Genomic DNA, 115,343 nt, shown 5'->3' on the forward strand with positions numbered 1-115,343 from the left:
GACATCTTGCCAATGATTTCTCGGGTTTTTGCAAAGTAAAGTACGTTAATCATGCGCCCACCTTAAAATGTCCTGATTTTCCACCCACCTTTTCGACCAAGCGCACTTGCTCGATAACGATGTCTTTCTGTACGGCTTTACACATGTCATAAATAGTCAGCGCCGCTACTGAGGCTGCGGTGAGCGCCTCCATCTCGACGCCTGTCTTGCCACTGAGTTTACACAGCGTTTGCACGTGGATTCGTTGCGTCACTTCATCAACACTCAAATCAACTTCGACTTTGCTCAGCATTAAAGGATGACACAATGGGATCAGGTCCCAAGTGCGTTTTGCAGCCTGAATAGCCGCAATGCGCGCAGTAGCAAACACATCACCTTTATGATGACGACCTTCGAGGATCATCGACAGTGTTGCAGGAGAGACTTTAAGGTAGGCTTCGGCTCTCGCTTCTCTGGCTGTCTCTACCTTTTCAGAGACATCGACCATATGAGCATCGCCTGAGCTATTAATATGAGTAAACTGCGTCATATTACTGTCCAATATGTGGCATGAAGTTACACGGCTTCTGGCTTGCATCCAGTTGCATCTTGATAATTTTTGTCCAACCGGTTTTGCAGGCACCTGTTGAACCAGGCATCGCAAAAATCACGGTATTGTTTGCAAAGCCGCCCAATGCACGAGATTGGATGGTTGACGTACCAATTTCTTCGTATGAAACGTGTCTAAATAGCTCTCCAAAGCCTTCGACTTGCTTGTCGAACAACACAGAAATAGCTTCTGGCGTAGTATCGCGCTGGGTGAATCCAGTGCCACCTGTAATAAGGATGGCTTCAATAGACTCATTGGCGATCCACGAAGACACAATTGCTCTGATCTTATATTTGTCATCGATCACTATCTGCTTATCCGCGAGGTTGTGTCCTGCTTCCTTGAGCGAGTCGGCTAGGTAACCGCCAGACGTATCCGTCTCTTCTGTGCGGGTGTCAGATACAGTCAGTACTGCAATATTAGCTGGTCGAAATGGTGAGTTTGCGTGTCCCATGGTATTCCTTTATTAATAATGTTCTAGCCGCCAATAGAAGCAAGGTGAGGCGTTGCCCCACTATTACCCTGATCAAGAAAATGGCTGACTTTTTTCGTTTCTAATTGCTGTTGAATAAATTCAATTAACGCCGGTTGATCGTCATCGTTGGTAAGCAGATGCCGTAAGTCCAATCCACCTTCACCAAATAAGCACAAATGCAGCTTTCCCATCGCCGAAACGCGAAGCCGATTACAGCTGCTGCAAAAGCCTTTTTCGTACGGCATGATCAAACCTATCTCGCCGAGGTAGTCGGGGTGGTAATACACTTGTGCTGGACCATCGTTAGCTTGACGACTTTTTAGCAACCAACCTTGGGCAATGAGTCTATTGCGAATACTGACGCCACTGACGTGGTGGCGTGCAAATAGATCATTCATTTCACCCGTTTGCATCAACTCAATAAAACGCAGTTGAATTGGGCGATGCTTAATCCAATCTAAAAACTGAGGCAAGCTATAGTCGTTTAAGTCCTTCATTAACACGGTGTTCACTTTAACTTGTTTAAACCCCACCTCGAAGGCGCGGTCGATACCCGACATCACTTGCTTAAAGCGGTCTTGCCCGGTAATGGCGTTAAATTGATTGGAATCCAAGCTGTCCACACTCACGTTAATGTGGGTCAACCCAGCATCGCGCCACTGCGCAACGTGTTCGGCCATACGGTAGCCGTTTGTGGTGGTTGCTACTTTTTCTATGCCCTTGGTTTGAGCTACGCTGGCAATTATTTCGGTAAAGTCTTTACGTAAGGATGGCTCTCCGCCTGTGATGCGAACTTTGTTCGTCCCACACTGGGCAAACGCAGAGACCACTCGCTGAATTTCATCGAGTTGTAAAAAAGAAGAGTTTTTGGTGCCGTTTGGCCGATACCCATCGGGTAGGCAATATTTGCACTTAAAATTGCACACATCAGTGATCGACAACCTTAAATACAAAAAACGACGTTTGAACCTGTCTTGTAAGACCGGTTCGACAGTTTGTTCAATGTTCACAAAACACCTTTCCAAATACGGGAGGCCAGTCCATTTCTAGAATGACCCTGGTGATGCGTCATAATTCCAACATTGCTGGTGAGCATCACGGCGCAATATTCATATTCATCTTTCATAACGTAGAATATTGGGCTCGGAGTTATCGACAAGCAGGCTTGTCATGAAAGCACACGATACCTAAAAATTGTAACTGTTGCTATCAGTAAGCTTCAGCCTTAACACTTTTCAATCGAATAATGTGCTTTGTGTAAAGTTTGTGGCAAATACATTATCCTGCATGCTTTTTTGACCTCATAATATCGAGACCATCTTAATTATAGTCAAAGAGTCAAAATACGATGCGTCACAATCCTTACACTGAAAAGCATGTCGTCGCCATTGGTGGCGGACATGGACTTGGCAGAATGCTCGCAGCTCTGCAAAACTTTGGGAACAATGCTACCGGGATTGTGGCCACCACAGACGATGGCGGTTCTACCGGTCGTATTCGTCATTGCCAAGGTGGCATCGCATGGGGAGATATGCGTAACTGCATCAATCAGCTGATTACCGAACCATCCATTAACTCAATGATGTTTGAATATCGTTTTAAAGGTGCCGGTGAGCTTGATGGACACAACTTAGGGAACTTGATATTAGCAGCACTGGATAACATGTCCGTTCGCCCATTGGCGGCGGTGAATTTGATCCGTGAGTTTCTTAAAGTCGATGTGAACATTCTTCCAATGACGGAACACCCTGCTGACTTATGTGCATTGTCGAAAGACGGGCGTTGGGTAAGAGGCGAAACCAGCGTTGATGAAATGAGCGATGAACTGCAGATGTTGGACATTGAACCTGAAGTGCCCGCAACTCAAGAAGCCATTGAGAAAATAGCGCAAGCCGATACTATAATTTTGGGTCCTGGCAGCTTTTTAACGAGCATCATGCCTCCTCTTCTTCTGCCAACATTGGCAAAGGCGATTGCACTAAATACCAATGCAGAACTGATATTTGTGGAGAACCTTTCCCCCGAGTTTGGGCCGGCAGGTAAAATGACCTTTAAACAGAAATTAGAATGGTGTGAACGGGCTTGCAGAGGAAGAAAAATTGATACCATTATCGGGCCTGGTACCGAGGATGAAGTGGTTCAGGCTTGGCATTACTTAAAAACAGATCTTGCGTCGTCTAATCGCGATTGGCGCCATGACAGAGAAAAACTACAAGTTGCGATTGAAGCGCGAATATTTAGCTAGATACCTTTTCGTGTAAATAAACGGTTCACAAATAGCGCTGGTATTCTGCCAGCGTTGATTCCAGTGAGGCAATGAGTTTGGCTTTTGTTTTCTGACTGCAAATGGTCTGATTACGTTTGACCGCAGTGTCGATTTGAATCGCTATCTGTAACAGTGCATCCGCACCAAAACTTGCTGCACTGCTCTTTAACGAGTGGCTGATATCGGCGCAAATTTTGTCACTATTGTCAGTGCGATTAAGCAACACAATGTACTCTTCCAACTCACCAATAAAGCATTCTAACAACACTGGCAAATGCGCTTCACCCACATCCGTTTTCATTTTATCAAGTGCTTTAGGGTTTAAAACTAACATAGATCGATCATTCATGATTCATCGACTGCCATTGTTTGATTTTTCGGTATAGAGTTGATGGATTCACTTCTAGTGAGGTCGCGGCTTTATTTACGTTGCCATTGAACTTTTCAATAGCGTGTTCAATGGCTTTCTTCTCGGTGATCCAGAGAGGCTCGACGTTATCATTGTGCGTGCTTTGCATCTCACCGCTGCCCTCTGATTCAGCAAATTGCTGTAACTGTGGTGGCAGCATTGGGATCGTAATCTCTTGCCCTTGATACAACACTACCGCATGACGGATCACATTTTGAAGTTGTCGCACGTTTCCAGGCCAAGGATAACGCTTGAAGAGATCGATGACTTGTTGAGTAAACTGAATAAATTCTTTCTCTTCTTCTCGCGCCATAAATGCGAGCAACGAGTAAGCAATATCAATGACGTCGCCATCTCGTTCACGCAGCGGTGGCAAATGCAGTGGGATAACGTAAAGGCGATAATACAAATCTTCTCTAAAGCGCCCTTCTGTCACTTCTAGCCATGGGTCTCTATTGGTTGCGCACACAAATCGAACATCGACAGTATGCAAATGTGAAGAGCCGACTTTTTGAAAACTACCAGTCTGAATAAATCGCAGCAGTTTGGTTTGCAGATCTAAATCCATCTCACAGATTTCATCGAGAAATAGCGTGCCGCCATCGGCTAACTCTGCCGCCCCTTGACGATCGGTTGCTGCGCCAGTAAAGGCGCCTTTAATGTGTCCAAACAGCTCACTCTCGATCAGATCTTTCGGAATGGCCGCGCAATTTATCGCGATAAAAGGTTTGGTACTTCGTTTACTCGCGGCATGGATCGCTTCAGCACACACCTCTTTACCCGTACCACTTTCTCCAGTTATAAATATGCTGGCTTTTGAATTTGACGCTGAGTCAATGGTGCGATACACCTGTTGCATATTGTCACTGCGTCCCACAAATCCTTGATAGCGAACCTCAGTCGCATCGCTCAACTCTTGCTGGCGATAACTCCGAAGAATATTGTTTACCAGTACGCGAAGCGAATCGGCTTCACATGGCTTAACCAAAAAGTCCACCGCACCTAACCGCATCGCTTCAACCGCAGTCTCGATAGAACCATGCGCAGTCATGACCACGATAGGCACCTCGGGATGACTGGCCTTAATAGATTTGAGCACTTGCATCCCTTCCATATCAGGAAGGCGCAAATCCAATAACACCAGGTCAGGCTGGCGCTTGTTGACCTCAATAAGGGCTTCGGCACCATGACCAACCACCTGGGTGTCTAACTCCAGCGGGGTGAGATAGGACTTGTATAGCAGCGCGACAGATTGAGTATCCTCAACCATCAGCACGTAGGGGGCAGCATCTGACATAAGTAGGACAAAAGTTTAGTTATTATTTAAGTATTCTGCACCATCTTTCGAGATGCTACAACACGATATGCTATAAAAGGTGACGCCTAACTATTCGTAATGAATTGTTTTTTCAGGATATCTAGTTGGTCTCGTTTCGCTGCCGCCTCTTCAAACTCTAAGTTTTGAGCGTGCTGATACATCTGCTCTTCCAACTGTTGCATGGTTTTTTCCAGCTCTTGTGGCGACAACAACGCGTACTCGGATTGAGGCTCTGCCACTTTCGACAATGGCACCACCTTGGATGCTTTTTTGCCTTTACTGGCGGTAATGTCCCCAAGCTCCATAATGTCCTTTACGTTTCTGGCCAATGCTTGTGGTTCAATACCAAGTTTTAAATTATGCGCTTGCTGTTTTTCACGGCGGCGGTTGGTTTCATCCATCGCCTTTTGCATTGACTTGGTGACGCGGTCGCCATACAAAATCGCTTTACCAGCCAAGTTACGAGCGGCGCGACCAATGGTTTGTATAAGCGAACGTTCTGAGCGTAAAAAGCCCTCTTTATCGGCATCGAGAATGGCCACCAACGATACTTCGGGCATGTCTAACCCCTCACGAAGTAGGTTGATACCGACCAACACATCAAACTCGCCTAAGCGAAGATCACGAATAATCTCCACACGCTCAACCGTGTCGATATCAGAGTGTAAATAACGTACTCGAACACCATGCTCGTCTAAGTATTCCGTGAGGTCTTCCGCCATACGTTTGGTTAACGTGGTCACCAATACGCGCTCATCAATGGCGCTGCGCTTCCTTATTTCAGACAACAGGTCATCTACTTGAGTGGCTACCGGTCTCACTTCAAGAACCGGATCCAACAACCCAGTCGGCCTCACCACTTGATCCGCAACTTCACCAGCACTTTTTTCCAGTTCATACGCGCCAGGTGTTGCAGAAACAAAGATAGTTTGTGGGGCAATAGACTCAAACTCTTCAAACTTCATTGGTCGATTGTCGAGAGCTGAAGGCAATCTAAACCCATACTCAACCAAGGTTTCTTTTCGTGATCTATCGCCTTTATACATAGCGCCTATTTGCGGCACGGTAACGTGCGACTCGTCAATAACCAACAGACCGTCTGCTGGTAAGTAATCAAATAAGGTCGGTGGCGGCTCGCCTTCCTCACGACCGCTCAAGTAACGGGAGTAGTTTTCGATACCCGAGCAAAAGCCCAGCTCGTTTATCATTTCAATGTCGAATTGAGTACGTTGAGTTATCCGTTGCTCTTCCAACAGTTTGTTATTCTCTAACAAATAGGTTTGTCGCTCTTTAAGATCACGCTTAATATCTTCAATGGCATCGAGCAGCTTTTCTCGCGGTGTGACATAGTGAGTTTTGGGGTAGATCGTGTATCTCGGCAGATCACTGGTAATGATGGCACCGGTTAGTGGATCAAACGTACTAATCCGCTCAACTTCACCATCGAACATTTCTAGGCGCACCGCTTCATGTTCAGATTCTGCAGGGTAGATGTCGATAACCTCACCTCGCACCCTAAATTGACCACGTTCAAACGCCATATCATTGCGGCTATATTGTAACTCGGCCAGTCGACGCAAAACCGCACGTTGGTCTAACATATCGCCTCGACGCAGGTGAAGCATCATTTTTAAATAGGAGTCAGGATCGCCCAAACCATAAATCGCCGATACAGACGCAACAATAATGGCGTCTTTACGCTCAAGTAATGCCTTTGTTGCAGACAAACGCATCTGTTCGATATGGGCGTTAACCGACGAATCCTTTTCTATAAAGGTGTCGGTGGTAGGAACATAAGCTTCTGGCTGATAGTAGTCGTAGTAAGAGACAAAATACTCAACAGCATTGTTAGGAAAGAAACTCTTCATTTCTCCGTAGAGCTGTGCCGCGAGTGTTTTATTTGGAGCAAGAATAATAGTAGGCCTAGCCGCTTTAGCTATAACGTTCGCTAGGGTAAATGTTTTACCCGAGCCCGTTACCCCTAACAGTGTTTGGTGAGCTAAACCAGAATCCAGTCCATCGCAAAGCTGTGCGATAGCGGTAGGTTGATCCCCTGCTGGTTGGTATTTAGAGACAACTTCAAACTGTTTACCAAGGCGATCTATTTCACTGCTGTTCATTTATCTCACTCCCTACAAATTTGACGGCTTATTCTGCTTAGATTTACGGTTAGAATCAACAATTAATGGATAAATAAACAGTAGCAAACAGGTGATGAATTTGGTATATTTTTCAGCCCGCGAGAAATTGCCAATATAAGCCAAACGATTTCATCCACTGGTTTTCCCCAAATTGACACTATTCTGACACACCAATCAGGTGCTTGAAGCCTTTTACGGTATATCCCGAAGTTCAAACAAATCGCATTTTTTCGATGCAATACTCTGTTATATATGGGCTTTCACTCTAATATTCAATTTTGCAATATTTCGCCTGTGGATAACTTTTTAAGTTACCCCGAAGTACACACAGTGTTATCCACAAAAATGGTGGATAACTAAAGTTAGCCCTTTTTCTATAAGGGCTGCAAAGCGGACCACTTACATATTGACTGCCCGATTCGAATAAAAAAACACCAAACGGATCCATTTTTTTATTTTCTGTGTTGACACAATCTAGGGCCGAAAGTAATATGCATCCCGCTAACGCAATTCCCCCTTAGTTCAGTTGGTAGAACGGCGGACTGTTAATCCGTATGTCGCAAGTTCAAGTCTTGCAGGGGGAGCCAACTTCAAAGCCCTAGTCGAAAGACTGGGGCTTTCTCGTTTCTGGTCAGTAGTTATTTAGCTGTGTTCAGTGAATGCACCACAAGCGAAAACGCCTGCCATGTCGGATCGGTTAAATCTCAGATTACGATGAAGCACTATTCAAAGCGTGAGTCGAAAGTACCAATCCTACAGCCTGCTTCTCTATGACATTCTAGGACGTAGAATGCTTACAGACCCTACCTAAATTGGGCTCGTAAACTCAATTCTGCATTACTTAGCCTCATTTTCACTCAGCCAAGATACCCTTAGCCAGTTTGTTGTTGTTATTACTACACTAAATCAGGATAATAACCAGTTCTACGGAGTGAAATGACAAACCATTATGAGTGAATATCTGTTGTTGTTGATTGGCACAGTGCTGGTGAACAACTTCGTGTTGGTCAAATTTTTAGGCCTCTGCCCGTTTATGGGCGTCTCCAACAAGCTCGAAACTGCAATAGGTATGGGGCTTGCGACGACCTTCGTGCTTACGATTGCCTCTATTAGTGCCTATCTCGTTGAGAACTACATCCTTGCACCTTTGGGTATTCAATATTTGCGCACCATGAGTTTTATTTTGGTGATCGCTGTGGTTGTTCAATTTACCGAAATGGTGGTGCACAAAACCAGCCCAACGTTATATCGTTTACTCGGTATTTTCCTGCCACTCATCACCACCAACTGTGCGGTGTTGGGGGTCGCGTTACTGAACGTGAACGAAAACCACAGTTTCATCGAATCGATCATATATGGGTTTGGCGCTGCCGTAGGCTTCTCACTGGTGTTGATCCTATTTGCTAGCATGCGCGAACGTATCGCCGCGGCCGATGTGCCAATGCCGTTCAAAGGTGCGTCCATTGCGATGATCACCGCGGGTTTGATGGCGCTGGCGTTTATGGGCTTTACTGGGTTGGTGAAAATATAATGACCACCATCATCATCGCCGTTATCGTTTTTGTCATTCTTGCCGCGCTATTTGGCGCACTGCTTGGCTTTGCATCGATCAAATTTAAGGTCGACTCTGACCCCATCGTAGACGAAATTGACGCCATTTTGCCGCAAACACAGTGTGGGCAATGTGGTTATCCTGGATGCAGACCTTACGCAGAAGCTATTGCTAACGGCGACGAAATCAATAAGTGTCCCCCTGGCGGCCAAGCCACTATCGAAAAGCTCGCTGAGCTAATGGGTGTGGAAGCCGTAGAATCAGCACACGAGTTGGACGATACCAAGCGGGTTGCCTTTATTCATGAAGATATGTGCATCGGTTGTACCAAATGTATTCAGGCCTGTCCGGTCGACGCCATCGCTGGCGGCACCAAAGCGCTTCATACTGTTATCGAGGATCTTTGTACTGGGTGTGATTTATGTGTCGCTCCTTGTCCAACGGACTGCATTGAAATGATCCCGGTAAAAACCACGCCCGATACGTGGAAGTGGCAACTGGATGCGATTCCTATCGTCAATGTGGCGGATTCGCCAGACAAAGTAGAAAAAGACGTTAACGCTGACGATAAACCCGAATTAGAGAAAACGAGTTAAAACTCCATGAACAACACTTTATTACATGTGATTGAACAAGGTCGTCTATGGGACTTTCATGGAGGGGTGCACCCTACCCAAAATAAACAGCAATCGAATCAGTCGCCGATCGGTCGCTTAGCGGCCAGTGACCATGTGGTCATTCCGATTAAGCAGCACATTGGTAAAGCCGGTGAATTGCTGGTGTCTGTGGGTGACGACGTGCTAAAAGGGCAACCTTTAACCCGATATACCAGCGGACTCATGTTACCAGTACACGCGACCGTATCTGGTTCCGTTATTGCTATCGAACAAAGAACCATTGCCCACCCTTCTGGGTTGATGGATATGTGTGTGGTCATCAAAAACGATCATAAAGAGCAATGGGTCGAACGCGAACCCTGCCCTGACTACACCAAACTCGACCAACAAGTATTAATCGACAAGATCCGCAGCGCTGGTGTGTCGGGGCTTGGTGGTGCCGGTTTCCCCACTGCGCGCAAAATTGAATCCGCGATGGCCAAAACCAAGGTACTCATCATTAATGCGGCTGAGTGCGAGCCGTACATTACCGCAGACGATACCTTGATGCGTGAGCATGCAAACGAAATTATCGCCGGAATTGACATCGTCACTCACTTGCTCAGCCCAGAACTGGTGATCATCGGTATCGAGGATAATAAGCCTGAGGCAATATCCGCACTAGAAAAAGCCGCCGTAGACAGCGATTTAGTGATCCGAGTGATCCCGACAAAGTATCCGTCAGGTGGTGAAAAGCAGCTGATTGAAATTTTGACCGGCATGCAAGTGCCTTCAAAAGGGATACCTGCCGATATTGGTGTTGTCATGCATAATGTCGGCTCCATGTTCGCGATTCAACAAGCCGTAGTGAATGGTTCGCCATTGGTTGAGCGTGTTGTTACCGTTACAGGAAAGGCATTTCCCAAGCCTCAAAACTACTGGATCCCGCTGGGTACGTCCATTCGTACTGTGGTCGAAAAACTGGACTATCAGCCTGCGCCTAAGCAAAAACTAATTATGGGTGGCCCAATGATGGGGTTTGCGTTGCCGCATTTAGATATCCCAATCAGCAAAGCCACCAACTGCCTGTTAGGTGCAACGGTCAAAGAGCTGGCGCAGCAAGAACAAGAACTGGCCTGCATTCGCTGTGGCCAATGCGCAGAAGTTTGCCCCGCGCGCCTACTGCCGCAAGAGCTACAATGGCATGCCAAAGACAGTAACTTGGACAAATGCGAAGAGCTTAACATCAACGATTGTATTGAGTGTGGTGCGTGTGCATTTGTATGTCCGAGTAATATCCCTCTTGTGCATTACTACCGTCAAGCGAAAAGCGAGATCCGTATTCAGCGTATTGAAGTCGAGTCGGCAGAGCGCGCCAAACAGCGTTTTGAAGACCGCAAACTTCGATTAGAGCGCGATAAACAAGAACGAGAAGAGAAACATCGCAAAGCCGCAGAGGCGCGTAAGCAAGCCGCAGCACAAAGTGGTGGTGATGACGCAATTGCCGCGGCCATTGCTCGAGTAAAGGGTAAGCAAGACGCGGCAACGACAACCGAAAAGAAACCAGCAGTTGCAGCAGCAATAGCCCGTGCTAAGGCCAAACAAGCGGAAGCACAAGCTCAAAACTCTGCTCATCCAGACAACAGCGAAATGATGAAATTGCGCGAAGAGCGCAAGCAGCAAGCTCGCCAAAAACGCGCCGAGAAGGCGACAACTGGCGACAATAATGGTGACAACAGCCCATCAAGCTCTAGCAATGACGCAGTAGCGGCTGCCGTTGCGCGGGCTAAAGCGCGTAAAGCTGCGCAAAAAGATGGCGACGCCACTGCGGATAACAGTACAACTAAGGCTGCGAATCCTGCGGTTGCTGCTGCCGTCGCTAGAGCGAAAGCTCGCAAAGCAGCTCAAGCGGACACGAACCAACAAGTTGCTGAGAGTGATAAAGTCTCAGCAGCGACAGACACAGCCAACAAACCCGATAAAAAAGATGCGGTTGCGGCAGCAGTCGCTCGCGCGAAAGCTCGCAAAGCAGCGCAAACGGACGCGAGCCAACAAGTGGCTGAGAGTGACAAAGACTTAGCAGCGTCAGACTCCGCCAACAAAGACGATAAGAAAGATGCAGTCGCGGCAGCAGTCGCTCGCGCGAAAGCTCGCAAAGCAGCGCAAGCGGACGCAAACCAACAAGTGGCTGAGAGTGATAAAAACTTAGCAGCGTCAGACTCCGCCAACAAAGACGATAAGAAAGATGCCGTCGCTGCGGCGGTTGCTCGTGCGAAAGCTCGCAAAGCAGCGCAAGCGGACGCGAATCAACAAGTGGATGAGAGTTATAAAGACCTAGCAGCGTCAGACTCCGCAAACAAAACCGATAAAAAAGATGCGGTCGCGGCAGCCGTTGCTCGTGCAAAAGCTCGAAAAGCAGCGCAAGCGGACGCGAATCCACAAGTGACCGACAGCCAAATAGACACCGCATCAAAAGACTCGGACAACAAAACCGACAAGCAAGCAGCCGTTGCAGCGCCCGTTGCTAGAGCGAAGGCCCGTAAACTCGCAAAACAGCAAAAGGATGAAAGCTAATGGCTTTTTTTGTAACTAGCTCACCCCATATTGCGAAACATCGCTCGACCACTCAAATGATGTTGTGGGTTATGTTGGCTGCGATTCCAGGACTGCTAGCGCAACTGTACTTTTTCGGATGGGGCACAGCAATACAGCTTATTTGGGCACTTTTGTTAGTGGTCATCTTCGAATCGCTGGTCATGGTATTGCGAAAACGTTCGCCGAAAGCCGCACTTCGTGATGGCTCCGCCTTATTAACAGGCTGGCTACTGGCCGTGGCCATCCCTCCCCTAGCGCCATGGTGGATACTGGTTATCGGCCTGTTTTTCGCTATTGTTATCGCCAAACATCTATATGGTGGACTAGGCAACAACTTGTTTAACCCGGCAATGGTGGGCTACGTTGTCTTGCTTATTTCATTCCCGCTGCAAATGACCAGTTGGTTATCGCCCACCTCAATCATGCCCGTCGACTATTCGTTTGCGGATGCATTGCAGTTGATCTTTACCGGGTTTGATGGAAATGGCTTTTCGTTACAGCAGCTAAGAACCGGTGTTGACGGAGTCAGTATGGCGACCCCACTCGACACCTTTAAAACCGATTTGGCCAATCAGATGCTGTCCCAAGAAATTAAAGCGTCACCCATTTTTGGATCGCTTGCAGGGCTTGGTTGGGAATGGATCAACTTGCTCTATCTAGCCGGCGGTTTATTGCTCATCCAGCAAAAAGTGATTCAGTGGTACATACCTGTCGCGATGCTAGCCAGCCTTTTTGTTTTTAGCACCATCGGCATGATAGCCAATCCAGACGCAAGTGTGAGTCCAATAATGCACCTACTTTCTGGTGCGACCATGCTTGGCGCGTTCTTTATTGCCACTGATCCCGTTTCGGCCGCCACCACAGTACGAGGCCGAATTGTCTTTGGCGCCTTTGTTGGCGCAATGGTTTACATCATACGCACTTGGGGTGGGTATCCAGACGGGGTTGCGTTTGCCGTACTATTGGCAAACATGTGTGTACCGCTTATCGATTACTACACCAGACCAAAAACTTACGGGCATTAATCATTATGTTTCAAGCAATTAAAAAAAATGGTGCCACGCTTGCTGTATTTGCTTTTGCCTCGACTGGACTGGTTGCCGTCACGCATCACCTCACTGCCGATCGCATCGCGGAACAAGAAAAGAAACAGCTTCAACGAACGTTAGACCAAGTGATTGATCCCCAATTATACGACAATCCGCTCTACAGCAGCTGTGTCCTGCTCAGCGATCCAAGGCTTGGCAGTGAAACGCTGCCAGCCTACATTGCCACCAAACAGGATGAACCTGTTGCCATGGCGGTGGAGTCGGTCGCACCGAACGGCTATAACGGCAAAATTACATTGATCACCGGGATCAGCATGCAAGGTGAAATTCTCGGGACCCGCGTGTTGTCACACCAAGAAACTCCAGGGTTAGGCGATAAAATAGATACTCGAGTGTCCGATTGGATCCTAAGCTTCAACGGTAAGCAATTGACCGACGACAATCACGCCCAATGGCAAGTAAGAAAAGACGGCGGTGAGTTCGATCAATTTACTGGTGCAACCATCACGCCGCGAGCGGTTGTTCAAGCCGTTAAAAATACGCTAGCCTATGTACAAGAAAACCAGTTGGCCATCATAAACCAAGCGCCAAGCTGTGGAGAGTAGACATGACTGAAAATAAGACACTGTTTGTCAACGGCATGTGGAAGAACAACCCTGTATTGGTGCAGCTTTTGGGGCTGTGCCCGTTGCTGGCGGTTTCCTCGTCAGTGGCCAACGCATTGGGTCTAGGCCTTGCGACAATGTTTGTATTGGTTGGCTCGAATGTCGTGGTCTCGTTGGTTCGTCATTACGTTCCCAAAGATGTTCGACTGCCTGTTTTTATGATGGTCATCTCTGCGCTGGTGACTTGCGTTCAAATTCTAATGAACGCCTTCACGTACGAACTGTATCAGTCACTGGGCATTTTTATTCCACTTATTGTAACCAACTGCATCATCATTGGACGCGCAGAAGCCTACGCGGCAAAAAATCCAGTGTTACCTTCTGCCATTGACGGTTTTTGGATGAGTATGGGCATGACCAGCGTGCTCGTATTGCTGGGCGGCATTCGAGAAGTATTGGGTAATGGTACTCTGTTTGATGGCGCGGACCGTTTGCTGGGCGAATGGGCGAGCGTATTGCGCATTGAGTTATTCAGTGTCGACAGTAACTTCCTACTCGCGTTACTGCCACCAGGAGCCTTTATTGCTGTCGGATTTATTATCGCCTTCAAAAATTGGACCGATCATCGTGCAAGCTTGCGTCAGCCTAAACAGCAAAAGCCAGAAATCACTCGGGCACGTGTCACCAACGCCTAGTCACTAACTACTACTACACCGTGCGTAATGGATTATGAACAAAGATAAGCGACGCTTGATCTTAGAGCGACTAAGAGAAAACAACCCAAAGCCACAAACAGAGCTGAACTGGTCATCGCCCTTCGAGCTGCTGATTGCGGTATTGTTGTCTGCTCAGGCAACCGATGTCAGTGTCAATAAAGCCACCGACAAGCTATATCCTATTGCCAATACACCACAGGGTATTCTCGACTTGGGCGTTGACGGGCTTAAAGAGTTTATAAAAACCATTGGGCTGTTTAACTCCAAAGCCGAAAACACCATCAAAACCTGCCAGATACTGCTGGACAAACATAATGGTGAAGTTCCTGAAGACAGAGCCGCACTAGAGGCACTGCCAGGCGTTGGCCGAAAAACCGCTAACGTGGTTCTCAACACCGCTTTTGGTTGGCCAACGATTGCAGTCGACACCCACATTTACCGTGTGTCAAATCGAACCAAACTGGCCATGGGTAAAACCGTTGATGATGTTGAACAGAAGCTGCTAAAAGTGGTTCCCAAAGAGTTTAAGCTTGATGTGCATCATTGGTTGATACTCCACGGTCGCTATACCTGCGTGGCGAGAAAGCCTCGTTGTGGAAGTTGCCTCATCGAAGATTTGTGTGAATATAAAGAAAAAACTGACGTTTAATCCTAAGGACAAAGTTATGACTACACCTCGAGTTTTACATACCATGCTAAGAGTGGGCGATCTTGACCGCTCTATTCGTTTTTACACTGACGTTATGGGTATGACGCTGCTTCGTCAAAATGAAAACAGCGAATACGAATATACGCTTGCGTTTGTCGGCTTTGGTGACGAAAGCCAAGGCGCAGTTATCGAGCTTACCTACAACTGGGGCACAACTCAGTACGATTTGGGTGATGCCTACGGCCATATCGCCATTGGTTACGACGATATCTACGCGACCTGTGAGGCAATTAAAGCGGCCGGTGGCAATGTGACTCGCGAACCTGGCCCGGTTAAAGGTGGCAGCACGCATATTGCTTTTGTTACTGACCCAGACGGCTACAAAATTGAGTTGATTCAAAACAAAAGTGCGACTGCAGGCCTAGACGGCTAACCGCAATATCGTTACAAAAAAGGCGATCGCTGTTGTCAGCGATCGCCTTTTTATATCTAAACAGTTAGCAAGTGTTAGATAACCTACTACACGTTGCTTCTACCTAAAGAGATCACTACCCGGCGGTTCTTGTCCTTACCAATCGGTGACGCATTATCGGCGATAGGTCTACGTTCACCATAGCCTTGCACTTCAATTCGGTTTTCATCTAACCCAATCGATTTAAAATAGTTTTGCAATACTTGTGCTCGGCGCTCGGTTAGGCTTTGATTCTCGTCCTTTTCACCACTGCTATCGCTATAAGTGGCGACCAGCACCAAATCAATGTCCTTATTATACCGAATGTATTCTGCAATTTGAGAAAGGCGTCTCTCTGACGCTTTGTTAAGTGAGTCGCTGTTACGATTGTAATGGAGTATCGTAAAAGCAATATCTTCAAAGGTGTATGGCAGCAAATTACTCACGCACATACTGAATGCTTCATAGGGCAGCTTAAAACGAACCGGAGACAAGCCAACTTGAATACTCTGACTTTGTGCATGCCAATCTCTAAAAGTAAACGTCGGAACACGACCAACACCGAGCTCCGACATCATGCTCCACGCAGTTTGTCCGCCAACATAACCGTCAAACTGTTGATAAAACTTAAGCTGCTCCATCGTCATGGCGCGCACACCAGGCTGCCATTGCGGCGGCATCGAGATCAGTGACACATTCTCGGTACTCCCCATTGGGCGATGCATCTTGAGTTCAAAATCGAGGTTAATTTTTTTACTGGCATGAGAAGAAAATTCAGCTTGCCCAAATCCTGGAATGGGATGCACTAAGCGGCACTCCAATGGTGAGTTTGCGACCATCATCCATTCTGAGCGCTCTGGTTTTGCGATAAACTGCGCATGCGAGCCATAAGCAAATTGGGTGCTGCCTATGGCTGCAATGACTGCGGCCAGTATCCTTTTCTTCATTTTTGTACCTTCATTCGACGGCAATCAATTGCCCTCTGATCACTTCTTTATTATTTTATCGACCAACTGATGCCAAACTTGTGCAGTATTTCATCAAAAGACAGGTTTTCACTTTAATTCTGTGGTTTGTCTGTATTTGCTAAGCAATTATCTCGCCAACGTTTAATATTCTTTAAAAACAGTACGAATGTGTTTTTTCATCTGCCACTTTCTGCAATAATGCGCCAGTTCTTCATCAATTAGAGTTCACATGAGTTCAGAAAACGAAGCGTTGACGCTAAAAAGCCGATTTAGAGGCTATTTTCCGGTAGTTATCGATGTAGAAACTGCTGGATTTAATGCCCAGGGTGATGCACTGCTCGAAATTTGTGCGGTCACTTTAGCCATGGACGACAACGGCGATTTGCATCCTGCTTCGACCATTCATTTTCATGTTGAGCCTTTTGAAGGCGCCAATATCGAACAAGAAGCGCTTGATTTTAATGGCATTAAAGACCCTTTTAGCCCCCTACGAGGCGCTGTTTCTGAAGAGGAAGCATTGAAGGAAATCTATAAGCTGGTTCGTAAAGAGCAAAAAGCCGCCAATTGCAGTCGTGCAATTATGGTGGCTCATAATGCGACTTTTGACCTCAGCTTTGTTAATGCTGCTAATCAACGCTGCAAACTCAAACGAGTTCCGTTCCACCCGTTTGCCACGTTCGATACCGCGGCTCTCAGTGGTCTTGCATTTGGTCAAACTGTACTAGCAAAAGCGTGTCGAACTGCTGGTATGGATTTTGATAACAAAGAAGCCCACTCTGCGTTGTACGATACGCTCAAAACCGCCGAGCTGTTTTGTATTATCGTCAACAAATGGAAAGCCTTGGGTGGCTGGCCTTTGCAAGAGCAAAAAACCGAGTCTTAACAGCACTGCGCTGATTAACTAAAAAAATAACGTTCGCTTACGAACTACAACACAACAAAGAAATTACCATTATGAATCCTGTCGTCATATCCGTTTGTGTGATGCTATTACTCGCTATTATGCGTGTAAACGTTGTCGTCGCACTTACCTTCAGCGCCCTTGTGGGTGGTCTTATCGCAGGCATGGGCCTAACCGATACTGTTTCAGCCTTTGAAAGCGGTTTAGGTGGAGGGGCTACCATTGCCCTAAGCTATGCCATGCTTGGTGCATTTGCCGTAGCTATCTCGCGCTCCGGCATCACCGACCTTCTTGCACAGTCTGTTATCAAAAAAATTCATGGTGAAGAGCACAACGGTGCCACTATGGGTCTTAAGTACACCGTCTTGATTGCATTAATTCTGGTGACCATGTCGTCACAAAATGTTATTCCTGTGCATATCGCCTTTATTCCCATTTTAGTTCCACCTCTACTGGCTGTATTTGCAAAGTTACGTCTTGATCGCCGCGCGGTAGCTTGCGTGCTCACCTTTGGTTTGGTGACACCTTACATGTTGCTACCTATCGGCTTTGGTGGCATCTTCCTCAACGACATTCTTCTTGCTAATCTTACCGCCAACGGTCTAGAAGGCGTCACAGCAAGCCAAGTACCTATGGCAATGCTACTTCCTGGGTTAGGCATGTTAACTGGCCTGCTAATAGCCATTTTTATTACTTATCGTAAACCACGCGATTACGCGCCAACGGAGCTCACTGAGGTCGACACCGATCCTAAACACATCAACAAGAGAAACATCTTAATTGCAGTGATTGGCATCGCGGCAACGCTCTCTGTGCAGTTATCGACGGGCTCGATGATCATTGGTGCGCTGGCTGGCTTTATGGTGTTCACCTTTGGTGGTGTGATCAAGTGGAATGAAACGAGTGATGTGTTCCAAAAAGGCGTCCATATGATGGCCATGATTGGCTTCATAATGATTGCAGCCGCTGGGTTTGCTGCGGTAATGAAGCAAACCGGTGGTGTCGAGGATCTCGTGCAAACTATTTCTACAACCATTGGGGACAATAAGCCTATGGCGGCCTTACTTATGCTCGTTGTGGGTTTGCTTGTTACAATGGGAATTGGATCGTCATTTTCAACGATTCCAATTATCGCAACTATCTATGTCCCATTGGCGTTAGCATTTGGATTTAGCCCTATGGCGACGATCGCGCTAGTCGGAACCGCAGCGGCTCTGGGAGATGCAGGTTCACCCGCGTCTGATTCAACATTGGGCCCAACCTCTGGATTGAACGCAGATGGTCAACATGAACACATTTGGGAAACCGTTGTACCGACATTTGTTCACTACAACATTCCACTGATCATTTTTGGTTGGATTGCTGCAATGGTGCTGTAGTCACCAACTTGCTTGAAAACGAAATAAGAAAGCCGGTGTTTATCTGTGATAGACACCGGCTTTTTAGTAAAGCTTGTTGGTTAAAGCCCTCGACTCAGTCTAACCAGATCATTGAGCGTAACATGTTCGTCTGTATACGAAAACGCAACAGGGTGGACTTGCATTTTGTCATCTCGCACCAGTAAAGTGGGATAACTATTCGCTCCAATTTGGCGGCAATATTGTCTTTGCGCAGCAAACTCTTGATCGACGTCGTCGCTCACTAAATCGGCATCAAACTGGCTAACATTAAGATCGAGTTCCTCGGCAAGTATGAGGTGAGTCTTTTGCGTATGAGGCTCCATCGCTTGCAAATAGTACGCGTGCTGTATGGCCTCTATCATGTCAAAATATTTGCCTTGTTTTCCTGCTGCAATAACCGCTCGACAGGCGCTGTATGTTGTTCGTACCGGCTGGCATTGAGTCCAAAAATCATAATTAAACTGCGTGCCCAGTTGTTGCTCGATGCGTCGCCAAATGTTTTTTAGATTCTGCTGCATTTCTAGTGGCATTGGTCGATCGTTGTCTGGTGCCAATCCCCCCATCAATGCCACTAACTTAACTTCATCAGGCAGCTGTTTTATTAAACGATCGAAAGTAGGTTTATAGCCCCAACACCAACTGCACATAGGATCGTGTACATAAAGTAATTCCATGAATAACTTCCCTTTACTTGCAAACAAACAGATTCAACGCATCTACAATGTTTAGGCCAAAAAAAAGAGTGCTATGCACTCTTCAGTTTTGTATTTTGTTACTCGCTGCTTTTGGCTGCCGCGGCTTTAATCAACGGTTGTAATTCACCTTTTTGGAACATTTCCAAAATAATGTCACAACCGCCAATCAATTCGCCATCAACCCACAATTGCGGAAACGTCGGCCATTGCGCGTATTTTGGTAGCTCAGCACGGATATCTGGGTTTTGTAGAATATCTACATAAGCAAATTTCTCACCACAAGACATTAAGGCTTGAGACGCCTGAGAAGAGAAGCCACAGCTTGGAAGCTTAGGTGAGCCTTTCATATAAAGAAGAATATTATTTTCTGCAATCTGCTGTTTGATTTTATCGATGGTTTCCATAGTCATCATCCGTTTACGTCTTAGATCTCGATATTCTACGCATTCTACGCAGAATAAAAAGCACAATGTTATTAAGGCTATACCATTTTGTTCTAAACCAGTTGTTTTAATTTTAGTCAAATTGTAAAAAATGTCTCAATAGCTCTTTTAATAAAGTAAAAGGTTGCTAAAATAAAGCGCACTATGACCCAAGGTCGTAACAATAAGAACATACACTGGACGCATCGTGGGCGCTGCCCACTCTAATGGAGAAATACTATCATGGCATTTGAACTACCAGCCCTGCCTTACGCGAAAGACGCGCTAGAACCACACATCTCTGCAGAGACTTTGGACTTCCACCACGGTAAGCACCACAACACTTACGTCGTTAAGCTTAACGGTCTTATCCCAGGTACTGAATTCGAAGGCAAAACTCTAGAAGAAATCATCAAAACCTCTTCTGCCGGTGTGTTTAACAACGCAGCACAAATCTGGAATCACACGTTTTACTGGCACTGTCTTGCTCCAAACGCAGGCGGCGCGCCAACGGGTGCTGTCGCTGACGCAATCAACGCTTCATTTGGTTCTTTCGACGAGTTTAAAGCGAAGTTCACTGATTCAGCGATCAACAACTTTGGTTCTTCTTGGACTTGGCTTGTTAAAAAGGCAGATGGCACTCTAGACATCGTTAACACGTCTAATGCAGCGACTCCTCTTACTGACGAAGGCACCACTCCGCTTCTAACCGTAGACTTGTGGGAACACGCCTACTACATCGACTACCGTAACGTTCGTCCAGATTACATGAATGGGTTCTGGGCGTTGGTTAACTGGGACTTTGTTGCTCAAAATCTAGCGAAATAACTAGACCAAGTAACCATACGTTAACTCTATGAAAACCCGCTAATTAGCGGGTTTTTTTATTAAAGATATCAGCACATTTGTCGATACATGAGATAACCAAGGAGCGTTATCGTGTCGACCCCAATAATTGATACCACAGCATCAATTCAAGAATTGCAGTTAAACCCTGCGATTTCGCGCGCGGTCAATACCCACTCCTCGGCCGACTTTGGAATGCTCATCGCAATGCTCAGTAACGAGTTTGCGCTGCCCAAAGACGCTATAGATATTACACCTTCAGACAGTATTTCAAGCATCAAGATTGCGCCGCAAGCGGCTCTGATTGCCGATGAGCAAGCAAAACTTAACGCGGCCGAGATTTCAAAGCAGTTTCACAATGGCGGATTGCAAAGTGCCAAACTCCAGCAAGCCTTAACGCCCGATGCGTTAACCTACCCTGCCGATCACCATCAAGGCTTAGCTGAAGATGTGTACCACAACCTTGGTTATCATCATCGTCAATCACTTGGTCAACCAAGCAAAGTCACTGAGTTAGAGCCTCTGATTAATACACTCACAACCAATTTACGCGAATCTCAACTTGCGTACTGTGCATAACTTTCTAAACCTATGTAATAAATACCCATTTTTTCACTGTGGGATTGCATAATTTTTGCACAGTTAGTGTGATGCAGAGCCAAAAACGGTTCAGCCATCAGTTTATTCACAGCGTTTTATGATCTTTTTCACATGTTGATAACGTAAAGTTGTCCACTATTAGATCACAGCACATTGTGAGGAGCGCTCGTCATGCAGATTGCTAATTCAGTTATCTTGATCAATTCGGCCGGAACACTACTTGGCCAGAAATTGGCAGTGCACTTCTCGCAGCAACGCGCCACCATCGTCTTAGTTGACGATGACGCTATACGTTTGCGCAATACCCGCTACCTCATCCAAGATAGCGATGCTACCGTCGTCAGCTTTGTCATTCCAAATTACGAACAACGCTCAATCGATACGCTTTTCCAACAAGTAGAGCTGACTCTAGGGCGCGGAGTCGACATTTTGGTCAACAATCTTCAATCAGCGACACTCCCCGAGCTCACGAGTGAGCAACCTGCAGAAGAGTTCACACAAAGCTTTACCGACTTTTCTAACAAGTTATACGGGTTTGGACATGCGAGTGCTCGCCAAATGCAAAAGAACAACACTCATGGAGTGATTGTCAATGTGGTCAGCAACGATAACGCTTCGCAGCATAAGCTTACGGATACCTCCATCATTGTAAACAGTGTCACTAAGACTTGGGCAGACGAATTAGACCCATACCATATTCGTGTTGGGAGCGTCGTACCTGGTTCCGCTTACTCCGCTAGAGATAATAATGTTATTAGCTTGGCAGAGGTAAGGCATGAGCTTATTCGCAATACTGAATATGTGGTGGCGAATGATTACTTTAGCGGTCGGGTGGTTTCTAGTTAGCCTGACTAGAGCTTTCCCTACTGTCACTACCGTGAGGCTTTGCTGTCGCAAGAGCCGCACGGTATTGAGGTAGTTACCGTACCGTTTGCGCATTGCGCTGGCGTAACGGTGATGAAATGTAATGGCCTGCCATTTTCAGACTGTCACTACCGTGAGGCTTTGCTGCGCAAGAGCCGCACGGTAGTGATGTAATTACCGTTTCGTTTACGCATAAAAAATGCCGGTCAGTGAACTGACCGGCATTTTGCCCTTGCGGGATATTTACTTTAGTTACGTGCTAGCGAAACTAATTCTCTAAGACAGATTACTTCTTCTTAGCAGGCTTCTCTTCAGTTTTCTTGATAACTGTAGTGCCTTCGTAAGTTTCACCTTCTACAAACGCTTTACCGTGGTAAGCGCAGATTAGCACTTCTTTAAGCTCAGTGATTAGAGGGTAACGTGGGTTTGCACCAGTACATTGGTCATCAAACGCTTCTACCGCTAACTCATCAACTTTCGCCATGAAGTCTGCTTCTGATACGCCAGCGTCTTTAATAGACATTGGGATATCTAGGTTCACTTTTAGTTCATCCAACCATGCTAGTAGACGTTCAATCTTCTGAGCAGTACGGTCGCCAGCTTGGCTTAGGCCTAGGTGGTCTGCAACTTCAGCGTAACGACGACGTGCTTGTGGACGGTCGTATTGTGAGAATGCAGTTTGCTTAGTTGGGTTGTCGTTTGCGTTGAAACGAACAACGTTAGAAATAAGCAATGCGTTAGCAAGACCGTGTGGGATATGGAATTCCGCACCGATTTTGTGAGCCATTGAGTGACACACACCTAGGAATGCGTTAGCAAACGCGATACCAGCGATAGTTGCTGCGTTATGCACTTTCTCACGAGCGATTGGGTCGTTTGCACCGTTCGCGTAGCTTGAAGGTAGGTACTCTTTAAGCATCTTAAGTGCTTGAAGTGCTTGACCGTCTGAGTACTCGTTAGCAAGAACTGATACGTAAGCTTCTAGTGCGTGAGTTACGGCATCGTAACCACCAAATGCAGTAAGAGACTTAGGCATGTTCATAACAAGGTTCGCATCAACGATAGCCATTTGAGGCGTTAGTTCGTAATCCGCTAGTGGGTACTTAGCGCCAGTCTTGTCGTCAGTTACAACGGCAAATGGAGTCACTTCAGAACCTGTACCAGAAGTAGTAGTGATACATACTAGTTCAGCTTTCTCGCCCATTTTAGGGAACTTGTAGATACGCTTACGGATATCCATGAAGCGCATTGCGAGTTCTTCGAAGTGCGTTTCTGGGTGCTCGTACATAACCCACATGATCTTAGCCGCATCCATTGGAGAACCGCCACCTAGAGCTAGGATAACGTCAGGCTGGAAGCTCTTCATTGCTTCTGCGCCTTTCTCAACAACAGATAGTGTTGGATCCGCTTCTACGTCGAAGAATACTTGAACTTCGATGCCTTGAGCTTTAAGCAGTTTAACTACGTCATCTGCGTAACCGTTGTTGAATAGGAAACGGTCAGTTACTAGGAATGCGCGTTTCTTACCTTCTAGGTCGCTCAGTGCGATTGGAAGGCTACCACGACGGAAGTAGATAGACTTAGGTAGTTTGTGCCACAACATGTTTTCAGCTCGCTTCGCTACAGTTTTCTTGTTGATAAGGTGCTTAGGACCTACGTTCTCAGAGATAGAGTTACCACCCCAAGAACCACAACCCAATGTTAGTGAAGGTGCAACGTTAAAGTTGTACAGGTCACCGATACCACCGTGAGTGGTTGGGATGTTGATAAGAATACGTGCAGTCTTCATCTTGTCACCGAAGTAACGGATGCGGTCAGCGTTAGTGTCTTGGTTAGTGTAAAGACCAGATGTGTGGCCGATACCACCGATCTCAACCATAGTTACCGCTTGTGCAACTGCGTCTTCGAAGTCGTCAGCGCGGAATAGACCTAGAGTTGGAGACAATTTCTCGTGAGCAAATTCGTCATCGTAAGACACCTTACCAAGACCTTCACCTACAAGAACTTTAGTATCTGCAGGAACTTTAACACCTGCTAGTTCAGCGATTGCTGGAGCTGGCTGACCAACGATTTTCGCGTTTAGCGCGCCGTCGATAAGCAGTACTTTACGTACTTTGTTCGCTTCTGCTTTGCTTAGAACGTAAGCTTTGTGAGATGCGAAACGCTCTTTTACTTCGTCATAGACTTCGTCAACAACGATTGCTGCTTGCTCAGAAGCACATACAACGCCGTTATCGAATGTTTTAGACATAAGGATAGAAGCTACAGCACGCTTAACGTCAGCAGTTTCATCGATGACAACAGGAACGTTACCCGCGCCAACACCGATAGCTGGTTTACCCGAAGAGTAAGCCGCTTTAACCATGCCTGGACCACCAGTTGCAAGGATAAGTGCGATACCATCGTGCTTCATTAGGCCGTTAGAAAGCTCAACAGAAGGTTGGTCGATCCAACCGATGATGTCTTTCGGTGCGCCCGCTGCAACTGCAGCATCAAGAACGAGCTTAGCTGCATCGTTAGTTGAGTTTTTAGCGCGTGGGTGTGGCGAGAAGATGATACCGTTACGAGTCTTAAGTGAGATAAGAGACTTAAAGATAGCGGTTGATGTTGGGTTCGTTGTTGGAACGATACCACAGATGATCCCTACAGGTTCTGCGATAGTCATCGTGCCTAGGTTGTCGTCTTCTTCTAGAACACCACAAGTTTTTTCGTCTTTGTATTTGTTGTAGATGAATTCTGACGCGAAGTGGTTTTTGATAACCTTGTCTTCTACGATACCCATGCCCGATTCTGCTACCGCTTGTTGCGCTAGTGGAATACGTGCTTGGTTAGCGGCTAGTGAAGCAGCGCGGAAGATAGCGTCAACTTTCTCTTGTGAGAAGGTAGCAAACTCTTCTTGTGCAGCTTTAACGCGTGCTACTAGAGCATCGAGTTCAGCCATATTTGATACAGGCATAAAAATCTCCTAAAGATAAATGTAAAAACTATTTATTAAATTCGTGATCGTTTCAAACCATCGAGCTTAGTAAATCGCTTTCAGAACTGAGTATATTCTTTCATAATATTTTGTAGATTGATGCAGATCAGTTTCGAAAAATTAATTTAGTGATTTCCCCACGAAACACTAAAAAAACCTTGAAATACAACAAATTACAAACTCAATTTTAATGCGACTTTTTTAACCAACTAACTCTTTATGGGTAACTTTACATCAAAAGCGTAAAAAAACTACAGACTGCGATGATTTGTTACACAGATGCTGTAGCTCACTCCCAACAGTATAACGCGATTCCCGTGCTTCACAAGCGCGAAAATAGTCTCTTTTTTACGTTACCTAAACTCACAAAACTTCACATAAGCGGATTTAGAAAACAGACGTGCAACATTTTTGGTTGATGTCTACTATTACATTAGTTTTTCTCAGGCAAATGACCCGATTTAGACAATTTATTTCATTCGATTAGCAAGTCTAAATCTCGTACATTACGCGAAATTTTTCCACCTTTGATAGTACGCATCGCCATGACAGCTTTCAGTCAATTTGATATCACCATTTATTTGCAGTTTTTGGTCGGCTTATTTGCCATTGTGAACCCAGTCGGCATTATGCCCGTATTTGTGTCGTTAACCAGTCACCTTTCAGAGTCTGAACGCATCAAGACGGCTGCAACTGCCAACATCGCAGTGGCCGTGATCCTTATTGTATCGTTGCTCATGGGCCAGTGGCTGTTGGACATGTTCAGTATCTCCCTCGATTCGTTCCGAATAGCGGGTGGCATGCTGCTGTTGAGTATCGCATTTGCCATGATGAACGGTAAACTTGGCGATCATAAGCAAAACCAACAGGAAAAGTCAGAGAACGCCAGCCGAGAGCAAGTCGGTGTAGTGCCTCTAGCAATGCCACTAATGGCCGGACCGGGAGCAATTAGCTCAACAATCGTACTCGGGACAGAACATTCAGGCTTTTTGGATATCCTTGCCATCTCAGCCACTATTGTGGTGTTTTCTTTATTTGCTTGGGCACTCTTTCGATCTGCACCTTATATAGTACGTTTGCTAGGCCAGACTGGGATCAATGTGATCACTCGTATTATGGGTCTTATTTTGGGAGCACTCGGCATCGAGTTTATTGTTCATGGGGTTAGAGGTGCACTACCAGGTCTAGCTTAAGTGAGCTATTCGGTCTATGCTATTGAAATTAGTATATTAACCGTATGAATAGTTGTGAAAACTAACACCACTAAGCACTGGCTGTACGTCACTATATTTGGCACCCATACCAAAGCTGGCCGCATTTTCGATATTTCGTTAATTGTGGCCATCATTACATCGTTAGTTGTGCTGGTGCTCGGCACTATAGAGCCCTATGCCAGCCGCTATCGAACAGAGCTGGCTCTGATTGAGTATCTGTTTACGGCGCTATTTACTGCAGAATACTTACTGCGGTTATACTGCTCACCCAAGCCCGCCGCATACGCAAAAAGCTTTTATGGCGTTGTTGACCTTTTGGCTATCTTACCCACGTACCTGCAACTCATCATTCCTAACGCCCATTTTGCGGTGATCATTCGCTTACTGCGCGTCATGCGCATCTTCCGCGTGCTTAAGCTTGTCCAGTACCTTAAAGACTCAAACATGTTAATGCGCTCGCTGTTTATGGCGCGCAGAAAGATACTCATCTTTTTTTCGATGGTGGCAATACTGGTCACCATATTTGGTGCCACCCTTTATATTATTGAAGGGCCAGACAATGGCTTTACCAGCATTCCGATGAGTATCTATTGGGCTATCGTGACCATCACAACCGTCGGGTACGGTGATATCTACCCTGTCACCGCTCTTGGCAAAGCGGTTGCGGCTTTAGTGATGTTGTTAGGTTATTCCATTTTAGCGGTACCCACTGGGATCATAACCGTTGAGATGAACCAAGAAATGTCTGCCCACCGCACATTGGTCAAGTGCCCCAATTGCGCCAAAACCGGACACGAAAATGACGCCCTACATTGCAAACACTGTGGCAGTGAACTTGCGACACCTTCAGAGCGAGTTGTAAACCCAGACGAGGACTAGCGCTTATCGATGTGTATCTACAGTTAAGCCACCTCCTTACTGCATAAGGCTTAATCCTCTTGGCGTAAAGAGCTGAGGCTACTCTGCTTTTGTTGTGTACATCATCGTTCTGCCACCAGGCTGTTTGACCATTTCCCATAAAAAAATCCCTTTTGGCTTTCACCAAAAGGGATTCGTAAACACGCTGAGTGTAAATAGCGCTTAGCCTTTCGCGGCTAAGATGATTCTCAATGTTCTGCGCAGAGGCTCAGCCGCGCCCCACAACAATTGATCACCCACAGTAAAAGCGTTAAGGAAGTCATCACCCATCGACATCTTACGCAAGCGACCAACGGGCACTGACAATGTTCCGGTCACTTTAGTTGGTGACAATTCAGAAGCGGTAATGTCCCTGTCATTAGGGATCACTTTTACCCAGTCATTATGCGTGGCAATGATGTCTTCTACTTCGTCCATTGGCACATTTTGTTTTAGCTTGATAGTGAGTGCTTGAGAGTGACAACGCATCGCTCCGATGCGCACACAGGTACCATCGATAGGCACTGGAGAGTCATGCAGGCCCAAAATCTTGTTGGTTTCGACCGTCGCTTTCCATTCTTCTTTGCTTTGCCCGTTGTCACGTTTAACATCAATCCAAGGAATCAATGAACCCGCTAAAGGCACGCCAAATTGGTCGGTTGGGAAAGCCTCACTGCGCATGGTTTGCGCGACTTTACGGTCGATATCTAAAATCGAAGAGGCCGGATCGGCAAGCTCGTCACTGACAGAATCACGAATCACACCCATTTGAGAAATAAGCTCACGCATATTCTTGGCACCAGCGCCCGAAGCCGCTTGATACGTCATTGCGCTCATCCACTCAACCAAGCCTTTTTCATACAGTCCGCCAACAGCCATCAGCATTAGGCTTACTGTGCAGTTACCACCAACATAGGTGTTAACACCGCTGCCAATACCTTGTTCGATCTGAGCAAGGTTAACGGGATCGAGAGTAATAATAGAAGAAGGGTCCATGCGTAAGGTAGACGCTGCGTCTATCCAGTACCCCTTCCACCCAGCTTGTCGCAGTGCAGGAAACACCTTTTCGGTATAGCTTCCACCTTGACAGGTAATGATGGCATCCAGCTGCTTTAAGCTGTCAATATCAAACGCATCTTGCAGTACACCCGCATCTTTGCCAAGATTTGGCGCAGGGATACCCACTTGTGAGGTGCTGTAAAATACTGGTTCAATCAGGTCAAAGTCCTTTTCTTCAACCATACGTTGCATCAATACTGAGCCAACCATTCCGCGCCAGCCAACCAATCCTACTCTCATGCTACTCTCCGTGAAAATCAATCTTATCTATAAACATGAATAATCAATTGTGACGGAGAAAACAAGACTTTTTTGAGCTTAGATCTGTTTTTTTGTGCAAACACAGCAAAAATCACAGCAAGCAGCATCGAATTCGACGCAAAATAGTCGCTAGAAAGTAACCAGAGTGAGCGATAACACGCTGAATATACTTACCATTTAGTGATGCTCAATTAACAAAAAAGTCACCGTTCGCAAGCAAAACGAATTAACATTAAGCTAACAAAAAGTGACTTGGTCTAGAAAATATTAGTCAATCAGGAAAAGAAACTAACTTTTTCTTGTTAACTGGTCTTTAAGGTTGGGAGGTGTGCCTTTAATAGTTAAGGTGTCTGTTTGTGGATCGTAGTGCACGCGCTCACCCAACAACAAACTATCAAAGCTAATGTTTAATCCGCCACCCGCACCAACATATTTAGTGAGTTTACGTACTGCAGTACGATCACCGGGAAAACTCTCTTCTAGGTCGTAGCCTTGCTCTTGAGTGAAGTCGGCAAAACTGGTTCCATCCGAACTGGTAGGCAATTCAAAAGAGAGCTCTTTAACTTCGATCTCTTCGCCTGCTTTAATTTGCTCTCCACAGTAATCGGCAACTTGTTTGCGGTAAGCTATAGCTTCTTCTTTTTCGAGCTTTTCATCCGCCACGAAATCTTCTACTGCTTGCATCAATACTTGGTTTTGCATTTTAGGATCAAGACCGGCTTCAGCGTGCAAAAAATCCATAAAGAAATCGGCAACTTTTCGCCCTACTCGGCCTTTTATATAAGTTAGGTAACGATTGGACGAAGGGTCCATTTCGTAGGTCGACAAATCGATACGCGCTGCGATATCCATTTTTGATATATCGAGGTAATCCGTCGCCCTAATGCTCAAACCTTCTGTCACTTTAAGACTGCTATTTGTCGGCAACAAGCCAATAAATAGATAGTTGGTTGCCAAAGACTGGTATTGCGCGAGAATAAAGGTACCCGCATCCGCAAACGGGTATTTGGCGAGTTCTTTTTTGAGTCGCTCGGCACTTTGCTGGGAAAACGTATAAAAATCGAGCGTCTGCGACGAAAGTTCACCAAGCCATTGCTTAAACTCGCTTTCTTCTGCAAAGGTGCCGAACGCTTTGCCACCTTTGGCATTGAAAACGCGATGAAGTTCCGCAACTAAATGTTCTGTAGACGAATCGGTGGGTAACGTCTCAGAACGGTACTCTACCTGCAGTTCGTCCTGCTCGTTTTTGGTGAGTTGGTGTAAAATGACGTTAGAAAGATTAAGGCTCATAATGGTTTTGACTATATGTAGTTTCAGTTGTGACCTAGAGTAGGGTATCATAAGCCGTTTTTCCGTTAAATTCAGATAAATTATGCCTATAACTTCGAAGTACAGTGACAAAGAGATTGAAACCATTCTAACCGAGATGACTGATGTCTTAAAAAAGCACAATGTAAAAACTGACATGGCGATCATGCTGATCGGTAACATGGCGACTAATGTGCTAAACCACAATGTGCCTGTGTCTCAACGTAAAATGATCGCACAATCTTTTGCTGATGCGCTGCTTGCATCGGTTAACGATTAGTCTAGAAAAAGAAGACAGAGCTCATGGTAGAAAGCGGAAACAGTTATGGTGATCGCGTATCAAAATTGGTGAACTGGGGACATTGGTTTGCCTTTTTTAATATCGTGGCGGCTATGCTTATTGGCACAAGCTATATAACAGGTTCAACTTGGCCCGACACTCTGTTAGGGCAGACGTATTTAGTCATATCCTGGATAGGTCATTTTGGCTTTTTAGTCTTTGCTCTCTACATACTGCTGCTCTTCCCACTTACCTTCATAGTACCGTCTCGCAAACTGTTTCGATTTTTGTCCGTGATTATCGCAACCGGTGGGCTGACGGTACTATTGTTAGACGTCGAAGCCTATCAATCGTTACATTTACACCTTAACCCTATTGTTTGGGAAGTCCTTCTAACCAAAGATAAGAGCAATCTCGACAGCGAATGGCAATCGCTGTTTGTTGCGGTTCCTCTGATATTTATGTTTCAACTGCTTATATCAGAATGGATCTGGAGAAAACAACGTAAACTCTCCCATAAACGCATAGGACGCCCTATAGGCGCCTTGTTCTTTGTATGTTTTATTGCCAGTCACTGTGTGTATATTTGGGCAGATGCGGTATTTTATCAGCCGATCGTTAGCCAACGCGCCAACTTCCCGCTTTCTTATCCGATGACAGCAAAGTCATTTTTAGAGAAGCAGGGCTGGTTTGATCGTGGAGAGTACTCAAAAAAAGTAGAACGTGGCGAAGTGCTTCAAACCACTCTTAACTACCCTCTTTCCACCATTGAAAATGCTAATCGAAGCAATGACTACAATGTGCTCATCGTCCAGGTCGATTCATTGAGAGCAGACGCTGTGACAGACTTGGTCATGCCAAATCTGCAGCGATTTTCGCGTCAATCACAGCAATTTAATAACCATTACGCCTCCAGCAATGACCGCTACTCAGACGTTGGCTTAGTTTACGGCATACCCGCAAGTTACAGTCCAAATATTGAGCACCAGCGCATTAAGCCGCTGCTAATCGAGCAGTTTGAAAAGTACAATTATCAACTTGGTTTGTTTACATCCTACAATGGTGAAGAGGATGTCGTCAGCACCAAGGTGTTTGGTGCAGGTGAAGTATTCCGCTCCGACACAGACCAAGAAATAGCAGAATTGTTTGGCCAATGGCAAAGCGATAAGAGTAAAGCTCCGTGGGCAGCATTCATACAACTGGCCGATCTCGCCAATTTTGAACAACTGGTCGCAGAAGACTCACAAGCCACACCAACAGAAAGCTTAAAAACAGCCTATCAAACTGCGGCCAAAACCTTAGACAAGAGTTTAGGGTTGATTATCCAACAGCTTGAAGATGCTGACATGGTCGATAATACAGTGGTTGTGATCACCGCAAACCACGGGTGGGAATTTAATGAAACACGCACCAACAGTTGGGGCACCAATAGTAACTACAGTCAGTATCAGTTGCAGGTTCCGCTCATCTTGCATTGGCCAAACATAATTGCCCAAGAAATTAACTACCCAACGTCTCACTACGACATTTCAGTAACGCTGTTGCAAGATCTGTTTAGTGTCACTAACAACCCTCTTGATTACAGCAGTGGGCAAAACCTTTTCAGTACGAAAAAGCGAACCCACTTGCTTGCCGGTGACACGCAAGATATTGCTATTGTGACACCTTCTACCACTATTGTTTTGGACCGATTTGGAAATTATAAGCTGTATGACAGCAACTATCGTCGCCAACAAGACGCCAAGCCTAAGTTATCACTCATCTTGAAAGGACTTGGAGAAACCAAACGCTTTTACCAAACTGAAGAGTAACCTTTAGATAAGTGATGGTGCTAGAGTTAGCCATTTATATGTTAAGACAGGCGCAACAATAAACTTGTCGATTAACTTTACATTATCGAGTCTGTATTTAAAGCCACAACAGAGTGCATATACACAAAAAGGTATTAGAGCCGTCTACTATCAGTACGGCGGTACTGCACAGGCAGTATTAAACACCTCAATAATGTGATGTACACCTACTTCACATTGGACAATGATGCCCCCAATGTAAGCATGTAGACTGATCCATTTAAAGACGCTGACAACTTCGACCCTATTACTGCATTATGGAAAGATGATGGCGAGTTGGTTGATGAGAATGATGACAACGACGCCGCTATTTCGTTAGCCGTTTGGAACCAACCCGTCAACGGAGAGTTGCTGTATCAGAGCCTTCAGCAATCGCCCTAATGAGTTTTGGCCTATTTGGATTGTTGGCAAACAGACGCAATTCGTCGAAATGTTAACCGCGCCCTTAAAGCATGGTGTTCGAGAGTTGGCCATCCGTGACCGCAGGTCACACTATTGGCAAACAAGCCGTTCGAAACTTGCGCATTCAGTTTGTAAGCTATTGACGCACCGAGAATCGATCGTTAATTTATAGCTATCGGACTGTAGCGCAGCTTGGTAGCGCACTGTCATGGGGTGTCAGGGGTCGCTGGTTCAAATCCAGTCAGTCCGACCATTATCCCTTAAAAGAGAGCTTCGGCTCTCTTTTTCGTTTCTAGCATCCAGTTAATCCACTGACTTTGCTCACAAAGCGAGCAAACAAACCATCAAAGGGTTTACAACCGTTTTAAGGCTTTATATTATAGCGCCGAAACGGAGAGATGGCTGAGTGGTCGAAAGCACCGGTCTTGAAAACCGGCAACCGTTAATAGCGGTTCTAGGGTTCAAATCCCTATCTCTCCGCCACTTTTATATGAAGCAAGCCGTTGATTTTCAACGGCTTTTTTCATTTCTGGGTACTGAGTTCAATCAAAATAGGATTGACTGAGACAATGTACCTTCTTAAATCGCCTTCTGGCACCTACTATACGCGCCTTTGTTTCCCAAAACGCTTGAGAAACAATGACTTCCCATTCGATACCAAAATTTCTCTATATACAAAACATCGTACAATTGCGGTTGCTCGCAATGCTGCGTTAATCGCTAAATTACACCCTACCGTTCACGATCTGCCTATAGACACTGCTTTTGAAACGTTTAAACCTACGCTGGCTACCATCATTAATGATGTAAGACACTGTTTTAATGTTGAAATGCATCATCAATTACCTAAATCGCGTATACTCCCCCCTACCGCTACCCCAACCTCTTCTACCTCAATTGATAAGATCTTAGACAAGTTTATTTCTTCCAAGAAACTTGAATCTATCACGCAGCTCACAATCACACAGCTAGAGCAGCGCTCAAAGTATTTCATCGACAGTATGAAGATAACCAGCATTCGAAGTGTCACTCCAGCGATTGCTTTTAGTTATCGAGATCTCTTGCTAAGTGAAGGTCGTAGCTATAAGACAAATCTAGATTATTTAGCTGCGATCAAACAATTCTTCAGCTGGTGTGTATTAAACGAGCACATAGCCACAAATCCCTTTCTTTCGATTAAGTTACCGAAAAACCGACAGAAAGCGAATCAAGAACGATCACGTTGGTCGCAGAAAGACATACTCACACTGTATCGCTCGAAAGCTTACAAGGCGTCACACGAGCAAATTAAACTATGTTTCGACCTGATTCTTCACCATGGCGCAAGACCTGCTGAAATCTGTCAGCTATTAGTTTCACAAGTTCGTTTAGATGTTGACACTCCACACCTTGTTTTGAGCCAGGAATCGTCACTTCAGCACTTAAAGAATGCCCACTCAGACAGATTGGTTCCGCTGCATCGAGCAATGCTCGATGGCCAATTTATAGAGTACGTGAACAAACGAAAAGCGTTGAATAAGCGTTACCTCTTCGATTTCAAGCCACTTGGGCCTGATCAGAATTGGAGTAAATCGTTAACAACAAAGTTCGGTAAACTGCTTACCAAAATCGGCTGGAAAGCCGGCGCACGACCGACGCTCTATGGATTGCGACACACATTCATTGATGAGCTTAAGCAAGCAAACGTGTCTGAGCATCTAGTAGCACAAATCGTCGGCCACACCCATCACAACATGACTTTCAGTCGCTACGGCAAAGACACGGATTTGCAGAATTTATCTGAGCAAGTGAACAAATTTTCTTTGAAGTTGGAGAAATAGAAATGAACAAGTTAACGTTTTCAACTCAGAATCTGAGCGTTGTGCAATGTGTTAATAAGCGTCACTTTCACGTAGTCGTTAATATTCCTTGCAATTTGGATGCTCTTCACATTACGCTTAATGAGCGTGATTCAAGCAGTGTCCGACTTCTTGCTAAACTAATCGCTGACAGTGTTTCACTCGCTTTTTTTGAGTATCCTCAACTTCTCTCGCAGAACAGTCGCATAGATGTAAAAATTAGGCAACATAGAACATTGCTAAATTTATTCTTAGAGCCAGCTCAACCACAATTCTTACGTTTCTCTCGTCAATTACGACGTCATACAATGTTTGATAGTTTCAGAATCGATTGTTCAGGCAGCTTCTATCTAGATGATATTAAGCCATTTTCTCGCTCTCACTTTATTGCAATAGAGCAGATGTGGCTTGGTGATGTCATTGAAAGTTTATTTCTCAAGATCGAAGTCCTTAAACAGATCAATCTTGTCACAAATAAAGCTCTAGTCGCTAAATCAGATCTTTGTGTCAGTGCCGATTCGAACTTTGTTGTTGAAATGCTCAAACCGCGTCTCGAAAACTTCTTCAATGATGCCGCTTTCGATTCTGTTATTGAGCTCAACAGCCTGTTCGCAATGGACAAAAAAACGCACTTTTTGATCTTCGACCGCCGTTGGTTAGAGCGTAGTTTGTGATCAAGAACCGCTTTTTTGGCACAGATAGGGCTAGTTTTTAGCCCTATCGAAAAAAAATACTATTTTTTTTGCAGAGCTTGTAGCATTTATTAACTACTAAAAATCAATGGCTTAATTAAATAGAACACTATATCAAATATTATATAAGTGGTTGATATATAAGGCTTTATATTTGACTGAAAAATTCTTAGCGATATGATTATCGTACATTCATCGCTCAGTTTAATACCAAAACAGGCCGGTATCGCTGAGTATGTATAGGATATTCAATCGTGAAATTTAAGGAACTAACAGAACAGTATCTAGAAAACACTCGGTATACGCTCGCACCGTCGAACTATCGTTCGCAAAAGTCGCGCGTGAACAATTTGAACAAAGTCTTCGGTAAAAAGAATATATCGGCGATAAAAGACGAAGACATTGCAGCTTGGATTACCAAGCAACATCAGTTTTGGTCAAACAAGACTATCAACGAGCATTTGACAGTATTCAGAGCGGTTTTTACTAAAGCGTGCAAAAACAAATACATTGAACATAATGCGATGGAAGGTATCTGTAACTTGAAAACGGTTCAGACAGAGCCCAACCCTTTCACTAAAAACGATGTAAAAAGGGTTTACGAGTACGATGCTGAGTGTTTTATTGCACGCGCAATTTTTGTGCTTGGAAGTCAGACTGGTTTGAGAATTTCCGAGTTACTTGCTCTTGATTGGGAGTCTGTCAATTTTAAAAACAAAACCTTGCAGGTTAAAAGAGGCGTCTTCAAGCGAAAATATAGAGTACCGAAAACGTCAAAATCGCGCCGAAAGGTTGATTTAAATGATCATGCTATCGCAATACTGGAACGTGTTTTTGAGTTGACCGGTAAACGCAAAGCTAAAACTATTGCAGTTCTGTGTGAAGACAACAAAACAGTTAGAAAAGAAACTGTGTCGTTCATTTTCTACAACTCAAAGACTAAGACGCCGTTTATCGACGGTAGTCAGTACGCGAAAACATTCTTAACGCCAATTCTCACAAACTTGCAAATTGAACATCGTGGGCCTGGTCAGCTGCGCCATACCTACGCAAGTCAAGCACTGACTGCGGGTATCAACGAGAACTACATTGCTAAACAGATGGGCCACTCTAATACCCAAGTAATCCGAGACCACTATGCTCGTTGGATTGATGAAGATGCGGATGACAATGCTGATAAACTTGGTAAGGCGTTTGACGTCGCGTTTAGCACTGATGAAAAACCAACTGAGCAAATCATTATGCCACCGGGCGCATCTATAACAGGTAATGATGCCGATTTGCTTGCGGCCCTACAAATTGCAATCTCACTTAAAAAACGGCCGAGCATGCTTGCAGCTATCAATGGTTTACTTGGCTCTAGCGGAGGTGTGCAATGAAGATAATTTATGTTGTGCAGTGTCCTGCCATTAATGTCACTTTCAGTGCCAATGCCGGCTACATTAAAAGTGTGACGGCAAAGAAACCCGCTGCGCTCCCGTCACACTTTTGCTACGCAAAAGATGCACGTGAGCTGCGGGCAAGAGAAGCCTCTCTTGACTCTGAATTATGCCCACCTCTATGGAGGTGTGTATGAAAACCATTCGTTCCTTTCACAGAGTCAAAAACTACACATCAAAGCCTAGCGATAGAGTTATGTGTGAGCATTCACTCGCCCACAGTTTGCGTATTGCTCCTCCCACAGCTCCTAAAAAAACGAAGCGTATGGAGTGGAACTCAAAACTCGCAAGTAAAAATTTAATCTATACAGGTTCGACTATCAAGCCTCTTGAACACATGACAGAAAGCAGTCGTCTTGAGTTGCTATACGAAGTAGCTCCGGGTCTTAAACTCCGTAATCAGGCAAAGCTTCAGACTCAGAAAAGGCAATATCGACGTAAGTTAAAAAAAGCTATTGATAGCGAGAAAAAGAGTCAAAACTTTGCAGCTGCTTCTTTTATGGAGAATATTCTTAATTCGGTGGAGTTTGTGGATTATGACCGTATTCAAGATTTTGGAAAGCTGCCAATGAAGCGAAGAGACCAGCGAATAAAGATGCTGGCAACCTACTTGAATGCACACAATCAACTCAGAAACAAACCGAATGCAAACAATACTTTTATACAAGAAGGAATTATCAAAGTGCCACACCAGTGGCAAGTTGGTACAGATATAATCAGTCTTGAAGATTATATTATGTTTACACGTCAGTTCTTGGAATACCACTTCCCGGATTATCCCATCAAGCTCATAGTTGGCCATGATGACGAACGCAGCACAGACAGCAACACTGGAGCTCACACGCATTATTTCATCTCAGCTCGAAACCGGAATACGGGCGAGTATGATTTACGTAAAGCGCAAATTAACGTAGTAAACGAGTACATACGTCAGCGCTCTTTAGATGAAAAGCTCTTACCACATGACGGAAAAATGACTAGGGTGCAAGCGAAAGAATTTGGGCATTACTATCAGTGTTTGGCACGCGACTTTGCCAATGAATATTTGTTCAAGCAGCATTCGTTGAAAGCTGAATTTGCACCAGATTCAGAAAAAAAATCTGCACGTCGAAAAAAAATGAATGCCGAAGCTAATCTGCCCAAGTCTGAGCGCAGTCATAATTATTACACGCACCAACTGGAGCTCATTCATCAAAAAGTTTTAGATGCTGAAGAACAGTACTCTGAATTAATATCACAAAACAATTTTCTCTTTGAGCAAGAACAACAGCTACTTGATGCTGTATCAACTATACAGGTTGAGTTAAGTGATCTTAACGACAGCCAAGAGAGCATCAAATCTGAGCACTCACAACTCTCAGCCGAATCTCAACGCTTGCGAGATGAAAATATTGCAGCCATGTATCTGCTTGATGAAAGCAAACATCAGCTCGCTGAAATGGAGCGTCAAAGCAAAGCCGTGAATGACAGTACTGCTGCGAAGCTTTCGCAAGCAATTCGACAAGCATACGTTGACTCACAATATCGTAGCCGCGGGCTCCAGCACGACCCCGATCCCTATTTTCAGAATCTAGTCGTACTACTGGAACGTGAATTGAAAATTAATCTGTCAAAGGCATTAAACCCCGCACTTGAGCTGCTAGATGATTTGCCTGTCATTAATAATGCTCCTACTCAGGGAGGTAATTATGAATTTTGATCGAGTGTTACTTTCTTTCTTTTCTTTCTTTTCTTTCTTTTCTTCTGAGTTGTCACAAGGGGGTCTGCATGAGAGTCAATAGAATTGGGCGAACACCTGAAATTTCTGATGAGGAAATCATTCTAGCCGGTGAGAGATTGATAGAGCGCCAACGCAAGGTTAGCGGATTTGCTTTGCGAAAAGAGGTTGGCAATAAAGGCTTTCCAAAGCGGCTATTTGAAGTTTGGTCTGCACATATGGAATCTTTTAAAGAGCCGCAAAATACGACAGGCGAGCCTTTACCGACTGTGCTAGCTAATTTGCTCGATGACGCAACGAGTGCGATTGCGAAGCAATTGCAAGAAATCACCCATCAGGCAAATAGTAAAGCAAATGAACTAGCGCAAATAAAAATTGACGCTGCTTTTGAGAGAATTACTCAACGAGAAAAAGCTTTAGATTTAGAGATCGCAGATGCCATGTCTGCTGTCGAGTCTCTTGAAGAGCAAAATGAATCGCTTGATAGAGCACTGACAGAGCAAACTAGCCGCGCGAATAGTTTTGAGAAGAGACTTGCAGTAGCAGAGAAAGAAATTGAGTTCCATCTTGAAGCCACCATCGATCTTAAAGCAGAGAAGGATGGGCTAATGAAAATGCTCGTCGTCTCGGAATGCGATGCTCCTAAGCTGAGTGAAATTGAATTGAGCTCAGAGGAAGAACCACTTTTCTAAACAACCAAAATAAAATATAGAGGAACAAAGGATGAGTAAATCTTATGATACCGTTTACAACCGTCACATACGTCTAGCGAGACAAGCAGCAAAAGGCCTCTATGGCTACGAAAGAGCAAAAGTTATTCGCGACTATTTTGACGATGCTGGACACCCACATGCTGGTTGGACTTTTAATCAAATGGCAATGAATCGCACTAGCGATTATCAATTCGCAATTGATTTGATGAAGGACTTGGCTAATTTGTGTGCTTTAAATGAGGCTTGTTTGGCTGACGACGCTATGTAATGCGAATTACAAACTAATGGCATGAAGTGCCAAATAACGAGCTAGCCGCTTTGGCTAGCTCTGTTTTTTGCCCCAGTATGAGCCAGAAGATAAAAGAGGCTGATGATTCAGCCCCTAGATTTTTTGTTCGCACGTCGAGATATATGTTTAGTATCCTTATCAATAAAGGTGAATACTTATTGTCTCCATATGCTAAAAAACATGCGGCTGGTTTAGGGTCTCACTTTGCTAAGTGTAGATTGGCAAAGGAGGGAGTGGATTCCATACATCAGTTTAGAGTTGTTACTTATAACACTTCTGGGCTTTCCATTTGAACAATCATAACTAATGCCGACATAACGCAATCAAACTCATACTGCAAGGTAACTTACGAACGTGGGTTGTTTTAGTCTTATTCAACCTAGCTTGATGGAGCATTGCGAAACCAAAAACATGCCTCAATGACTTCACCAGTTATCTGGTCCTAGATCTCAAAAATCAATGCAACTAGTGTAATATTGATAATCCGCTATTTAATTATGGTTATTTACCTCCATGTAGCACTTAGGGTTATATATTTCATTCCCCTATAAACTAAAAGTGGAGGCAATATGTCAGTTAGCTATGCAGAAGATTTTCATCAAATTCAAGATTCTTTGACCAATAACTCTTCTCTTAAACGCAAAACACTGGATTTGGTTCAGTATGAAGCAATCGCAGGTAAAGTTACGACAGGTGGCAGTAGATTAGAGGATTTTCGAGAAATCCTAATTGATTTTTTTGACTTAAAAATAGACTTAAATGTCGCAATTGCTAACGTAGAGAGTAGGTTACCTCGCCAGCAAAGTATGTTTTCTGGCGACAACCGTGTGTTTGCTAGTAGTTGGGCTGAACGTTTAGTTAGGACCCAAGTTAGCAGGTTCTATAATCAAGCAGTTTTGGAGACTATCATTGAAAGCGGCAGTGACGATTGCTTTGTAAACCATTCTACGAGCGAACAAGGTTCGTCGAAATGTTCTCAGCAACTAGCAGGTACAACTCATAGTGCTCAGGTAATGCTAGAACGCTTGAAGTCATCTTATGGTGATGGTGAGTGGAACAGAGACCCAAAACTTCCTGATCACCCTCATTGCACGCATACATTTTGCCCTGTGTAATAAAATAGCTCGGCGTTTATGGTTTCGTGTTGAGCAAATTTGGCTGGTTAGCGCAAAGCGTCATTTCACAACGTATTTAAAAGGGTGCTCAGTTCCCTCTTATGATGGATGTGCTCAATTGCGTAGTATGAGGTAGGTTGGAATAATAAAAAATGAATATCACAATAGAAAACTGCAACAGTATCGACTCAGCAACTATTGCTCTGACAGAAAAAAAGCTAAACATTAAGTTTGCCCCTAATGGCTCAGGTAAGAGTACGATAGCAAAGGCCATAACACTGCATTCACAAAATGATTCTCTTGACTCCCTCATACCATTTAAGCTGAAAGCAGATAATCCTGATGCCAAAACCCCAACCGTAGCTGCTGATGCCGAAGTCAGTTCAGTTATGTGCTTCAACGAAGATTATGTTCGCCAGTTTACTTTTCAATCAGACGAGTTAGTAAGCAATAGTTTTGACATATTCATAAGAACAGATGCTTACAATGTTGTTGAAGAACAAATCGAAGGCATTGTAAACGAAATCAAAGGGCTATTTGATGAAAATGAAAACCTTGAAACCTTCATCAATGACCTGAATGAGCTAGGTACAGCTTTCACCTTGACTAGAACTGGTCTATCAAGAAACTCGACAGGTATGAAAGGTCTTTCTCAGGGAAATAAGTTGCAACATATCCCTGAAGGTTTAGAGGTATATCAACCTTTCATCAGTAGCTCTTCCAATGTAGCTTGGATTGATTGGCAAACAAAAGGCTCTAAAGAGTTTTCCGAGTTGTCAGATTGTTGTCCTTACTGCTCTTCAGATACTACGGAAAAGAAAGAACAAATTACTAAAGTTGGTGAGGAATATGACAAGAATGTCATTAAAAACTTGGTAAAGATCATCGATGTGATCAACAAACTTGGTGATTACTTTACTGAAGAAGCAAAGCAAAAACTAACCGATATAACTCTTCTTCCAAATGGTCTTGAACCAGAACATATAGATTACCTTAAACAAATCAAAACGCAGATTGACCGTTTGTCCGATCGTTTGGTTAAGTTGAAAGCACTTAAAGGGTTTGACTTTAAAAAAGATGAGTTGGTACGAGATCAGTTAAACGCATACAAGATAGATCTTGCTTTTCTTACTGAACTAAACTCAGATGCGACCAAGCAAGAAATAGATACTATTAACAATTCGATAGATGAAGTTGTTGTTAAGGCTGGTCAGTTACAAGGAAAGCTAAACCAACAGCGTGGTGCAATGAAAAAATTGGTAGAAAAGTACCAAACAGAGATTAACAGTTTTCTATCTTACGCTGGTTATAAATATAAAGTACAAATTTCAGGTGAAGATGATAAGTCTCAATTGAAGTTACGCCATGTTGATCATGATGATTTTGTCTCTGGTGGAGATCAACACCTTAGCTTTGGTGAGCGAAATGCATTTGCGATTGTCTTGTTTATGTACGAGTGTTTATCCAGAAAGCCCGACTTGATCATACTAGACGATCCGATTTCGTCATTTGATAAAAACAAGAAGTATGCAATTTTGGAAATGCTATTTCGAAGAAAGGCCGAGAACTGCCTAAAGAGCAAGACTGTGTTGATGCTTACTCATGATGTTGAACCTATTATAGATACCGTGAAAGCTGTGCAGAAACAGTTTGATAGTCAGGTATTCGCCTCGTATCTGAGATTCGATTCTGGGGTAATAAATGAGTTTTCTATTGATAAGAATGATATCAAGACGTTTTCTCAAATTTGTACGGATTACTTAGCTACCGACGCTGACTCAATTCTAAAGTTAATCTACCTACGTCGATATTTCGAGATTGTAGATGACATGGGAGATGCGTATCAGGTTCTTTCCAACTTACTTCATTTACGAACATTGGAAGAAGCAATTGATACTCGTGAAGATGGTCACCCAATTATGGATACCAGTAAGCTAGATAAGGGAATTGCCCGGATTTCATCGAGTATTACTAATTTCAGTTACGAGGAAACTCTTGCACGATTGAAAGATAAAGTTTCATTGAGGGGTATTTATGACTGCTGTTCAAGTGGTTATGAGAAGTTGCAAATATTCCGTTTGTTTGAAGAGGTTGAGGTGGAAAACTCTGTTCTCCAGAAATTTATTAACGAAACTTATCATATTGAAAATGAGTACATATGCCAGCTTGATCCAACCAAGTTTGATTTGATACCAGAGTATGTAGTTAAATCATGCGACCAATGTTTAGTTGAAGCGGGGGTTTAAAGGGGATGTCTAGGGGAGCATTTCGTTTGTAGTTGCTGAGTGACTTCGGTCACTTGATTGGAGGGTTACAATACCTGAAATTATCCGTGAGATGCTAATTTGTTAAGCCGCTGACAAGGTTTTGTCCAAAGACAAGTTATGACACAGTCGCGGCTAAGAAGGTTCTGCCCCAAAGTGATTTAGGCCCATGGTTCTATCAAATTAATGACATCACAATTTGCCGTAGTTTTTTTATCGATGTAGATTTGTTTCTGACTAGACGGTTGTAAGATTAACTGACTATGAAATTCATGGACCCCGCACAATATTATAGCGCTAACGAGGAATGCAGTGGCCTTCCCTCTGAAATGGCACCATGACTTTGAAGAGTATTCTATGCGTATTGATCAGATTCAAAACTTACCAATCGAGATCAACTGTCTTGTGGCTGAAAGCAAATCTGAAGGCTTCAAGTTTTTAGAGCGGTTTGTCTCAGAGTTTGCAAATGGTACTAATCGCTTTGATTTACCTGGTGAAGCACTTTTTGCTGTATACATTGGTGGTAAGCTAGTTGGCATTGGTGGAGTAAATCAAGAACTTCACAGCAACAGTTACGGCATTGGCCGAGTGCGCCGGCTTTACATATCCAAAAACGTTCGTGGTGTCGGTATTGGTAAAGCTCTAATGCAAGAAATCGAGTGTCATGCCCAGAAGCACTTTGAAGAGCTACAGCTGTTCACTGATTCATCTAAAGCAGCTGACTTTTACTGTGCCCTAGATTATGAACCTGCATGTCAAATCAAAGTAAGTCACCGCAAGCGTCTCAATCCATAGTGAGTCGCTCAAGAAAGGCGTCAAAAGTAGCGCTTCGCGCTAGAACACTTTTGCCCCAAAATGAGTTTCGAATATTGTTAGAACTCATTAGGAAACCTAATAATAAAGTGTCGATGTAGATAGACTCACTTAACTCAGTGTCTAAAGCAGCTTGTGCAAATCAGTATAAAATTTTACACAAAATTTGACACTTTACCTATTTTGGAACTTCATGTTCAGTTATGATGTCTATACTTTAAGTGTTAAATTAAGTGTAAAGTTGGTTAATCTCGTATGAGCGGATATTTCGAAAAAGCGCCGTTGGTTTATGTTGTTGGACGTATCAAGACTACCGAACTAGCGCCATTGTTAGCAGATCAAGTTGTTCATTTACAGCAAGTTATGTCTGAAAGTGACTTTATCTATGCGACCGAAGACACTGTTACAAAACTAGAGTTTAACATTTCACCAAAAGATGGCAGCACAACCAAAACAACGCCACATGCAAGAAGGTGTTATCACTCGCCTGACAAGAGAAGTTCACTTGTAGTCGAGCCCGATGCCGTTGAGTACAGAACAACTGATTATCAGGGGTTTGATGACTTTATAAGTCAGTTTAAATCCATACTTAACCAGTTAAACAAAGCTTTTAACTTTTACCACAATGCTTTGGTACAAGAGATAACTTTATCATATGTAGATGTGGTAGCTTCTTTTGATGAGCAATATAAACTTAGTGATTTTTTTAGCGATTCCATTGTGTTACCACTTGAAAGTCAATCCAAGTATTATCAAGGTGACATAATTCAAATGGGTAAATTGGACTTTTCTAGGGTGATAGAACCTAACTTAAAGGTGTATGTGTCACTCGAACAGTTGCCTATAAAAGCTGGGAAGTTGATACCAGATTTACTTATGGAAAATAGCAAAGCGTTTGGGATGCCAATTGAATTGGAAAAAGCACTGGCGGAGAGTACCGACAACCACTATGCGCTACTAATGTCTCAGGCATCAACGCTACCATCAGAGGATACAAAGTTAGTTTCTTTTGACTTTGGGCTATTTGATAAAGTTCATACTCACAGCAAAGAGATTTTTCTTAATATGTTAAATAGGGATGTGAGTGATAACGTTTGGGTATACAAGGAAAAGGCCTAATTATGAAAGCTTATCATTTAGAGAACTCTGTATTTCAGAATGTTGTTGGTTTTCGCACGTATGATAGCTATTTTAGCTACGATTCTGCCGACTTTGAAGGGCATGAAACTTCACAATATGGTCTAGTACGTAAAGTGAACCGAGTGTTTGAAAATGCTATAAGTGACAAGATCGTTCAGATATTGAAAGCTGTCGATGGTGTATATAGTTTAAATATTGACAGTAGCGAACTGACTGACAATTTAGTTATTGGGACAAAACAACACAGTGATGTAGTCGCTGTATCTGTTCCCGAAATGATTACAACTATCAAAGATGTCTTTGGTTTAAACCTTTCTCAACTTGCACGTATAGTCAATGTGTCAAGGCCTACGGTGTACAATCACTTGAAAGGAGAAGGATTTGCCGACTGCTATGGTGACTTACATGATATAGCGGTACAGGTGAAGCAGCATTACTCATCTGTGAGTCGTGTATTGAAGTCAGTAAAAGTTAACGGAAAGACGTTACTTGGTCACTTGCAGTCAGGACAATATGATCAAGCTTTGATGATCGAATATGTTCACGAAGCGATGAAGAAGCAGCCAGAGAAAGTTGTTAAGAAGATTCCTCATATTGAACAAGTAAAAAGAAACCTTACTAGTCACCGCTAGGATTACGAATGTCAGAAGTTGAGAATATACATGAGCAGATAGACGCTTTGGGTTTGTACCAAGGCGTTTGGTTGTCTTGTGCTGAACTAGACGAAGAGCTTAGATCGAACGTAGTTTCTACAAGAAGCGACATTTCTAGTCGAGATATTCAAATAGAAGATACCGACATCCTTGTCTTAATTTCTCAAGATTGTGATTTACATAATCCGAATGTAACAACAGTGGATGTTGTTGTTGGTAAGCATAGAGCTAATAAAAAGGGAAAACGTGACGCAAGATATCATAAAAGTAGGAATTATCAGCGTCTTGTTATGAAAACAGACCATGGCTATTGGGATTTTAGTGTATCCTCAATTAGCTCTGTGGATAAGGTGTTATTTATTAGCGGGCTACAACGAAACCCATTTAATATTGGTGAGCTTAGCCGTCGTAATCAAGAGATTATTCTTACTTGGATTAGTTCTAAATATATACGTAAGCCGTTCCCTGACGGTTTTAACAAAGCTTTCCTGCCTTACATATGGAACAACACGGAAGATTTTGCTGACTTACTTGAAGATAATCATGATCAAATCATAGATGTATATGCGTATGTTTATCCTGAAGATGAAGACGCAGATTCGTACGATGTGGCTTTAGTATTGTTGCTTGATTTGGATTGTCCTCAAGACATTCAAGAGATGCTCGAAGAGAAGCTTACTTTTCATTGCAAAGCCCTACATGAGCAGTCATCTGAAAGAACATCAAACTTAAATATGCTTCAGCATATAGACCGTGCAGAAGAAGTACTCAATAACGTAAGTTATGCGCAATTTCCTTCAGACTTCTCCAAAGAAGATGAATTATCCATGAAAAGCCTCACGTTAAATTACTTGTGTTGGCCAGACAACGAAACTGAGTAGACAGATTGAAACCACGCTTAACAACACCTAACGACGCGCTTTTAAAAGATCTATATCGCTATGTTCGAGATACCTAGATGCGTGTTAAATGTTATAAAGCATTAGTTTTAGTTGTAGTAATGCAAAAAAACGATGTTATGTCGTTGTCGATTAACTTGGTTTTGTTCAGAGATGTGCTGGCAAGACCACCGCTAACACGTTTGTGCCCCTTTCCGTGTTTAAGTCGATTAAGTGACCCTTATCAACGCCACAGTTAATCGCTACTTTTTCTCATTGTTTCGACCATAAACTGTATAATACTGTGTTTCAGTAGTTAGTTATTAGTAGTTAAAAATGAGAATCTAAAAATCACTTTTACTTGCGTTCATCCGTAAGCGCCTCATAAAGCCCGCATCCTAATCACTTAACACGCAGAATAAGATCAAGTCTCCAACCACCACAAGGAGATTTGAAATGGGAAAACGACGCACCAACCAACTCGGTGCTTGAGCAAGTGATTGAATGGCAGTCGCGACCTCTCGACGAAATTTACCCTATCGTCTATCTCGATTGCATTGTGGTTAAGGTACGCCAAGACAAACAGGTCATCAACAAAGCGGTCTATCTTGCGTTAGGCGTCAACATGGAAGGCCAAAAAGAACTGCTCGGTATGTGGCTCTCCGAAACGGAAGGTGCTAAGTTCTGGCTCAACGTGCTGACTGAGCTTCAAAACCGTGGGGTAAAAGACATCCTTATCGCTTGCGTTGACGGACTAAAAGGCTTTCCTGACGCTATCAACACTGCGTTCCCAGAGACCCAAATACAGCTCTGCATCGTCCACATGGTGCGAAACTCGGTCAAGTACGTCCCTTGGAAAGACTACAAAGCGGTGACGGCAGATCTGAAGAAAATCTACCAATCAGCCACAGAAGATGAGGTTCTGCTGGCTCTAGAGCAGTTCTCTGACCGATGGGACAGTAAGTATCCTCAAATCAGTCGCTCTTGGACGGCGCATTGGGACAACCTCAACACCTTGTTTAACTACCCAGAGGACATTCGCCGAGCCATTTACACGACTAACGCCATTGAATCCCTCAACAGCGTTATTAGAAAAGCGATTAAGAAACGCAAGCTATTTCCAACGGATGAAGCAGCTAGAAAGGTGATCTACCTGGCTATCCGAGATGCTTCAAAGAAATGGACTATGCCGATTAGAAACTGGCGACAAGCTCTAAACCGCTTTATGATTATGTTCGAAGACCGACTCACTGAATACATGTAACCCCGACAGTTACACAGAATTATTTACAGGGTCTTCTCTGAGAAAAATGGAAGCAAACCTAAGTTTACTTAGAGTATAGCTTGGACCGGTTTTCTAGTTCTCTTTGTCTGCAACCTTTAATGTCACTGTACCATTCTCTAGCTTTAAGGCTTACCGATTTTAGATAGACTTCGAAATCGGCGATTTCCGACAATTGGGTAATTCCTCTGGAAACATTTAAAATTAGACCCTTACCGTCAGCGGTCATACCTCCTTTGATAACACTTTCCAAATCCCCGCCTTGAACACCAAGTCCAGGCACTAGAAAGGTTACATTAGGGTGTGTTCTTCTCAATGTTTCAATTTCATCTGGATTGGTTGCTCCAACCACGAAACAGGTTTGTTCTTGAGGGTAAAGTGAGGTTACTTTTTCAGCAATAACTTGATATAGCTTCCTATTGTCTCCAACTACTAGCTCCTGAAAGTCATTAGAGCCGGGGTTTGATGTTTTAATCAGTGTAATGCACGCTTTAGTGGTGTACTCGTAATATGGTTTTAGGGTTTCAATGCCCATATATGGGTTTAAAGTAACTGCGTCTACTTTGTACCTCTCGAACGATTCCTGAGCATACTTTTGGGCGGTTGAACCAATATCACCACGCTTAGAGTCTAGTATCACGGGGATGTCCGGATACGTAGAGTTTATGTAAGCTATTGTTCGAGCAAGTTGCTCTTCCTTGCCCGTGGCAGCGTAGTGTGCAAACTGAGGCTTATATGCCGTTGCAAACTGGTGTGTGGCATCAATTAGTTGTTTGTTGAAACCAAAAACATCGTCACTATAACCATATTTATCAAGAATGGCATCATCTGGATCTAAGCCTATACACAAAAACGCCCCTAATGTTTCAATTCTAGCTGACAGTTTTTTTTCAAAGTTCATTTTCAATAGTTTCCATAGCTTTTCTAAATAGTTCTTCTTTACTTTCTTGAGCATCCAATACACTAAACTTTTGTGGAAACTCATCCAATAAGGTCTGTCTAACTTGCTCCATGAAGCTTACGTTTTTTTCTTCGAACTTTATGGTGTCTCCATCTCTCGCTTTCACACGTTGGCATGCCTTCTCTGCTGGAATATCTGTCAGAAATGCAAAATCTGGCTCAATGACATTTGTATTGATTTCTTTAACAAAGCATTTATCTACACCACGATGCGAGAAATAGGCGATTGCTGAGTAAACATATCGGTTGCAGAGCACCCATGTACCGTTTGCTAGAGCAGGTACGATTGTTGTCTCAATATGCTCCATTCGATCATAGGCTGATAACAACGCTAACGCCTCCATTGAAATCTTCTCTGACCCCGAATCTAGGTAAGAACGGACATAAGGATGCTTTCGATAACTATCTGATGGTTGCTTAGTTTGAAGTACGCTAATACCTCGTTCTTTAAGCTCTTTGGCGATGGATTCTTCAAGTGTCGTTTTTCCCGACCCATCGATACCACATATTACTACTAACTTACCGGCGTCACCCATGATGTTGCTCCTTAAATCCATTTACTATTGCGTCAACTTGTTGTTCTATTGATAGCTTTTTTCTCGTTACAGACATTCGCTTTTTACTTCTATAAACAACGTGAGTACTACTTTTAGTAGGTGTACCTGTAATCATTAAGCTCACAGAGTTTTTATGAGCACTTCCAGAATGCAAAGTGTCCTTATGACAAAAGTGTAAAGAACTCCCCTTTAAGCGATACTGGCATTGAGCGTCTAGCGACACATTGCGCAAGAAAGTCCGTTCCTTCACTAGATCCTTGTTAGCGTCAGTAACCTCGTATAACGCACTTTCCAGAGACGAAACATTACTGGGGCTAGGGAGCCAATTTGTAAAACTCATATCGCCGCTAACCAAAAAGGAAAGGAAGTTCCAACGGTGATTATGTATGTTAGTGTCCTCAACGCCCTCGGGCCACAAATGAAGCCGCAATTGAAGTTGTGTATTCGGGTCTTTGTACAAGGATATCTTTGTAAACCCATTCTCATGGAGAATAGAGCTACCTGAGCAATATGACTCGCTAACTATGATTTCCTTCGCATTCTCTAAAATCTGTTGAGTATCAGCCCTAAAAACCAGCGCAGATACCTTCTGAACAAAAGAGGATTTGGGGTCATACAGTTCGTGCTCGCTTTGGTTATTTTTAATTACTTCAATTATTTTTAGTAAATTGTTTTTCATCTTCATAAACTCAATTGGAAAACATTATTTGTGGTTTTTCCAAAACCTGGCTGACCCTTTAAGAGTTCTAGTGGGCACGATGTTACATCTAAGTGTCTATTTTGCTACGCCTTGGTAATTAATCTGTGATCACCATCCCATACGTGACGCAATCGTTTGCTTTTCACTCGCGGTCGAAATAAGTTTTTTGCCATTCGAACAAGATGTCATGCTAAATCATTGTAATTGGAGTTATTTTGAAAGAATCGCAGAGAACCTGTTATCTGGACAACGCCTCTACGTCGTATCCCAAACCTGAGTCAGTAGTTGCTGCGGTTAACAACTCGATAACCTCTGTTGTCGGAGGGTATAATAGGAGTTCGAATTATAAATCGGTTTCTGCAAACTTCGTAGATGAAGCAAGACTAAAAATGGCAAGGCTAATTAATTGTGAAGAGGCGGAAATATACTTTAACTCCGGAGCAACTGAATCGATTAACCAAATAATCATGGGACTGTTAAAAACAGGAGACCATGTAATTACTTCACCTTGGGAGCACAATGCTGTAACGAGACCACTGAATCAATTAAAGAATGAGAAGAATGTAAAGATTTCAGTGTGTACTGCGACTTTGAACTCTGGGTTCGACTATAGACAAATAGAAACAATGATAACAAAGGAAACTCGTCTTGTTATTGTCAATCATGTGTCAAACGTGTTGGGCCTTGTGGCTCCCATTGAAGAAATAGGCTTGATGGTGGCCAAATATCCCAACGTGGCTTTTGCGGTAGATGCCTCGCAATCAATAGGTTGCTCACCTATAAATGTGAAGAGGTCCAAGATAGATTTCTTGGCATTTCCTGGCCATAAGGCTCTCCGGGGCCCTAATGGTATAGGAGGTTTTTTCCTTTCCAATCGACTTAAGGATTCGATCACACCAATTAAATTTGGCGGAACCGGAGTGTCTAGCCATGAGCAAGTAGTGGTGGACAGAGGAGCGCACAAATTCGAAGTAGGAACGCCGAATACTATGGGGCTTAGTGGACTAAATGCAGCTTTAGATCTTGTCGGCAAGTTTGATCTAACTGTTGTAGAGAAAGAAATAAGGAAACTCACAAGCGATCTGGTTCACAGGCTTTCAAAAATGGATCACGTTATTACATATCTACCAAGGTCATCAATACCTCAAGGTCTAGTTACCATTAACGTACCACCTTTATCACCAAAGGACTTATCGTCAATCTTATATGACGAGTTTGGAATAATTACAAGAGATGGACTTCACTGCTCTATAAACGCACATAAAATAGCTGGAACATATCCAGAGGGAAGCGTAAGAATAAGTATAGGGAAAACAACTACAGAAGAGGATATTGATTATCTTTGTAGTTGTTTAGAGTTAATCAAATAAGGAGGTTTGATGAACAATTCAAATGCTAAGTGGAAACAACGAACTGGTATCATGTTCGCACTCGATGTTGATTCAAGAGAAGATGCTTTTAATATCTTGGATTTAATTCATGATGATGTGGATGTGATTAAGTTTAACTACCCCTTAATACTGAAAGAAGGGCTAAGCATACTGACAGATATAAAAGAGAGGTATAGAAAACCTATTTTTGCTGACATTAAAATTGCAGATGTCCCTGTAACCAACGATAGAATTATTACATTGGCAGCAGAAGCTGGAGCAGACGCGGTCATGGCTCACGGGTTTATTGGTGTAGACTCTTTGCTTTCAATGAGAGCAAAAAGCCCCTCAACAAAGATTTTTGTAATTACGCAATTGACAAACCCGGGCGGCCTCGACTTTTCATCGACATTTACTCAGGAGTTTGCCGAAATTGCGCGTGATATGCAGTTATCTGGCGTTCAAGCACCTGGAAATAGGCCAGAGGTAGTATCTGCTGTTCGTGAAATAGTAGGGCCAGAACTGACAATTGTTTGTTGTGGTGTAGGGGCACAGGGTGGCAAATATGGCCATGCAATCGCAGCTGGTGCTGATTTTGAAATAATCGGGAGAGCGATCTATCAGTCCGAAAACCCGGAAAAAACAATTAGCGAAATAAAGGCTGCAACAATGAGTGCAATCAAACATAAGAAAAAGACTCTAGAGTGTGCCAATTGAATAATGTCTAAGAAGTATTCAAAGAAATAATGATAATTTCAAACCCAATAAAGAGCATTCTTGCACAAGATTCTATATATCTCGAAGAATACTGTGCCGAGGACTCGACCATGGCAACTCAGTTTAAAGTAGAAGGAGAATTTGACTTGTTTGAGTTTAAACTCCTTTCGTCTAGGCGAGGTTATAGCCCTATCTACTTCTCTCGATTAAACAGAATCCAACTGGAAGTTGATGGAATTTCTTTTCATATAACTTCGAGGGGGTTGGTAAATGCGAGTAGAATTACTTCGCCATCAGTCTTTATCAGTGCTCTTTCAAAGGTTTCTGCGACTTTACTTGACTGCTATAAAAGTTAGAAACAATTTTAATAAACACATCAACTACTCAACAAGGAGGTTAGCATGAAGCGTTCTAATAAGCGTCCATCTGGAAACAAGCGATAAGTTAAAGTTTCTTCACTTAAAAATAGAAATGGTCACAATACAAGGAGAATAGTATGAAGCGTTCAAATAAGCGCCCATCTGGAAACAAACGATAACTTAGTGCATTACGTTTGTTTATAGCTAAAAGTACACCACTTCTTTGAAATGGTGTACTTTGAAATTTTACAACTGCAAAGCAACTACTTACCTTTAGGTATGCTGTTGTATTAGGTTAATCTAAGAAAATTGAGCCAGGTTTAATTTACCGATGTTTCTAAAGAAAAACTCCAAAACTTTTATGCATGTATGGCTTCAAGGACTGCTCGCAATGTCGGTTGCACCGATAGATTTGCTTTTGGTTATTGGTATAGGTGAGATAGAGTCCAAAGCAGTTGCTATGTCCGGTGTCATTATATTTACCGCATTTTCTATGCAAATTGCAGTAGCGCAAAGTGTTTTAAACTACACTGCAAGAAGCTTTTCTAATACAAGTAAATCAACTATTTCATACTTAGTCTATGGGATTGTAATATCGTTAATACTAGTGCTTCCAATATGCGTGATGGCTTTCCATCTCGACACGTTAAAAGTAGTTGATTCAACAACTGCGCACTATATAGATAGGTATATGATTTATGGTATTTTAATAATAGCTCTTACATCAATTACCGTTTCGCTCGGATTTTATTTACGCTCGATTGGTAAGTCAAGTATACCATTCAACGGTTTTTGCATCGAAGTCCCCGTAAATATCATCCTATCTTTCGTGTTAATAAATGGGACTATCTACACTCCAGCGCTTGGGCTCGAAGGTGCGGCGATTGGCAGTTTAATTGGACGGCTTTTCAGGCTGTCCTGGATGCTGTATCACTCATCAAATATATCTAGCGCAGAGGTTTATTTCGACACAAAAATTAATGACCTGCCCGAGTTTACACGAGTAACACTCGTTATGGCTGCTTCTGGGTTAGGTATTTCGCTATCAGCCTTTGTGCTGAACGCGATTATCATTGACTATTCAGCTGAAGAATACATTATTTATAGTTTGATATGTACAGTTATCCCACTATTGTTTACAACTGGGAAGGCTATATCTGTAGTCGTCAGCATAGAGGTTGCTTCATCTGGCAGCAGTGAGAATCTAATTAAAAAATTCGGTGCTGGAATTCTGTACTTACCGATGATTATGGGCCTAGTTACCTTTTTAATACTATTTGCTAACGAGTCGTACTATTTACCTGGGCTAGTGAATTTAGAAAACACTCTACTAATAGTGATGATGTTTTCATTATATGGGTTCTTAAAATCCGTTAGCTTAATCATTGGTAGTGGAATAATGGATGTGCTAAAGCTCCATAAAGAGTATTTTATGATTGAGCAAGTGAAACTTTGGGTGGGTATAGTTCCTTTCGCGCTTTTCTTAAACACAGCGCAGCACGAGGGCAAACTTCTATACTTATCTTTGGCTTATGTGTTTTTCGAGGTGCTAACTGTTCTTTTGATGATGGTGAAAGTCAGGGCTAAAAAGTCCCATCATAAATTTGCTAACCTTGTATAAGAGTAGAATAATGGATTATCTAGATTTACAGACCTTTCTTGGGGAAAATAGTGGTTCTGTTGGCAGTGAGTACACTAGCCTTTTAGGTTGTGCTCCGCTTGATTTGGTATTTGTTGGCTCGGTTGCCGAAGGGCATGGGACACCTAATTCCGACCTTGATTCCTATGCTATTGTCAGAAGCTCAGATTTTACTCGAATTAACGATTTGGCTTTGGATACGAGAAGTATATTCCCTCAGTTTAACACTCAGGTTTCAGGGGTTGATGTAGACGTCAGGGTCGTAAGTGAAAACTTTTTAGAAAATGCCATTCAAAGCGTAGCAGAGATTGACTATGCAAACTCAAAGTTACGCGCCCTACGTTACGTCGACAAGAAATACCACTTTAAGCAGGTTCAAGAAATTCTCGGACGACTCTATTGTGGCACAAGCTCTCAGGACTCTCTTTGGCACAAGAGTTTTACTAGATCCTGCATTGATGCTGAGTTGTTTAAATGGTTCGGAGCTCTATCATTAGGGGAATGTGAAAACAAGTATGACGACTTTACGGGTTTCATGGAGGTTGGGGATTTTGAATCTGGGGAGTGGCAATTGAACTTTTTGGTTTCAGAGTGTATCAAGTTGCTATGCTTTAAAGAGCATATCTATATTGACAGAGAAAAATGGGTGCCTTACGTTTCTCGAGGCTCTCGCTCTACTTTAGTGGGCGAACTAAGGGGCATGCTAGTTAATAATGCTTCTATTCAATCGAAGTTTGATGTCTGTAACCGTGCTATTGCTGAGGGCTACCAATGGATCTACTAAAATCCCGAATCGCTCTTACTGCTAAGGTCAGAATTTTAGATGGAAAGAATATACTATCTAAACAAGCGGAGAGCTTTGAGCTAGATGATTTTGAGCTTTTTGTAGTTAGATCACTTTTTAATGGTTTAGATGATGACTCTATACTAGCGAAGGTTGAGGCACGCTTTGGAACTAGTCACGAAAGTAGGGTTCTAGAAGTCGTTAAGGAGCTTGCTCTTGCTGGTTTCTTAAGGTGAGTAACAATTTCACTGCTTTCGAAAATATGTTTGTACACAGCAGGAACAGTAGATCAGGTTATAGTGGATGAGTGAAGTTGGCCACCAGGTTAGAGGCTTGCAATACATCACATAATCTATGAATTACTGGTTTAGGTGCATCACTAGCTTACTTTTGTCCAGAATCGTGCTAGCACGACTACCGCTAGTTTCAATCTGGTCAAAAACGCCTTTGGACAGAGGTAAGTAATAATTCAAAAGTTTTTCTCACGAGAAGTCTCCTGTTTTCATCCGCTCTAACATGTCACGAACACTTTCAGCATCAATTTTTAGTTGATCAATTGGACTTCTATATTGAAGAGGACGCTTTGGAAGACTAAGCCACTGTTCACAGAGGTGCTCCTTGCCTTCAAACATTTCTATCAACTCACAGCAAATATCTGGGTGTTTCTTACTTAAATCTGTAAGGACTTGAGACTTGTAAAGAGCATTCATGACTTTAGTATTCCTATCGATGTAACTGATCAATTCATTCAAGCACAGAAGGATGTCTCTGTCCAAAAATGTGCTTAACCTTGCGCAGACCCGTAAAATTCGTTATGCGGTTTGGTAAAAAAAGTTGCTGAAACCCTACCTCGTAGACTATAGTCAATTGGCACCATCAATTGACTAACCTCTGAACTAAGTTCTCAGATTTAGTCTTTGTTTATCAAACGGTTAAGTTTTATTAATGTCGTAGCGATAGCTTTCAAATCCCTATCTCTCCGCCACTTTTAATGAGATAACCCGTTGATTTTCAGCGGGTTTTTTCATATCTGGCGTTTAAGAATTTGCAGGTGTCACGAATAGGTGTCACAACATGTATCTAACAAGAAATAGAAACGCTACTTACTACTCTCGTATCTACATCCCTCTATCACTCCAAAATAAAGGCTTTCCAAGTGAAATACGATTCTCCTTGGGAACGACTAATCGATATCAAGCTATTGACCGCAATCTGGTAGTCTCTCTTGAGACTAGAAGAGCAATTAAGACCGTTTCCACATCTGATACACCAGAGATATTCAAAGAGCGTTTGCGGGCGATTGTAGAGACTATAAGAAAGCGAGACTTCACAGCTAATGAGCGAGTAACACAGGTACACAAGCCCAAAGTTACTAAATAAAACACACCCCTGATTATAAAACTATGAATAAAGACCTTTTGAATGCCTTTGTTTATACAAAACGGTTGGAAGGAATCAAAAATCGCAGTATTCTGCAGTTGGAGTCACGAGTAAGTCATTATCTGTCTAAGCGCGGTATGTTAGTTGTCATTGAATACCATGCGCACACAACCTGCCATCTGAGCCAGATTCTCAGCTTGCTCTGGTGTTGGTTCTAGTAGGATTTTTCTATTTAGGCAACAAAGAGCGGCCCCCATTAACACCCCTCAGACACCCCTTCCCCTATTAACCAATAAGGCTGAACTAGGCAACTGTTCCCACCTTCGAATTCCGCGCCCCACGTGATGACACTGCCATCATTTTTTAGTGCTGCGAAAGAAGAGTCATTTGAGAAAATATCAACGATCTCGCCTTCTGATAAGGCAATGGCTACACTCTCACTGTTTCCGCCCGCAGCCACATTGCCCCATGTTATCACTTTCCCCTCACTCAATAAGGCGGCAAAAGCACTGGAAGTCGACGAGATATGAGTGACACCATCGACATCATCGACACCTGAAGAGGTAAGGTCACCGCCATAGCTAGCGTCCCCCCAAACAATAACACTCCCATCGTCTTTTCGTGCAACAAAGGCTTTATCATTCGAAAAGATATCGACGACGTTCACTAAATCGTTGCTAACACTGGTGCTGTTACCTCCGAAACCGGGTGAGCCCCATGTATAAACGCTCCCAGCACTCGTTAATGCAGCGAAAGCACGCTCTGTAGCGTAGATGTCTGAAACATTCGTTATATCCGTAACAACACGGTTATCCCCTCCATATGAAAAGTTCCCCCAAACAACGACATGACCATTGCTCTTGAGCGCAGCAAAAGCACCATTATTGCCATATATTCGCTTTACTTGGTCAGCAATTTGGGAGGCGACGCTATCGCTATTGCCACCAAAGTCAATATCCCCCCAGGTCACAACACTACCATCATCTCGCAGCGCCGCAAATGCACCGTCCGTTGCAGCAATGCTCACCACACCCGTTAATTGAGAAAGAACATCTTCACTATCCCCACCTAAATATTTATCTCCCCATGTGACCACGCGACCATCGGCTTTCAACGCCGCGAAAGCACCGACTGTAGAGGCAATATTTACCACGCCACCTGCCAAATTTTCACGTTCATTGTCACTATCCCCACCTGTCTCCTCATCTCCCCATGTAACCACGCTGCCATCGGCTTTCAGTGCCGCAAAGGCACTTAATGTTGAACGAATATCCGTGACGTCGTTGAGCTTGCTCTGAACTGACGAGCTATTTCCACCACTACTACCCACCCCCCAAGTCACGACCGTGCCATTAGTCTTTAAGGCTGAGAAAGCCAGGTTATTTGCAAAAACGTGTGATACACCACCTGTTAATTGAGTGGACACCGAGTCGCTGTCGCCACCGTGTTCAATAACCCCCCATGTGATAACGCTACCATCACTTTTGATCGCCGCAAATGCTGATTGGGTTGAGCTGATCGTCTTTACGTTATACAACGTTGGCTTATCGATGAAATAGAGCGTGCTCATTTCTGACGCCAGAGAGCCGTTTGGGCGTTGGTAGCTCGCCGATAACTTACTGGTCATAGCCGCATCAGCGTAACTCACTGCTTCTATCACCAACTGTCCCGTGCTGTCAGTCAAACTTTGGGAGTTACCCAAGCTGACCCAATGACTATCGGCACGGAGACTAACGCGTTCCCCTTCAATGGGATTATGATTATCGTCAGCCAACGTTATGGTGGCTTTGTTATGGTCATTTTCAGCAAACCAACGCGTCATTGCTCCATTTTTATTCACTTCTACAGTGATTGATGCCGTCTGAGGATCTCCTTTAAAGCTGACTTGGGCCACATCAAACACTGGACCATACCGGGCTGTATATGTCACCGTCTCCGCAATTAAACTCTGTGATATCAAGGCCGCCTTCCCCTGCTCATCGGTGGTGACGGTCTGTGGGTATTCAGGATTGGGGCTGTTTGCCGAGATATCAATCGTCAATACCCGAGGTGGGAATACGTTAATCGTCATCACCGCGTCATCACTACCATTCGCTATGACTTTGTCTTCTGTCTGTGAATTGAGATACAATTTTTGTTCAAACACACACGTTAGATAGTGATGTGGCTCAGAGCTTGATTCGAACATGCCCGTATTAAGATCATAAGCTTCGCCTCCCTCCTCCTCCTTTGCCACCCAGTACATCTGCCCATAAGGCCACTTTTGGAACCTAGGGTTTGTACTATACAAAGCATCAAATTGAGCCTTCGTTGGTATCTCTCCCCCTCGTTCACGACAATATCCCTCCCCTTCTTGATACGATACTTGTGAGAGATAGTAGGTCGTGGCCGTGTCGGTCAAGTAAGACTCATCAGCGTAAGGCTCACTGACAAGACCTGCTTGTATTGCTTGCGTCTGCGTCGAGGGTGCAGAAAAGGTCTCTGTGCCGACAGTAATATCATTCCATAAGGTATATGGATCTTTGACCATTATGTTGATGACCCCAGTATCGAATCCACCATAATGGTCGCCGATCACTGCACTCACCTGGTGCTCCCCCGGCTGATGAGCCTTGAACGTAAACACCTTGTTTGTTACATCGTCTGGATCTGATAACGCGACATTCGCATACCAACTTTCCACTTTCACCAACTGATACTGCCGATTCCCTGGCTCCACAAAAGGCGAATTATCCAAATCTAACTTCTCTGTTTTCCCCGTCGTCAACACCCGCGAATAGTCCCCACTATTAAAAACCGGAGGATGACTCCCTTCTTCTGAAATAGCAACGTCGATGGTACCAACATAGACTTGCGGTTCATCGCTTTCATCTGGTGCTTCCATGACATAAGTGATCCGGCTATACCCAGTAACCACCTCTGATAGCACCGTTGCATCGAGGATTAACGTATTGTAGGCAGAGCGAACAATGGAAGGCGATACAGAAATCGGTAAGCCATCAATGATAATATCTGCTGCCCCGTTGAAACTCAGTTGATAACCCGATATGTCATGACCTGCACTGTCTTCCTTCGGCAGTGGCACTGGGTAGGCGCTTTGCCCGTTGTTCATCGCCACGCTAAGGGGCTGTAAAAAATCAGAGGATGAAGCCATGACTGCGGTGACTTGAGCTGACGCGGTAGATGAACGCCCCTGTGAATCGGCCTCAACAGTGTATTGATAAGAGCAAAGTGAGAGATGCTCTGTCATGTCGATATAAAAACCGAGCCCTTTCTCATCCTCCCTTGCCCTAGCGCAGGTGGGAGAGTCGACATTGACCAGTCGTACTTCCCCTTGAGACGAGAATACTTTGTCCTTTAAGTTAATATAGTGGTTGTCACCACTGACGACCGTCAAGCCGCTTGCAGCCTTTATCTGTGGTGGGGTTGACTCTGGCGAGGCAACATCGGTGCTCTCTCCACCACAGGCTGCCAACAGTACCCAACAGCTCATTATTAAGCTAGAAAAAGAAAATTTCATAAACATAGTGTCCTTACATCGTACGACCAATGTCCTAAAGGGGGATTGAACCATTTTCAGAGAACAATGGACAAAGCCGCACACGAGTGTTTCTCCCCAACGCTCAACACCATACTGTTTCTCCCAGGTAAATGTATGCCTCTGCCGCGTTACGTTCAGCCAGCCAAGAGTTCAAGGTCTCGAGCAATGACAAGGTAATGCAATAGCGCGGTGCTATCTTACTTGCCCAATCTCTAGGCACGATAATGTATCGCTTGATGCCAGCCCCTTCCTTTTCCAACTGTGCTTTGGTCGCGTGCTGCATACTTTGAATGAATGTGGCTGTTCGAACTGACTCACGAACAGCGGTCATTTGAATGCTTGCACTACCATGCACTCTCTCATCGATGGCGACTCTGGTGCTCAATATTGTTTCACTCACACCGGCCTCTCAGTGAATGATTTTGACCACGTATTCTGCTCCTTCATGGATGGAGTCATTGACTACTACATTCCAGCGGGTTCAAACACGAGTGAAAATATATCGGTATACAGCCCAGGCTCGAGTGTCATAGTCTCGACCGTGGTATCCACGTTGACTTCAATACCTATCCGCATATCGCCCTGCCCGAGTATCAACGTTCCTTTTTCATCAATGCGTGCCTGACCAACATCGACAAGCAACGTGTCATTACATTGCAGACATATCACGCTATAAGGGACTGCGGGGCCTTGGTTAGAGGGAGGAGCAAGCTCAAACGTTTTACCTAAGTTTTGATGTGTCAGCTTCACCCCTTTCAAGAACGTTCCCTGAATATCTACCTCAAAACGCGTCCCCCCTTTTAGCCGGCGCGTCGACGCATCGTAACGAGGGGTAAACGTTTCTCCTCCGGTCACTGCCACACTTATCAGCTCTTCTGGATTGTGCTGGATAACCACTGATACCAACTCACTCAATTGGTGACGTACCCGCTGCCCCGAGCTATGAAAACGATAGTCATAGCCATAGTTCACGATGACACTGCCACGATACTCACCAGCGGCTTTTCTTTTGAAAGAGTTCAGAATCGTATTCGGTGGGATTTGCAGTATCACTTTAGAAAACGCAAACGGCGTTACCGCCTCCCCCGTTTTTTCTAACCAATAACTACTTTCACCGCAATTGGCTCCCATAACACTAAGCTCAGTTATGCCTTCAGTTGAACACTTCCCTGCAACGGTCGATGCGTCTGGACGAAACCCCATCTCATTGGATTTATAAATCATTCCAATGTCTGTGAGAGGCAGTGTCACCGTTTCACCATCATTGTTAAGGGTAAGGTTCGTTTGAAAGATACTCACTCCATGTGCTAGCCATACACTCGCAGGAGGTAATGATGGTAAAACCGTCCACTGGGATGGCATTATTGTGTCGCCATACGTCACTGCCGTGTCCCAAGATAGCCTCCCTCCCTCAATACGACCACGTACTTCACTGGCATTTGCCGAGGACAAAAACATCAGCAATATTAATACGTATTGCCTGACCATAGATGCCCTCCATGGAAAATCCACTCATTCACTTCATATTGATTGTTGTGTGTGCGAAGTTGTAAGCGAAGCTTTGACTCAATGAATATATCACTGAGCGACAGTGTGACATGACGCCCCCCTAAAATTTGATAAGTGGCACTACACGTGTAATCTATCGCCGCTTCACCACATACATCCACACGAAGTTTGAAATAGTTTGCACTGTGATTTTCAATCCTCAACGCTCCCTCTTCATAGCGAATGTCATAATCCAGAGGCACCTCCTCCCCAGGAAGAAGAACATAGGGCGCGAGCCCAAATGACATTTGTACTTTCGCATCTTGCTCACCTTCCAACTCTGGAAAGTACGGACTTGGCACAAACATCACCTGAAACACTTGGTCATAACGTCGATCACATTCTCCGCCACAGCGCATGAGTACTTGAAAATCTTTTTCGAAGTTTGGATTGATAATGGCGCGACCAGGCCGTACCTCTATTTTCCAATCGTCAATATTGTCTCTCGTATACGGGATTTTGATTAACTCACCGCTCTCAATCTGTACTTCGCTCATCCCGATATTGATAAACAATCGATGCCGCTGAGGGTTGCCTAATGTGAATGTCGCGACCCCATTATCATTGGCAATAGAAAACAACGTGTTAATTTCGATGGCATACGACTTTATTGGTAGGACCAGCATCCACGCCAATACAACATTTTTTGCTCGCTGCTTTAATCGCATTAGTACACCTCCTGCTCTGAATGGCTTGTCTTTATTCGGTTAGTCAGTAAATCTATTTTTGCATCTTTCAATAGCACATACGTATCGAGCTTTTCTAACAAAGACCGCTGTGCTTGAGTGAACTCTTGTTGATCCAAAATATAGATAAAGACTTCATTGGCGACGTTGATCACTTTATAGGGAATGGACTCACTCCTAAGTTGTAATGTTATCGCTTCCGTTTCTTGGCCCACACCAAAACGTCCCAAAAAGAACATCAATGCCGAATGCCCATCGAGTAAAGCCGGTGACTTTTCGATTCGCTCTGGGGCGACGTTCCAATGAAACTCACCCACTTCCTCTATGCCCGGCAAACAATACCCTTTGAGGTAACGGTGTTCATCGTTCGTATCAAGCAGACACAGCCCTTTACTGGAGATCAGCTGAAATTGACCACCTTGACGATATTTCACACCAAACACCCCGTCTTCAGTGAGCGCTTCTATCGCGACGCAATCGTCACCCAAACATTGTAAAGACGTAATAGGGTGATCATAGACATCATCCAAGACTACTATCATATAGGCGAGCGGAGAAAGGGTCGTTTGAAAATCGTAGACATCCCCCGGATGAATGAAACTTTGGAAGTAACGATTGTCCACGTCCACAAAACTCCCGAGCTCATCCACATCGACACGCAAATATTCAAACTCATTAACTTTAAGCAGTATGTCGTCATCTTCAAATTCACGGCGATAGCCGTAATGTTCATCGCGTGAAACCACTAACTGAAGGTGTGGTTTTTCAGTGTCAAAGACCTCATTGTAATGACGTTTTACCCTCACAAAGGCTCGGCCTCGTTCAGGTGTTAGCGCGAGACCATGTGACGAGATGACTTGGGTACCGCTGATGTTTAACGACGCATCCCGAGTGCCGCCATTATTAACAAACCCATAAGCTGAATAATTGGCCCTGCTGTCTCTACCCATCACCGAAGCACTCAAACTCGCCTCTGTCGTGTTATCACGGTTAAATCTGGCACCCGCTGCACCACTCAGATGCCACTCATCAATGTCTTGTTGAGCACGCAGGTAATTCACGTTGGAATCAAAGCCATTCTGATTAACGTAGGTCGACGTTTGAATCGACAATCCACGACCAATGTCACGACTCCACGACAACATCACTCGATAGTCATCATCCTGTACGTTGTTAAAGTAATAGTCAGCATAGAGATTTAACGAGCCCCCAAAGAATGGTACGTCATAACCGGTTGAGACTGTATGTCGATTGGTCATCCTATCTGCCAGCCCATCACGAAGTGGTGATGTTATATCGTAATAGCTATATCGCAGATATCCTTGGCCGCTCCCGATACCAGAATACCCCCCCACACCAACTTCTTTATACGCTTGCAAGCCATATAGATAGTGAGGCAGTGATAGACGCTCTGGCTGTGCGGTATCATAATTAAACGATCGCCAATATGAATATACACGGCTGACGCTCAGGCTTGCCGTCTGATAAGACTCACCCTCTGAAAAAAAACCCAGAGAAAAACTAGCAGAGAGGTCTCCTAGTTGTAGCTGACTTCCCACTTGACCGTACAAATTGTCACTGGTCCCCGTCGCCGCCCCTCCCAACATCCACGCTTCAGTGATACGAGCATTTGTCATTACTCGTGCGTAATTGCGCGCTCCCTCCGGTAAGCCATAATAGTCGTCGTCGAGTGTATTAAAGTGGCCAATGCCCCCCACCCAATCCGTCTCACTTGGTCGCAATGAAAACAGCTGATCATTGACCACCTGTCGGGTTTCCGTGAGCACCACTTCACCACTCACTTTCAGCAATAATGTAGCCTGATAAGCCCCGACAGGTAGCTCGTCATAGCTCAAGTATTGCTGACCTTCAGCGACCACCTTTGTCAGCACTAAGCGTCCTTCCCGATACACTTCCACTCGTCCCTGCTGTGGCGCGTAAAAGTGAATGCGCTGTAACGCCTTCACACTACCGCGTACCAGATTTCGGCTACTGCCCACAAACACGTTATAACCACTAAGAGTCATACCGGTATTGAGATAATCCGTGGTATTGAAGCTCGGGTTATAACGGTTTTGACCGGCTTGTAGACGGACACCTTCCCACTCAGCGTCATACAGCGCAGCATACGTTGTAAAATCGTCATTTTTTAGCGTGGTATCCATATACAGATACCCCAATGGCAACCCTAGGGTCGTTTGATTTGACCAGTTAATCCTTTCTCGCCCCTCAAATTCGGTATAACCATACAGGTTGCTCCAGTTAATCAGACCCGATGAGTGGCTCCATGGCGCCTCATACTCAATATGATCATTCCCCCCACTAACACTCGATGCAGGCACAAAAATCTTGAGTACACTCTCATCAAAATTAAACACGTAGCGGGGCTGGTCATCACCACTCATCGTAAGCAAGCAACGGCTAAAGCGGACAGAGCAGTCAGGGTCCGTACCAATGCCTACGACCGCGTCCGACATAATGACATCCACTGTCGATCGGTTAATGTGACTACGTGATAAAAATGCCGCTAATGATAAATACTCGTTTGTTCCTTCAACCAAACGAAATGAGTCGTAGTCGACGAGTGCCAACACATCCAACCCACTTCGCTCCCCGGCAATCACGACATCAATACGCTGAGGGCTTTCAATAAAATAATTCGAAAAATCGTCTGGATAGCTATCAGCCATTACCGTACTTGATACTGCAAATAGCCACAGCAATGACCTATTCATCACGATTTTTAATCCTTAGCCGCTATAGCGTCCCTAGTGTCACAAGCAAGGTCGCCGATACCGCAACCTGTGTTCCTGCTTCTAACTCATCAGTAAACTCATGTGTCGACTCCACATAAATGGGCACATTAGTACGACCATGACCACTGTAACTCATCGCCTCCCCCACTGGCGCGACAATATTATTTACCACGACGCGGTATATGCCACGATCATCCAGCAACATGTTCGACTCACCATAGGCGTAACGCACCCGCTGTACGGTATACTCAAAGGTATCCAGTGCGACCCAAGCCGTGTCAGATTGCTTCTCTTCAACCCTAAAATCCATCTCCTGCCCAAGAACCTCATACGTTCCGCGGGTTGTTTCTGTTATCTGTAACACACCATGGTTGAAGTCCGTTGTATTCTCCCCGGGGACAACCTGTATCCGATTGCCCGCCTCTGTCCATTCCACATTCATGGTGATAGGAAATGATTTTTCGATAGGCATCGCATAGGACGCAGCTCCCATGCCCATAACGCTTAGTATTATAAAATGCGCTATAATGCATCGCATGGGAACCTCCTCAATTAAAGCGTTTGAGTAATCAGTAAGGTCGCTGAGACAGCAACCCCCACCCCAGCTTCAAGACCGGTGGTAATGTCATTCACAGACTCCACGTGAATAGGTACATTAACGCGGCCATTACCCTTGTAGGACTTATTCTCGCCCAACTCAGAAATATCACCATCCACCACAACGGTGTAATGAGAGTTGTCCAAATCAGAAATCATACCCGATGCACCATATGCATAAGCCAAGCGCTGCACCGAATAATCAAACTCATCCAAATCTTGCCAGTTCGCATTACTGCCGTCATCTTTCTGAACTTTAAAGTCCATCTCATAACCACGAACGTTATAAGCTCCAGGCGTCGTTTCAGTAATAAGCAACATACCGTTATTGAAATCGGTGGACATATCACCTGGTACTACACGAAACGAGGTATTATCCCCACTGGCACCTGGTACAATTCCTGCCCACTGAAAAGCTGCAGTCGCAGTCTCATCAGCGAAAGCGCCTGCGGATAAGACGGCGGCAATGGTTCCTGCCACCCATATTTTTTTTTGATTACATTGTCTCATTTTGTTTGCTAGCGTTTCCCGCCTACCTTTATGTAAGTGAAAAACGCCCCTCCTATCTATGAATTGAATATCCTTTACACCCACAAAGAATGGTGCCCTCTTGTGAGCCATGAAAGAAAGAGCGATAAACGCTGCATGAACCTAACAAACGAGCAAATAAACTGGCTTGATCGCACGTTTGATAGTGTACGTTTTGTTTATAACTCTATCCTGTATTGGCGCGCTGACACGTTCTACAATCGGAACCCAAAAGTTAACGACAATGCCGCCTCTAGCCAGCCAATGGATCTCAGAAACCAAATACGTTAACTGGTTTAATGAGCGCCTTCATATCTCGACAACCCTCTTACATCACCAACAAGCAGCATCAAAAAACGTCTTTGATTGTCGAAAATCCCCGACCAAAACAGAAGCGTTCTAAACTGTTTGTTAAGTTCAACAAAGCAGCATTCTGTACCCCTAGGGGCTGGTCGATATTTAATTTTTGTCCATGCGACTTCAAGCTTAACGACTACCTATGAGCAAAAAGAGCATCGGTATCGATTTGGGGATGAGATACCTTTTAGTAACACCAGCGACAAACTCAATTAGCCTTTGTTCATAACGCAGTGCTGAATAATTAGCACGGGCAAATCATATCCGCTTGTAGCGCTCAGTTAACCAGATTGCCCTTCTGAACATCACTCTAGCTCAATATTTTGAAGGACATACCCAACCTTTCTAACCGTTACTATTCTGTGCTTTGTGAGGATTATTCTTAATTTTTGCACTGCAATCACCGCGGCTTGCTGACTAAATGTCGATTGTTTGGTTTTGACATGTTCTGAAATATTCTTCTTGCTTACCACGCATTCCTTGTGTTTCCACAGGTAATCAAGGACATGATATTGAAGCGGTGAAATCTGATATAAGTAGCTCTGAGTCTTTTGACACAACCACTCCGTTGGAAAAAATTACTTTTTATCAAATTTCAGTGGATTCAGATTGCAGCTCTCCACAATTTTATATTCGAACATTTAATCGTAACCATAGTGTTTACATAGAGAAGCTAGTGTAAAATTTCCCTGTACAGATCTGCCCTGAGTTCACAACATGCTAAAACCTGTGATTTAATCCCCTCAATCACGATAACTTGTCACTTCAATTAATTTCACAAAACACCCACAACTCATACGCACCATTATGCGCATAAAAATATATAAATTTAATATAATTAATATTTTCTTACAAAATACCAGCCATTTAATGTGCTAAATAAATTATAAACCACGGAGTTTATACATAACGATAACATTTTCGATACAAGGGTTAGCAGTGTTTACGTTTTTTGGGGAGGATAGGAACCCTGCTCCGTATGTCGCGCAAAAATATCAGGGAAGATGCCCACTATAGATGTATGGACTCCAGAGGTTTGTTATACATTCTTTGTTTGTTCTTATAATTAAATAAGTCTATATATGCCACATATCTAATTTTTAAAATCAATATATGGTGTTCTATCTAAAGTTTATTAAAACGAGATAACCACACTTTGTATTATGATATAGATCATTTGTGGGGCGAAAATGAGCAAGAAATTCAGAGGTATGGATTAGATATCGCTAAATAAAGGAGTGGGATGATTTTAAAGTATGAGACTTTATTACTCAGCTTAAGCTCCTAGCTATGACGGTATCTTCAGTATGATATTTTATTGAGATGCTTTTTATCAACAGAAAATCAATGAGTTAGATAGACTCGAGTATGATACTTCTTTACTTATGTACAAAGTCATCAACTTACTTCGCCCGCGCCCAAGGTGATGTGGTGGTTGCCACATACGACGGTCTGTTTGTGGTTAAGTTGTTGGATTTACAAAAAAGGCAACTCGTGAGTGCAAATGACGCTTATGCCCCTGTGTCACTAATGGGGAAGTGGACAATATCAGATGCTCAAGCAGAAATTCTTAGCATTCTACTTTAGATGCTTGGCGAAGTAGGTTGCGGCCTTTTTTACAATCTCTAGCTCCTCTGCTTGTTTGGCTAAGAAACGTTTAAGTTTAGCGTCTTCAGAGGCCAGTTCTTGCTCTCTATTGCTGACACTTGCATTGTGCTTCAGGGCTTTTCTCCATGCATAAAGTTGAGATTCATGCAGGGAAAGCTGCTTGGCAGCCTTCGCTACACCAATTTAATCTGCAAGCTTTAATGCTTCTGCCTCAAACTCTTCTGTGTGTCGAGTCCGTTTAGTTGTCTTAATAGTCATTGATTCACCTCATTAGTTATTTTACTCACTTAACTCGGTGTCCGATACTGCTGGTACGGATCAAGACGTAGTTTTGCCCATTTATCGACACTTCGTAAAGTGAAAGGCGCTCTGAATCGAACAAGCACCTTTATTATTTTGGTCTATTTGACGTTAGTCTCTGTCGATAGAGAATGGAGACCACGCTTGTCGAGTTGGCATCACCTCGACTCGATTGATGTTGATGTGTTCTGGCAAGGTCGCGATATAAAACATCTGCTCGGCAATATCCTCTGCTGACAATGGCGTTGTACCTTGGTAAAGATTGTCCGAAGCGACCTGATTGCCTTTGGTTCTCACTAGCGTAAATTCGGTTTCCGCAATGCCAGGGGAAAGATCCGTCACACGCACTCCTGTGCCTTGTAGGTCGCAGCGAAGGTTGTAGCTAAACTGCTTTACGAATGCTTTAGTGCCTCCGTACACATGGCTTCCAGGATAAGGCCATTGCCCTGCAATTGAGCCGACATTGATGATAGAGCTCCCAGCGCCTTTTTTAATTAACGTAGGCAGCAGTGCATGAGTGACATTGACTAAGCCAGTGACATTGGTGTCGATCATAGTGTGCCAGTCTTTTAAGTCCACATCGGGCGCGCCTTCTGGTGCTAAGGCTAGGCCTGCATTGTTGATTAATGCTGTAACCGATGAAAATTCAGTAGGTAGTGAATCGATCGCTTGTTTTACGGCGTCTGCGTCTCGAACGTCGAGCTGAATTACATGCACAGGTACCGTTAATTCTTCCTTTAGCTCGAGTAATCTTTCGATTCGACGACCAGACAACACTAACGACCAGTTATCTTCTGCAAAACGTTTTGCCGCCGCTTTGCCGAAACCAGAGGTTGCCCCTGTAATGAACGCTATCTTATCCATAAATACATCCTTCTAATTTGAAATTAACATAAGTAGTGCCATGCCGATCAAAATCGGCGCGGTCGTTGTTTTTGCAGACAAGTTCGGCACCGATAGATACAGCTTTTGCCCCAGTATATTGCCTATCAAAGCTGCCGGTAATAGCCATAAACCTGTGATTAACGATCCTTGGTTAAATGCACCAATCCACATAAAACCGATCAGTGAAATCGCTGAACTCATCAGAAAAAACACAATTGCGGTGGCTCTCTGTTCACTGGTTTTAATGGTTAGATTCATCAAATACGTCACTAATGGTGGACCTCCCGAAGAGGCGGTGGTCATACTAAACCCCGAAATTGCTCCCGCCCAAAACGCGTGTCGTTGGTGTAACCAAGAGAGGCGTAAGTCCAAAATAATCAGCGTGCCAGCAACTAAAGACATCATCGCGATAAAGGCCTTCAAGCCTGATTCCGATACCGTGCTAATGAAATACAGCGAGAAAGGTACCGCAACCAACATGCCAATACACAGTGGCGCAATAAGCCGGATATTGATGGTGGTTTTACTTCGCTTGAGTAGAGGAAAGGTACTTAAAAAATCCAACAGGATAGCAATGGTTACTGCTTGCAGTGGGGGAACAATAAAGCTGAGGGACAGCACTGCGAGAATCGCAAACCCAAACCCTGAATAGCCTCGAACTACTCCTGCAAACAGAATCAATGTCATCGCCAATCCCACTTCCACTCTTGTTTACCTCATTGCGTTTGATATTGGTGCTGCGTTAATTAGCGCTCGTTGAGACTTGTCTCGTCTGCCTTTCAATCTAGTCACACCTAAGAATTTTGAATAGAGCCAGATCGACGATTGGAATGGGTCAGGCCGTTGGTTGGTTCGGGGACGAGGTATGGAATTATTCACTGGCCCACGGTTTTGTTGAAACTGACACTATGAGCTCCGCCCTGTTTGGGATGAAGATTATTCCATCCGATAGCGCAGCCTTTTCAATGTCGTGTGTCGCGTCTTTCATTCTCGAAGACGAGCCAAGTACGAGCGGCTGTTATTCTAATGTTGTTAATGGAGACGATAAAATGGAAGTATCAACAGAACAGCTTGTGAACCAAGATATTATCGACCTCGACAAGAGCGTATTTCATTCTTGGTCGATTCAAGAAGCGGCTGAGCCTATCGCCATTGCGGGTGGGCAAGGATGCAAAATGTGGGACTACGAAGGTAAAGAGTACCTTGATTTTAGTAGCCAACTGGTTAATACCAACATTGGTCATCAGCATCCACAAGTGATCAAAGCGATTAAAGATCAAGCAGACTCCTTGGTGACCGTTGCTCCAGCGACCGCAAACCTCACTCGTGGGTTGGCGGCCAAACGCATTTTGTCGAAAGCGCCAAGTTCGTTTAAGAAGGTGTTCTTTACTAATGCAGGGGCAGACGCCAACGAAAATGCGATTCGTATGGCTCGACAATTCACAGGGCGCGACAAGGTGCTATCTGCTTACCGCTCTTACCATGGTAATACAGGCACTGCTATTGCGGCGACGGGGGACTTTCGTCGAATTCCAAACGAGTATAGCCGTGGGCACGTTCACTTCTTCAATCCATTTCTGTATCGAAGCGAGTTCAATGCGGCGACTGAGGCAGAAGAGAGTGAGCGTGCCCTACAGCATTTAGAGCGAGTGATTGAATGCGAAGGACCAACGGCGATTGCGGCAATTATTTTAGAGACGATCCCAGGAACGGCTGGCTTTCTCATTCCGCCCAAAGATTACCTTATCGGAGTGCGTGAGCTGGCAACCAAATACGGCATTCAACTGATCTTTGATGAGGTGATGGTCGGCTTTGGTCGCACGGGTAAGTGGTTTGCGTTTGAGCACTTCAATGTCGTACCGGATCTGATTACTTTCGCCAAAGGGGTGAACTCCGGTTACGTACCTGCTGGTGGTGTGGTGGTCAGCGAACCGATCGTTGAGTACTTTAAGTCGAACTTCTTTATGGGTGGCTTAACCTACTCTGGTCACCCTTTGGCTATGGCTTCGATCGTCGCAACGCTCGATGTGATGGAGCAAGAAGGTATTGTCACGCATGCAGATAACGTCGGTAACAGCGTTCTAGGGCCGCTTCTACTGAGCCTTCAAGAGTTGCACCCTATGATTGGTGATGTACGCGGAAAAGGGATGTTTTGGGCAGTAGAGCTGGTGGAAGATCGTGAAAGTAAGACTCCTTTAAGCAATGAAAAAATGGGGCAATTGAAAGCAAAATTGACCAAACGAGGCTTGTTGACCTTCATTGTCAATAACCGCATTCACGTCGCTCCACCTTTAATTATTCAGCCAAGTGAGATAGAGAAAGGCGTCAAGATCATTGATGAAGTATTGTGTGAGCTCGCGTGTTAATTTTTCAATAAAATAGCCAGCGCAACAAAATCACTGTAGCAAAGGATTTCCCGCTCTTTTCAACGAGCCAAACTTAACCTTCAGAAACGACAAAAGAGCATCGATTGATGCTCTTTTGTCATTCATTCACTTAATCACTTTGGTTAAACCGTTCTTTACTAATGCTAGATCTTCATCACTTCTGACAGCTCTTTGATGCCGGGGGCGATCAGATCTTTGTCGATGGCGTGAAAGCCTAATCGAAAATAGGCGTTGGGGTCATAGTCTGATAGCGGATCCGCGCCCAGTTCTGTTTGTGTGCTGTCATTACTCATGAAGTGCGAATAGCCTGTCTCAATTAATATGCCCTTTTGGGCGGCTCGTGACGCTAAACGCTGACTATTGATGTGGCTGGGCGTTTGTAGCCAAAGAGAGTTGGCCTGCTCGCTTTGAGCCAGTCGCTTGCAGTCAGGTAAGTATTTCAAGACTGCGTCGTTGATAAGCTTCCAGCGCAGGCGCGTATTTTCTCTAAAACGCCTCACAAAGCTGTCGTAGTAGCCTTGTTCAATAAAGTGCGCCATTTCCATTTGAACGCGGCTTGGAGCGTGTCGATACATCAATCGACGCAATATTCTAAGTTCGTAAATTAACTCTTCTGGTGCCACGATGTAGCCTAACCGCAACCCGGGTGCCAGTAGTTTAGAGAAGCTGCTGACGTAGATGACGCGCCCTTCCTTGTCATTGGCTTTCAGCGCAGGTTTAGGGTTCCATTCCACGTTGCACTCAGCGTCATAGTCATCTTCGATAATCACTGCATCATTGGCTTTGGCCATTGCCAGTAACTGAGCTCGACGCTCGTCACTCATGGTGACGCCGGTTGGGGCTTGGTGGCTAGGTGTAACATAGAAGTGATCGCAAAGTGAAGAGTGCTCATTAAATCTTAATCCTTGTTCATCCACTTGGTGCGGGTGTAACTGCGCACCAGAGAGATTAAAGGTGTGATGCGCTTCTTTGTAGCCGGGGTTCTCGACACCGACTCGGCTCTGATGGTTCATGAGCAAGGTCGAAATCAAATACAATGCATTCTGTGAACCCAAGGTTATGAGGATCTCATCACTTTGGGCGTGAATGCCGCGCTGAGGGAGAACTCTTGTGCGTATCTGTTCGACCAACATGTCGACGTCTTTATCGACCTTGTCACACAGCCAGCGGTGGTCATGTGGATCTAAAGTGACCTTTCTTGTCGCTTCTCGCCATTGAGCTAATGGAAAGTCATTGATAGAGGGTTGGCCAAAAATAAATGGGTATCGATAGCAGCTCCAATGCGAGGGTTTGACGATGCGAGGGTATTGGCTCAATTGCAGTTTTACTCGCTTGCTCCAATCCGGTGCATTGTCGTTGTCTGTTGATTCAAAATGATCCAAATTCGTATCCATTGTTTCGCTTGGATTTTGATACTTTTCTGACAGGTAATAACCGCTGCGAGGCTTGCTGATGAGATAACCATCATCGAGTAAACTGTCGTACACCAACGAGACCGTATTGCGTGAAACGCCCAATTGGCTAGAGAGCTTGCGACAAGACGGAAGCGCTTGTTCTGCAGGAAAAATACCATTTAGTATCGCCGTCACCAAATAGCTACGTACTTGTTCTTGCAGGCTTCTTTTGGAATCAAACTCGATGAAACAATTGTGATTTATCGCCATGAGATACGGTCCTTACTCTCAGTAAACCTCGGTCCTCTTTAATAAAATTGCAAGAAGTGAGCCAGAGTTCCCATAGGTGTTTTAGGGACTGGCTTTTGATCGGTATCCAATGTGAAAGATGCTTTGATCTAAATTAAAAATAGCTCTGTCCCAAGCCGAAAATCAAATTGGCTCTACGTCTTCGAGGCATTCCGTTCATAAAGTAAAGGCAGGCAAATAATCTCGATAAGGAAAGCGTATGAAACAGGGAATGACGATGAAGGCATTGGTTTCAACAGCGGCAGCAACAATCGTACTGGGTTGTTTTGGTATCGCTCAAGCATCCGAGCTTGCAGCCATCGAAAAGCAAGGTTTTATGAAAGTGGCGACAGAAGATAACTATTCGCCATTCAACTACATCGATCGTGGCAATCCGGCTGGGATTAATAAAGATCTACTTGATGAACTGCGTAAATATTCGACGTTCGATATTGAACAGGAGATCTTACCTTGGACAGGGTTACTCGCGTCAGTATCCGCAGGTCAATACGATGTGGCGTTAACTGGAGCGATCATTACCGACGCTCGTCTAAAGGCATTCGACTTTACTCCACCTATTGCTTCAGCGCAGCACTACTTCTTAACCCGAGCGGGTGATGACGACATCAATACTGTCGCGGATTTAGATGGTAAAACGGTGGGGCTACAAGCGGGCAGTGCCTTGCTAGAGCGACTTCCTGAGCTGGAACAGATGTTAGAAGCACAAGGCAAGTCGTTGGGTAAAGTAGTTCAGTATCAATCTTATCCAGAAGCGTATTCAGACTTGGCGATCGGCCGTATCGACTATGTGATCAACAGTGTGGTTTCTGTGAACCAGGTAGTGAAGTCGAAGTCAAAGGTATTCAAAAAAGGCGAAGCGGTCTCTGGCCCGGGCTTCGTTAGCTGGCCAGTTCCCAAAGATAATCCTGAACTTTTGGCTTACCTAACGGAATTCTTTCTACACCTTGAGAAAACAGGAAAAATGGCAGAATTACAGAAGAAGTGGTTCGGTGAATCGTTCGACCAACTACCTTCAGAGGCCATCACTTCGGTTGAGCAGTACCGCAAGCTAACAGCCGTTCAATAGATGAATAATGAATGATCATGCGCCGACACACACAGTTGCCGGCTCCATGTCAATGGGTTCACAGCGGTTTAACCCATGAGTCATTTGCACAATTTATCGATAGAAGCCGCTGATAAATAGAGGTCGTTTATGGATTTTTACGCTTGGGAACAGTTACTACAGGGCGCGTGGGCAACGGTTTGGATATCGGCAGTCTCGATTGTCTTAGGCGTCGTCATCGGCTTAATGATTGCCTTGGTTAGAATGATGAAAATCCCGTTTGTGGATCAAATGTTGGGTATCTATGTTAGTTGGGCGCGAGCAACGCCTTTGGTGACATTGGCTCTGTTTATTTTCCTTTCTTTTCCATCATTTGGCATCAATTTAGATAAGCATGTTTCTGCCATTTTAGCACTCACACTCAATACATCGGCATTCAATGCAGAGATTTGGCGCAACGCCTTTCTTAACTTTTCAAAAGGGCAAATGGAAGCGGCTGAAGCCATTGGTATGAGACGTATCACTTACTTCCGCCGCATCATGTTCCCACAAATGGTGATCATGAGCCTACCAGCGCTAGTAAATGAGATGTCGTTCTTAATTAAAGGTAGCCCAGCTATAGCAGTGATCGGCATCGTCGACTTAACCCGTGTCACCAATAGAATCTCTGCGGTTACCTACGAACCCCTCGGGCCCATTCTGTGTGCCGGTGCCATATATATGATGGTTATTGGCGTGTTGGTGAAGTTGCAAGCTGTGGCTGAAAACCGAGCCACTTATCTGCAGCAGTAAGTGCATACAGCCGTTATAAAGTGGGTAAATGTAAGGAGTAAATATGGAAGAATGGACTATTATCTGGCAACAAAAAGAGCTGTTTGCTTCAGGGTTTGCAACCACCTTTTATCTATTTGTTTCGTCTTCAATCTTGAGTTTCATCATTGGCATTGGTTTGTTGTACTGCCTTGAAAACTCAAAGCTTGGTGTAAAGCACGCAATCAACAGCTTGATAAGCATGATGCGCACCTTACCGTTTCTAATCTTAGCGTACCTGCTCTATTACGGCTTACCTCAAGTTGGCATTCGATTAGACGCAGTAACAGCGGGAATCATCGCGCTTAGTCTCTATCACGGCACCTATTTTTGTGAGATTTTTCGAGGCGTACGTAAAGGGTTAGACCCAGGTTACATCGAAGCCGCACACGCTTATGGGTTTTCTAAGCTAAAAACCTTCACTCGAATCATCACCCCCAATGTGTTGTTTAAGTCGGTTCCTCTGATCACTAACCAGCTCATTATCTGCTTAAAAGACACTGCGTTTCTTAGCATCATAACCGTCGCAGAAATTACTGCGGCAGCCAACAGTATTCAATCAACGTACTTCATTCCACTGAACGCATTCATTATTGCTATCGCGCTCTACTGGGCTGTAAGTATTGTACTTGAAACCATCACCAAACGAATTCAAACCAAAGTTGAACTTAGAGGGCTTAGCCATGCTTAAACAACCAGAGATTATAGAAACGGAAGCACCGAATAACCCTTCTTTGGAAGTCATTGAGTGCGAGCCATTATTGGAAGAACAAGAGACGATCATAAACATTGAAAACTTGTCGAAACAGTTTGATGGTATTGAAGTGCTGCGAGACATCAACCTCACAATCAATAAAGGTGATGTGGTGAGTATTCTCGGTTCGTCGGGTTCAGGTAAATCGACGTTATTGCGCTGCATGAACTGGTTAGAACAACCAGAACGCGGCACCATTTTTATGGGTGATGAGCGCATTGGTATTAACTCTGAAACAGGTAAGCCGCTCAAATACAAAGAGCTGGCTAAGCTCAGAGAACGTCTTGGTATGGTCTTTCAAGGCTTCAACTTATGGCCACATCTAACTGTGTTGCAAAACGTCATGGAAGCGTTGATACACGTGAAAAAAATGGCGAAGTCGGACGCTGAGGAGATGGCTTGTAAGCAACTGGACAAGGTTGGGATGTCGCATAAACTCGAGAGTTACCCAAGTATGTTGTCGGGCGGACAAAAGCAACGTGTCGCGATTGCCAGAGCATTAGCGATGGAGCCGGATGTATTGCTGTTTGATGAGCCAACCTCGGCACTCGACCCTGAATTAGTCGAAGAGGTATTATTGGTGATGAAGAAGCTATCACAAGAGGGCTACACCATGGTGGTGGTGACTCATGAAATGGAGTTCGCACGTCAAGTATCGGATCAGGTGGTATTCCTTGAAAAGGGGATATTGATTGAGAAATCCAACCCAGAGAAGTTTTTCACTAATCCAGACTCGTCAAGGATAAGGCAATTCCTCAAGCTTGAGGCACTCACGTAAGCGACTTTTCCATACTCTTAGTCATTCATGCTTTGCTAAATTAGCAACCTTGCTAAAATGGAAATGTCCATCTTCAAGCTAGCGAGATGTGTGCTGGCTTGTGATCACCAAGCGATTCTGTCGCACTCTAATTACCAAAGGAATTTGAGACCAATTTGCATCCAGTTTGTTCTCTTTCTAAACCATATCGTTCATAGACGATCCGCAACTGTCTCATGAGTTTTGTGCAGGGTCTCCCCTATTTTTCACCACGGCAATAACAAGGCAACGTCCGAGCTATTACTCGATGAGCGAGAGTTAAATATTAGAGCCGAGACGACAAAGATCCTTTCCTAGAGTAGTGAAGAAAAAACAATGCCGCTCACCTAAAGTGAACGTCACTAGGCGTAGGTCTCCCATAGAAGCTAATGAGATCATTACTGTACTAAGCACGAATTTGATATTGCAGTTGGTATTGCTTGGGCGTAACCCCAAACTCCATTTTGAACAATCGAATATAGTGGGAAATATTGTCGTACCCTACCTCCATTGCTGCGTCTGTAACGGATAGTGTTTCTAGTAGCTTTTGTGAACGTTGTAGTCGGAGTTGTCTCACATAGTCTTTAGGTGTTGACTCGGTGACAGCTTTAAATTTTTGACTGAAGTTGGATAGTGATAAGCCAACCTCTTCTGCAATCTCGGAAATACTTTGATGGTGACTGGATTTCATCAGTCTTATTGCCTGATTAATAGGGTGATTTTTTGCTTGGTATAAGATGCTGTGGCAAGACTGTTTTCTCAACAACTCATAAACGACCTCTTGGCAAGTAAGATTGAGCAGAAAGCGCATATTGGTGTCGTTTCCAGCGACGATTTGCTGCATACGTTGATGTAGCTCGCCTAGGCGGTTATTGATCTTGTTGTGACTAAAGGAGTTGCAGTCGATGTATTGAGCGGAATCGACCTCTAGGTTGTCAACAACCTGCTGGACAACACCATCAATTAGCTGGTCGCTAAACTCATACACTAGCGCCTTAGTTGAGCTTGGCATACTCATGTGCACGGTTGCGTTAGGCGGCAGAAGAACGAATTCGGTTCGGTCGTATTGAAAGGAATCAGATTGGTTTACTTTGACTTCCTTTGTACCCGTTAAAATGGTGCACAGGCGCGGACTATCGTAGGAATGATAGCAATCGTCAAAGTACTGCGGTAGGTCGTAGTAGAGTAAGTTTAAGCTGTCGGTAGAAAGCGCATACTCTCGTTCGGTTACTCTTTTAAAGTCATTGATCGTGTGCATCTGTTTTTGCGTCACCCCGCGAAACAATCTAAACGCAATTTTAATGTGAGTTAGTGCTCGCTTCTTTGATCTTACGCAGTTTCAATGTACCAGAAGCTCCCCTGTTTGGGGAGCTTCTAAAAAGATGAGAGTTACATCGCTGTACTTAAGATTTCAACGATCTCGTCGTGAGTCGCTTGTTTAGGGTTAGTAAAACCGCACGCATCTTTCAGCGCGTTCTGTGCCAGAATATCAAAGTCATCTTTCTTTACACCCAGCTCTTCAAGGCCTGCTGGAATGTTCACATCTTTCGATAGCTGACGAATCGCCTCTATGCCCGCTTCTGCTGCTTCAGTATCATTCATTGCTGTTACATCGACACCCATAGCTTTTGCAACATCACGTAGACGTGCAGAAGAAACTTGAGTGTTGTACTGTTGTACGTGAGGAAGTAGTACGGCGTTACATACTCCATGTGGCAAGTCATAGTAACCACCAAGTTGGTGAGCAATTGCGTGTACGTAACCCAGTGATGCGTTGTTGAATGCCATGCCCGCCATAAATTGAGCGTACGCCATGTTATCGCGCGCAGTGATGTCATCACCGTTGCTCACAGCTTGGCGCAGATTAGCTTGAACCATTTCAATCGCTTTGATCGCAACCGCATCCGTCACTGGCGTAGCCGCAACAGAAACATAAGCCTCAATAGCATGAGTTAGGGCATCCATACCTGTCGCAGCAGTGAGTGATGCTGGTTTTGCAAGCATGAGCTCAGGGTCATTGACTGAGATTATTGGTGTTACGTGCTTATCAACGATAGCCATTTTCACGTGACGTGCGTCATCAGTGATGATACAGAAACGCGTCATCTCTGAAGCTGTACCTGCCGTGGTGTTGATGGCGATAAGTGGAGCTTGTGGTTTAGTTGACTGATCAACACCCTCGTAGTCTTTAATCTCACCGCCATTAGTAACTAACAGTGCAATCCCTTTTGCGCAATCGTGTGGAGAGCCGCCACCAAGAGAAATAACACTGTCACACTGACCTTGTTTGAACATTGCCAAACCATCGTTCACGTTTTCGACAGTAGGGTTTGGTTTTGTTTGATCGAAAACGACAGACTCTACGCCCACTTGCTCAAGTAGTGAAGTCACTTTTGCCACGATACCAATTTGGTTTAGTACAGAGTCCGTGACGATAAGGGCTTTTTTGTAGCCCAAAGACTGGACACTATTAATTGCATCACTTAGACAGCCAGTACCCATAAGGTTTACTGAAGGAATGAAAAATGCGCTAGACATTATATTGCTCCGTTGAAGGTTTAGTATTGAATTATTAGAGACGCCAATATGGCTTCTTGAATGGACTCAGAATACCAACGGTTCAAAAACGCAACTAGCTCAGCTTTTAGGAAAATAGTCGCTTTTTTAATTTGGGTGTAAAACTTGGCTATCGGATTTGATGGATGTGACGTACACCTTTTGACCGAGCTCCCCAGTGCTGACTATGGTTCGGTTATTCAACAATGGCTGGTAGTTTACCGCGATCAAGCAACCAAACGAAACGAAACAACGTTCTACAAAAACTTAGATAAAGATCTAACCAAACAACGGAAGGCGCTAGAGCAATTAGCGAAAAAACACTTTCTTTGAGCAATTGATGCCGACGAAATCTTCACCCAAGATAAGGGGCATGGCAGAACAGAAACATGCAAATGTTTAGTTGAGCATAACGTTGATCTACTCGGCGATGAGTTGCAACCAAACTCATATACAAAAACGAAATGTAACACTTTTTTCGAAATAAAACATGTTATTCGTATGGTTATAGTTATTATGGCCGCCCTGCATTGTTTTTATAATAAATACAATAACTTAAATTGAAGTGTATACTATGGAGTTTTTATGAAAAAGCACTTAATAATCGTCGCTGTAGCGATGTCTATTTCAGCTTGCGGCGGTTCAAGTGATGATGGTGGTGGTGGTAGTGGTGGTAGTGGTGGTGGTAGCGGCGGTATTTTCGATGCCCCTACTGGTGAAATTGCAGCAAAAATGGCTAAAGTAGAAGTTCTAGAATCAAGCCTTCCAAATGGTAATTTGTGTAATCACCCTAGTAGCACTGTATTCGAGACCAATGATTTAATCGTTGGCTATAGTGAACATGCAGACAAAAATCAGTATGACCGTGACCTAAGGTACATGGCACAGTTTTCTCAAGTTGCACTGAACGAGTTATATGAAGGTGTTGGCCTTACTCGCGAAGAGCTTAATATTACAGATGAAGACAAGTGGGTTGTCTGTTTTATTAATAGTAAGGCCAATAATGGAACCGGGTTTGTTCAAGGAATGGAAGCTAGTCCAAGCCAGTTTGCTGAAAACGGCTTAATTTTGGTTAAGCATGAGCTGTTCCACACAATCCAAGCTGAATTACTTGGTCGTATAGAAGGATTTTATTTCTTGCCGTACTGGTTCCAAGAAGCAACTGCTGAGTACTATGCTCGCGATATGCAAATTGATAACGTTACCCAGAATCTCATGAAAAGCTTTCATGATCACCTTGTGAAAGATCATGGGCACCTCCATTCAACTTACCGAGTTGAATATTGGAGTGAGGGTCAACAAATTGATAATAAATTTGACAACGACCAATATCCTGTATTCCTGACCGCTCTAAACTATCTTATAGAGGAGGGGGGGTTAGAATCTGGTGATATACTCAGGTTAATTAAGGGCTCAATCAGTGATGCTGAATACTCCCGCACTGGGTTTGATGAAGCTGTTTTGGCACTAGAAGCCGATGGTGGCCTAACCATCCCCAATTACGCCTTCTTCGATCTGAGTATGAATAGCCATGTGTTTGAGCAGCTCGTGATTGATGATTGGCTAGGTCAAAAGGAGTACTCTGCTGAATTCATCAGTGTAAGTCCCGATGTATTCATCAAAGAGGTTATCCTATTTGACGTTAACGACTCTACGATGGAAAAAGCATACCTAGGGTCTGTCAATGAAAGTCAGACTGCCTACAGCTATATAATCAACTCAATCCCAGATTCTGATTATAAGGTTTATGCAGGCACAAATGACGATATCATTTATGGTCCGATTGACGGCACCGTTATTAATGGTGAGCTCGGCAGCTTAGACTTTACTAATGTTGATGTTTGCACTGAGTGTGATGACTAATCAGGCTTGATTTACGCAAAGGAGAGCCGCGAAGGCTCTCTTTTTTGTTACTCAATACAAGCAAGGTTTGGTCCATATGATGGTAAACGCATCCTAAACGTGCATTCCAATCTTCCTATACGAGGAATAAGATCAAGTCTCCAACCAATCGCAGACTTGAAATGGAAAAATTGCTTAGCTCATGCTCGGCGTTAGTTGGTGGACGCTAAGAAGCGTCACGGTAGAGGTAAGTCGGGCAAGGCTTTAAGGCGCTGGCTAAAAACCAAAACCTCTACGGTTCAGAATCACGCTTAATAGGTATGCCTACCGAAAAACGACTAGCAGAGCGCCAAGCGTATGCCAAGCCGATACTGGATAAGCGTTACCAACGAATGATGATCCCGAAATCGATAGCATCTCGCTCACTAGGCAACGGGATAAAATACACGCGCGAGTAAAACCAATTGAGCTAGAGAAAAGCAAGCCGTCCCAAATACCCATGCGTTGTGCATCCAGTGTAGAGCAGTTAGCTCAATAAAATCACAGCTGCTGCCTTTTCTGCCACCATAATCGTTGGCGCATTTAAATTGCCGTTGGGAATGCTTGGAAAAATGGACGAATCCACCACACGTAAGCCGCTCACGCCATGAACCTTTGTATTGGAGTCAACCACCGCTAACTCATCCTCCCCCATTCGACAGGAACAGCTTGGATGATAGGCACTTTCGACATGTTGGCGTACAAATTGATCGATCTGCTCATCGCTATTTACCGTCTCACCAGGTTGAATTTCTCCATCACGGAACTCATCGAAGGCTGGCTGCTCTATGATTTGACGCGTCAGTCTCACGCAGGCTCTAAAACCGGAAATATCGTCAGGATGCTGCAAGTAGTTAAACTGGATACTGGGTGGATCGGCCGGGTTGTTTGACACTAACGTCACAGCGCCTCGACTCTTTGGTTTATTATGACCAACATGCACTTGAAACCCATGTCCATCAAACGCCAGCTTTCCGTCATAACGAATGGCGGCAGGAAGAAAGTGATACTGAATATCGGGCCACTCGGCTTGCTCGTTAGAGCGAATAAACGCGCACGATTCGAAATGATTGGTTGCACCTAGCCCACTACGATTAACCATCCAACGTGCGCCAATTAGCCCCTTAGATATAAGACCCAGCTTGCCATTGAGGGTAATGGGCTGCTTACATTTATATTGAAAATAAAACTCAAGGTGGTCCTGCAAGTTTTGCCCAACCCCAGGCAAATGATGCACTGTTTCTACCCCTGCATTGCTGAGTACTTCACTATCGCCAATACCAGAGAGTTGCAGCAAATGCGGCGAGCCAATTGCACCTGCACTTAATATCACCTCTTTGCTTGAGTAGGCCTCATAAGAACGACCTTTAAGCTGATAACGCACTCCTTTGGCGCGTTTATTGTCGAATAACACTTTCTCTGCCAAAGCGCCAGTTTGAATGGTTAGGTTTGGACGTGACTTTATCGGGTCGAGATATTCGCGAGCGGTCGAGCTACGTACGCCTTGTTTCACGCTCATTTGCATGGGCGAAAAGCCTTCTTGCTGCTCACCGTTATAGTCCGCAATAATAGGATACCCAGCTTGCACTCCAGCTTGAATAAATGCCTTGTACAATGGATTGGCCATTTGATTGCCATTATTTACACCTATAGGGCCGGCCATGCCGCGATGATTGCCGTCTGGTTGGAAGTAACTTTCGGCTTGCACAAAATAGGGCAAACAATCTTGATAACCCCAACCTTTAGCGCCAAGCGATTCCCACTCATCGAAATCTTTGGCATGCCCTCTCACCCAGACCATTCCATTGATCGAAGAGCTGCCACCCAGGACTTTTCCTCTGGGGCAATGCATCACTCTATTATCGAGAAAAGGTTCTTGTTGAGTATGAAATTGCCATGCGTATTTACTGCTGTTCATTGGAATAGACAGCGCGGTTGGCATTTTGATAAACAGGCTTTTATCACTGCCCCCCGTTTCAAGCAGTAGTACTTTATGTGCAGGATCTGCAGACAGTCGATTGGCAAGCACACAGCCAGCCGACCCAGCGCCTACGATTATGTAATCAAATTCTGTTGTTTGACTCATTAGAATGGGCTCTCTAGTTTGCCCATGCCAACATAAATTGACTTGGTTTGGGTGTAACTGGCCAGCGTCTCAATCCCATTCTCACGCCCAATCCCCGACAACTTATATCCCCCAACTGGCATCTCAGCTGGTGAAGCGCCATAGCTGTTGATCCAGCAAATACCCGCTTGGATTTGATGGATCACGCGATGCGCTCGTTGAATATCGGTGGTAAACACACCAGCCCCCAACCCTAAAAGAGTATCGTTGGCGCGCGCAATCACCTCATGTTCATCGTCAAAGGTCAGAACGCACATTACTGGGCCAAAAATCTCTTCTTTTACAATTTGCATGTCGTCAGTGCAATCAACAAACACTGTGGGCTGCACGAAATTCCCATTAGGTGCTCCACTCGGTTGCCATGCTGCGCCACCAGTGAGGATATTTGCGCCTTCCGCCTTACCCACCGCAATATAGTCGAGGACTTTCTGTTGATGCTGTTTCGAAATCAATGCACCAAAATTCACCTCAAGATCCAGAGGGTCGCCCGCTATAATATTATTTTCTATGCGCGTTTGTAGCTGTTTCAGAAAAGCACTTTTAATTGAGCTATGTACAAAGACACGGGTGCAGTTGGTGCATACTTCGCCTTGAGTGTAAAAGTTGCCCAACATCGCAGCGCTTACGGCCTGCTCAATATCGGCGTCCTCAAACACCAACAATGGCGATTTACCGCCAAGTTCCATTGTGACCGATTTCAGGCTCTGGCTGGCGTCTTTTGCGACCGCCTGACCTGTACTCACCTCTCCGGTAAAGGAGACTTTCGCGATGTCATTACTTGAGGTAAGAAATTGCCCTACCTTGGCCCCGCCCTGAATCACATTAAACACCCCTGCTGGCATGCCTGCTTCTATGAAGATTTCGGCCAACTTAATTGCGCCAAGCGGCGTCTCTTCTGAAGGTTTAAAAATCATGGCGTTGCCCGCCGCAAGTGCAGGGCCAGATTTCCAACACGCAATTTGCAGTGGGTAGTTCCACGCGCCAATTCCTGCAACCACGCCTAATGGCTCTTTTCGGGTGTAGTAAAAATCCTCGCCAACGGCTTGCTGCTGACCGACTTGAGCCGGTGCAAGCCCTGCAAAATACTCGATAACATCCGCGCCAGTTTGCACGTCAACGCAGTTGGCCTCTTGCAGTGGTTTGCCGGTATCGTTTACTTCAATTACGGCCAATTCATCATTGCGCTCTCGCAATAGATCCGCGGCTTTTCGTAGTATCCGGGCGCGTTGGATAGCACTCATATTAGACCATAGCGCAAACGCGCGCTTTGAGCTTGAGATGGCTTGTTGCAGCACATCGTCATCGGCCTCTTCTACACGATAAATCACTTGATTGGTGGCTGGATTAATAACGTCAAAGCACTCTCCACTTTGATTAGAAACGAACTGACCATCAATGAAGCTTTTATAAACCGGGGACATTATGACACTCTCCATAGCGTGTAATGAGGGAAGAAATATACTGTTTTGCGAATGTTTCGCTCTGTACTATCTGAGCATCGGTGTAGCCGCCCAACACGGCGCGTAGCCACAAGCCATCTATCATGGCAGCCGCCATGTGAGCAGACTGCTGCGCATCGGGTTGCGACATGACTTGTTGAAAGGAAAAACTAAGATTACTGATCAATCGCCGACTGCTCACCTGTTGTAAGCGACGTAACGATGAATTGTGCAACGATTGAGCCCAAAAGCTTAACCACGTCTTTGACGTGTCTCCACGTAGGTGCCACCTTGAAAAGTTAGCCTCCACAATAACATCGAGCCGCTGCTGGGCGCTCATTTCACTGTGGGTGTGCTCAACAAGATAGTGATGCAATTGGGTAAGAAGATAGCGTAGGCTCGCCTCGATCAGTCCCTGCTTATTGCCAAAGTAGTGACTAATGAGACCTGTCGACAAGCCTGCTTCGCGACAGATTGTGGTAATAGTACTGGCTTGCATTCCATGCTTGGATACTGACGCAAATGTGGCGTCAATCAATTGCTGTCGACGCGCAGCTTCCATTCCGACCTTAGGCATATTTTTATTAATTGAACGTTCAATAAAAATAAAATAACGGAAAGTAGCCATTCCCACAAGAACAATTTAACAAACCGTTAACCAAATCGAACTTAGTATCCCCGAGCCTTCCAGAACTGAGCTTGGTCACGTGCGACCACCTTAAAGGTTTTTTCTGCAATAACACGACCTTTAAGCTCGATCACCATTCGCCATGGGCCTAAGTTACTTTCGTAACCCTCTTCTGGGTGAAGCAGTTGGATCGTATCCCCAAGATAGAAGTCCCAATCGTTATTTCGAATGTAGATCTCACCATCAAAGGGCTCTAAACGTTGTCCCTTTTTGTTGATAACGCCTGGGTGATAAACACAAAACGACAACAACTCCCCTTTGGCGCGTTTAATATTGACCGTAAAGCCAAATTCAACGCCTTCATCGGCTTGAACTTCGGTAGTAAATTCTTGGATCTTAGGAAGATCTTTGGAGTGGGCATCCCAGTGCTTGTAAATGCCATAACTGGTGATTTCGACGATTGGAGTGCGCTTTGCCAACGGGAATACTCAACTGGATATTTAATACGTTGATTGTACCAAGTTACCGAGCCTATTGCCCGTTGCGTAAAACGAGTTCCGCATTAATCTTAAATCACGCAAATATTCATTTACCGCACATTGAGGGAAAAACAACGACAAAACCTGTGATTGGCCTCTCTTAGTCCGCAATTTCACCTGTGACAATTGAATGAACCTTTCTATGATGCGAAAAGGATGCAGATACACAATGAAAGTCAAAGGAATGAACATGAATACACGCAGTTGGATTTTAAGTGCTCTCATCACATTTGCACTGGCGGGCTGCGCCGCAACTTATGAGTCAGCAGAAGAGTCTTTTCAAACGGGCGATATTGATGCGGCTCGCGCTGCATGGACTGAGCTCGCAAACGACGGTGACGTCCGGTCAATGTACCGTCTATACACTTCAACCAATCGCCCTACGCCCGACGATGTACAATGGCTAGCCATTGCAGCAGACTCAGGTAATGCCGACGCGCAATACGATTACAGTATGTTTCTTTTAGACAGAGAAAGGTACACCGATGCCTACGATTATGTTCGTGATGCAGAGGCCAATGGTTCACTGCCAGCCAAAGAGTTTTTGGCCGAAAACGACGCTATTTTTCAACTTTGGATGAAGGCCGAAGACGGCAACGTGTTCGATGTCACTAACCTAGGCGAGCACTACTGGGGTCAAAAGGATTATGTCAATGCCATTAAGTGGTTTGAGCGCTGCATCAAAGAAAACTCTTATTGTGCATTCTATTTAGGCTTGGCTTACGCCGGCGGCTATGGTGTAGAGGTCGACTACGACACCTCTATCGACTGGTACACTCAGTCTGCACTTAAGGGCAATAAGGACTCGGCGCGCAACTTAGCTTGGATCTATGAGAACGGCAACAGCGGTACTGTCGATACGCAACAAGCTTTTCGCTGGATGACGCAAGCCGCGCAAGAACAATGGCCTGTCCCTACGGCAGAACTGGGACGCTACTACCTATACGGTGTTGGTACGCCAAAAAACATTCAAAAAGCCTTTGAGCTGCTTACGATAGCAGCACCCGAGAACAAGTTTGCAGCCTATAACTTGGCGCGAATGTATTACTTTGGTGAAGGCATCGAGAAAGACTTTGAGCAGTCATTTCGTTGGTTTGAACAAGCCGGCAAACAGAATCATCGTGCGTCTAAATATTACGTCGCCCAACATTACTACAAAGGGCTGGGGCGAGATAAGAACTTAAATGAAGCCAGAAAATGGTTTAAACAAGCCGCCGATCTTGGTGACAGTGATGCGCAGTTTCGTTTGGGTTGGATGTACAGTAACGCCGAAGGCGTAGAAAAAAGCTATCGAACCGCCTTTAACTGGTACAACAAAGCGGCCGAACAAGGTCACTCAGCAGCGCAAAACAATCTTGGGGTGATGTTTGCTGAAGGGCAAGGGACCGAAAAGGACGACTATCAAGCCTTTAAATGGTACGAACGTGCTGCCAAGCAAGGCGACGAGGTCGCGCAAAACAACTTAGGGGTTCGCTACGAAAATGGCACTGGTGTGCGAAAAAGTAACGAATTAGCGGCCTACTGGTATGCGACGTCAGCTCAAAACAACTATAAAAATGCCCAGTCCAACCTTGACGCTATGTTACACAAACTTAGGGTAAAACACGTCAACGTTAAACTCACTGAGGTCTATAAACAGAACGACTTTGACAGCACGACTTTACTAAGCATACCCCAGGGTGAAAAAGCATATGTGTTGTCTGAAGGCAGTCAATGGACCGAAGTTTATTACCCGAAAAACAACACTATAGGGTTTATCAACAACACTCATCTAAACTGATCGAATAACCAGCTAATGCTCGCACTGTAATTCTGACAATGTTGCAGTGCGAGAGCTAAAGTGAAACATCAGCTACACTAGTTTGTCTAAGCAAAGTCAATCTTTAGGATGGTCTTCAAGTTAGGCGAAGTTCGAATAATGCATGCGTAATAAGAATGCTACATACCCGTCAATTGATTAACGATTCGTCGTGTTCGCATTGCGGCGCTCCTGCCACACCATAATTCCATCCTGATAGGTCACTTTTTTAAACACGCAAACGAAAAAGGAGTGATTGTTGTCAGTATTGCCAGTATCCTAGCCGTGCTTGTAACACGTCAATATGACATAGCGTGGCCTTGGTTTGCACCAATCGAAACCTTTATATCTTTGTTGTTTGGCATGATTACCAGTGCCTTTTGGGGTGAGGTTTCAGCCGAGCAACAACCGTTTTATCAACAACAAAAAACGCTATTTGAAACGCCTACGGCCGCCCATTACGGGCTTTTACTGTTCGCAGCACTGTCGATTTTGGCGTGCGCGATTTTGCCTAACTGGCTACACAATGCATTATCCGAATAGGTAAAGTTATGCTATCTATCTTTGATATCTACAAAATCGGTGTTGGACCTTCAAGTTCACACACCAATGGACCAATGATTGCGGGTCACCATTTTACGGGCCTGATTCAATCTAGCATGGACGACGTCGCTCGAATTCAGGTGGACCTTTATGGGTCACTCTCACTAACGGGTATTGGACACCATACCGATCGAGCCACACTATTGGGTTTATTGGGCAACAAGCCAAACACCATCAAAATCACCAGTGCAAATTTATGCATGCGCGAGGCGATTGATAACGGCAAGCTGAATATTGCCGGTCAAAAAGAAATTGCTTTTGACTATAAAAATGACATGCTTTTTCATCAAGACAACTTACCGCTTCACGAAAACGGTATGATGATCACTGCCTTCGATAAAGACGGCAAATCCCTTGCTTGCGAAACCTACTATTCGATTGGTGGCGGGTTTGTCAAAACCGCGGCCGAGATCGAATCTGGTGAGCAACAAGTTGATGTTGACGTTGCCTACCCTTTTACGTCTGCGGACGAAATGTTGCAACAGGCAGAAAAAAGTGGAATGAGTCTTGGCGGCATGATTTTGCAAAATGAATTATCGTTCCAAGAGCTCGAAAACATCGACCAAACCGCCGATCAAATCTGGCGTGTCATGCGCCGCTGTATGGAGCGTGGTTTTGAAACCGAAGGCAAATTAGACGGTGGGCTAAACGTGACTCGTCGCGCCCCTAACTTGCTCAAAAAACTTGAGGCAAATGCCGCTGTAGAAAACGATCCAATGGAAATTATGGATTGGATCAACCTGTTCGCCTTTGCCGTTAGCGAAGAAAACGCCGCGGGTGGCCAAGTGGTAACCTCACCAACTAACGGTGCTGCTGGTGTTATTCCTGCCGTGTTAATGTACTACCACAGGTTCATACGCAAACTCGACACCAAACAACTTAAAGACTTCCTCGCGGTGTCGGGGGCAATTGGTATTTTATACAAAACTAACGCGTCGATTTCTGGTGCAGAAGTAGGTTGTCAGGGTGAAGTCGGTGTCTCTTCCTCTATGGCTGCAGCCGGATTAACAGCGCTTCGTGGTGGCAGCAATGAGCAAATATGCATAGCAGCAGAAATCGCAATGGAGCACTCATTGGGGATGACCTGTGACCCAGTCGGTGGCTTAGTACAGGTTCCGTGTATTGAGCGCAACGCGATGGGTGCAATGAAAGCCATTAACGCATCACGTATGGCATTAAAACGTAATAGTAAGTGCCTAATCTCACTCGATAAAGTCATTGAGACCATGTACCAAACGGGTAAAGATATGAACAAGAAATATCGAGAAACCTCGTTAGGCGGCCTGGCCACTATCTATATGGGTCCGCCTTGTGAGTAAGCCTCATAACCGCTAGACTGACTCTATGACTTCTAAGCAATTGGAAGTCATTTTTTTTATCTATAGGGTTCAAATTACCATCCACGATTCATCGCCATTACAAGGACGTCTATGCGCGCACTCTGTTTAATCCTGCTGCTTTTCTCCTACTCGGTACATAGCGACACGCTGTCTATCTCCCAATTTGCACAAGGCCACTTAGAGCATTGGTCTGTCAAAAGCTTTACCGACGAAACCAATTACACCATTGTCGAGTCTTCGCAAGACAAAGTATTGCAAGCTAGGGCCATAGCGTCTTCTTCAGGGCTAGTTATGAGCAAACGAGTTGACCTTTTCGATACCCCTTATCTTAACTGGTCCTGGAAGGCACAATCTTCACTTGCGGGATTGGATGAGCAAAGTAAGCAAGGCGATGATTTTGTCGCGCGTATTTATATCGTTATGGATGGTGGCTGGCAGTTTTGGAGCACTCGAGCATTAAATTATGTATGGTCGAGCAATCAGCCAATGTTTAGCCATTGGGACAACGCCTATGCGGGGGAAGCTGCGAAAATGCTGGCAATTCGAGGAGTAGAAAGCACCATAAATCAATGGCACTTTGAAAAACGCCACGTTTACCAAGATCTTATAGAGTACTTTGGTGATCTGGGATCGGACAAAAAAAATCAACAGGCTTATCGCTATATCGACGCGGTAGCACTGATGACCGACAGTGACGATTCCAAACGGCAAGCTCAAGCCTTATATGGCGAGATTTGGTTTTCTAAAGATTAGTGACAACAAAAACGCCCCGCATTGAGAGTGTCAAAGCGAGGCGCTGCATTATCGAGTCATGCTTATTGGACTTTAAACTTGCCCATAAGGTCGGTTAACTCTGTTGACGTCCCATTGAGCCGCGCTTCAATTTGACTTGCTTGTTCAGAGTTGCTGTTAAGTTGAATAATTAACTGCTGAATTTTATGCATGTTGCGGCTGACTTCATCCGAAACATGTCGCTGCTCTTGGGCAGATGTCGCGATGATTGAGTTCAGTTGATTAATCTCATCCACCGACTCAGTAACCACATTCAACGAGTCCATCACTTCGTGCGTACGCTCCGCGGTATGCTCACAACTTGTTCGTGTGGTTTCCATTTCCGCAACCACGGTTTCGGCGTTTTGCTTAAGCTTGGCCAACATATCGTTGATTTGTGAGGTGCTATCTTGAGTTCGCGCAGCCAATGCGCGAACTTCGTCAGCCACAACAGCAAACCCTCTCCCTTGCTCACCAGCTCGAGCCGCTTCTATGGCGGCATTCAGTGCCAGTAAGTTAGTTTGCTCGGCAATCTCGCCAATCACTTGCAATACTGCACTGATTTGTTGAGTGTCGGAGTTCATGGTACTGATGGAGATCGACATAGACGACACCTGTTCAACCAAATCCTTCACGCTGTCTACGGCCAACGTCACAGTCTGTTTTGACTCTTCGGCAAATTGACTTGTGCGTTCAGTAATTTTAGCCGCATCTTCTGCGCTACTTGCCACTGAGCTGGCGGATGCACTCAACTCTTCAATGGCTGTGACCGCTTGTTCAGATTCTTGGGTATGCTGATCCAGTGTATCAACGTTAGAACGAGACTGAGCCGCTAAATTATCTGCAGAGCCTCCTACCGAGTTCGATAGAACCGATACTTCTTTAAACATATTTTGCAACTGCTCGATAAAGCGGTTGATCGATTGCGAAATTTGACCAATTTCATCGTTGGCGCGAACCGCTAAACGCTGGGTAAGGTCGCCATTACCTTGTGATAAGTCGGCGGTAAGTGCATTCAATTGCTTTAGTGGTCTAAACGCCACATTGAGAAACAATGCACTAACAAAGATCATCACGATCCCAGCTGCCACCAACGCGATAGTGATCTTCTGGTTTACTTCGTCCACATTGGCTTCTATGGCGGCATTGTCAATGTAACTGATCAGGTTCCACGGCTGATCGCCAACCTGTACAGGGATAGAAATAGTCGAAAAATCACCCGTAGGCTTATTACTATAAATGACTGTCGATCCTGCACTTAGCTCAACATAGCTGCCCGATAACATATGAGAGTCGATCATGGTGCCGTATTTGCTCAGGTCAACTACGAAAAAGTCTACCGAATCATCATCACGCTTGGCAGACAGTAGCAAAGTTGGACTGCCATTTTGAACGCTGACTGGATTGATGAGCAGTCCTGCAGGGTGAGCCTCTGCAAGTGCAATATACATTTCTTGCTCTTCGACACCGATATCGCCGGTATCATCCATCACGTAAGAGCCCATGACCTTAATAACGCGATCAAAGCCGGTATTATCTTTTACTTCGGTGACAGCCAAAATACTAAAATCAAGCTCAGAAGCTAAGGCAATTTTGTCCGTCAGCTCTCGCTCAATATTAGCTTGGATAAGACCCGTATTGTGGGAAATGCTGTCGGTGTCTTTTTGATAGATGGTGTCTTTGATAAAAAAGTTGGCGCTAGTGTAAGCAATAGCGACCGTCACAGTAATGATTAGCGAAATCATGACCAAGACTTTATTTTGGAACGATAAATTCTTCATAAGTTATTCAATCCGTTGAAAAAATGCAAATGCACAAATGTAGCTCTAATAACGACAACTGTATTTGAAAATTGCCTAAATACAGGTTAGCTACTATAACGGCAAAAAGTCTTAATACTTTAGCTTTATTTCTATAATTTACTTCAATTTAATCAATAGCTTATAATTCGCACCACTTCTGTGCGAATGCGGTCTATTCGCCGCACTTAGATGGTGCGATTGTATTGAATTTAATCGACTAAGCTGGATTGCTAATAGGATGCGCGAATACCAAACCGCCCTTTATGCCCATATTTTAGGATGAATGACAATGCCAGTTAGTCGGTTGCACAGAGTTTATATCGCAGTAGCTCTACACCGTTGTCTGCATCGATAAGCGTGGTATCAAGCACCGCTCCAGCGCGCAGCATGACTGCTTCGGAAGGTTTATTGGTCGTTTCACAGATGATAAACGCTTGCCCTTCAAGGGCTTTATTTTTAACGTGCTTCAGCAAAGCCGTTGCAACACCGCGTTCTCGTGATTTTGGGTGAGTTTCGTAGCCAATATGGCCAATCACATTGTCGATAAAGTCATTCGATTGATGACGCAGTCTCAATGTGCCCACAATGTCTCCGTCTTCAACACAAAAGTAGGTCGTGCACTGAACCCAGCCCTCAGGCAGCGATTCACCGCGCGCGTGCTTAGTCAGTTCAGACAAAAACGCCTTTGGGTCATCAACGGCCATGTCGTAGTATTCTAAGCCAACGGCATGACAGTCTCTAACGTACCTAACATACGCATCCTCAAGCGATTGATGAGCTTTTGTAATTTCCATTTATCCTAAGTAAACTTTTAAAAACCATAGGTTTACTATGTCTATCACAAGCTCAACTGCTATGCACGTAAATCATCGGGTTTAAGTGCTATTGCCTTTTCTAAAATGCTGAGACTAGTCTGAAGTGATTGGAACAACTCCCGAATACCGCACCCCTGATAGTTGCGCCATATCTCGGTTCCAAGTAGCAAGATCATTAGGGTTAAATTGATCGAGGCTATCGTGACCACAAGCTCTTGCCATAACACTCATCAACTCTGTTGACGCCTCGAAGAAGTTTTTCAGTTGCATAGAGGCTTTGCCGACATTAAGCCGTGCCCGTAAGTCTGATTTTTGAGTGGCGATACCTGCCGGACAGTTGTTGGTGTTGCACATTCTTGCCGCCACACAGCCTATAGACTGCATCGCACTGTTCGATATGGCTACCCCATCGGCACCTAAAGCCATAGCCTTCACAAAATCCATTGGCACACGCAAACCGCCGGTAATGATTAAGGTCACTCTACCGCTCGCCCCTACTTTATCAAGGTAAGCACGTGCTCTAGCAAGAGCGGGTATGGTCGGTACGCTAATATGATCTCTAAACATTTCAGGTGCAGCTCCGGTACCACCGCCACGACCATCCAATATGATGTAGTCCGCGCTAGCATCAAGAGCAAACTGAATGTCTGCTTCAATATGATTGGCACTGAGTTTAAAGCCAATAGGGATACCGCCTGTGACTTCACGAACCCGATCAGCAAATTGTTTGAACTCTTCAGCCGTATTTAAATCTTTAAAAGTGGGGGGAGAGATCGCCGCCGTCCCTTCTTCTAAGCCGCGAACTTGCGCAATTTTACCTATATTTTTCACACCGGGTAGATGTCCTCCGGTACCGGTTTTGGCCCCCTGCCCTCCCTTGAAATGAAACGCTTGTACATGCTTTAGTTTGGATTCATCGTAACCAAAGCCCGCGCTGGCCAGTTCGTAAAAATAGTGAGAATTAGCAGCTTGCTCCTCTGGAAGCATTCCCCCTTCACCTGAGCATATCCCTGTCCCGGCCAATTCTGCACCTGTGGCTAACGCAACTTTGGCTTCTTCAGACAGAGCGCCAAAGCTCATATCCGAGACAAACAAAGGAATCGAAAGTGTCAGTGGTTTCTTCGCTTTCGGGCCAATGACCAGTTGAGTCGAAACAGGTACCTCCTCGAGTCTTGGTTTCACGGCCATTTGCGCTACCATCACTTGTATATCGTCCCAATGTGGCAGTAAATGTCTTGGCACGCCCATTGAGGTCATCGGTCCATGATGGCCAACTTTAGATAATCCTTCTCTCGCAAGTTGGTGGATAAACGCTACGGTAGGCTCTTCTTGGGTTGGCGCAGCGGTAGGCATAGAATCAGCACTTTGAATTTGTACCCCAGGTCCTTCTTTACCAACGTCTTCGGCTGAAAACTGTTTATGCACACCATCGCAAAACGGCTGATTCTGCGAGTGTTTACAGCGGCATAAATAAGCGTCTCCTGTGGAGTCGGCGGTAAAGGGTTTGGGTTTAAACCCCGTTCCGGCATGGGACCCATCGCAGTAGGGTTGATTCTTAGATTGGCCGCAGGTACAAAAGTAATAATCTTGGCCTTCGGTAAGTTCGACTTTGATCGGTTTATTGTCTGCAATAATGGGGTTATTCATACCGCGCTTCCTTATCGAGTGAGTTCGAATAGTGGTAACTCACCCTGAGTATTCAGCCGCGATCGTTCATCAATACATGGACAGCTTAGGCATGAGTTTCATCTATGAGTAAAGCTGTGAAAGGCGCCAATTGCAATATTGGCCTCACCCGAACAGCGAACGTAGAAAGCGGCCTTCTAAATATATCCAAACGTAACAAACTGAAAGCAGCTTCATATCCCCATAATCAAGGTGCCCCTGCGTAACTGAGCTCGTCGACAACAGAGTGATATTTGAGCACTGATTTCGAAATTTACCCATAGCTATCATGAGGTTAGGATGATAGCATGCGCGCTTTCAACTGGCTATTCATCAGAGTTTTTTAATGCAATTTCGCAAGACGCTTTATGTCACGACTTTATTCGTTCTCCCTTCCATCGCGCACAGTGCAACGTCACTGGGCTTTGGATTTGATGCCAACTACTGGATGCCTTCCAGCTCATTCAACGACAGCAGCGCAAGTAACAATAGTGCGTACTTCGCCTCTCTCTATTTTGAACATCCAGTCCCAGTGTTACCAAACCTCAAGGTAACCACCTCTCATGTCGACAGCGTTTCATTTATTGAAGATCAGCTGGATTTAACCTTTTACTACAACTTGTATAACTCTAATCTCATCAAGGCATCATGGGGCCTCGGGGCAACTGTGTGGGATATTGACGAGCGCTATTACGAGTTTACCGACTATGGCGCGCATGCCTATGGGCGACTCGAAGGCTACTTACCCGTTACAGGGTTAAGTACGTATGGGGAAGTGTCCTACGCTATGGGTGAAAAATTTGATTCCACACGATGGGACATCGGTCTTGGGTATACTTTGCCTATCCCCGTCGTAGATTTAGGGATCCAATTGGGTTATCGAAGCCAGTCAACTGACGCAGAGTATGTCCGCCCTTTGCAGCGTGATTTTCAGTCAAATGGCATTTACCTTGGGCTCGGATTCGCTATCTAACGCACCCTATTCCCTCCTTTTTTGGTTTTAGCACCTTATAACTTCGCTGTACTAGGATGATTCTTGGTCAATGCGATGGTTAATTAATATTTACTGTTAAGGACTTATACATGAAAAACCGAACGCTGCTCCTTGTTTCGGCCTTTGCACTTACCGGTTGTTTAGACGACGACCCTGTCTCTGATTCTGAAGTCATGGACTTGGTCTATTGTACTAACCAAGCCGATTCGTCGTGCAACAATGACTACGCACTTGGTTCGTGGCGAACTCTTTCCGATGAAAAATGTTCAGGTACTTACTGTTTCAGCGACGAGTCTGATGCACCCCACAGTTTAGCGCTAACAAGATGGCGTGAAGGCGAACTCATACCCGTTTATTATCTGGGAAAAGACGACCACAGATTTACCCAAGCAATGGAAAGAGCTGAGGCTATAGCTGGCTATCGACTTTTTGACTTTCAAGGCGTGATTAATCTAGACATATCCGATCCTGAGAACATCGATTATAGCGGACTTAATACCGATTGGGGCTTTATCTGGAGTCAAGGTACTGCCATAGGGAACATGGTCGGCAGTTGCAGTGGCGGCACGGTATCGACTCGCCCATTTCACTACAATACCACCAGCTATCTTGTCCATATCGACTACGCGATTGAAAATATGGCCAAAAAATATAACACCGATCATCAGTTCAACTGGTTAAACATAGACAGTGTTAGCGGAGCAAACGGCGGCCAGATCACCTGCAATAAAACGGCAAGTTACGATGTAGCCCTTCATGAACTTGGCCATGCGTTAGGGATGCTCAACCATTTTTCTGGATTTGGCGATGGTAGTGCCTGGGGGCAAAATGCTGAGCGCGTGTTGCGCACAATGTACAACCGCAATAACCCACCAGGGCAGCCATTCGACGCCCTCTACGTGCCCAAATAACCAGTTATATTGGCGATAAGCAGTGCATCTCCTTTTGTGCGATTGTATGGTAGGAGATGCATCAATACGTCACGGCGATGTAAATACCTCAAACGCTCCTTTAAACAACTGCATGTGCAAATCAACTAGCTGACTGTGATCGGTGCGATACCCTCCCCCAACAACCGCTGCGATGGGTATTTGGTGACGCTTTGCAAAGGTAAACATACTGACATCTCTTGCGAGCAGTCCGTCTAGAGACACATTCAAATAGCCCAATTCGTCATCTTGATGAATATCCACGCCCGCGTCATAGATGATCACGTCAGGTTGATACGCTCGAATGGCCATTTCGACGACTTGGTTAAATTGTTCCAAGTACTCACCATCTTCTACACCTATGTTGAGACCGATGTCGATATCAGATTGAGGCTTGCGTGAGGGGAAGTTTTTCTCGCAATGCATAGACAGCGTAATGATGTCATCACGGTTGGCGCATAGACTGGCGCTGCCATCACCATGATGCACATCACTGTCGACAATAAGCACGCGATCGACCGCGTCTGACTCAAGCGCCACCACCGCTGCAATAACCAAGTCGTTCACCAAGCAAAATCCACTGCCAAAATTGTAATGAGCGTGGTGATAGCCCCCACTTAAATGAATGGCGCACCCTGTTTCTATAGCCCGTAATACCGTTTCAGCCGTGCCACCAGCAGAGCGAAGAGTGCGACGAATAAGTTGCACACTCCACGGAAACCCTATTCGGCGCATTTTGGCTGCCGGAAGGTCACCCTGTATTAGTGCATGAATATAGTCTGGGCAGTGGACTTGGGTTAATCGCTCGACTGGTAGAGGTTTGGGTTCAACAAACTGAAAATGAGTCGCCCACTCGTCATCGAACTGACACTTATGAAGCAATTGTTGATGCAACAAACGATATTTGTGTATCGGATATCGATGCCCATCAGGTAAAGGCAGTTCAGAATAACTGGGATGGTAAATCAGTGGGATCATCGCTCACCGTTAAAATTAAATCGATTAAAAGCTTGTTTTATTGGCTATTTTCGATCTTACTATAAATAAGAATCACTCTCTATGCGATCCCTATGACCCAACAAGCCAAATTTGTCGAAGGCTCGACCATGAAGCACATCCTCACTATGACTGGTGCCGGGTCAATTGGTTTAATGGCGCTGTTTTTGGTCGATCTGTTGGACATGATGTTCATCAGTATGCTGGGTCAAGTGGAGCTGGCGGCCGCCATTGGATTCGCGGGTACATTGATGTTTTTTACCACCTCCATTTCTATTGGCACCTCAATTGCCATGGGGGCCTTGGTCTCAAAAGCTATTGGCGCTAAGCAAACTGACGATGCTCAGCGTCTCGTGACCCACATTTTGTTGAGTGCGTTTGTCGTCAACTCAATAATGACCGCTGTGGTTATGGCTTACTCACCACAACTGCTTGCTCTTTTAGGCGCAAAAGGCGAAGCCGCCTATTACGCGCAGGCATATTTAAATATTCTACTGCCTTCTACTCCGATTATGGCAATGGGAATGGCCTCAGGTGCTGCACTTCGCGCGGCAGGCGATGCGAAGCTTTCTATGTGGTCCACGCTAATCGGTGGGATCGTCAATGCCGTTTTGGATCCACTGTTTATTTTTGGTTTTGGATGGGGCGTTGAGGGTGCCGCGACCGCCTCGGTCATTTCCCGCATTACGGTCTTTGTTGTTGCTTTTGCACCGCTCATTCGCGTCCATCATCTGGTTGGGAAGATTGAATGGCGTAAATTGGAGCGAGACCTTAGGCCGATCTTTGCTATTGCGTTACCGGCGATATTAACCAATACCGCGACCCCCATTGGCAATGCCATCGTCACTTCCAGTATTGCGGAATATGGAGAAAACTATGTGGCGGGAATCGCAGTGATCGGTCGGGTTACTCCGGTAGCATTCGCTTTAATATTTGCGCTTTCTGGAGCGGTAGGTCCGATCATTGGTCAAAACTATGGTGCGGAGCGCATCGATCGAGTTAACGATACCTTAAAGAACTCACTCATTGTCACGGGGGTCTACTGCACTGTTGTCAGTTTATTTCTCTATCTATTGCAGGGCCTGATCATTAACAGCTTTAGCCTAACCGGTGACGCCGCTACTGTCATTGTGGTCTTTTGCTCTGTGGTGGCGTTTACTTTCATTTTTAATGGCGTTCAATTTGTTGCCAACGCATCGTTCAACAACTTAGGCAAACCTCTCTACTCAACCTTTCTAAACATGAGTAAAGCCACCTTAGGAACCCTGCCATTTGTTTACTTTGGGTCGCAGTGGTTTGGCGCTCTTGGGGTTATTTATGGGCAAGCTTTGGGCAATGTGGTGTTTGGAGTTTTGGCGTACCTATTACTCAAAAAACACATCACTTCTCTATTCACTGAGCAGACGATTAAACAGCAACAATCTGATGACATTACCCTTCAACCTGTATGCATGCAGCCGTTTTGCTCTCATGATGCGATGGTCGTAGACGAGCTTCCTAAAGAAGCCGAACTGCTGTCAGAAAACAAGTAGTTAGCAGCTAAAAAATAGGGATACCTCGCGTTATCGGGCTATTTTTGCTAGACTTTGGTCGCATTTATAACACAGCGCTCTTCTTTTTTTAGCGGCATTCATACGCACTTTCCTGATCATCGATTAGTTATTATTGACCATTTACTGCCAGTAACGGGTTGCTTGCGTATTGCTTTTTACCGCTCTATTAGAAGAGACCATAAGGCATATATGACTAAAGGAATTGATAAATATAGCATTGACAGCACCGACTACACAGTGGGTCGCGACAATGTGCAAAAATGGGGATTTGATGTTCATAATCCTGTTTTCGGTATCAGTGCAGGACTTATCATCCTGTTTTTGATCGCCACCATGCTAGCGGATGCTGAAACCGCTAAAAGTGCACTTGATGGTATTAAGTGGGCCATCATCGATCGTTTTGATTGGCTGTTCATCAGTGCCGGCAACATCTTTGTGGTGTTCTGTGTACTCTTAATCCTCTCACCGTTTGGTAAGATCCGCCTAGGTGGACAAAGCGCTACTGCTGAATACTCTTACTTCTCATGGCTGTCGATGTTGTTTGCCGCAGGGATGGGTATTGGTCTTATGTTCTGGAGTGTGGCTGAGCCAGCGGCTTACTACACCGGTTGGTATGAAACACCACTGGGTGTTGAAGCTAATACACCAGAAGCGGCAAAACTGGCCATGGCAGCAACCATGTACCACTGGGGTCTTCACCCGTGGGCTATTTACGGTGTTGTAGCTCTGTCTCTTGCTTTCTTTACCTACAATAAAGGGTTACCGCTCTCTATTCGCTCTATTTTCTACCCTATTCTTGGCGATCGTGCTTGGGGTTGGGCAGGACACATTGTGGATATCCTTGCAGTCATTGCCACACTATTTGGTTTGGCCACTTCGCTTGGCCTAGGCGCACAACAAGCGGCAAGTGGTATTCAACATGTCTTTGGTATTGATGCCGGACTCTCATCTCAAGTTATTGTGATCACGGTGGTGACACTGCTGGCGGTGATCTCTGTAATGCGCGGCATCGATGGCGGCGTAAAAGTGATCAGTAACATCAATATGGTCGTCGCCGTCCTCTTAATGACCTTAGTATTGGTCATTGGCTTCAGTGTCGCTGTACCTGCTATTCCAGCAACGTTAATGGGCTACTTTGAATATTTGCTGCCATTAAGTAACCCATTTGGCCGCGAAGATGAAGCTTGGTTCCAAGGCTGGACGGTCTTCTATTGGGCTTGGTGGGTGTCTTGGTCCCCATTTGTCGGCATGTTCATTGCTCGTGTATCAAAAGGCCGTACGGTTCGTGAGTTCTTAACCGCGGTTCTGATTGTACCGACGCTGTTTACGCTTATTTGGATGTCTACGTTTGGTAGCTTGGCGATTGATCAGGTGGTTAACGAAGTCGGTACGTTGGGCGAAAAAGGCTTAACTGATGTGTCACTAGCGATGTTCCAGATGTTCGACGCTTTGCCGTTGGGTAACATGCTATCTATTGTGGCGATTGTTCTGGTATTGGTGTTCTTTATCACCTCGTCTGATTCTGGCTCGTTGGTGATCGACAGCATTACTGCTGGCGGTAAAGTGGACGCACCAATCATGCAACGCATGTTCTGGGCATTCATTGAAGGCGCAATTGCCATTGCACTGTTGTGGATTGGCGGCGCAGAAGCCGTTCAAGCAATCCAAGCGGGCGCAATTTCTACGGCATTACCGTTTATCTTCATTCTACTGCTGATGTGCGTCAGCTTGCTTCTTGGCATGCGCACCGAAATGCAAAAACTGAAGTAAACAAGACCTATGGCGTTAAAGCCATAAGTCTGAGACAGGTTGCTCACTATCAAAATGGTGAGCAATCTGTGCTTGCAAAAGCTCTGCCGTTGCAATGGCATCAATCAACGCATGGTGAGGAGTATAAGCAGGCAACCCATATCGAGTGCGACTTTTTCCAAGACGTATTGACTGTCTTTTCTTCCCTTTTAGTCGATTCCACAACCCGCCAGTCTCGGCATGCTGAATAAGCGCTTCTAGCTCAAGTGTATCGAGCAACGGAAACTCTAAACCATCCTTCACTCGCAACTCCAACTCTTTGCTTAAAAACGCCCGCTCAATAAATCGATAGTGCACCACCATAATATGCCCTGACATCGTTTGAATAAGCTCGTCCATGATCACACCAAAGTCGGGAGCTTGTCTTACATCGCTATGTGTAATGCCGTGTATCACAACCGACTCATCACCAATTTTCTGATGTGGTTTGAGCGTCCAGTGTTTGGCTTGATTGAGATAGACACGATTCAGATCAAATGGCACAACGCCTATGCTAATAATTTCATCATTGTGAGGATCAAGTCCTGTGGTCTCAAAATCCATCGCCATAAAACGAACTTCGCTCAAGGGCGTTGTAAGAGAAGGTATGGCCGTTTGATAATAATCCATAATCGCTGGGTATTGGCTCGTTTTTGATAACGCCCTAAATCGCGCTGGCCAATCTATTGCCGTACCTGGGACATTTAATCGCATACTCACACTCACTGAAAACTGTTGTTAGCGGTGTATCGATATTTCAGAAAGTTCTGAGCTCGACTTAAAATTTGGAACGCGTCTTTTAGATTGCGTCGATCAAACTCCGATACATTATCGGGCTCAATATTGTTATCGGGATCAATCTGTTGTTCAACATCGAGTGCTTGGTGACGGATCCGTACCATGGCGATAAATTCCATCGCATCGCGTAAATCCTGGGCTTTACTTTCTGGCAGCAATTTCGCCTCTTCAATATCGTCCAAGCGTTCAAAGCTGTTGGTGGCGTACGAACCAATCGCAAGCGCATGCACGCGGATCAGATCAGCCAGTGGCGCGGTGCCGCGGCGTTTTAGATTAATCGAGTTTTTATGCTGGCCGTCTTTTTCCATAACGAAGCTCTTAAAAAAGCCCAGAGGTGGCGTTCGATTTAGCGCATTACGTGCCAAGCAAGCTAAGAATTTCTTATTATCTTTGGCGCGGCGAACGATAAATCGATTCAACCTGTCTGCCCATTTGGTTCGCCCATAAACGCCTTGCAGATCAAAGAATATTGACGCATTGAGCAGAGCTTTAGGGTTAGGGTTATCGATCCAATCACTAAAGCACGCTTCCCATTCATCGCACGTCATGCGCCAATCAGGGTTGCTGGCCATGATATCACCGGTGCAATAGGTGTAACCGCATCGATCCAAACCATCACACACGTAATTAGCTAACTGCTCAAAATACGCGCCATGCACAGCAGGATCGTAGCTGTTATCGAGCATAACCGCATTATCTTGGTCAGTCACAATCAACTGCTCGTCTCGTCCCATCGATCCCAGGGCGAGGAAGCAAAATGGAATGGGGGATTCGCCTAACTCATCGATCGCCAGCTCTATAATTCGTTGCTTAAAGCTGCGTCCAATGACCGACATCGCACTGCCGACCATATGTGCATTTGCGTCCTCATTGACCAAACGCACAAAACTGTCTTTTACCTGATTAGACAAAATCGCCAAATCATCGATGGATTGCTGCTGATAAATGGTGTTCACCAAAAGCAGTGAGTTCTGAGATTCATAGCGAATAATGTCGGTGGTTTCGATGATCCCAATCGGCTGTTTATCTTTGAGTACCGGTAAGTGGTGAACGTGATGCTGTAACATCGTCAACATGGCTTCATAAACGTAAGCATTGTGATCTAATGTCATGACTTCGGTCGTCATGACATTAACAACAGGTTGATCGACGTCGAGATTTCTTGCCAGCACACGAGTACATAAATCCCTGTCGGTCACAATGCCAATCAGTTGATTCTCTTCATCCTCTTCTGGATCCATGACCAATACCGAAGAGACACTCTCTTCGGCCATCTTAATGGCTACATTTTGAATGCTTTCGCTTTTATTCACTTGAGCCACTTCACCCGTGAGTAATTTTCTTACTTTAGACGTGGTGAGATCGTTTTGCTCATTGGCTTCCGATACGGTATTACGCAGGCGGGCAGAATCTTCTACCGCCATAAAGTCAGCAAAATTATCGCTGCTTTCGTAAAGCTCTAAAAAGACTTTTTCGGGTACACAGTACAGCAGTGAATCTTCAATAGCACTGGCCGGGAATCTCACACGGTTGTTGGTCAGTAACCCCATTTGTCCAAATATCGCCCCTTCATCGAGACGATTGTAAAGCTCACCATTACGACGATAAATTTCGACTGCACCACTGCGCACCACATACAGATCGTGAATAGACTCACCCAGCTTAACAATGGGGGTGCCTTTACGATAATAAGAGATCTCAATTTGGCTGATTACTGTGGTGAGAATATCCTCTTCCAGCTCTGAAAACGGCGGGTGCTGAATGAGAAAATTGTGGATTTCTATGAGCTCGGGTTCCATTGTGCGCCACCTTTTTCTTTTCATTGTACGGCAAGGCTTGAGGCTTGCCTACAGCAAAGCTCATAGCGGTAAATCTCGATGAGGGATTGCTCAAAGGATCGCCAAAAGATCCTTTTCCACTTGCATCCAAAAATGCATCCAATATACTGTATGTATATACAGCTATCTTAGTGGCCGATACCAATGAACAGCAACCTACAAGCTCTGCATAATAAGCAATTGATTTGGAAAGGAACCCACACTCAACCTAAAGTCGAGACCTCACTATCAGGCTTTGACTCCTTGGATCAACAGTTAGGTGGATGGCCTAAAACAGGGCTCACTGAAGTACGATCGCCCATCAGTATTGGCGAATTACGCCTATTAACACCTTTTTTGCAACAGCAAGCCAAAGAAGGGCTGATCGTTTTTATTAACCCCCCTGCTGAAATAAGCAGCCAGTACTTGGCTTACCATCAAATTCCAATATCTCAAGTGATGGTGCTCACGCCAGAAAAAGAGAACGGCGCCTTATGGGCCGCGGAGCAATGCCTAAAAAGCGGCGCCTGCAAAACCGTCATGTTGTGGCACCCAGAGCTCGAAATTCATCAGGCTAAACGCTTGCAAGTTGCCAGCGAGACCGGACAGTGTGCGCATTTTGTTTTTCCTCAAAACAATCACGCGCTATCGCTGCCTATTCCTCTATCGATCGAGCTTTCCAGCCACCAACATGGTATACAAGTGACGGTGACCAAACGAAAAGGCGGGTGGAGCCCAACACCATTTATCGTCGATATGCGACAAACTTGGCACTACGTGGCGCAGCAAGAAAAGCGCCTTGCAAGCCGTACCACCATGGGCGAAGTGGTTCATTTCCCTCGTCAATGGCAACACCGCGCCTAACCGCGCTCAACGCTCATGACTTTGTGGCTTTATCTTTACTTTCCTTGCCTGCAACTCGACACTCTGTACTCGCAACAGCCCGAGTCGAGTGACGATGTGCAGCCGATCGCTATTGTGGATAAGCATCAGATTGTCCAGCTCAACAACGCCGCAACAGAGCTCGGAATTGAAGTTGGAATGGGGCTGGCCACCGCTGCCTCGCTGTGTCACAACTTGCAAGTGCTCCCCTACCAACAAGAGATTGAAGAAACCAAACTGAATGAAATTGCTCAGTGGCTCTACTTAAAAGCCGCCGATATTACGTTGTTTTCTCCCAAGGGACTGCTACTCAAAGTGAGTAATATGCTCACTTTGTATCAATCCCTAGAAGGCTATTGGAACGCGTTAACTCAGCACCTAAACACCCTAAATGTCAGTTATCACTTTGCGAGTGGGTTCTCTCCATTTTGCGCCAAGTTACTGGCTCAACAGCAACTTGACCGTTTACTCAGTGATCGCCAAGCATTACTGGATGAGTTGCAACGATACCCTTTAGCCTGCAGTGAACTCGACAGCAAAACCGTCGATAAACTCAATCGTGTCGGCGTCACCAGTTTGGCTGAACTGTTGGCGCTCAATATCACCGAAATTGCGCGTCGATTCGACATTCACTTAGTCAACTATGTAGGCAGACTCACCGGTCGCTTCCATCACCCACTCACGCTCTATCACCCGCCGCTGCACTTTGAGCGCCACCTAGAGCTGCTGTACGAACTCGACAATGTCGCTTGGCTTGAAAAACCGCTCGCCAAACTGCTGACTCAATTAGAGCAGCATTTGCGACTGCGCGATCAACTGGCGTTTGAATTAAAGCTCACTCTGCATCAACGAGATACAGCACCGCAGAGTATCCATTTTCACTCAGCAAAAGGGGAATACCGTTTACTCCAGTGGCAAACATTATCAGCGCTAACCTTAGAAAACCTTAAGTTGGAGGCACCTGTCACGGCGATCACTTTATCCACTGTGCGCGTCGATCTAAACCAAGCCCTTAGCCAAGATCTATTTGATGGCGAGCAAGGCGCACTCAGCGCGCAAGAGCTTATCTCTATACTTTCAGCCAAATTAGGAGACGATCACGTCAGTCTGCTTGAGCAAAGTGACGACCCTCGCCCAGAATATGCCACGCTCTATCGCCCGGCGCTGCACGGCTCAGGCAAGCTCGATACCGACAGGTTAACCCCTTTATTAACTCGACCAAGCTTACTCCTACCCAGCCCCGTGCCACTGCAACATCAAGTCAGTATTGTCAGTGGCCCCGAGCGCATACAGACCGGATGGTGGGATAACCACGCCATTAGCCGCGATTACTTTATAGCCCAAGATCCGCAAGGACGCTGGCTATGGGTGTATCGAACACCTTCGCAGCAATGGTATTTGCACGGCTTATTTAGCTAGAGATCGCCATGACAGACACACAATCTCGTACACCGCCCGCAGAGCACTACGCCGAGCTGGTTTGCCAAAGTAACTTTTCTTTTCTGACTGGTGCCTCTCACCCTGAAGAGTTGATCACTCAAGCGGACTTTTTAGGCTATCAAGCTCTGGCCATTTGTGACGAGTGCTCATTGGCGGGTGTGGTGCGCGCGCATACCGCCATCAAAGACAACCAACTGTCTATTAAACAGATCGTCGGCAGCTTATTTGTGCTTGAAGACACTTGTAAGGTGGTACTTCTCGCTCCCTGCCGTGATGGGTACGCAGAACTTTGCCGTATCATTACTAAAGCGAGACGCAGAGCCCAAAAAGGCGAATACCAACTCTCTCGCTGGGACTTAATGTCAGCCAAGCACTGTCTGTTTATCTGGTTGCCTCACGCCGATCCAGACGCCAATCGTCCATGGGGGGAGTGGCTTGTTAAGCATCATCCACACCGACTGTGGATTGGTGTGCAGCGCCATTTACACAATGACGAATACCGCTATATAGAACACTGCCAAGCGTTAGCAAAAGAACTAGCTCTTCCTATTACTGCCTGTGGCGGTGTACTGATGCACAATGCCACTCGCCAGCCTATGCAGCACACATTAACTGCCATCCGGCTCAATCAACACATTGAATCCATACCCGGAAAGCTGCTTGATAACAGTGAAGCTTGCCTACGCACGCGCGCCAAGATCAGTAAGCTATTTCCCAAGCAATGGTTAGAAGAGAGTGTTCATATTGCCAGTTTATGCCACTTTGAACTCAAAGATCTCAAGTATGAATACCCCGCCGAACTGGTCCCTGAAGGGCTCACGCCAAATCAATATCTGCGTGAGTTAGTCGAAAAAGGCAAAGCGCTGCGTTTTCCTAATGGCTTGGAAGAGCACGTCAATGCCACCATCGAAAAAGAGCTCACCCTCATCGAAGAACTGGGTTATGCCTTTTTCTTTTTGACGATCCACGATGTGGTGATGTTTGCCAAGGCGCAAGGGATCTTGTATCAAGGGCGCGGCTCTGCGGCCAATTCTGTGGTTTGCTACTGCTTAGAAATTACCGCCGTCGACCCAAGACAGATCTCAGTTTTGTTTGAGCGTTTTATTAGTAAAGAACGCAACGAGCCACCCGACATCGATGTCGATTTTGAGCACGAACGGCGTGAAGAAGTGATCCAGTACCTTTATCAAAAATATGGCCGAGAGCGCGCAGCGCTTGCTGCTACCGTGATCAGTTACCGCTTTAAAAGTGCCGTGCGTGATGTCGGCAAAGCGTTAGGATTAAGCGAAGAACAACTCGACTTTTTTATAAAAAACGTCAATCGCCGCGATCGTGGGCTCAATTGGCAAGCGCAAATTGTAGAGTTAGGTCTGCAGCCAGAATCGCTCAAAGGGCAGCAATTTATTCAGCTGGTGAACGAGATCATGGGCTTTCCAAGACACCTTTCTCAACATGTGGGTGGGTTTGTCATCTCCTCTGGCCCATTGTACGAGTTGGTTCCTGTCGAGAATGCCGCGATGGAAGACCGTACAATCATTCAATGGGATAAGGACGATTTAGAAAGCCTCGGACTGCTTAAGGTGGACGTACTGGCTTTGGGTATGCTGACCGCAATACGTAAGTGTTTCGATTGGGTAAAACGCACGCACGGCCGCGATCTCAGCATTGCCGATATTACCCGACAACAAGACGACCCTAAGGTGTACCAAATGATCCAACAAGCCGACACTATTGGCGTATTCCAAATTGAGTCACGCGCGCAAATGAGTATGTTGCCAAGGCTTAAGCCTGCAACCTACTACGACTTGGTGATCCAAATTGCGATTGTTCGACCCGGTCCTATCCAGGGGGATATGGTGCACCCTTTTTTAAAACGGCGCAGCGGTATTGAGCCTGTCAGCTACCCATCCGAAGCGGTAAAAGAGGTGCTTGAACGCACCATGGGCGTCCCCATTTTTCAAGAACAAGTCATTAAATTGGCGATGGTCGCAGCAGGCTTTACCGGTGGTGAGGCCGATCAGCTTCGACGCGCTATGGCGGCATGGAAAAAAAATGGCAATGTGTTTAAGTTCAAACATAAGCTGATTAATGGCATGCTCGAGCGTGGCTACGAAGCCAGTTTTGCCGAACGCATCTTTGACCAGATCTGCGGCTTTGGTGAATATGGCTTTCCCGAAAGCCACTCCGCCTCGTTCGCAATCTTGGCCTACTGCTCTGCCTGGCTTAAATATTATTATCCGATTGAGTTTTACTGTTCACTGCTAAACAGCTTGCCAATGGGGTTTTACAGCCCCTCTCAGCTTATTCAAGATGCGCAGCGCCATCAATGTGTGCTACTGCCTGTGTGTGTCAATCAATCTCAGCGCGATCACTGCGTGGTGCGTTATCACGATAAAAAAGCCATTCGCTTAGGCTTTCGCTTGGTGAAAGGGTTATCCGATGCGGGGATAGAGCAACTTATTTTAATGCGTCAGGATGGCGATTTTACTAACGTTCATCAAGTCAAAAGCTGTGGCTTATCCAAACGAGACTTAGAATCGCTGGCCTCTGCCAATGCCTTTCGCCGCATCAGTGGCGATCGATACCAAGCGCGTTGGGATATGATGGACAGCACCCACGAATTACCGCTGTTTAAGCAGGCAAACCAACCGCAAGATCTTCATCAAGAGGTTGCCGAAGAGGCGCCTAAATACACTCTGACCCCAAGCCCATACCAAGCGTTAATCGAAGATTACCACTCCACAGGACTCTCTTTAGATAAACACCCTATCCGCTTACTGGATCAGGCTGGCGTGCTAGGAAAATTCACCCGCAGTGACCAACTAAAACACCTTGAGCACAAAACCGTCACCACCGTGATTGGCGTAGTCACAGGAAGGCAGTCTCCAGGCACCGCAGCAGGAGTGACCTTTTTTACCTTGGAAGATGACGTCGGGAATGTCAACGTTGTGGTATGGCAAGGCACTGCCCGCGCTCAGAAGCAAGCCTACCTTACCGCAAAAATTCTCAAGGTCACCGGCGTGGTGGAGCGAGAAGCCAATGTGATCCATGTCATTGCTGGCAAGCTCACCGACATGAGTGACTGCTTAAGCAACTTTTCAACTCACTCTCGGGACTTCCATTAGGTGATCCTCGTGAGTACTAGGCCAAAAAAAGCAGACCCTAGGGCCTGCTTATCAGCTAACTTGATAAATTTAACTATCGTCTTCGGTGAAGTTAGACGGCAAACGAAGCTTCATTTCCATCCAAATTTGATTACTCTCGATACCGTACTGGCGGATCACTGCTGGTATACGATCAAGATCGCCAGACTCACACACATCTAACAACTCTTTGTAAAAGGTGAGTGCCAAATTGCGAGCTTGAGGGTTAGAGAAGTAGAAGCTACCAACGCGATCGTACAGCTTACGCATACCGTTAAAGATCAGTCCGTAAATCTGATTGCCCGAGTGAAACGCTATACGCTGAAAGAACATGTAATCGTAAAAGTTGAATGTTTTAGCCACTAAGATTTGATTACGCTTAAACTCATCTTTTTCATTGTCTTCTTTGACAACTTGCTTAATCTTATCAGCGTAAGGCGAACTCTCTAAAAACTCTGCCCAAGAAGGTGCTGCAATCAATGCATCACAGCTGTCGATAACCGAGGTGATGGTTTTTTCAGTCGCCTCTTTGTTAAGCTTAAACGCGTAACGCATAAAGATTGGACTGATGTTTGCGCGTGCGGCTAATAAGTCTTCAACAATAGCTGTCGCGTTATCCGCATCCAAGGTCATTAAAGTATCCAAAATATGCAAACCAGAGGTTTCCATAAATTGGTTCACTTTGGTTGGCTTACCATGTTGAATAGTTAGCCACCCATCACGAGCCAAGCGCTGCAACACTTCGCGCAATGTTGTACGAGTCACCCCAATCAGTTCTGAAAGCTCACGCTCTGCGGGAAGAATTGAGCCCGGAGGAAAACGACCATTCCAGATACTCTCGATTATGTATTTCTCAGCAAAACCTGCTGGGCTTTTCGCCTTAATTACCATTTATGATGCTCATGTCGATCACTAAAAAACTGGACTCATCATACCACTAATGGTGTACACAGAAAACCAAGGACAACTGTTGTTTACGCATGCATCACTCTAAACCCTACTCAAAACACAAAAATATATAAATATTGATTTCCATCTTAAGTAGAGCACAAATGCTTGACATATTTCTCTGAGGAACAAGGAGTACATTAGTAAAGTCGAATTTACCCCATACATACCTGACATTTATTACATATAAAAACCATTTAATATCATAATCTTACTAATATAGACCCCATTCTCAAATGAAAACCTCTCTGCCAACACCCCTACAAATTACCAAAAACAACAAAATGACACAGATCAGAGCCAGATCTCAGTTCTTATATTTATAAACGGTACAAGATAAAAGTTTTTAGTTTTCTATTGACTAATAACTTTCAAGGAGTAGAGTTTGCGACCGAACACACTGCTTCTCCGTCAAAATGGAAGTGCTTTGGCAAGCCTATAACCACGTATTTGTGGGTTTTCTAAGTCACTGTCAACTAATAATTATTCAAAGAGGAGTCGTGTCCTTTTTTTAGCCTGTAGTTGTAAAAGAGAATAATTATGCCACTGACACTTGGTAGCGCCTTCATGAAAAACTTTCTGGGCAAAGCTCCAGATTGGTACAAGCTCACCATTATTGCGTTCCTCATCATTAACCCAATAGTATTCGCCATTAATCCGTTTGTAGCCGGTTGGCTATTAGTGGTGGAGTTTATCTTCACTCTTGCTATGGCGCTTAAATGCTACCCATTGCAGCCTGGTGGTCTATTGGCCATCGAAGCCGTTGCTATCGGCATGACCAGTCCAGAAATGGTCAAGCATGAATTAGTCGGAAACATTGAAGTTCTATTACTGCTGATCTTTATGGTCGCCGGCATTTACTTCATGAAAGATCTGCTTCTGGTTATCTTTACCAAAATCCTGTTATCAATTCGTTCAAAAGCCGTGCTTTCAGCAGCATTCTGTCTTGCTGCGGCGTTTTTATCCGCTTTTCTAGATGCACTAACCGTTATCGCGGTCGTGATTAGCGTCGCCGTTGGCTTCTACTCTATCTACCACAAAGTGGTGTCGGGTAAGGGCCACACCAGTGCCCACGACCATACCCAAGACGACCACTTATCGGAACTTACTCGTGACGATTTAGACCACTACCGTGGATTTCTACGCTCGCTGCTCATGCACGCAGGTGTCGGTACTGCACTTGGTGGTGTTATGACCATGGTAGGAGAACCACAAAACCTAATCATTGCTGAGCAAGCTGGATGGACATTTGGCGAGTTTTTCGTTCGAATGTTGCCGGTAACATTCCCTGTACTGACTTGTGGCGTACTAACCTGCCTAGCCGTCGAAAAGCTCAAAGTTTTTGGCTATGGCGACGAGTTACCTGATCCGGTCCGTAAAATTTTGGTTGATTTCGACAATGACCAGAAACAGCGCCGCACCAAACAAGATATCGCAAAACTGTGGGTTCAAGCAGCAATCGGCGTTTGGCTGATTGTTGGTCTAGCTCTGCACCTTGCCGCTGTTGGTCTTATTGGTTTGAGCGTCATCATTCTTGCAACAGCCTTTACCGGTATTATTGAAGAACACTCACTGGGTAAGGCGTTTGAAGAAGCACTGCCCTTCACAGCTCTGTTAACTGTTTTCTTCACCATCGTTGCTGTTATCATCGATCAACAATTGTTTGCGCCCGTCATTGATGCGGTACTCGCCATTGAAGACCAAGGCACCCAGCTGGTGTTGTTCTACTTGGCAAACGGCGTACTTTCTATGGTGTCAGACAATGTATTTGTTGGCACCGTTTATATTACGGAAGTCAAAACTGCGTTGCTTGAAGGCGTGATCAACCGTGACCAATTCGACCTACTCAGCGTCGCAATCAACACCGGTACTAACCTGCCGTCGGTTGCTACGCCAAATGGTCAAGCAGCATTCTTATTCTTGCTTACATCAGCCGTCGCACCTCTGGTTCGTCTCTCTTACGTACGCATGGTAGTCATGGCTTTCCCATATACGATCGTACTCGCTTTTGTCGGCTTGTTCGGCATCGTATTCTTGCTCGAACCTATGACTCAACTGTTTTATGACTGGCACTGGATCACACACCACACAGGCGATGTAACCGGCGCGGTTTCCGCAGCGGGCCATCATTAAAACCTGAGTGAAAGTAAATCACCGCTTTGCAAAGGTTACGGAAATAAATCATTGAACCTATAAGTAAAAGTGGTTAAATTGGGGCTCATGCGAGCTCCTTTTTTTGCCAAATATATATCGAGATCACCGTGAATTTACTCACCACTATCAATCAATTTTCTAAGACTCGTCTCGCTTGGAGTCTACTACTGATCTGTATCCTTATCTTTGAGCTTTGCGCTCTTGGGTTTCAACACATTATGGAACTGCCTCCTTGTGTAATGTGTATCTACGAGCGTGTGGCTATGTTCGGCATCGCTGGGGCTGCGATCATCGGACTTTTCAATCCCAAAAACCCTGTGATTCGCTGGGCTGGCCTCGTAGCCTGGGGCTACACCGCATGGCAAGGCTTAGCTCTATCCCTTGAGCATGTCGATTACCAATTTAATCCATCGCCATTTAAGACCTGTGACCTGTTCGTCGTCTTTCCTGAGTGGGCACCGCTTAACCAATGGATGCCGTGGTTATTTGAAGCCTATGGAGATTGCAGCAAAATTGTTTGGCAATTCGTGGGACTGTCGATGCCACAATGGCTAGTCGTTATCTTTGCAGGCAATCTTATCGCGCTTGGGATTATTGTCATCGCGCAGTTTTTCCCTAAAAAAGCATAATCAAAAAAGGCGCCATTAACGGCGCCTTTTATTGTTTTCCAGTGGCGGAGCATCATTGCCCGCAGCATGCTTTAAATTTTTGACCACTGCCACACGGACAATCATCATTACGTCCAACGTCTTTATACGGATTAACACGCTGAGCGTGTAACCCTACCAGCACTTCATCAGCCGCCATTGCCACTTCATTCACCATCACTGAAAACTGTGGCAATAGATCACTCAGTGACGGTGGCTGTTCAACGCCCGCGTCCATCATCTGAGCCTGCGTCTGAGACTCATCGATAGCAAGCATCAACGTCGTTAGCAATGCTTGCAACATTCTAGCCGTACTGTCCAACACCTCGATGTCACCCCATTGCTCTTCAATGGTTGGCCACAACGCCATAAAACCTTCGGCAAAATCGGCGAACTGATCTTCAGAAAACGACGACCAAATCGCCCATTCACCGCGTTTTAGACACGAATACTGCGCCTGAAGCTGCTGTTTAATCAATTGAGCATCTTGACTCTCTAGCTCACCAAATATCTCACCTAACCAACTATCCGGATCTAAAGGTTTAACCGCGCAGTTGGCGGCCAGAAGGACACCTTCGGCAAAATACGGTGTGATTTCAGTAGTATTAGGGTCAAGCGCTAACAGCGGGTACATAATTTAAGTTCCATAACAGATAGTGCGCCTCTTATATCAACTCTTACGAAAGATGACAAATCCCAAATCCGGCACTACAATGCGCAGTCACTTTTTGGAGAATCCACAATGCGCGTTGTACTTGGCCCTATGGAGGGCGTCCTTGATCACTTGATGCGAGAGCTACTGACCGACATCAATGACTACGATCTCTGTGTCACAGAGTTTGTAAGAGTGATCGATAGATTGCTTCCTGAGCATGTATTTCATCGCATCTGCCCAGAGATTGCGCACAACTCACAAACTGCCAATGGCACCCCAGTGCATATTCAACTGCTTGGACAACGACCTGAATGGATGGCTGAAAATGCCGTTAGAGCGGCCGAACTTGGCGCGAAAGGCATCGATCTCAACTTTGGTTGTCCTGCCAAACTCGTCAACAAAAGTGGCGGAGGGGCTTTGTTGTTAAAAGACCCTGAGCTGATCCATCAAATCGTTAAAACCGTGCGTGAGGCTGTACCTAGCACCATTCCTGTTACAGCAAAAATTCGCTTAGGTTGGGATGATCCCAACCAGTGTTTTGAGATCGTGAATGCGGTAGAAAGTGCTAAAGCATCAGGCCTCACTATTCATGCTCGCACCAAGGTTGGCGGCTATAAGGCCGACGCTATTGCCTGGGAATACCTTACCAAGGTAAAGCAAACCGCCACTATCCCGCTCACCGCCAATGGTGAAGTGTGGAACCATCAAGATGCGATGGATTGTCTGGCAACCACAGGCTGCGACTCTCTCATGATCTGCCGCGGCGCACTCAATACCCCTAACCTAGGTAACGTCGTCAAATATCAACATAGCGCCTTGTCGTGGGAAGACGTTGTGTCGCTGCTGATCCGCTATTCCAATTATGAAATCAAAGGTGACAAAGGCTTGTACTACCCAAATCGGGTAAAACAGTGGATGAACTTTCTGCGCAAGCAGTATCCACAAGCTGCAGACCTATTTCGCGTTATCCGTGTGCACAACAAGGCCGAGCCCATTGTTGAATTACTTAAGTTGCACCACGAACAGCTTAAAAGCGTAGCTTAACCATCGCATCGGAAGTGCCCTCAGTGGCACTTCCTGCGTTGACGTACTTTAATAGGCCAAGCCAACCATTGCACGCAGCCTCGATTGCAAAGCGTAATCTGCACCACAGAGTATTGGCCGAACTATTTTAAGCCGTCATGGCGAGAACTCTGTATCCTTTCGCTGGTAGGTCAATCTCAATCTGACCTTGTGCTGCTAGCGCCTCACCATCGTCTAACAACGATGTAAACTTCGCTTCTTCAATACCCAGTTTCCACGCAGGGATCGATACGGCTTGAGCTTGCTCAGCTAAATTGAGTGCAACAATGACGATCTCGCCCTTAAGCTCACGCGAATAGATGAGCTGCTGGCCTTGAACAACCAAGAATTGAATATCACCTTGACGCAGCGCCGCGTGACTTTGACGCATGGCTATTAAGGATTGGTAAAAGTCTAGCCAAGGGTTACCGTCAACATTATGCCAAGGAAACGGTCGACGGTTGTCTGGGTCATTTTGCCCGACCATGCCAACCTCTGTACCGTAGTAAAGGCAAGGCGTGCCAACATAAGTCATCAAGAACACGCTAGCCAGTTTTTGTTGCGCCTCGTCCTCGTTCACCATGGTGAGAAAACGTGCCGTATCATGAGAATCAAGTTGATTAAGTTGCGTTAACTGGTTTGCCCATGGCAGTTTGCCTTTAGCTTCCGTCAACCAGTCTACAAAGTCTTGAGTAGACAACTGAATTGGCGCATACGCAATATCCTTGTGCGCGAAGTAGGCACGTACTGGATGCGCAAAGCCATAATAGTTCATCGCGCCGTCTTCTTGACCCCCTTGCAACCATTGCGAGGCCTCAAAAAAGTGTTCACCAAGTACAAATGCATTGGCGTTCTCTTCTTTGGTTACCCGGCGAAACTCCTTCACATAGTGCGCGTTATTTTTGGCGCCCTTACCTTCGCCCACCATATGCACAACATCCAAGCGCCAGCCATCAATATTGTACGGTGGGCGTAGCCAGTATCTCATCACAGCGTCATCTCCATCGTAAATGGCATCACGTACACCTTGATGCTCAAAGTTGAGCACAGGCAGGCTCGCAACGCCCTTCCATCCCTGATAACGCTGGCTGTCCTCTTCAAACAAATAGTAATCTCGATAAGGCGAGTTCGGCGACTGATACGCCCCGTTACCAAAACGGCCGCTCATATCAAACCATGGGTGCTCCACCGAGGTGTGATTAAATACCGCGTCGAGTACCACTTTCATTCCGCGCTGATGAATATCGCTGGTGAGATCGGCGAGTTGTTGATTGGTGCCCAAATGGGGATCGACACTGTAGTAATCCATCGTGTCGTATTTATGATTGGTTTGAGAACTAAAAATCGGGTTCATATACACCGCGGTAATACCCAATGCCTGCAAATAATCGAGCTTTTGAGCAACACCTTGTAAGTCTCCGTTATAAAACTCAACCGACATCCCTGCCCCTGTGGCAACCGCTGCTTGATCCCAACTTTTTACTGTCACAGGAACAGTGCCGTGCTTAATTGCGTACTCCCCGTCGGTCACTCCAATCGTTGGATCACCATTACAAAATCGGTCCGGAAATACTTGATAAAACACCTGATCACTCACCCAATCAACAGGCTGATTGTCCG

The 115,343-nt window shown here is 45.0% G+C and carries 98 protein-coding genes, 3 tRNA genes, 3 pseudogenes and 1 riboswitch (2 of these 105 only partly in view); of the genes and pseudogenes, 62 read left to right on the forward strand and 42 right to left on the reverse strand.

What is annotated here, in order from left to right:
• The 4 genes from moaD to moaA form a co-directional block, all read right to left on the reverse strand.
• Window positions 1-53, reverse strand: partial view of a molybdopterin converting factor subunit 1 gene (gene moaD, locus ST37_RS09845; RefSeq protein ID WP_084885830.1) — the 5' portion only. Its footprint begins 202 nt before the window's first position; 53 of the gene's 255 nt are visible here — the first part of the coding sequence; its start codon is at window positions 51-53; the stop codon falls past the left edge of the window.
• Window positions 50-529, reverse strand: coding sequence for a cyclic pyranopterin monophosphate synthase MoaC (gene moaC / locus ST37_RS09850; RefSeq protein ID WP_084885833.1), 480 nt, complete (start codon window positions 527-529; stop codon window positions 50-52). The genes moaD and moaC overlap by 4 nt, the downstream gene beginning before the upstream one ends.
• Before the next feature lies 1 nt (window position 530).
• Window positions 531-1,043 (reverse strand): molybdenum cofactor biosynthesis protein B, encoded by a 513-nt coding sequence (moaB, locus tag ST37_RS09855; RefSeq protein WP_084885835.1) that lies wholly within the window; start codon window positions 1,041-1,043, stop codon window positions 531-533.
• Between the two features lie 23 nt (window positions 1,044-1,066).
• Window positions 1,067-2,068 (reverse strand): GTP 3',8-cyclase MoaA, encoded by a 1,002-nt coding sequence (moaA, locus tag ST37_RS09860; RefSeq protein WP_084886635.1) that lies wholly within the window; start codon window positions 2,066-2,068, stop codon window positions 1,067-1,069.
• A riboswitch (molybdenum cofactor riboswitch) is annotated at window positions 2,063-2,225 on the reverse strand. Its footprint overlaps the gene before it by 6 nt.
• Before the next feature lie 187 nt (window positions 2,226-2,412).
• Here moaA and yvcK point away from each other — a divergent pair.
• Entirely contained in the window at window positions 2,413-3,309 is an 897-nt protein-coding gene (gene yvcK / locus ST37_RS09865) for a uridine diphosphate-N-acetylglucosamine-binding protein YvcK (protein ID WP_084885836.1), read from the forward strand.
• A 25-nt stretch (window positions 3,310-3,334) separates the two neighbouring features.
• On the opposite strand, the gene ST37_RS09870 is transcribed toward yvcK, so the two are convergent.
• The 3 genes from ST37_RS09870 to uvrB all read right to left on the reverse strand — a co-directional run bounded on the left by ST37_RS09870 (window position 3,335) and on the right by uvrB (window position 7,177).
• Window positions 3,335-3,664, reverse strand: a complete 330-nt coding sequence (locus ST37_RS09870; protein ID WP_172400972.1) for an Hpt domain-containing protein — start codon at window positions 3,662-3,664, stop codon at window positions 3,335-3,337.
• A 7-nt stretch (window positions 3,665-3,671) separates the two neighbouring features.
• Window positions 3,672-5,036, reverse strand: coding sequence for a quorum-sensing sigma-54 dependent transcriptional regulator LuxO (gene luxO, locus ST37_RS09875; protein WP_084885840.1), 1,365 nt, complete (start codon window positions 5,034-5,036; stop codon window positions 3,672-3,674).
• Window positions 5,037-5,122: 86 nt separating this feature from the next.
• Window positions 5,123-7,177 (reverse strand): excinuclease ABC subunit UvrB, encoded by a 2,055-nt coding sequence (gene uvrB, locus ST37_RS09880; RefSeq protein WP_084885841.1) that lies wholly within the window; start codon window positions 7,175-7,177, stop codon window positions 5,123-5,125.
• Window positions 7,178-7,709: 532 nt separating this feature from the next.
• Between uvrB and ST37_RS09885 the strand changes: the two genes are divergently transcribed.
• From ST37_RS09885 to gloA, 9 genes are all read left to right on the forward strand, one after another.
• Window positions 7,710-7,785 (forward strand) — tRNA-Asn (locus ST37_RS09885).
• Window positions 7,786-8,147: 362 nt separating this feature from the next.
• Entirely contained in the window at window positions 8,148-8,729 is a 582-nt protein-coding gene (rsxA, locus tag ST37_RS09890; protein ID WP_084885843.1) for an electron transport complex subunit RsxA, read from the forward strand.
• Window positions 8,729-9,346 carry an electron transport complex subunit RsxB gene (gene rsxB / locus ST37_RS09895; RefSeq protein ID WP_084885845.1) on the forward strand — a complete coding sequence of 206 codons (618 nt, stop codon included), beginning with the start codon at window positions 8,729-8,731 and terminating at the stop codon, window positions 9,344-9,346. Before rsxA ends, rsxB begins: the two co-directional genes overlap by 1 nt.
• A gap of 6 nt (window positions 9,347-9,352) precedes the next feature.
• Window positions 9,353-11,920 (forward strand): electron transport complex subunit RsxC, encoded by a 2,568-nt coding sequence (gene rsxC / locus ST37_RS09900; RefSeq protein ID WP_084885846.1) that lies wholly within the window; start codon window positions 9,353-9,355, stop codon window positions 11,918-11,920.
• The gene (gene rsxD / locus ST37_RS09905) at window positions 11,920-12,966 is read left to right on the forward strand and encodes an electron transport complex subunit RsxD (protein ID WP_084885848.1); all 1,047 of its coding nucleotides are present in this window, start codon (window positions 11,920-11,922) and stop codon (window positions 12,964-12,966) included. Before rsxC ends, rsxD begins: the two co-directional genes overlap by 1 nt.
• A 5-nt stretch (window positions 12,967-12,971) precedes the next feature.
• Window positions 12,972-13,595 carry an electron transport complex subunit RsxG gene (rsxG, locus tag ST37_RS09910; RefSeq protein ID WP_084885850.1) on the forward strand — a complete coding sequence of 208 codons (624 nt, stop codon included), beginning with the start codon at window positions 12,972-12,974 and terminating at the stop codon, window positions 13,593-13,595.
• 2 nt (window positions 13,596-13,597) lie between these two features.
• Window positions 13,598-14,290 carry an electron transport complex subunit E gene (locus ST37_RS09915; protein ID WP_084885852.1) on the forward strand — a complete coding sequence of 231 codons (693 nt, stop codon included), beginning with the start codon at window positions 13,598-13,600 and terminating at the stop codon, window positions 14,288-14,290.
• Between the two features lie 34 nt (window positions 14,291-14,324).
• Window positions 14,325-14,960 (forward strand): endonuclease III, encoded by a 636-nt coding sequence (nth, locus tag ST37_RS09920; RefSeq protein ID WP_084885853.1) that lies wholly within the window; start codon window positions 14,325-14,327, stop codon window positions 14,958-14,960.
• Between the two features lie 16 nt (window positions 14,961-14,976).
• Window positions 14,977-15,393 carry a lactoylglutathione lyase gene (gene gloA, locus ST37_RS09925; protein WP_084885855.1) on the forward strand — a complete coding sequence of 139 codons (417 nt, stop codon included), beginning with the start codon at window positions 14,977-14,979 and terminating at the stop codon, window positions 15,391-15,393.
• Window positions 15,394-15,479: 86 nt separating this feature from the next.
• Here gloA and ST37_RS09930 read toward each other — a convergent pair whose 3' ends face one another.
• A complete protein-coding gene (locus ST37_RS09930; protein ID WP_084885856.1) occupies window positions 15,480-16,358 on the reverse strand; it encodes an OmpA family protein in 879 nt (292 codons plus the stop codon).
• A gap of 250 nt (window positions 16,359-16,608) precedes the next feature.
• On the opposite strand from ST37_RS09930, the gene rnt reads away from it, so the two are divergent.
• Both rnt and ST37_RS09940 read left to right on the forward strand, forming a co-directional pair.
• On the forward strand, window positions 16,609-17,262 hold the full coding sequence (gene rnt / locus ST37_RS09935) for a ribonuclease T (protein ID WP_084885858.1): 654 nt from the start codon (window positions 16,609-16,611) through the stop codon (window positions 17,260-17,262).
• Between the two features lie 71 nt (window positions 17,263-17,333).
• Window positions 17,334-18,659, forward strand: a complete 1,326-nt coding sequence (locus ST37_RS09940; protein ID WP_084885860.1) for a Na+/H+ antiporter family protein — start codon at window positions 17,334-17,336, stop codon at window positions 18,657-18,659.
• Window positions 18,660-18,739: 80 nt separating this feature from the next.
• On the opposite strand, the gene ST37_RS09945 is transcribed toward ST37_RS09940, so the two are convergent.
• Window positions 18,740-19,354, reverse strand: a complete 615-nt coding sequence (locus ST37_RS09945) for a DsbA family protein (protein ID WP_084885862.1) — start codon at window positions 19,352-19,354, stop codon at window positions 18,740-18,742.
• Window positions 19,355-19,452: 98 nt separating this feature from the next.
• Window positions 19,453-19,779 carry a Grx4 family monothiol glutaredoxin gene (locus ST37_RS09950; protein WP_084885864.1) on the reverse strand — a complete coding sequence of 109 codons (327 nt, stop codon included), beginning with the start codon at window positions 19,777-19,779 and terminating at the stop codon, window positions 19,453-19,455.
• Window positions 19,780-20,040: 261 nt separating this feature from the next.
• Here ST37_RS09950 and sodB point away from each other — a divergent pair, with 261 nt between their 5' ends.
• The 3 genes from sodB (at window position 20,041) to ST37_RS09965 (ending at window position 22,089) form a co-directional block, all read left to right on the forward strand.
• On the forward strand, window positions 20,041-20,625 hold the full coding sequence (gene sodB, locus ST37_RS09955) for a superoxide dismutase [Fe] (RefSeq protein WP_084885866.1): 585 nt from the start codon (window positions 20,041-20,043) through the stop codon (window positions 20,623-20,625).
• 111 nt (window positions 20,626-20,736) lie between these two features.
• Window positions 20,737-21,222 carry a VC2046/SO_2500 family protein gene (locus tag ST37_RS09960; RefSeq protein WP_172400973.1) on the forward strand — a complete coding sequence of 162 codons (486 nt, stop codon included), beginning with the start codon at window positions 20,737-20,739 and terminating at the stop codon, window positions 21,220-21,222.
• Between the two features lie 192 nt (window positions 21,223-21,414).
• A complete protein-coding gene (locus ST37_RS09965; protein WP_084885869.1) occupies window positions 21,415-22,089 on the forward strand; it encodes an SDR family oxidoreductase in 675 nt (224 codons plus the stop codon).
• A 304-nt stretch (window positions 22,090-22,393) separates the two neighbouring features.
• On the opposite strand, the gene adhE is transcribed toward ST37_RS09965, so the two are convergent.
• Window positions 22,394-25,063, reverse strand: a complete 2,670-nt coding sequence (gene adhE, locus ST37_RS09970; protein WP_084885870.1) for a bifunctional acetaldehyde-CoA/alcohol dehydrogenase — start codon at window positions 25,061-25,063, stop codon at window positions 22,394-22,396.
• Window positions 25,064-25,629: 566 nt separating this feature from the next.
• Between adhE and ST37_RS09975 the strand changes: the two genes are divergently transcribed.
• Together ST37_RS09975 and ST37_RS09980 are read left to right on the forward strand one after the other, a co-directional pair.
• The gene (locus tag ST37_RS09975) at window positions 25,630-26,277 is read left to right on the forward strand and encodes a YchE family NAAT transporter (protein WP_084885872.1); all 648 of its coding nucleotides are present in this window, start codon (window positions 25,630-25,632) and stop codon (window positions 26,275-26,277) included.
• A 54-nt stretch (window positions 26,278-26,331) separates the two neighbouring features.
• Complete coding sequence (locus ST37_RS09980; protein ID WP_084885873.1) at window positions 26,332-27,177, forward strand: ion transporter; 846 nt, start codon at window positions 26,332-26,334, stop codon at window positions 27,175-27,177.
• 201 nt (window positions 27,178-27,378) lie between these two features.
• Here the strand turns inward: ST37_RS09980 and asd are convergent, their stop codons facing one another.
• The gene (gene asd / locus ST37_RS09985) at window positions 27,379-28,494 is read right to left on the reverse strand and encodes an aspartate-semialdehyde dehydrogenase (RefSeq protein ID WP_084885875.1); all 1,116 of its coding nucleotides are present in this window, start codon (window positions 28,492-28,494) and stop codon (window positions 27,379-27,381) included.
• A gap of 309 nt (window positions 28,495-28,803) precedes the next feature.
• Complete coding sequence (yejK, locus tag ST37_RS09990) at window positions 28,804-29,805, reverse strand: nucleoid-associated protein YejK (protein WP_084885876.1); 1,002 nt, start codon at window positions 29,803-29,805, stop codon at window positions 28,804-28,806.
• An 82-nt stretch (window positions 29,806-29,887) separates the two neighbouring features.
• Between yejK and ST37_RS09995 the strand changes: the two genes are divergently transcribed.
• From ST37_RS09995 to ST37_RS10085, 17 genes and pseudogenes are all read left to right on the forward strand, one after another.
• Window positions 29,888-30,103 (forward strand): DUF1414 domain-containing protein, encoded by a 216-nt coding sequence (locus ST37_RS09995; RefSeq protein ID WP_084885877.1) that lies wholly within the window; start codon window positions 29,888-29,890, stop codon window positions 30,101-30,103.
• Between the two features lie 23 nt (window positions 30,104-30,126).
• Window positions 30,127-31,914: a DUF3413 domain-containing protein gene (locus tag ST37_RS10000; RefSeq protein WP_084885879.1), complete on the forward strand. Its 1,788-nt coding sequence runs from the start codon at window positions 30,127-30,129 to the stop codon at window positions 31,912-31,914.
• 617 nt (window positions 31,915-32,531) lie between these two features.
• Window positions 32,532-32,608, forward strand: a tRNA-Pro gene (locus ST37_RS10010).
• A gap of 139 nt (window positions 32,609-32,747) precedes the next feature.
• Window positions 32,748-32,838 (forward strand) — tRNA-Ser (locus ST37_RS10015).
• Window positions 32,839-32,924: 86 nt separating this feature from the next.
• Window positions 32,925-34,175, forward strand: a complete 1,251-nt coding sequence (locus ST37_RS10020) for a site-specific integrase (RefSeq protein WP_084885882.1) — start codon at window positions 32,925-32,927, stop codon at window positions 34,173-34,175.
• 326 nt (window positions 34,176-34,501) lie between these two features.
• The gene (locus ST37_RS19825; RefSeq protein ID WP_143698177.1) at window positions 34,502-34,867 is read left to right on the forward strand and encodes a hypothetical protein; all 366 of its coding nucleotides are present in this window, start codon (window positions 34,502-34,504) and stop codon (window positions 34,865-34,867) included.
• Between the two features lie 272 nt (window positions 34,868-35,139).
• Window positions 35,140-36,264: a site-specific integrase gene (locus tag ST37_RS10030; protein WP_084885885.1), complete on the forward strand. Its 1,125-nt coding sequence runs from the start codon at window positions 35,140-35,142 to the stop codon at window positions 36,262-36,264.
• 193 nt (window positions 36,265-36,457) lie between these two features.
• The gene (locus tag ST37_RS10040) at window positions 36,458-38,023 is read left to right on the forward strand and encodes a hypothetical protein (protein ID WP_084885886.1); all 1,566 of its coding nucleotides are present in this window, start codon (window positions 36,458-36,460) and stop codon (window positions 38,021-38,023) included.
• Entirely contained in the window at window positions 38,020-38,733 is a 714-nt protein-coding gene (locus tag ST37_RS10045) for a DNA-binding protein (RefSeq protein ID WP_143698179.1), read from the forward strand. Before ST37_RS10040 ends, ST37_RS10045 begins: the two co-directional genes overlap by 4 nt.
• 31 nt (window positions 38,734-38,764) lie before the next feature.
• Window positions 38,765-39,022: a hypothetical protein gene (locus tag ST37_RS10050; protein ID WP_084885888.1), complete on the forward strand. Its 258-nt coding sequence runs from the start codon at window positions 38,765-38,767 to the stop codon at window positions 39,020-39,022.
• Between the two features lie 590 nt (window positions 39,023-39,612).
• Window positions 39,613-40,158, forward strand: a complete 546-nt coding sequence (locus ST37_RS10055) for a hypothetical protein (RefSeq protein ID WP_084885890.1) — start codon at window positions 39,613-39,615, stop codon at window positions 40,156-40,158.
• A 152-nt stretch (window positions 40,159-40,310) separates the two neighbouring features.
• Complete coding sequence (locus ST37_RS10060) at window positions 40,311-42,404, forward strand: AAA family ATPase (RefSeq protein ID WP_084885892.1); 2,094 nt, start codon at window positions 40,311-40,313, stop codon at window positions 42,402-42,404.
• A 330-nt stretch (window positions 42,405-42,734) separates the two neighbouring features.
• The gene (locus ST37_RS10065; protein ID WP_143698180.1) at window positions 42,735-43,217 is read left to right on the forward strand and encodes a GNAT family N-acetyltransferase; all 483 of its coding nucleotides are present in this window, start codon (window positions 42,735-42,737) and stop codon (window positions 43,215-43,217) included.
• A 273-nt stretch (window positions 43,218-43,490) separates the two neighbouring features.
• A complete protein-coding gene (locus ST37_RS10070) occupies window positions 43,491-44,354 on the forward strand; it encodes a TIGR04255 family protein (protein WP_084885896.1) in 864 nt (287 codons plus the stop codon).
• 2 nt (window positions 44,355-44,356) lie between these two features.
• The gene (locus tag ST37_RS10075) at window positions 44,357-45,007 is read left to right on the forward strand and encodes a hypothetical protein (RefSeq protein WP_084885898.1); all 651 of its coding nucleotides are present in this window, start codon (window positions 44,357-44,359) and stop codon (window positions 45,005-45,007) included.
• A gap of 8 nt (window positions 45,008-45,015) precedes the next feature.
• Window positions 45,016-45,909: a hypothetical protein gene (locus tag ST37_RS10080; protein WP_084885900.1), complete on the forward strand. Its 894-nt coding sequence runs from the start codon at window positions 45,016-45,018 to the stop codon at window positions 45,907-45,909.
• Between the two features lie 472 nt (window positions 45,910-46,381).
• A pseudogene (locus ST37_RS10085) lies at window positions 46,382-47,170 on the forward strand (IS256 family transposase); the annotation flags it as partial.
• Between the two features lie 64 nt (window positions 47,171-47,234).
• Here the strand turns inward: ST37_RS10085 and pyrF (ST37_RS10090) are convergent.
• Complete coding sequence (gene pyrF, locus ST37_RS10090; RefSeq protein ID WP_172400974.1) at window positions 47,235-48,089, reverse strand: orotidine-5'-phosphate decarboxylase; 855 nt, start codon at window positions 48,087-48,089, stop codon at window positions 47,235-47,237.
• Window positions 48,079-48,684: a dTMP kinase gene (gene tmk, locus ST37_RS10095; protein ID WP_172400975.1), complete on the reverse strand. Its 606-nt coding sequence runs from the start codon at window positions 48,682-48,684 to the stop codon at window positions 48,079-48,081. Before tmk ends, pyrF (ST37_RS10090) begins: the two co-directional genes overlap by 11 nt.
• A 936-nt stretch (window positions 48,685-49,620) precedes the next feature.
• Here tmk and ST37_RS10105 point away from each other — a divergent pair.
• From ST37_RS10105 to ST37_RS10130, 5 genes are all read left to right on the forward strand, one after another.
• On the forward strand, window positions 49,621-50,775 hold the full coding sequence (locus ST37_RS10105; RefSeq protein ID WP_172400976.1) for an aminotransferase class V-fold PLP-dependent enzyme: 1,155 nt from the start codon (window positions 49,621-49,623) through the stop codon (window positions 50,773-50,775).
• A gap of 9 nt (window positions 50,776-50,784) precedes the next feature.
• A complete protein-coding gene (pyrF, locus tag ST37_RS10110) occupies window positions 50,785-51,492 on the forward strand; it encodes an orotidine-5'-phosphate decarboxylase (RefSeq protein ID WP_084885910.1) in 708 nt (235 codons plus the stop codon).
• 750 nt (window positions 51,493-52,242) lie between these two features.
• On the forward strand, window positions 52,243-53,472 hold the full coding sequence (locus tag ST37_RS10120) for a polysaccharide biosynthesis C-terminal domain-containing protein (RefSeq protein WP_172400977.1): 1,230 nt from the start codon (window positions 52,243-52,245) through the stop codon (window positions 53,470-53,472).
• Between the two features lie 10 nt (window positions 53,473-53,482).
• A complete protein-coding gene (locus ST37_RS10125; RefSeq protein ID WP_084885915.1) occupies window positions 53,483-54,274 on the forward strand; it encodes a nucleotidyltransferase domain-containing protein in 792 nt (263 codons plus the stop codon).
• Window positions 54,262-54,510 carry a hypothetical protein gene (locus tag ST37_RS10130; protein ID WP_084885917.1) on the forward strand — a complete coding sequence of 83 codons (249 nt, stop codon included), beginning with the start codon at window positions 54,262-54,264 and terminating at the stop codon, window positions 54,508-54,510. The genes ST37_RS10125 and ST37_RS10130 overlap by 13 nt, the downstream gene beginning before the upstream one ends.
• Before the next feature lie 246 nt (window positions 54,511-54,756).
• On the opposite strand, the gene ST37_RS10135 is transcribed toward ST37_RS10130, so the two are convergent.
• The 8 genes from ST37_RS10135 to ST37_RS10180 all read right to left on the reverse strand — a co-directional run bounded on the left by ST37_RS10135 (window position 54,757) and on the right by ST37_RS10180 (window position 65,292).
• Window positions 54,757-54,984, reverse strand: coding sequence for an MbcA/ParS/Xre antitoxin family protein (locus ST37_RS10135; protein WP_084885919.1), 228 nt, complete (start codon window positions 54,982-54,984; stop codon window positions 54,757-54,759).
• 926 nt (window positions 54,985-55,910) lie between these two features.
• The gene (locus ST37_RS10150; protein WP_084885924.1) at window positions 55,911-59,174 is read right to left on the reverse strand and encodes a hypothetical protein; all 3,264 of its coding nucleotides are present in this window, start codon (window positions 59,172-59,174) and stop codon (window positions 55,911-55,913) included.
• A gap of 103 nt (window positions 59,175-59,277) precedes the next feature.
• Window positions 59,278-59,595: a hypothetical protein gene (locus ST37_RS10155; protein WP_084885925.1), complete on the reverse strand. Its 318-nt coding sequence runs from the start codon at window positions 59,593-59,595 to the stop codon at window positions 59,278-59,280.
• 65 nt (window positions 59,596-59,660) lie between these two features.
• Window positions 59,661-60,683 carry a hypothetical protein gene (locus tag ST37_RS10160; RefSeq protein ID WP_084885927.1) on the reverse strand — a complete coding sequence of 341 codons (1,023 nt, stop codon included), beginning with the start codon at window positions 60,681-60,683 and terminating at the stop codon, window positions 59,661-59,663.
• Complete coding sequence (locus ST37_RS10165) at window positions 60,662-61,411, reverse strand: hypothetical protein (protein WP_084885929.1); 750 nt, start codon at window positions 61,409-61,411, stop codon at window positions 60,662-60,664. The genes ST37_RS10160 and ST37_RS10165 overlap by 22 nt, the downstream gene beginning before the upstream one ends.
• Window positions 61,411-64,164, reverse strand: coding sequence for a TcfC E-set like domain-containing protein (locus ST37_RS10170; protein ID WP_084885930.1), 2,754 nt, complete (start codon window positions 64,162-64,164; stop codon window positions 61,411-61,413). The genes ST37_RS10165 and ST37_RS10170 overlap by 1 nt, the downstream gene beginning before the upstream one ends.
• Window positions 64,165-64,186: 22 nt before the next feature.
• On the reverse strand, window positions 64,187-64,723 hold the full coding sequence (locus ST37_RS10175; RefSeq protein WP_084885932.1) for a hypothetical protein: 537 nt from the start codon (window positions 64,721-64,723) through the stop codon (window positions 64,187-64,189).
• Window positions 64,724-64,737: 14 nt separating this feature from the next.
• Complete coding sequence (locus ST37_RS10180) at window positions 64,738-65,292, reverse strand: hypothetical protein (protein ID WP_084885934.1); 555 nt, start codon at window positions 65,290-65,292, stop codon at window positions 64,738-64,740.
• Window positions 65,293-67,035: 1,743 nt separating this feature from the next.
• On the opposite strand from ST37_RS10180, the gene ST37_RS10195 reads away from it, so the two are divergent.
• Window positions 67,036-67,254 (forward strand): hypothetical protein, encoded by a 219-nt coding sequence (locus tag ST37_RS10195; protein ID WP_084885939.1) that lies wholly within the window; start codon window positions 67,036-67,038, stop codon window positions 67,252-67,254.
• On the opposite strand, the pseudogene ST37_RS10200 reads toward ST37_RS10195, so the two are convergent.
• The 3 genes and pseudogenes from ST37_RS10200 to ST37_RS10210 form a co-directional block, all read right to left on the reverse strand.
• A pseudogene (locus ST37_RS10200) lies at window positions 67,241-67,533 on the reverse strand (transposase); the annotation flags it as partial. The gene ST37_RS10195 and the pseudogene ST37_RS10200 overlap by 14 nt on opposite strands.
• Window positions 67,534-67,686: 153 nt before the next feature.
• Window positions 67,687-68,439 (reverse strand): SDR family NAD(P)-dependent oxidoreductase, encoded by a 753-nt coding sequence (locus tag ST37_RS10205; RefSeq protein WP_084885941.1) that lies wholly within the window; start codon window positions 68,437-68,439, stop codon window positions 67,687-67,689.
• A gap of 12 nt (window positions 68,440-68,451) precedes the next feature.
• Window positions 68,452-69,147: a sulfite exporter TauE/SafE family protein gene (locus ST37_RS10210; protein ID WP_084886641.1), complete on the reverse strand. Its 696-nt coding sequence runs from the start codon at window positions 69,145-69,147 to the stop codon at window positions 68,452-68,454.
• A gap of 362 nt (window positions 69,148-69,509) precedes the next feature.
• On the opposite strand from ST37_RS10210, the gene ST37_RS10215 reads away from it, so the two are divergent.
• A complete protein-coding gene (locus ST37_RS10215) occupies window positions 69,510-70,826 on the forward strand; it encodes an aspartate aminotransferase family protein (protein ID WP_084886643.1) in 1,317 nt (438 codons plus the stop codon).
• A gap of 164 nt (window positions 70,827-70,990) precedes the next feature.
• On the opposite strand, the gene ST37_RS10220 is transcribed toward ST37_RS10215, so the two are convergent.
• Window positions 70,991-72,511 carry a PLP-dependent aminotransferase family protein gene (locus ST37_RS10220; RefSeq protein WP_084885942.1) on the reverse strand — a complete coding sequence of 507 codons (1,521 nt, stop codon included), beginning with the start codon at window positions 72,509-72,511 and terminating at the stop codon, window positions 70,991-70,993.
• Between the two features lie 238 nt (window positions 72,512-72,749).
• Between ST37_RS10220 and ST37_RS10225 the strand changes: the two genes are divergently transcribed.
• The 4 genes from ST37_RS10225 (at window position 72,750) to ST37_RS10240 (ending at window position 75,937) form a co-directional block, all read left to right on the forward strand.
• On the forward strand, window positions 72,750-73,616 hold the full coding sequence (locus ST37_RS10225; RefSeq protein WP_084885944.1) for a transporter substrate-binding domain-containing protein: 867 nt from the start codon (window positions 72,750-72,752) through the stop codon (window positions 73,614-73,616).
• Window positions 73,617-73,745: 129 nt separating this feature from the next.
• Window positions 73,746-74,387, forward strand: a complete 642-nt coding sequence (locus ST37_RS10230; protein ID WP_084885946.1) for an amino acid ABC transporter permease — start codon at window positions 73,746-73,748, stop codon at window positions 74,385-74,387.
• Window positions 74,388-74,430: 43 nt separating this feature from the next.
• The gene (locus tag ST37_RS10235; RefSeq protein WP_084885948.1) at window positions 74,431-75,096 is read left to right on the forward strand and encodes an amino acid ABC transporter permease; all 666 of its coding nucleotides are present in this window, start codon (window positions 74,431-74,433) and stop codon (window positions 75,094-75,096) included.
• Window positions 75,089-75,937, forward strand: a complete 849-nt coding sequence (locus ST37_RS10240; RefSeq protein WP_084885950.1) for an amino acid ABC transporter ATP-binding protein — start codon at window positions 75,089-75,091, stop codon at window positions 75,935-75,937. The genes ST37_RS10235 and ST37_RS10240 overlap by 8 nt, the downstream gene beginning before the upstream one ends.
• 424 nt (window positions 75,938-76,361) lie before the next feature.
• On the opposite strand, the gene ST37_RS10245 is transcribed toward ST37_RS10240, so the two are convergent.
• Together ST37_RS10245 and yiaY are read right to left on the reverse strand one after the other, a co-directional pair.
• On the reverse strand, window positions 76,362-77,213 hold the full coding sequence (locus ST37_RS10245) for an AraC family transcriptional regulator (protein WP_084886645.1): 852 nt from the start codon (window positions 77,211-77,213) through the stop codon (window positions 76,362-76,364).
• Window positions 77,214-77,344: 131 nt separating this feature from the next.
• On the reverse strand, window positions 77,345-78,493 hold the full coding sequence (yiaY, locus tag ST37_RS10250) for an L-threonine dehydrogenase (RefSeq protein WP_084885951.1): 1,149 nt from the start codon (window positions 78,491-78,493) through the stop codon (window positions 77,345-77,347).
• 144 nt (window positions 78,494-78,637) lie between these two features.
• Between yiaY and ST37_RS10255 the strand changes: the two genes are divergently transcribed.
• From ST37_RS10255 to ST37_RS20270, 3 genes and pseudogenes are all read left to right on the forward strand, one after another.
• The gene (locus tag ST37_RS10255; RefSeq protein WP_084885953.1) at window positions 78,638-78,844 is read left to right on the forward strand and encodes a hypothetical protein; all 207 of its coding nucleotides are present in this window, start codon (window positions 78,638-78,640) and stop codon (window positions 78,842-78,844) included.
• Between the two features lie 252 nt (window positions 78,845-79,096).
• On the forward strand, window positions 79,097-80,374 hold the full coding sequence (locus ST37_RS10260) for a hypothetical protein (protein ID WP_084885954.1): 1,278 nt from the start codon (window positions 79,097-79,099) through the stop codon (window positions 80,372-80,374).
• Window positions 80,375-80,545: 171 nt separating this feature from the next.
• Window positions 80,546-80,802 (forward strand): annotated as a pseudogene (locus tag ST37_RS20270) (transposase); the annotation flags it as partial.
• A gap of 77 nt (window positions 80,803-80,879) precedes the next feature.
• On the opposite strand, the gene betA reads toward ST37_RS20270, so the two are convergent.
• The 4 genes from betA to ST37_RS10280 all read right to left on the reverse strand — a co-directional run bounded on the left by betA (window position 80,880) and on the right by ST37_RS10280 (window position 85,063).
• The gene (gene betA, locus ST37_RS10265; RefSeq protein WP_084885957.1) at window positions 80,880-82,478 is read right to left on the reverse strand and encodes a choline dehydrogenase; all 1,599 of its coding nucleotides are present in this window, start codon (window positions 82,476-82,478) and stop codon (window positions 80,880-80,882) included.
• A complete protein-coding gene (gene betB, locus ST37_RS10270) occupies window positions 82,478-83,938 on the reverse strand; it encodes a betaine-aldehyde dehydrogenase (protein ID WP_197687465.1) in 1,461 nt (486 codons plus the stop codon). Before betB ends, betA begins: the two co-directional genes overlap by 1 nt.
• The gene (betI, locus tag ST37_RS10275) at window positions 83,922-84,533 is read right to left on the reverse strand and encodes a transcriptional regulator BetI (RefSeq protein WP_084886647.1); all 612 of its coding nucleotides are present in this window, start codon (window positions 84,531-84,533) and stop codon (window positions 83,922-83,924) included. The genes betB and betI overlap by 17 nt, the downstream gene beginning before the upstream one ends.
• 92 nt (window positions 84,534-84,625) lie before the next feature.
• Window positions 84,626-85,063, reverse strand: coding sequence for a DUF3859 domain-containing protein (locus tag ST37_RS10280; RefSeq protein ID WP_084885959.1), 438 nt, complete (start codon window positions 85,061-85,063; stop codon window positions 84,626-84,628).
• 250 nt (window positions 85,064-85,313) lie between these two features.
• Here ST37_RS10280 and ST37_RS10285 point away from each other — a divergent pair, with 250 nt between their 5' ends.
• The 4 genes from ST37_RS10285 (at window position 85,314) to ST37_RS10300 (ending at window position 89,617) form a co-directional block, all read left to right on the forward strand.
• Window positions 85,314-86,903: an SEL1-like repeat protein gene (locus tag ST37_RS10285; RefSeq protein WP_084885961.1), complete on the forward strand. Its 1,590-nt coding sequence runs from the start codon at window positions 85,314-85,316 to the stop codon at window positions 86,901-86,903.
• A gap of 270 nt (window positions 86,904-87,173) precedes the next feature.
• Window positions 87,174-87,464, forward strand: coding sequence for a hypothetical protein (locus tag ST37_RS10290; RefSeq protein WP_084885963.1), 291 nt, complete (start codon window positions 87,174-87,176; stop codon window positions 87,462-87,464).
• Between the two features lie 8 nt (window positions 87,465-87,472).
• Window positions 87,473-88,843 carry an L-serine ammonia-lyase gene (locus ST37_RS10295; RefSeq protein WP_084885965.1) on the forward strand — a complete coding sequence of 457 codons (1,371 nt, stop codon included), beginning with the start codon at window positions 87,473-87,475 and terminating at the stop codon, window positions 88,841-88,843.
• Between the two features lie 111 nt (window positions 88,844-88,954).
• Complete coding sequence (locus ST37_RS10300; RefSeq protein WP_143698182.1) at window positions 88,955-89,617, forward strand: DUF3047 domain-containing protein; 663 nt, start codon at window positions 88,955-88,957, stop codon at window positions 89,615-89,617.
• 62 nt (window positions 89,618-89,679) lie between these two features.
• On the opposite strand, the gene ST37_RS10305 is transcribed toward ST37_RS10300, so the two are convergent.
• The 3 genes from ST37_RS10305 to ST37_RS10315 form a co-directional block, all read right to left on the reverse strand.
• Entirely contained in the window at window positions 89,680-91,416 is a 1,737-nt protein-coding gene (locus tag ST37_RS10305; RefSeq protein ID WP_084885967.1) for a methyl-accepting chemotaxis protein, read from the reverse strand.
• Window positions 91,417-91,733: 317 nt separating this feature from the next.
• Entirely contained in the window at window positions 91,734-92,231 is a 498-nt protein-coding gene (locus ST37_RS10310; RefSeq protein WP_084885969.1) for a GNAT family N-acetyltransferase, read from the reverse strand.
• 114 nt (window positions 92,232-92,345) lie between these two features.
• Window positions 92,346-93,899 carry a glutamate synthase-related protein gene (locus tag ST37_RS10315; RefSeq protein WP_084885971.1) on the reverse strand — a complete coding sequence of 518 codons (1,554 nt, stop codon included), beginning with the start codon at window positions 93,897-93,899 and terminating at the stop codon, window positions 92,346-92,348.
• A gap of 364 nt (window positions 93,900-94,263) precedes the next feature.
• Between ST37_RS10315 and ST37_RS10320 the strand changes: the two genes are divergently transcribed.
• Both ST37_RS10320 and ST37_RS10325 read left to right on the forward strand, forming a co-directional pair.
• Window positions 94,264-94,890 (forward strand): TIGR04219 family outer membrane beta-barrel protein, encoded by a 627-nt coding sequence (locus ST37_RS10320; RefSeq protein ID WP_084885973.1) that lies wholly within the window; start codon window positions 94,264-94,266, stop codon window positions 94,888-94,890.
• Between the two features lie 110 nt (window positions 94,891-95,000).
• Entirely contained in the window at window positions 95,001-95,822 is an 822-nt protein-coding gene (locus ST37_RS10325) for a hypothetical protein (protein WP_084885975.1), read from the forward strand.
• Between the two features lie 69 nt (window positions 95,823-95,891).
• Here ST37_RS10325 and ST37_RS10330 read toward each other — a convergent pair whose 3' ends face one another.
• Window positions 95,892-96,818: a histone deacetylase gene (locus ST37_RS10330; protein ID WP_084885977.1), complete on the reverse strand. Its 927-nt coding sequence runs from the start codon at window positions 96,816-96,818 to the stop codon at window positions 95,892-95,894.
• A gap of 92 nt (window positions 96,819-96,910) precedes the next feature.
• Between ST37_RS10330 and ST37_RS10335 the strand changes: the two genes are divergently transcribed.
• On the forward strand, window positions 96,911-98,368 hold the full coding sequence (locus ST37_RS10335; RefSeq protein ID WP_084885979.1) for an MATE family efflux transporter: 1,458 nt from the start codon (window positions 96,911-96,913) through the stop codon (window positions 98,366-98,368).
• Between the two features lie 210 nt (window positions 98,369-98,578).
• Window positions 98,579-100,159 (forward strand): BCCT family transporter, encoded by a 1,581-nt coding sequence (locus ST37_RS10340; RefSeq protein WP_084885980.1) that lies wholly within the window; start codon window positions 98,579-98,581, stop codon window positions 100,157-100,159.
• A 15-nt stretch (window positions 100,160-100,174) separates the two neighbouring features.
• Here the strand turns inward: ST37_RS10340 and ST37_RS10345 are convergent, their stop codons facing one another.
• Complete coding sequence (locus ST37_RS10345) at window positions 100,175-100,891, reverse strand: 3'-5' exonuclease (RefSeq protein ID WP_084885981.1); 717 nt, start codon at window positions 100,889-100,891, stop codon at window positions 100,175-100,177.
• Window positions 100,892-100,899: 8 nt separating this feature from the next.
• Window positions 100,900-102,774 (reverse strand): putative nucleotidyltransferase substrate binding domain-containing protein, encoded by a 1,875-nt coding sequence (locus ST37_RS10350; protein WP_084885983.1) that lies wholly within the window; start codon window positions 102,772-102,774, stop codon window positions 100,900-100,902.
• Window positions 102,775-102,957: 183 nt separating this feature from the next.
• On the opposite strand from ST37_RS10350, the gene imuA reads away from it, so the two are divergent.
• From imuA to ST37_RS10365, 3 genes are read left to right on the forward strand one after another with little or no spacing between them, the layout of a single operon-like run.
• On the forward strand, window positions 102,958-103,656 hold the full coding sequence (gene imuA, locus ST37_RS10355; RefSeq protein WP_084885984.1) for a translesion DNA synthesis-associated protein ImuA: 699 nt from the start codon (window positions 102,958-102,960) through the stop codon (window positions 103,654-103,656).
• A 15-nt stretch (window positions 103,657-103,671) separates the two neighbouring features.
• On the forward strand, window positions 103,672-105,093 hold the full coding sequence (locus ST37_RS10360; RefSeq protein WP_084885986.1) for a DNA polymerase Y family protein: 1,422 nt from the start codon (window positions 103,672-103,674) through the stop codon (window positions 105,091-105,093).
• An 8-nt stretch (window positions 105,094-105,101) separates the two neighbouring features.
• Window positions 105,102-108,239 carry an error-prone DNA polymerase gene (locus tag ST37_RS10365; protein ID WP_084885988.1) on the forward strand — a complete coding sequence of 1,046 codons (3,138 nt, stop codon included), beginning with the start codon at window positions 105,102-105,104 and terminating at the stop codon, window positions 108,237-108,239.
• Between the two features lie 69 nt (window positions 108,240-108,308).
• Here ST37_RS10365 and fadR read toward each other — a convergent pair whose 3' ends face one another.
• The gene (gene fadR / locus ST37_RS10370) at window positions 108,309-109,148 is read right to left on the reverse strand and encodes a fatty acid metabolism transcriptional regulator FadR (protein ID WP_084885990.1); all 840 of its coding nucleotides are present in this window, start codon (window positions 109,146-109,148) and stop codon (window positions 108,309-108,311) included.
• Between the two features lie 597 nt (window positions 109,149-109,745).
• On the opposite strand from fadR, the gene nhaB reads away from it, so the two are divergent.
• Both nhaB and dsbB read left to right on the forward strand, forming a co-directional pair.
• Window positions 109,746-111,338 (forward strand): Na(+)/H(+) antiporter NhaB, encoded by a 1,593-nt coding sequence (gene nhaB, locus ST37_RS10375; protein WP_084885991.1) that lies wholly within the window; start codon window positions 109,746-109,748, stop codon window positions 111,336-111,338.
• 128 nt (window positions 111,339-111,466) lie between these two features.
• Window positions 111,467-111,988, forward strand: a complete 522-nt coding sequence (gene dsbB, locus ST37_RS10380; RefSeq protein WP_084885993.1) for a disulfide bond formation protein DsbB — start codon at window positions 111,467-111,469, stop codon at window positions 111,986-111,988.
• Window positions 111,989-112,040: 52 nt separating this feature from the next.
• Here the strand turns inward: dsbB and ST37_RS10385 are convergent, their stop codons facing one another.
• Window positions 112,041-112,643 (reverse strand): SEC-C metal-binding domain-containing protein, encoded by a 603-nt coding sequence (locus tag ST37_RS10385; protein ID WP_084885995.1) that lies wholly within the window; start codon window positions 112,641-112,643, stop codon window positions 112,041-112,043.
• A 105-nt stretch (window positions 112,644-112,748) separates the two neighbouring features.
• On the opposite strand from ST37_RS10385, the gene dusC reads away from it, so the two are divergent.
• On the forward strand, window positions 112,749-113,705 hold the full coding sequence (gene dusC / locus ST37_RS10390) for a tRNA dihydrouridine(16) synthase DusC (RefSeq protein ID WP_084885996.1): 957 nt from the start codon (window positions 112,749-112,751) through the stop codon (window positions 113,703-113,705).
• A 127-nt stretch (window positions 113,706-113,832) separates the two neighbouring features.
• On the opposite strand, the gene malZ is transcribed toward dusC, so the two are convergent.
• A protein-coding gene (malZ, locus tag ST37_RS10395) for a maltodextrin glucosidase (protein ID WP_084885998.1) crosses the window boundary here: on the reverse strand, window positions 113,833-115,343 show its 3' portion. The gene runs 331 nt beyond the window's last position; the window shows 1,511 of its 1,842 coding nt (coding positions 332-1,842); its start codon lies beyond the right edge, outside the window; it ends in the stop codon at window positions 113,833-113,835.

Source organism: Vibrio sp. qd031, assembly GCF_002100145.1.
In the GTDB taxonomy this organism is placed as follows: domain Bacteria; phylum Pseudomonadota; class Gammaproteobacteria; order Enterobacterales; family Vibrionaceae; genus Vibrio.

Coding starts and splice junctions, on each gene's coding strand:
- moaC (WP_084885833.1), bottom strand. CDS start 529: ATGACGCAGTTTACTCATATTAATAGCTCAGGCGATGCTCATATGGTC.
- moaB (WP_084885835.1), bottom strand. CDS start 1,043: ATGGGACACGCAAACTCACCATTTCGACCAGCTAATATTGCAGTACTG.
- yvcK (WP_084885836.1), top strand. CDS start 2,413: ATGCGTCACAATCCTTACACTGAAAAGCATGTCGTCGCCATTGGTGGC.
- ST37_RS09870 (WP_172400972.1), bottom strand. CDS start 3,664: ATGTTAGTTTTAAACCCTAAAGCACTTGATAAAATGAAAACGGATGTG.
- luxO (WP_084885840.1), bottom strand. CDS start 5,036: ATGTCAGATGCTGCCCCCTACGTGCTGATGGTTGAGGATACTCAATCT.
- uvrB (WP_084885841.1), bottom strand. CDS start 7,177: ATGAACAGCAGTGAAATAGATCGCCTTGGTAAACAGTTTGAAGTTGTC.
- rsxA (WP_084885843.1), top strand. CDS start 8,148: ATGAGTGAATATCTGTTGTTGTTGATTGGCACAGTGCTGGTGAACAAC.
- rsxB (WP_084885845.1), top strand. CDS start 8,729: ATGACCACCATCATCATCGCCGTTATCGTTTTTGTCATTCTTGCCGCG.
- rsxC (WP_084885846.1), top strand. CDS start 9,353: ATGAACAACACTTTATTACATGTGATTGAACAAGGTCGTCTATGGGAC.
- rsxD (WP_084885848.1), top strand. CDS start 11,920: ATGGCTTTTTTTGTAACTAGCTCACCCCATATTGCGAAACATCGCTCG.
- rsxG (WP_084885850.1), top strand. CDS start 12,972: ATGTTTCAAGCAATTAAAAAAAATGGTGCCACGCTTGCTGTATTTGCT.
- ST37_RS09915 (WP_084885852.1), top strand. CDS start 13,598: ATGACTGAAAATAAGACACTGTTTGTCAACGGCATGTGGAAGAACAAC.
- nth (WP_084885853.1), top strand. CDS start 14,325: ATGAACAAAGATAAGCGACGCTTGATCTTAGAGCGACTAAGAGAAAAC.
- gloA (WP_084885855.1), top strand. CDS start 14,977: ATGACTACACCTCGAGTTTTACATACCATGCTAAGAGTGGGCGATCTT.
- ST37_RS09930 (WP_084885856.1), bottom strand. CDS start 16,358: ATGAAGAAAAGGATACTGGCCGCAGTCATTGCAGCCATAGGCAGCACC.
- rnt (WP_084885858.1), top strand. CDS start 16,609: ATGAGTTCAGAAAACGAAGCGTTGACGCTAAAAAGCCGATTTAGAGGC.
- ST37_RS09940 (WP_084885860.1), top strand. CDS start 17,334: ATGAATCCTGTCGTCATATCCGTTTGTGTGATGCTATTACTCGCTATT.
- ST37_RS09945 (WP_084885862.1), bottom strand. CDS start 19,354: ATGGAATTACTTTATGTACACGATCCTATGTGCAGTTGGTGTTGGGGC.
- ST37_RS09950 (WP_084885864.1), bottom strand. CDS start 19,779: ATGGAAACCATCGATAAAATCAAACAGCAGATTGCAGAAAATAATATT.
- sodB (WP_084885866.1), top strand. CDS start 20,041: ATGGCATTTGAACTACCAGCCCTGCCTTACGCGAAAGACGCGCTAGAA.
- ST37_RS09965 (WP_084885869.1), top strand. CDS start 21,415: ATGCAGATTGCTAATTCAGTTATCTTGATCAATTCGGCCGGAACACTA.
- adhE (WP_084885870.1), bottom strand. CDS start 25,063: ATGCCTGTATCAAATATGGCTGAACTCGATGCTCTAGTAGCACGCGTT.
- ST37_RS09975 (WP_084885872.1), top strand. CDS start 25,630: ATGACAGCTTTCAGTCAATTTGATATCACCATTTATTTGCAGTTTTTG.
- asd (WP_084885875.1), bottom strand. CDS start 28,494: ATGAGAGTAGGATTGGTTGGCTGGCGCGGAATGGTTGGCTCAGTATTG.
- yejK (WP_084885876.1), bottom strand. CDS start 29,805: ATGAGCCTTAATCTTTCTAACGTCATTTTACACCAACTCACCAAAAAC.
- ST37_RS09995 (WP_084885877.1), top strand. CDS start 29,888: ATGCCTATAACTTCGAAGTACAGTGACAAAGAGATTGAAACCATTCTA.
- ST37_RS10000 (WP_084885879.1), top strand. CDS start 30,127: ATGGTAGAAAGCGGAAACAGTTATGGTGATCGCGTATCAAAATTGGTG.
- ST37_RS10020 (WP_084885882.1), top strand. CDS start 32,925: ATGTACCTTCTTAAATCGCCTTCTGGCACCTACTATACGCGCCTTTGT.
- ST37_RS19825 (WP_143698177.1), top strand. CDS start 34,502: ATGTTTGATAGTTTCAGAATCGATTGTTCAGGCAGCTTCTATCTAGAT.
- ST37_RS10040 (WP_084885886.1), top strand. CDS start 36,458: ATGAAAACCATTCGTTCCTTTCACAGAGTCAAAAACTACACATCAAAG.
- ST37_RS10050 (WP_084885888.1), top strand. CDS start 38,765: ATGAGTAAATCTTATGATACCGTTTACAACCGTCACATACGTCTAGCG.
- ST37_RS10055 (WP_084885890.1), top strand. CDS start 39,613: ATGTCAGTTAGCTATGCAGAAGATTTTCATCAAATTCAAGATTCTTTG.
- ST37_RS10060 (WP_084885892.1), top strand. CDS start 40,311: ATGAATATCACAATAGAAAACTGCAACAGTATCGACTCAGCAACTATT.
- ST37_RS10070 (WP_084885896.1), top strand. CDS start 43,491: ATGAGCGGATATTTCGAAAAAGCGCCGTTGGTTTATGTTGTTGGACGT.
- ST37_RS10075 (WP_084885898.1), top strand. CDS start 44,357: ATGAAAGCTTATCATTTAGAGAACTCTGTATTTCAGAATGTTGTTGGT.
- ST37_RS10080 (WP_084885900.1), top strand. CDS start 45,016: ATGTCAGAAGTTGAGAATATACATGAGCAGATAGACGCTTTGGGTTTG.
- pyrF (WP_172400974.1), bottom strand. CDS start 48,089: ATGAACTTTGAAAAAAAACTGTCAGCTAGAATTGAAACATTAGGGGCG.
- tmk (WP_172400975.1), bottom strand. CDS start 48,684: ATGGGTGACGCCGGTAAGTTAGTAGTAATATGTGGTATCGATGGGTCG.
- pyrF (WP_084885910.1), top strand. CDS start 50,785: ATGAACAATTCAAATGCTAAGTGGAAACAACGAACTGGTATCATGTTC.
- ST37_RS10120 (WP_172400977.1), top strand. CDS start 52,243: ATGTCGGTTGCACCGATAGATTTGCTTTTGGTTATTGGTATAGGTGAG.
- ST37_RS10125 (WP_084885915.1), top strand. CDS start 53,483: ATGGATTATCTAGATTTACAGACCTTTCTTGGGGAAAATAGTGGTTCT.
- ST37_RS10130 (WP_084885917.1), top strand. CDS start 54,262: ATGGATCTACTAAAATCCCGAATCGCTCTTACTGCTAAGGTCAGAATT.
- ST37_RS10135 (WP_084885919.1), bottom strand. CDS start 54,984: ATGAATGCTCTTTACAAGTCTCAAGTCCTTACAGATTTAAGTAAGAAA.
- ST37_RS10150 (WP_084885924.1), bottom strand. CDS start 59,174: ATGAAATTTTCTTTTTCTAGCTTAATAATGAGCTGTTGGGTACTGTTG.
- ST37_RS10160 (WP_084885927.1), bottom strand. CDS start 60,683: ATGGTCAGGCAATACGTATTAATATTGCTGATGTTTTTGTCCTCGGCA.
- ST37_RS10165 (WP_084885929.1), bottom strand. CDS start 61,411: ATGCGATTAAAGCAGCGAGCAAAAAATGTTGTATTGGCGTGGATGCTG.
- ST37_RS10170 (WP_084885930.1), bottom strand. CDS start 64,164: ATGAATAGGTCATTGCTGTGGCTATTTGCAGTATCAAGTACGGTAATG.
- ST37_RS10175 (WP_084885932.1), bottom strand. CDS start 64,723: ATGCGATGCATTATAGCGCATTTTATAATACTAAGCGTTATGGGCATG.
- ST37_RS10180 (WP_084885934.1), bottom strand. CDS start 65,292: ATGAGACAATGTAATCAAAAAAAAATATGGGTGGCAGGAACCATTGCC.
- ST37_RS10195 (WP_084885939.1), top strand. CDS start 67,036: ATGATACTTCTTTACTTATGTACAAAGTCATCAACTTACTTCGCCCGC.
- ST37_RS10205 (WP_084885941.1), bottom strand. CDS start 68,439: ATGGATAAGATAGCGTTCATTACAGGGGCAACCTCTGGTTTCGGCAAA.
- ST37_RS10210 (WP_084886641.1), bottom strand. CDS start 69,147: ATGACATTGATTCTGTTTGCAGGAGTAGTTCGAGGCTATTCAGGGTTT.
- ST37_RS10215 (WP_084886643.1), top strand. CDS start 69,510: ATGGAAGTATCAACAGAACAGCTTGTGAACCAAGATATTATCGACCTC.
- ST37_RS10220 (WP_084885942.1), bottom strand. CDS start 72,511: ATGGCGATAAATCACAATTGTTTCATCGAGTTTGATTCCAAAAGAAGC.
- ST37_RS10225 (WP_084885944.1), top strand. CDS start 72,750: ATGAAACAGGGAATGACGATGAAGGCATTGGTTTCAACAGCGGCAGCA.
- ST37_RS10230 (WP_084885946.1), top strand. CDS start 73,746: ATGGATTTTTACGCTTGGGAACAGTTACTACAGGGCGCGTGGGCAACG.
- ST37_RS10235 (WP_084885948.1), top strand. CDS start 74,431: ATGGAAGAATGGACTATTATCTGGCAACAAAAAGAGCTGTTTGCTTCA.
- ST37_RS10240 (WP_084885950.1), top strand. CDS start 75,089: ATGCTTAAACAACCAGAGATTATAGAAACGGAAGCACCGAATAACCCT.
- ST37_RS10245 (WP_084886645.1), bottom strand. CDS start 77,213: ATGCACACGATCAATGACTTTAAAAGAGTAACCGAACGAGAGTATGCG.
- yiaY (WP_084885951.1), bottom strand. CDS start 78,493: ATGTCTAGCGCATTTTTCATTCCTTCAGTAAACCTTATGGGTACTGGC.
- ST37_RS10260 (WP_084885954.1), top strand. CDS start 79,097: ATGAAAAAGCACTTAATAATCGTCGCTGTAGCGATGTCTATTTCAGCT.
- betA (WP_084885957.1), bottom strand. CDS start 82,478: ATGAGTCAAACAACAGAATTTGATTACATAATCGTAGGCGCTGGGTCG.
- betB (WP_197687465.1), bottom strand. CDS start 83,938: ATGTCCCCGGTTTATAAAAGCTTCATTGATGGTCAGTTCGTTTCTAAT.
- betI (WP_084886647.1), bottom strand. CDS start 84,533: ATGCCTAAGGTCGGAATGGAAGCTGCGCGTCGACAGCAATTGATTGAC.
- ST37_RS10285 (WP_084885961.1), top strand. CDS start 85,314: ATGAATACACGCAGTTGGATTTTAAGTGCTCTCATCACATTTGCACTG.
- ST37_RS10295 (WP_084885965.1), top strand. CDS start 87,473: ATGCTATCTATCTTTGATATCTACAAAATCGGTGTTGGACCTTCAAGT.
- ST37_RS10300 (WP_143698182.1), top strand. CDS start 88,955: ATGCGCGCACTCTGTTTAATCCTGCTGCTTTTCTCCTACTCGGTACAT.
- ST37_RS10305 (WP_084885967.1), bottom strand. CDS start 91,416: ATGAAGAATTTATCGTTCCAAAATAAAGTCTTGGTCATGATTTCGCTA.
- ST37_RS10310 (WP_084885969.1), bottom strand. CDS start 92,231: ATGGAAATTACAAAAGCTCATCAATCGCTTGAGGATGCGTATGTTAGG.
- ST37_RS10315 (WP_084885971.1), bottom strand. CDS start 93,899: ATGAATAACCCCATTATTGCAGACAATAAACCGATCAAAGTCGAACTT.
- ST37_RS10320 (WP_084885973.1), top strand. CDS start 94,264: ATGCAATTTCGCAAGACGCTTTATGTCACGACTTTATTCGTTCTCCCT.
- ST37_RS10325 (WP_084885975.1), top strand. CDS start 95,001: ATGAAAAACCGAACGCTGCTCCTTGTTTCGGCCTTTGCACTTACCGGT.
- ST37_RS10330 (WP_084885977.1), bottom strand. CDS start 96,818: ATGATCCCACTGATTTACCATCCCAGTTATTCTGAACTGCCTTTACCT.
- ST37_RS10335 (WP_084885979.1), top strand. CDS start 96,911: ATGACCCAACAAGCCAAATTTGTCGAAGGCTCGACCATGAAGCACATC.
- ST37_RS10340 (WP_084885980.1), top strand. CDS start 98,579: ATGACTAAAGGAATTGATAAATATAGCATTGACAGCACCGACTACACA.
- ST37_RS10345 (WP_084885981.1), bottom strand. CDS start 100,891: ATGCGATTAAATGTCCCAGGTACGGCAATAGATTGGCCAGCGCGATTT.
- ST37_RS10350 (WP_084885983.1), bottom strand. CDS start 102,774: ATGGAACCCGAGCTCATAGAAATCCACAATTTTCTCATTCAGCACCCG.
- imuA (WP_084885984.1), top strand. CDS start 102,958: ATGAACAGCAACCTACAAGCTCTGCATAATAAGCAATTGATTTGGAAA.
- ST37_RS10360 (WP_084885986.1), top strand. CDS start 103,672: ATGACTTTGTGGCTTTATCTTTACTTTCCTTGCCTGCAACTCGACACT.
- ST37_RS10365 (WP_084885988.1), top strand. CDS start 105,102: ATGACAGACACACAATCTCGTACACCGCCCGCAGAGCACTACGCCGAG.
- fadR (WP_084885990.1), bottom strand. CDS start 109,148: ATGGTAATTAAGGCGAAAAGCCCAGCAGGTTTTGCTGAGAAATACATA.
- nhaB (WP_084885991.1), top strand. CDS start 109,746: ATGCCACTGACACTTGGTAGCGCCTTCATGAAAAACTTTCTGGGCAAA.
- dusC (WP_084885996.1), top strand. CDS start 112,749: ATGCGCGTTGTACTTGGCCCTATGGAGGGCGTCCTTGATCACTTGATG.